Source organism: Bifidobacterium sp. ESL1133, assembly GCF_058107325.1.
The window spans coordinates 115,343-230,685 of sequence record NZ_JBYLUI010000002.1; the positions used below are offsets into that span (position 1 = coordinate 115,343).

Consider the following 115,343-nt stretch of genomic DNA (forward strand, 5'->3'; position numbering starts at 1 on the left):
AAGGTACGATGCTCCCAAATCCAGTCGGCAGTCTCGAAGTACTTGGCGATATAAGGTTCCGCCAGCTTGCCGGTGGCCGTGGCGCTAAAGCCAAGCACCGCAGACTTCAACTGGGCATTGGTCAGATCGGTGTTGTAGATAGACTCTTGCCACGCCCAATCCTTAGCCTCGACAGAAGGCTGCATGGCCTTGGCGCCATACGCAAACTCGCGGTTCGCAGTGGTGTCCCGATCCTTCAGCTCGGCTTCAATGCTGCCCTCATCTATGGCACCGACACCAGCCAATGCCTGGATGAGCAGCCAGCGCAGATCATTGTCGACCTCCAGACCCTTGAGCTTGAGTGAGCCGCCCAGCAGACCCTTAACGTTGGAGATGAACGGGGCATCGCCCTCTTCGCCATACTCGAGATAAGCACCCACAAGCTGGAACTGCTCATCACTGCCCGGCTCGGCAGCATTCGCCAAATCCCACAACCCTTGAGCCACATGCTCTCTCACCGCATCACGACGCGCCGCAGGCACATACCGTTTGACGGTGGTCTTCAGCGAGCGCAGTGCGTAGCGGAAGGTGGTGGACTCATGCTCGGTGGAGAGCATCTTCAAGCTCATGTCCACAAAACGCTCGGCGTTGAATTCGCCGTCGCGAGTCATGTCCCAGAACGCCAGCCAGATGACGGCGCGGGCCAGCGCATCGCTGAACTTGTAGAGGTTCTCTGCGGCGAACTCGCGCGAGGCGTCGTCGAAGCGCAGCTTGGCGTAGGTCAGGTCTTCATCGTTGAGCAGGATGAAGTCGGGGCGTGTTTTGCCGATGGCCTCGCTCACTTCGGTGGTCTCGCCGTCAACGTCGAGCTCGAAGTTTTCGGTGCGCACCACCTGACCGGTGGCGCTGTCGAGGTTGTAGAAGCCGATGCCCATACGCTGGCTGCGCAGGACGGGATGGTCGGACGGAGCGCTTTGCACGAGGGTGAAGGCCTCGATGGTACCGTCGTCAGCGCAATTCACCTTGGCTTCAATGGTGTTGATGCCCGCCTCTTCAAGCCACTGCTTGCTCCATGCCTTCAAATCGCGGCCGGAAGCCGCTTCGAGTTCTGCGAGCAGGTCCGCCAGAGTGGCATTGGAATACTGGTACTTGTTCAGGTAGCTGTTGATGCCCTTGAAGAATTTGTCTCGGCCCACGTAGGCTACGAGCTGCTTGAGGACAGAACCGCCCTTGGCGTAGGTGATGCCGTCGAAGTTCACTTCGGTGTCGTGCAGATCGTTGATCGGCGCGGTGATGGGATGTGTGGTGGGCAGCTGGTCTTGGTCGAGCGCCCAGCTCTTCTCGCCGGAGGTGAACGTGGCCCACGAATCTTTCCATTCAGTGGCTTCCGCAGTACTCAACGACGACATGAATTCGGCGAAGGACTCGTTGAGCCACAGGTCGTTCCACCACTTCATGGTGACGAGGTCGCCGAACCACATGTGGGCCAGCTCGTGCAGCACGGTCACCACGCGGCGCTCGGCGAGCGCGTCGGTGACCTTGGAGCCGAAGACGTATGAGTCGCGGATGGTGACCATGCCGATGTTCTCCATGGCGCCGGCGTTGTACTCGGGAACGTAGATCTGGTCGTACTTGGCGTACGGGTAGGGCACGCCCCAGGTCTTGGCGTAGAAGGCGAAGCCCTTCTTGGTGATGTCGAAGAGGTAGTCCACGTCTTTGGCAAAGTCATCTGCCAAGGACTGGCGGCAATACTGGGCCATGGTGACCGTGCGGCCGTCTTCATTGGCGTATTCGGTGTGCCACTCCGCGTACGGACCGGCGCAAATGGCCGTGAGGTAGGAGCTCATGGTGGGCGTGGTTTCGAAAACCCAGTGCTTGGTGGATTCGGCGGGATGGCTGCCCATCGTGCCTTCTGCGGTCATGTCATCAAGGTCTTCACAGGCCTTGACCGGCATGTTGGAAGTGACGATCCACGAGGCCGGTGCCTTGACGTCGAAGTCGAACGTAGCCTTGATATCCGGCTGGTCGAACACGGCGTAGACGCGGCGCGCATCCGGCACTTCGAACTGGGAATAAAGGTAGATGTTGCCGTCGGTGGGATCCACGGAACGGTGCAGGCCCTCGCCGGTAGTGGAATACTGGCATGAGGAGACTACGGTGAGTGTGTTGTGTTCCAGCAAAGCCGGCAGCTCGATGCGACGGTCACGGAAGCAGGCGGCCGGGTCCAGGCTCTCACCATTGAACTCGATGCTGCTCACTTCGTCGGCGATAAGATCCACAAACGTCGGCTTACCGGCCTGAGCGTCGAACTCGATGGTCGAGGTGGAAGCGAAATTCTTAGGTCCTTGCGTCAAATCAAGACTGACCCGGTACTTGACCTGACCGGTAACGACGGCTTTGCGCTCCTGTGCTTCTGTGCGGGTGAGATTCGAACCTGGCATGCATTCTCCTTGAACAGTATCGATCCATAACTACGGCGCTTCGCTTCATGACCTTACTTACCAATCTGCAAGGCAGCCTGACGTGCAACATCGTATCACTGGCAGCGCACGCCACGGCAGGATCCGGCGCAGACTCAGGCTGCGGCGGCTCCTCACGGCTTGCATTGCATCGCTGCCACAACGTTATGCCTGCAGCGATGCACCATCTTGACCAACATGACATCATAATAATGCCAAAACTGCCTTTAATGAACGATATCGTCACTGAAATAGAAATCTAAATACTATTTTTGCTATTTTTGACGTTTACACTTGGTACAAATGGTGTTTAACTGCTAATATTGACGATATTGACACTTAGAGACGCAAGGCAGGTGGGATGAACGGTTACAAAACGATACGTACAACACTCTATGCGTCACAAAGTCACGCTAAACCGGCAGACATTGCACAACAGGAATACGAACAGCGCATCAACAGTTGGGGCGCCATACGTTCCGGAGTCCAGCTCGGCAATTACGAAGTGTTCACCATGCTTCCCGCTCAGCTCGTGCAACGCATGGATCGCATCCGTTCCAACGATTCCGCCATCAATGAGCTGTGGAACCACCTCCCCGGCATCGCGCAACGTGCTTATCTGGTACAGCTGCTAGTCGATGAAATGCAGAATACCAACGAGATTGAAAGCGTGCGTTCCACACGCAAAGAGATTAGAGATGCCATGCAATCAGTCTCGGATCATGGCACGCCGCACAGCAACAAACGCTTCTCCGAGCTCGCCAGTCTCTACATCAACCTCACCAAAGCAAACGTGACGCTTCCCGAAAACCTACACGACATTCGCGATATATATGATCGCGTCACCGCAGGAGAGCTGAGCGAAGGCGACCAACCAGACGGACTGCTGTTTCGCCAAGGACCGGTGTATATCGCCAATGAGGCGTCAGGCAAGACCATACACCGCGGCATGTCAGGAGAAGCACCAATATCAGCACGCCTGACCGCACTGCTGGGTTTCATGCATCATAGCGATGTACCACCGCTCATCAAAGCCGCGATGAGCCACTTCATCTTCGAATACATCCACCCGTTCTATGACGGCAACGGCAGAACAGGACGTTTCCTCTTGGCTTTGCAACTCAGTCAGGAGCTCTCTCCCCTTACCTCGCTGTCGCTCAGCCCTATCATCAACGCGGAAAAGAGCAGCTACTATGCTGCTTTCGAACGCACGGAAGACCCGTTGAATTGCTTCGACGCTACAGTGTTCGTCAACCAGATGTTCGGCTTCATGCTCAACGCTCAAGACACGTTGAAACAAGACCTTGACGAGCGCAAACACGCTTTGGACTATGCGCAATGGGCGCTGGAAACTCAACGCTCCCAGCTCGAACTTGACCAACTGGAACTCGATATTCTCTATATGCTGCTGCAAACCGCACTGTTTGACACTCGTACGAATCGGGTGACCAGGGCTGAGATCCAAACACACCTTGCAAAAGGTCGCCACAAGATTGCGCAAGCCATGCAGCATTTGATGAGCAAGGCATTAGTACAGCAACAGGGACTAAGGCCCATCAGCTATGAGCTCAGCGAGCAGGGATTGCAACTTTTTACACGCTGAGCAATGAGGCGTCTGGCTGAGCGTAACATATCCGGTTCATGGCACGCGCAAAACAACAGGGTGTACAAGCGGTTTGCCTGTACACCCTGTTTGCTCTTATCGTGCTACGCGGTGAAGCTTAGCGGCTCACCGGAGTGGGGTCGACCACATCGTGAGCGATGTCGGCGACCACCGGCACCACCATGGGCTTGCGGTGCAGCTGACGGGTGACCCAGCTGGTGACCGTCTTGCGCATCACCTGCTGGAGCGTCTTGACATCGTGAGTGCCGGAAAGCATCGCATCTTCCAGATCTTGGGTGATCTGACTGCGCACCTTGTCGAAGTCGCGCTCATCCTCTGCCATGGCGTTCAAGTACACCTTCGGGCCCGAGACCACGTTCGCGGATTCGGTGTCGACCACGGCGAAGCAGGAGACAAAGCCCTCAGTGCCCAGGATGCGGCGTTTCTCAAGCTCATCATCGGTAATCTCACCGACTGAATCACCGTCTACATACACATAGCCGCACGGCACGGAACCGACCACGGCCGCCTGACCGTGATAGAGATCGACCACGTCGCCGTCCTCTGCCAGCACCACGTTGTTCGGATCCACACCGGTCTTTACGGCAATCAGGCCGTTGGCCACCAAGTGGCGGTTCTCGCCGTGAATCGGCATGGCGCAGCGCGGCTTGACGATGTTGTAGAAGTAGAGCAGCTCGCCCTCGTCACAGTGACCGGAGACGTGAATCTTGGCGTTGTCGCGGTTGATGACGCGCGCACCCTTCTGCACCAGCTTGTTGATGACCTTGTACACGCCATGCTCGTTGCCCGGGATGAGGGAGCTGGCCAACACCACCGTATCAAACTCGTTGATGGTGATGTCGCGGTGGCTGCCGTCGGCGATGCGGCCGAGCGCGGCCATGGGCTCGCCTTGGGAACCGGTGCACATGTAGACGATCTTGTCGTCCTGAATGTCTTTGGCTTTCTTCAGGTCCACCACCGTACCCTCAGGCAGGTGCAAATAGCCCAAGTCCGCTGCAATGGCCATATTGCGCACCATGGAACGGCCGACAAAGACGACCTTACGGCCGACCTTGTGCGCGGCGTCGACCACCTGCTGCACGCGGTGCACATGGCTGGAGAAGCTGGCGACGATAATCTTGCGCTTGGCCTCGCCGAACGCACGCTCCAGCTCGGGGCCGATAGTGGTCTCAGGACGCACGAATCCGGGAACCTCGGCGTTGGTGGAGTCTGCCATGAGCAGATCGACGCCCTGCTCGCCCAGGCGGCCGAACTCCACCAGATCGGTGATGCGGTGATCGATGGGCAGCTGGTCAAGCTTGAAATCACCGGTGTCGATGATGGTGCCAGCCGGAGTCTTGATGCACACGGCCAGAGCATCCGGGATGGAGTGCGTCACAGTGACGAACTCAAGGTTGAACGGGCCGACCTTAAGCTTGTCGCGCCCGGCAACCTCGACGGTGCGCGGGTTGAGGTGGTGCTCTTCGCACTTGGCTTTGACGAAGCCCAACGTCAGCTTCGAACCGATGAGCGGGATATCCGGACGCATCTTGAGCAGGTAGGGCACGCCTCCGATGTGGTCCTCATGACCGTGGGTGAGGATGAGCGCTTCCACATCGTCAAGACGATCCTTGATATAGCTGAAATCAGGCAGAATGAGGTCGACGCCGGGCTGCTCCTCCTCGGGGAAGAGAACACCGCAGTCGATGAGCAGCAGGTGACCGTTGTATTCGATCACATTCATGTTGCGGCCGATCTCACCCAGTCCGCCCAACGGCACGATGCGCATGGAGCCCTTGCGGTACTTCGGCGGGGCGATAAGACGCTCACCCTGAGGGGTGGTGCTACGCGGATCGCGACGGGTGGAGGTATTGCGGTTACCGCCACGCCCACCACGATTGCCACCGCGGCCGGCATTGCGGGAGTTGCCACGCGAGTCGGAGCGACGTGCGTTGGAACGCCCGGAATCTGAACGGCGAGAGCGAGAAGAGGTCTCTGCCTTGCCACCCTCGGTGCGTTCGGCACCCTGGGACTGCTCTACTGCATCGCTTTCAACGCGAGCCTTTGCTGACCGGCTGCCGCGACGGCGAGACACGGTTGATGCGGATTGATCTTGTGTTGTTGTCATAGTTGGTTAATTTTTCTTCTGGTTAATGTCCGCCCCTCGGGCAGACGACGGGTTGTGCAGCTTGTGTTGCGCAGGTTAACAGTCTGTGAGTGTCGCGGAGCGTTCCATACCGGCACGGGCACGGGCGAATTCAGAATCCCCGGGAGCCACGTTGGGCAGGCGCATCATGGGCTCATCAAGCCAGCCACGCTCATGCAGAGCGGCTTTGGCCATGACGCCTTGGAATCCGGTCCCGTTGACCGCTTCCACCAACGGCGCCAACCGCTGCGCCAATTCCTGGGCTTGACGTATATCTCCAGCGTCGAACGCTTGGGCAAGTTGAGCCATGGGGCCTGCCGCCACGTGAGCGGTGACCGAAATGACACCGACGGCGCCGATGGACAGGAACGGTAGGTAAAGGCCGTCATCTCCCGAATACCAGGTCAAACCGGTTTCTGCCCGCTTGCGCAACGCCCCTGCCACATCTCCGGTGGCATCCTTGACCGCTTCGACATGGTCCAGACCGGCCAGACGACGGTACGTATCGAGTTCGATGTGCACTCCTGTGCGGCTGGGAACATCGTAGACGATAACAGGTTTGCCGGCAGAAGCGTTGACCGCCTCATAGTGACGGAACAGTCCCTCCTGGCAGGGCCGCGAATAATACGGCGCCACGACCAGCAGGGCATCGGCTCCGGCATCCTGGGTCTGCTCGACCATGCGAACCGTGTGAGCCGTGTCGTTGGAACCGGCACCGGAGATGACGGGCACATCGACCACGTCTTTGACCGCGCGAACGATGTCGACCTTCTCATCCATGTGCGTGACCGGCGATTCCCCGGTGGTGCCGTTGACCAATAGACCGTCGGCTCCGCTGGATACCAGATGTTGCGCCAAAGCCTGCAGTTCGTCAAAGTCAACCGAGCTGTCACTCTTCATGGGGGTGACCATGGCGGGAATGACCCTTCCGAACGGAGCGGGATCGAGACGGTGTACAGACGATTCACTCATGGTTCAAAGGTACTTCGCAGGTGGGACGCAACGTAAAGTATGGCCGTCATAGATCCAGGAACACATCGAGACCGACATTCAGTCCCGGGGCTGCGCCGGCGTGCACCTTGCGCACGGCGAGCAGGACACCGGGCATGAAGGAGGCGCGGTCGAAACTGTCGGCGCGTATGGTGAGCTGCTCGCCGGTGTTGCCCAGCAGCACCTCTTCGTGAGCGTTGAGCCCCTGAAGACGAACAGCGTGCACATGCACGTCGTCCACCACCTGGCCTCGTGAAGCGCACTCCCCCTGTGTGCCGTCGGGCATAGGTTCGCTGCCTGCATCACGCCTGGCTTGAGCAATGGCACGAGCCGTATGCAACGCAGTGCCGGAGGGAGCGTCCACTTTGTCGGGATGATGCAGCTCAATCACCTCGGCCGAGGTGAAGTACGGGGCTGCCTTGGCTGCGAACAGATCCGCCAGCACCGCGGAAATAGCGAAGTTCGGGGCAATAAACACAGACTGGCCGGGTGTACCGGAAGATTGCAACGCCTGACGCACCTGTGCCAGCTTGCCGTCATCCCAGCCGGTGGTGCCCACCACCACATTCACACCCTGCGCCACCAAAGCCAGCACGTTGTCCATCGTGGCACTCGGCACGCTGAACTCAACGGTCACGTCGGTGTTGTCGGGGGTGATGGCGCTCATCACATCCCCCTCCCCCAGCTCTAGACTCAAGTCCATGTCCGGCGCCGCCTGCACGGCCTGCACCACACTGGAACCCATACGCCCGCCGGCTCCCACCACGGAAACTCGAATATTGCTCATATGCCCTCCTTGGAAATGCTGTGTGACTTGGCTACCCCAAGCATAGTTGAAGGAACGAACCGCGTGACGGTCATACGGCTGCCACGCGCCACAGCCCGCCACACCGACTGCACAAGCGCCGCTTGGACTCCCCTAGCGCGTGCGGCGCCGTGCCAGCAACAAGCCGAGTATGGCGAGCAGCATAGCTCCCAGCGTGGTGACGATGGGCATCAGCAGACCGACGTGCGGGCTGTATGCGTCGAGCACCATACCGGCCAGGGTCGATCCGAACGAGCCTCCCACCGAGCCGGCGGTACTGACCCATGAGAGCCCTTCGGTAAGCGAAGAAGAAGGAACGATATCTTTGATGATGAGATTTCCGGTAGCGAATATGGGCGAGACGCACAGACCGGAAAGCACCGAGCACAAGCCGAGCAACAGCAGGTTGTCCATCGACAACCGGCACAGCACATACCCGAGCGAAAGCAGGGCGGTGAACACCACCATGCGTTTCCAGTTGGAGCCTTTGAGCTTGGCGGAACCGAACGCGAACGCGCCGATGCACGAGCCGAGCGCAAACATGGCCAGCTGCAGGCCGAGCAGTTGCTCGCGCCCCATGGCCTTCATCATGGCAGTGACGGAAACGTCGAATTCGTTGAAACTCATGTTGAAAATCACGAACACGGCAAGCAGCGGGATGACGCCGGCATAGCGCAGCACGCTCTTGGGTTTGGCGGTGCCGTGAAGCTGCTCGAGGCTCGGCGCGTCCGAAGTGTCGCTGCACCCCTTCTGGTTGCTGAACTCCGCAGCTCCCCCGGCTGTGCGAGCTTGCACCGATACCGATTCCAACACCGGCGGCTGGGTGTTTTTGAGTGAGAAGAACACCGTTCCCCCGATGGCGCAAGCCACTGCCGGGACGAACAGCTGAGACACCGGGTGCACCGAAGTGGCCAGGAATGCGGCGAGGATGGGGCCGAGAATGAACACCATCTCGTCGATGCCCGATTCCAACGCGTATGCCGCGTTCAACAGCGTTCCGTCCTTCTGCCCGCGTAACGCGTAAGCCCAACGGGTGCGCACCAGAGCGCCAAATGAGAACTGGGTGAATCCCATGAGTATAGCCAGCACGAACAGCACTGCGATCGGCACTTTGGCGAGCGCGGCGAACGAGAAGACCAGCATCATGATCACCGAACCCGCCAATGCCGGACCGCCGACCTTGCGCTGTCCAAACCGGTCAAACAGGCGTGCGTAGAAGGGTGTGACCGCGGCTACGGCAAGAATGTAGACGGCGCTCATGGTCCCTGCGATGGTCCAGTTGTTGTACATGTGGTTGAGCGCCAGTACAATGCCCAGGCTCATCATGGACATGGGCAGGCGTGCCAAGGCTCCGGAAAGGCTGAATGCCTTGACTCCGGGAATGGCGAACAGCCGGGCGTATGGGGACTGCGTTTTAGGCTGCGCAGAGAGGTCCCCGCCCTGCCGCGCGCCGCTGCCGGGTTGCGCGGATGCGCCGGTCTGTAAGGATGACGGTTGTTTGGTTGATGAGTGTGATGGATAATGCTTGCTCATGTGCTGCCTGGTTGTGGGTTGCCTTTCACCCGCTATGTTGACGTATTGTCATCGTCAATGTGATGGTCATTATGGTACCGAAAGCGTTGCCAAACAGTTACTGCTGTGTGGCTTTGGACGAGGGTTGAGAAGGTTGTGCGGCCCGTTGCGGCGTGCCTGCGTACAGGAACCTGCTTTCGACCGGTTTGGACACCTTCTGGGCTGCCGGATCTCCCAGATCCCGCTTGGACAGGCACTGCATGCCATGAACCCGGTAGAAGTCCACGTCGCAGCTGGAATCGGTGTGCAGATAGAATCGTTGCACGTTCGCGCTGTCCATGCCAGACATGGCGCGTCTCCACAAGGTGCCGCCCACACCCTTGCCGCGCGCGGCTTCTGCCACCAGGAACAGCGTGATCTCGGCGCCGGTGGTGTGTTCCGTGTCCGCTTGACGCTCCATGTCTCGCTCAATCTGAAATTCCCGTTCCGCCTCAGCGAGCGAGGCCGCGCCCAGCTTGGTGGCGTTGAGCTGGCTGTCGATCTGTTTCATGGCTTCGCCCACCTGAGGGAACCACGCTCGTCGGCCGCGCATCGCAGTCATCAGCACACCCATGAATTCACCATGCTGATAGGCCACTTCGGCCTGGGACGCATGTTCCAGATAGTGCAGGACGAAGTGAGCCGACAACAGACGCGAGACCTCCGGATCGTCGCCAGCCGCGCTGCACTCGCCCCACATGGCGTCGAACTCGTCGATCACCGCTTCCACGTCGCTCCACACCATGGGTTCGTACAGTATGTTCGTGCTCATCGCTACCTTCTCTTAACCCCTGTCTGACTGCGCTACAGCCAAACCAGTCATTACCGCCACCGGTCTTCAGTCGTTGTCTGAACCATGCACGGTGTCTGGATCCAGCTCGTCCATAATCTCTTGGATGCCCTTGGGCCGGGCATGTATCTCGCGCACCGTCTCGTCAGCTTCACTTACGTAATACAGCGTAGCGTCTATGGAGTCGAGAGACACACCTTCCATCGCGCTCAGCAGAAGACGATACATGTCGAGCTGGGCAAGCTTGCGCGCCGTGTCATCAGGGTCTACGGGTTTACGTCCGGTTTTCCAATCCACTACTGTGAAACGCTTGGACGGGTCATGTTCGTCGAGTCCACCGTAGAACACGGCATCGAGCTTGCCGTTGACGATGATGGGCTCGGTTTCATGCCCTTGATCCCCAGGCAACGCCACTACAATCTGCTGCTCGGCAGCGAAAGGACGACGATGCGCCCAGCGTGACTGTGCCAGACGGCGCTCCCACACAGCCAGATGCTGTTCCTTCCCATGGGTGAGCCGCTCGCCGTCAGCCTCACGCAATGCCAACTCAGCCAGCAATGAGGCACGGCTTTGTGCTGCTGCCCCTCCGGCCAAACCGGTGCCGTCAACTGATGCAAGAGCGTCGGCACCACCTGAGACATCGGCATCGTACGCATTGATAAACGCTTCAGCCCAAGCGTGGAACAAGGTGCCCGCCTCGGCCGCCGGAGAGGAAACCCGCGGAATGGGACGCACCAGGGCGCGCCAGTACTCCCGCGATTCATGCTCGCTCATATGACCGGTACGTGCCTGCAGCGACGTGACATTCTGACGCCGTCCTGCAAGCAGCCGCTCGCCGCGCGCCCGAACACCAGCATCGAAATCCTCCACTTCGTTTTCAGGCATGAGGTCGGGATCATCCAGCAGCATGCGCGCCCGTTCCAGCAACGAATCGGCGGACTGAGACGCTGGAACCCCGATGCCGGCCGCTTCACGCACTTCGTCCGAAGCGTCCTGAAGCATGCGCGCCACCGGTTCGCTCATGGCAGCCGGCCACGGTAACGACGCTTGCTGCCGATGATCCTCGATCACACTGGTCCAGGCTTGCACCACCACCGCCTGGCAGTATTGCTCGGCGTGCTCGCCGACGAAAAGCCCATCGGGAGGAACGGCCCCCAACTCGAGCAACGTACGACCCTCGGCAGGAATGACGCTGGCGTTGGAAGCATCACTGGAGGCAGACGGCCCAGCCTGTTCCACCATGTCTGCGGCGACGCATGCGTCGTCACGTCCCACCAGCGAGTCAAGCATCTCGTCCCAGAAGTTCGACGCCGCTGCCGCACCACGGCCGCTTGCACCCTCCTCAAGGTAGCGTTCTGGCGAGGAACGACGGCTGTAGGTCAGCAACACGTCGTGACGTGCCCGAGTAAGTGCCACATAGGCGAGACGCCGCTCGTCGTTATGCAACCGTCGACCGAATTCCTCAGCGGGAGTGAGCCCTTCCCCTTCTTCGGCCTCGCCTGCCACGTCGTGCACCACATCACGCCGTTGCACTTCGCTCAGCTCATCCACAGCCATATCCGGGATATGCGGCCAAAAAACCGGGAGAATATCAGCATCGACGCGCACCGGTACCGGCACGGCGGCAGGATTGTCCAACCACGTCTTGGATTGTTCGACGTACTGCGGCGGTTCCCACTCCCCCTCGCGCATACCGCCCATATGTTCTTCATCCACCGCAATGGACAAGGAATCCCCTTGGTTGCTGGGAAACCCGTTGCGTTTAAGGCCGACCACAGCCACCGCATCCCATTCCAATCCTTTGGACTGGTGGATGGTCATCAGCACCACATCCGCAGGTCCGCAGGCTGAAGCGGTTGATGCATCGGGAATGGCGCTGAGCGAATCCACCCACCCCACAAAACCGTGCAGGGACGGTGACTGCCCTTCGGCAATCTCGCTGGTATAGGTATCCACCAGCGATGACAGCGCATCGAAAGCCACATGCGCTTGAGCCGGATCGACCGGACCTTGGGGCTCTCGTACCGTCTGCGCCACCACGGTATCGATGTCAAGCTGCAGGGATTCGATGGCCGTGCGCACGATGTGCGGCAGCGGATAGTTGACCACGTTCTGCACCGCTCTCAACACTCGGCCGGCAGCCGAGATGGACGCAATTCCGGATTGCGTGAACCCTGAGGCTTGAGCGAGTATGTCATCCAAACGCTCCTCGGCCAGCACGTCAGCAAGGAACACCATGTTGGGCACATGATCCCTGTGCTGTTTCAATGCCTCTCTGCGCGCGCCGGCATCCATACTGCTCGAGGCGAGCCCCGCCTCCACCAGCGCGCGGAAACGCCGCTCGTCGTTGCGTTTGGAAGTCAGAGCGGCGAGCGCCTTCAAGTCTTGTGCACGCACCCCGAAGCGCGGGGTGGCGAGCAGTCTCATGAGCGCTGCGGAGTCGGTATGGTCGGCAGCGGCATGCAGCAATGACAATACGTCACGCACATCAGGACGTTCCAGCATGGCGGAATATCCCACCATCGATACGCTCAGCCCGGCATGCTCGAGCCCTTCGGCAAAGGCCGGCATGGTGGTTTTGGATCGGAACAGGACAGCCACATGCGGTCGCTCGTCACACTCTGTGCCGTCAGCTTCGTCGGAGTCTGGCGTGTGTCTTGCGATGGCGGCCTTGGCAAATCTTGCCACGGCATCGATCTCCTGCCCCAACGTTTCAAAACCCAGCACACCAAGAGTGCCTTCAGGAGCGGTCTCCAGCGTGGACAACGGTGCCACCTGAACCTCGTTCATGGCAGCACTGCCGGGTTTGGAAGGCCGCAACCGCAAGGGTTTGGTCAGGTTGTTGGCGGCATCGAGCACGACGTGCGCATTACGCCTGGTTACGCTGAGCGGGTAGGGCTGGTAGGTCTCCCCCATGTCAAAATCGTGTATGAACAGCCGAAAGGCTCCGGGGCTGGCACCGCGCCATGCGTAGATGGATTGGAACGGATCGCCTACGGCATTGACCGCTGACTTGCCTGCGGCATAGTTGCGCTCGGCACTTTGGGGATGGAAGATGGCGGCGATGAGTTGAGCTTGAGTGGTGGAGGTGTCTTGGTATTCGTCGAGCAACACGTGGGTGTGCTGGCGGCGCAATCGCTCCCCGATGGAGGGGAACCTGGAGACGAGGGCGTAGGCTGCGACAGTGAAATCGCCAAATTCAGCCATGTTGAGTTGCGTTTTTCGATTCTGATACGCCTGTACGAGGTTGAGCAGCGTCTCTCGTTTGGATGCCACGTTTTTGCCTTGTGCCACGCGGTACCGGGTGCGCTCGTGGCAAAGTCGTTCCCAATCCTTGCGGCGGGACTCGTAGGCTTCGTCGCTCTCCTTTTTGGTACGTTTACGCAGCTTGCCCGGTTTGGGCTCCTGGTCGGGAACGGGTTCATCACCCAGGAATCGGTCGATGACATGCATGAACCCGCGGTCCCAGTCGCGAATGCGCCCGATGGCGTCGGCGACGCTCGTGCAGTCGCCGCCGATCATGGATCCGCTGATGGCCCGGGATAGTTCGAGCACTTGCCCCACCAACGCGCTGAAACTACCGAAGTCTTGCGGGTTGATCTCGCTCATGTGCTCATCCACGACCTGCACCGCCATCTGCCAGGCTCCGGCCTCGCTCAACGGCTGGGTGTTCTGGTCAAAGCCGACAAGCAGACCCCAACGGCGTACGATGGATTGGAAGAACGCGTCGTAGGTGAGCACCTCAGGTTTGAGGAATCGGTTCGCTCCAGCATCATGGTTACTCCCGGCGCCGCTGCTGGACACGGCAGCCGAAACTCGGCCGAGCAGTTCCGATGCCGCCTTTTTGGTGAAAGTCAGGCCCAGTATCTTCTCCTGCGGCACTCCCCGGGAGATGAGATTGATGATGCGCCGTGTCATGGTGTAGGTCTTGCCCGATCCCGCTCCGGCGACCACGAGCATATCCTGCTCGCAGGGGGCGTTGATGACGGCAGCCTGCTCGGGACTGTCGGTGAACGTTGGCTGTGCGTCGCTCACGATGCCCTCCTTGTCTCGAATACGGTGTCCACTTCGCCGGCGCAGGCCGGACATACCGTCAGCATACGGCAGAATTGCACATGGTCGGCTTGCGGACGGGCTTCGATGGTGCTGGAACGCACCGCTGCAGCCGCGTAGAACACGCGCGCGATCATGGTGAGCGCCCACGGCGCCTGGGTGCCACGCAGATTGAGGAAGCCTCGCCAAGCCTGAACCGACACCCCTTGCGGCGGCTCGTCTTCCAGCATGGGTTCATCCAGCAGTTTGCTGGACTTGGGGTAATGGTCACGCGGCGTGAACGGGCTGTCGTTCAAGTGTCCGTCACGCAACAGCGAGGGTTGGAAAGCGCCTTCCGGCGAATAGCTGTGTGCCGGAGCCCAGCTTTCCTGCACGTCGAACAGCATGGACTGCGCCACTCGTATCGTCGCACTTTCCGCACCCGGCGCCAAGTGAGGAGTTTCCCCATTGCCGGAATCAGCAGCCTGCAGAACCACGCGTGTCGCAGAACCGTCACCCTGGTCAGCCTGCACCCCATGCTGTGGATCCTGGAATGCCAAACCCAGCTGGTAGCAGACCAGCTGCAAGTCGTTGCCCATCTGCCTCACGCTGTGCTTGTGCCCGGTTTTATAGTCGATGACGCGCACCGTCTGTTCACCGTTTGGCCTTGACCTCCATTCCACTCGGTCTATCGATCCGGCCAAGCGCACGCTCAGTTCTTCATGCATGCCTTCAGGCCAGCCTCCCACCAGTGCTCCCATGATGGCGGCAAGTTCGGTGCGGTTCAGCGTTTCCACATTGGGAACGCTGTTGTATAACGGCAGGATGTCGTCAAGCGATAGCGTGGCGGCGAACGGCATCTCGCAACGCGCACGGTTCAGCTTGCCCGCCTCGAAGCGTGCACCGTTGGCTCCCAAATATTCCGGTTCGTTCGACATGACGAAATAGGTGGCGATGTTGCGCAGGGTTTGTTCGGCTGCATCATCCTTGACCATGGCCTGATATCGGCTTGCGGGATCGGCGATGAGCGAGGGGTCGGACCGCAGCGCGAGGTACATGCTCATCATGCGCTCATGCACTGTCTCCACACGCAGTTCGCAAGCACTTCCCTCCATAAAATCGGCGGCATCCAGCCCTTCATTGCTGGCCTGCTCGGCCACCGCGTGGATAATCGAGCCGAAGCTGGTGGCAGGATTGGACGACCGGGGGCCGGCGAACTGGTTTTCAAGCAACCAGCACACCGGACACCCCCAGATACTGTCCACTTGAGAAGGCGACAACTGTACCGGCGTCTTGGATGACTCTTGTCTCTCGGCAGACTTGCTGCCTGCTGCGGCACTGCCGGCATGGCGATTCAGATATGCCCATGACTGCGGATCAGCTGCGGTCACGCCTCGGCTGGAAAGCAACGCCAACGCGTATGCCGCGTCGGTGCCAGCAGCGGCACGCCCGACAGGCTCCTGCTGCGCAATCGTGCCGGTGGCAGCAGCATCCACCGGCGTGGCGACCGGAACCACAGGCACCGATGCACAGTCCGCTGCCGGTGCCGGTGCCGAAGCGGTAAGCAATGCGGACAGGTTGGTATGGTTACGAGCCAACTCCACACGACCGGCGGCCACCAACCCTCTCGGATCGGCATCGAGGCCAGCGAACCTGCCGGCACTCGCTGCCGTGGTATACGCTCTGGTCTTGGCGTCGGCGTCACGATTGCGGTCAAACCGTTCCGGCAGATAATCGTAGAGAAAATCCGAGGGAACCATCTCATCGTTGAGCACGGCGCTGAGGCTCACATCCGAGCTGGCTCTGCTCAGCGACACCAGCAGGCTTTTCTGTTCCGAAGCGAGCACACGCAGCAGCTCAGGGTCTCGACCGGTCACCTGCTGCTGCCATGCACTGCTCAGACTGCCATGCAGTACCATGTTGGCCAGTTCCTCGCCGCCAAACAACGTGTTTCGTGGAGCCAGATTCGGCCATACGCCTTGTTGCATCTGCACCATCCACACATGCGGCCAATGGCGGCCCGCCACACCGGCCGGCGTGGCAAGTGTCACCGCTTGATCTACAGGAGCCACTTTGGCAAGCGAATCGGCCTCGATGCGCATGGCACGCACCGCAGCAATGAAGTCAGGCACGCTTTGATTCGCACCGCTGCCCGAAGCATAGTCGAACAGCCTCATCACAGTGTCAAGGCGATCGTTGGCCACGCGCCCCGCGGCACGGCGCCCCAGTGCGATGCGCTGCCACCTGCCGGCCACACCGCACGCATCCCAGGCCACACCCAAGGCGTACTCAGGAGTGTTTTCCGGCAGGGCGGCGAGCTTGTGCGCCACCGTGCCCACCACACGCCACATGTGTTCGAACGCGCCGACATGCGTGTTTCCCGCTCCCACTGCATGAACAGCTTCCAGCACCTCGTCCTCATGCTGCCCCAAGGCAAGCATGACATACATGGCATCCGTACAGAACGCCATTCCTTCGTCCGTCTCGTTTACACCGGTGCCGTCCACCACAGTGCCATTCACCACACTGTCGTCTACGTGTATGGAGGTCGCCTCATCATGCTCCGTCACACTCTCGCGTATTCGTTCCCAATCCGTTATCAAACGCGGCAACGAAGCGTTGATATCCTCCCCATGTTCCGCATTTGCCTCCTGACCGGTTTCATCAACGTCCCGCGCCTTGGTGTCGCCGGAGCGCAAGACCTGCGCCAACGATTCCAGGGCGCGCATCGCCGATTCCACCGGTGCCAGCCGTGCGGGAAGGGAGGGAGTCGAGTCTGCGTGTTGCGTTCCGGCTCCTTCCATAAGCGGGCTTTCCAACAGCGTCTCCACTCGAGCACGCACCGAGCGCGCACCGCGCCGCAAGTCACGCATGGTACCTGCGCGACGCATGTCGGCAAGTTCCAGCAGCGCGAACAGCCCCTGCACCACCGCTTCGTCCTTCAACGGCTTGGTGACCGCAGAATAGCGAACCGGCACACCGTCTTGTCGCAGCCGTTCCCCGAACGCACGAACCGTGGCATTGTCATGGGCGATGACCACCATACTGTTCCATGATGAATCGGCACCGCCATCCATATGCCGCCGCTTGATGCGCCACACCACATCATCCATCTCTTCTCTGGCGGAACGGTAGAGAGCCGAGCCTACGCTGCTTGACGCACCGGCAGATGCCGCTTCCTCGTCGACCGGCGCAATGGGCAGACTGCCCTCAAGCCTTGGTAATTTACCGGGACGTTGCGGCAATGGTGTGGATTCGTCTTCGCTGCTGGAAATGGACAATGACACGCGAGAGGCCACCACATCGCGATAGGTGGACGACGTTCCCCTGTTCAGGCCGTCCAATATCAGCGGTTTCGCTCCAATTGGATCTTGCTGCGCCCGTGCAAACAAGTATTCAGGGTATGCGCCTCTGAACGTCTGCACCGCCTCGTCGGGATTGCCCACCAACACCAGCTTCACGCCGCTCGCAGCCAAGGTCTCCAGAAACGAGAACCCTGCAAGGGTCATATCTTGAGCGTCATCGACCACCAGCAGACCGGGCAGCAGCGCTGCGTCAGCGTGTTGTACCGCCTGCGCACCCTCCACGAGCAGCCGTGAGGCGTCCAGACGAAACTCCCCCTCATACTCTTGCACCACCATCTGCGCATATTCCTCGCGCAGTGCGAATGCCAAACGCCATTGCACATCGAGCCGTTCGGTGCGCACACTGTGTTCCTCAGCCTCTCCGAGCGCGGCAATCACCGAGGCTTCACGATCACGGTCCACTCCCAGTTCATCCACGCGAGCCAGCATATCGCGCAATTGCATGACGAACGCGTCATCAATGCCGCGTGCGAACAACGCATCGCTGGAACCCACCCCTTGGGAAACGGTCCGTGCAGGCGGCTCGGCGGCATCGGCCACTACCATGCCGGCCCAGTCAGACGTGGCGAAGTAGCTGCGCAGCAGCATGCAGGTGCTGCATAGCTCCCCCGCTTGCGCGTGCCTCACGTGCACTGCCACCACAGTTTTGAGCATGGCGTCCTGCTCGGCGCCGTTGAGCAGTTTTGGCAGCGGACGTTGATCTTGTGCACACACACCAGTGAGCACACGGAACGCCACCGCGGACAGTGTGGTTACCGGCCTGGCGGTAGATACGGCACCCCGCCGCACGATGACCTCGTCGGAGAGCTCATCGGCGATTTTCCTGTCCGACACCGTCATCACAGCATCGCCGAATGCTCCCCCAGACCGTTCTGCCGGCTCGTTGACATCCCATGCCGCCAGCAGTGCGTCCAAAGCGAATCGCGTTTTGCCTGCTCCCGGAGCCCCGACCACAAGCAACGCCGCTTCGTCACCGTTCAACAGCGCCCGCACCTCGTGCACCGCCTGAGCGGCATCAACATGCTCCGACTTGCTGTGCCGCCGCTCATGCGCATCGTCTGCCGTTTCCTGCCGTGTACTCGCTGCCATACGTTCAGTCTACGATTCACCATGCCCGCTCACTGCCGGCGCAAACGCGAGAAGGCCCCGACGAAACATTCCGTCGGGGCCTTCAACAACCGCTGTTACGGTTTCACGCGACTATCTCACGCGTTGGTATCGCCTTGAGCGTCCATACCTGGCATGTCGCCCAAGCCGTTCATCGGCATGGTGCCGAACGGCGAATCCGCGCCGAACTGGGAACCTAGTCCCATGCTGGTGTCACCCAAAGCATCTCCTGTGTTGAAGTCGTCCAAGTCGCCCTGTCCGCCTTGGTCATCGAGGAAATCGTCGGGGTTGAAGTCGTCGCCCAGGTTCAGGTCACCGAAGTCGATGGTGGAGAAGTCCACATCGCCGGAGCCGCCTTCTGCGAAGCCGCCGTCGCCGTCGCCGCCCAGACCGAAGTTCGGGTAGATGGTGTCGCGAATCGCCTTGTCGGGCTCCACCTTGGCGTTGCGGTAGCGCGCCAAACCAGTACCGGCAGGGATGAGCTTGCCAATGATGACGTTCTCCTTCAAGCCCTTGAGCTCGTCGGACTTCTGCTCCAGCGCCGCTTCGGTAAGCACGCGCGTGGTCTCCTGGAAGGACGCCGCAGAGAGCCAAGAGTCGGTAGCCAGCGAAGCCTTGGTGATGCCCAAAAGTTCGGGACGACCTGCCGCAGGCTTGCCACTGGACTGCACGGATGCCATGTTCGCTTCCTTGAAGCGCGCCTGATCCACCAGTTCACCGGGCAGCAGCGTGGTGTCGCCGGAATCGATGACAGTGACGCGGCGCAGCATCTGGTGCACGATGACCTCGATGTGCTTGTCGTGGATATCCACACCCTGGGAGCGGTACACGTCGTGCACGCCCTCCACGATGGCGACCTGTGCGGCACGGGGACCGAGAATGCGCAGGATCTTCTTGGGATCCACGGAGCCCTCGATGAGCTGCGTGCCGGGCTCGACATGCTGTCCGTCCTGCACCATCAGCGGAGCGCGACGAGTCACCGGGTAGGTGATCGGCTCCACGTTGGCGTCGTCGGGATTGAGCGTGACCTGACGGCCGTGATCGGTGTCCTCCACCTTCACGGTGCCGGCAAACTCGGAGATCGGAGCCTCACCCTTAGGTGTACGAGCCTCGAACAACTCGGTGACACGAGGCAGACCCTGGGTGATATCGGATGCCGAAGCCACACCGCCGGAGTGGAAGGAACGAAGCGTCAGCTGGGTACCAGGCTCGCCGATGGACTGGGCCGCCACGATGCCGACGGCCTCACCGACGTCCACCAAGTGGTTGGTGGCCAGCGACCAGCCGTAGCACTTGGCGCACACGCCGCGCTTGGACTCGCAGGTGAGCACGGAACGAGCCATGACTTCTTCGACCCCGTGAGCCACCATATCGTTCAGAGCGTCCATTGACAAGGCGTCGCCGCGCTGATAGAGCACGGTCTCGCCGTCGGCAGGATCGATGACGTCCTTGGCCAGCAAGCGGGAGTACGGGCCACCGTCGGCGGCCTTGATGAGCTGCAGGTTGCCCTCGTCATCGCGTTCCGCGATCTTGAGCGGCAGGCCATGCTTGGTACCGCAATCCTCTTCGCGCACGATGACGTCCTGAGAGACGTCCACCAGACGACGGGTGAGGTAGCCGGACTCTGCAGTACGCAGTGCCGTATCCGCCAGACCCTTGCGGGCACCGTGCTGGGAGATGAAGTACTCCAGCACCGACAGGCCTTCACGGTAGTTGGACTTGACCGGTCGAGGAATAATCTCGCCCTTCGGGTTGGCCACCAGGCCTCGCATGCCGGAGATCTGGCGAATCTGCATCCAGTTGCCTCGAGCTCCGGACTGCACCATGATGTTCACGTTGTTGTTGTCCGTGAAGTTGTCGCGCATCTTGTCGGCGACCTTGTCGGTGCACTCGGTCCACAGGTTGATGAGCTCCTGACGGCGCTCCTCCTCCGTAAGCAGACCCATGTCGTACTGGTCGTTGACCTTGTCGGCCTGCGCCTCGTACTCGTCGATGATGTCCAAGCGTTCCTTGGGCTCCATGATGTCGGAGAACGACATGGTCACGCCCGACCAAGGTGCCCGGGTGAAGCCCAGATCCTTGAGCGCGTCGAGTGTGGCGGCAACCTGTGCGGTGGAATAGCGGGTGGCGATGTCGTCAACGATGTTGGACAGCTTGCCCTTGGCTACCTTTTCGGTGACGAACGGGTAGTCGGTGGGCAGGGTGCCGTTGAATTCCAGCTGACCGTACGAGGTGGCGAAGAGCACCGAACCGTCGGCGAAACGCTCTTCCTTCACCGTCTTGGCAGCACCGTCCTGCGGATCGGCCACCTCGATCTCGCTCGGCTCCCAGTCGGTCGGCAGCACGAAGTCCTGAGGCAAGCGCACCAGCACCTTGGCCTGCACGTCCACGTCGTGACGATCCACAGCCATGCGCAGCTCCTCGACGGAACCGAGCACGCGGCCTTGACCCTTGGCACCGTCGATGACGGTGGACAAGTAGTACAGACCCAGAATCATATCCTGAGAAGGCATGGTGACGGTGTGACCGTCAGCGGGCTTCAAGATGTTGTCGGAAGCCATCATCAGCGAGCGTGCCTCGGCCTGCGCCTCGACGCTCAGCGGAAGGTGGACTGCCATCTGATCGCCGTCGAAATCGGCGTTGAAGGCGGCGCATGCCAGCGGCGGCAGGTGGATGGCCTTGCCTTCCACCAGAATCGGCTCGAACGCCTGGATACCCAGACGGTGCAGCGTAGGTGCACGGTTGAGCAGCACCGGGTGCTCGGCGATGACGTCCTCGAGCACGTCCCACACCGAACCGTCAGCGCGATCCACGAGACGCTTGGCGCTCTTCATGTTCTGCGCATAGTTCTCGTCCACCAAACGCTTGATGACGAAGGGCTTGAACAGCTCCAGAGCCATGGGCTTGGGCAGACCGCACTGGTGCATACGCAGTTCAGGACCGACCACGATCACGGAACGACCGGAGTAATCCACGCGCTTACCGAGCAGGTTCTGACGGAAACGACCCTGCTTGCCCTTGAGCATGTCGGACAAGGACTTGAGCGGGCGGTTGGAGGCACCGGTGACGGGGCGACCACGACGACCGTTGTCGAAGAGCGAATCGACTGCCTCCTGGAGCATGCGCTTCTCGTTGTTGAGCATGATCTCGGGGGCACCGAGCTCAATGAGGCGCTTCAAACGGTTGTTACGGTTGATGACGCGACGATACAGGTCGTTGAGATCGGAGGTGGCGAAACGGCCGCCGTCCAACTGCACCATCGGGCGCAGATCCGGCGGAATGACCGGAATGGCGTCAAGCACCATGGCCTCGGGCTTGTTGCTCGTGGACAGGAAGGCGTTGACTACCTTCAGGCGCTTCAGGGCGCGCGCCTTGCGCTGGCCCGAACCATTGTCGATCTCTTCGCGAAGCTGCTTGGCTGCGGCCTCGAGGTCGAAGTCCTGCAGGCGCTTCTTGATGGCCTCGGCACCCATGGAACCGGTGAAGTAGTCGCCGTAGCGATCCTGCATCTCCTGCCAGAGATCCACATCGCCTTCCATATCGCCGGCCTTGAGCGTCTTGAAACGGTCGAATACGGCGTTCAGACGCTGCACCTGGTTGTCGTAGCGCTCGCGAATAGCCTTCATCTCGCGCTCGGCGGAGTTGCGCAGCTTGGCCTTGGCGCTGCCCTTGGCTTCACCTTCGGACTCAAGCTCGGCCATGTCGGACTCGACCTTCTTGGCGCGCTCTTCGATCTCGTTGTCACGACGACGCAGGATGTTGGCGATTTCGGTGTCGAACTCGTCCTGCAGGTCGGGCATGTCTTGGTGACGCTGCTCCTCGTTGACTCCGGTGACCATGTAGGCGGCGAAGTAGATGACCTTCTCCAAGTCCTTGGGAGCAATGTCGAGCAAGTAACCAAGACGGCTCGGCACACCCTTGAAGAACCAGATGTGGGTGACGGGGGCGGCCAGCTCGATGTGGCCCATACGCTCACGGCGTACGCGCGAGCGTGTGACTTCCACACCGCAGCGTTCGCACACGATGCCCTTGAAGCGCACGCGCTTGTACTTGCCGCAGGCGCACTCCCAGTCGCGGGTGGGTCCGAAGATCTGCTCGCCGAAAAGGCCGTCCTTCTCGGGTTTCAGGGTACGGTAATTAATGGTTTCCGGCTTCTTGACCTCGCCGAAGCTCCAGTTGTGAATGTCCTCGGTGGTGGCCAATCCGATTCTCAATTTGTCAAATGCGTTGACGTCCAGCACTCTTGTGTCCTGTCTATGAATTGATACGTGTTTCGTTGTCTATTCGAAAGTCCGCCGGCACCGCCCTAGCAGTGCCGGCCGGTAATCGGGTTACTGGTATTCCGGCTGAGGCGCGACCTGATCCTCCTTGGCGGAGGTGTCCGGGCGGGCGCCGATGTTGAAGCCGAGATCTTCGGAGGCCGACGAGGGGTCGTCGTCACTGTCCTTCATGTCGATGGCCACGCCTTCGGCGTTGAGCACCTCGACGTTCAGCGACAGCGACTGCATTTCCTTCAACAGCACCTTGAACGACTCAGGGATGCCTGCCGGCGGCAGGTTATCGCCCTTGACGATGGCGCCGTAAGCACGCACGCGACCGTCCACGTCGTCGGACTTGGTGGTCATCATCTCGTGCAGCGTGTAGGAGGCACCGTAGGCTTCAAGTGCCCACACCTCCATCTCGCCGAAGCGCTGGCCGCCGAACTGAGCCTTGCCGCCCAGCGGCTGCTGGGTGATCATGGAGTACGGACCGGTGGAACGAGCGTGAATCTTGTCGTCCACCAAGTGGTGCAGCTTGAGCATGTACATGTAGCCCACGGAAATCGGCTTGGGGAACGGCTCTCCGGTGCGGCCGTCGAAGAGCTGCGCCTTGCCGTCCTCGCCCACGAGCTTGTCGCCGTCGGCGTTGGGCAGCGTGGACTTGAGCAGTCCCTGAATCACGTCGGGACGCACACCGTCGAAGACGGGAGTGGCCACCGGAGTGCCCGGCTCGCCGGACTCGGCGCCTTGCGGTACGTGCTTCTTCCACTCGGCCTCAAGGTCTGGATCGAGCTGGATATTCCAGCCTGCGTGGGCGATCCAGCCCAAGTGCAGCTCGAGCACCTGTCCCAGGTTCATTCGGCTCGGCACGCCCAAGGGGTTGAGCATGATGTCGACCGGGGTGCCGTCCGCCATGAACGGCATATCCTCTTCGGGCAGGATGCGCGAGATGCAGCCCTTGTTGCCGTGACGGCCGGAAAGCTTGTCGCCCACCGTGATCTTACGGTGCTGGGCGATGTAGACGCGAATCATCTGGTTGACACCGCTGGGCAGCTCGTCGCCGTCCTCCTCGGCATCCTCACGAGTCACTTCCTTGATGGAGATGACCGTGCCGGACTCGCCGTGAGGCACACGCAGAGAGGTGTCGCGCACCTCGCGGCTCTTCTCGCCGAAGATGGCGCGCAGCAGGCGCTCCTCTGGGGTCAGCTCGGTCTCGCCCTTCGGGGTTACCTTGCCAACCAGAATGTCTCCGGCCTCTACCTCGGCGCCGATGCGGATGATGCCGCGATCGTCGAGGTTCGCCACCGCGTCCTCGCCCACGTTGGGCAGGTCGCGAGTGATCTCCTCAGGCCCGAGCTTGGTGTCACGGGAGTCAATCTCGTATTCCTCGATGTGGATCGAGGAGAGCGTATCGTCCTGCACGAGACGCTGGGAGATAATCACGGCGTCCTCGTAGTTGTAGCCATTCCAAGGCATGAAGGCGACCAGCGCATTCTTGCCCAAGGCGAGCTCACCCTTCTCGGTGGCCGGGCCATCAGCCAGCACCGTGCCGACCTCAACACGTTCGCCGTCCTTGATGAGCGGCACCTGGTTGTAGGAGGTGGTCTGGTTGGAACGCTGGAACTTCTCCAGCTTGTAGCTCGAGGTGGTGCCGTCGTCGTTCATCACACGGATGATGTCGGCGGAAACATAGGTGACCACGCCAGCCTTCTCGGCCAGAATCGTGTCGCCGGAATCCACTGCGGTACGCCATTCGGCACCGGTACCCACCAAGGGGCGCTCGGACTTGACGAGCGGCACGGCCTGACGCTGCATGTTGGTACCCATGAGCGCTCGGTGTCCCTCGTCGTGCTCAAGGAACGGAATGAGCGAAGCACCCACGGAAACCATCTGACGCGGGGAAACGTCCATGTAGTCCACGGAGCTGATCGGCACATCGACCGCTTCTTCGGTGGCGGAACGCACCAGGGCGGTCTTATCCACGAAGTTGCCGTTCTCGTCCAGCTCCTGGTTGGACTGAGCGATGACGTGCTCAGACTCACGGTCGGCGGTCATGTACTCAATCTCGTCGGTGACGTGGCCGTCAACGACCTTGCGGTACGGGGTCTCGATGAAGCCGAACGGGTTGACACGGCCGAACGTTGCCAGCGAGCCGATGAGGCCGATGTTCGGGCCTTCAGGAGACTCGATGGGGCACATACGTCCGAAGTGGGAGGGGTGCACGTCTCGCACTTCCATGGAGGCACGGTCACGCGACAGGCCGCCGGGGCCCAGAGCGGAGAGACGGCGCTTGTTGGTCACACCGGACAGCGGGTTGTTCTGATCCATGAACTGGCTGAGCTGAGAGGTGCCGAAGAACTCCTTGATGGTGGCGTTCACCGGGCGGATGTTAATCAGCGACTGCGGTGTGATGGCCTCGGCGTCCTGAGTGGTCATGCGCTCGCGCACCACACGCTCCATACGGCTCAGGCCGGTGCGCAGCTGGTTCTGCACCAGTTCGCCCACCTGGCGGATGCGGCGGTTGCCGAAGTGATCGATATCGTCCACTTCCACGCGCAGATCCACGTCTTCGCCATCGCGCTTGCCCGGGAAGGTCTTGTCGCCGGCGTGCAAAGCCACCAAGTACTTGATGGTGGCAACGATGTCGTCTTGGCTCAGGGAACGGTCAGCTCCCTCAGTTTCCAGACCCAACTTGCGGCTGATCTTGTAACGGCCCACGCGCGCCAAGTCATAACGCTTGGTGTTGAAGTAGAAGGAGTCGAGCAGCTGACGGCCGGCCTCTGCAGTCGGAGTGTCCGCAGGGCGAATCTTGCGGTACAGGTCAACAAGAGCCTCGTCCTGAGTTTCGATGGGCTCCTTCTCGAGCGCATCAAGCACCAGCGGGTAGTCCTTGAACGCCTTCTTGATCTCAGGCTTGGTCATGCCGATGGCCATGAGGAAGACAATGGCGGACTGCTTGCGCTTGCGATCCACGCGCACGCCGAGCACGTCGCGCTTGTCGATCTCGAACTCAAGCCAGGCACCACGGCTTGGGATAATCTTCGCGCCGAAGACTTCCTTGTCGGACGTACGGTCGGCCTCGCGGCTGAAGTAGACGCCCGGGGAACGCACGAGCTGCGAGACGATGACGCGCTCGGTGCCGCCGATGATGAAGGTTCCGTGAGGGGTTTGCAGAGGGAAGTCGCCCATGAAGACGGTCTGGCTCTTGATCTCGCCAGTCTCACCGTTCTCGAACTCAGCGTTGACATAGAGCGGAGCGGAGTAGGTGTAGTCCTTCTCCTTGCACTCCTGCACCGTGTGGCGCGGCTCCTCGAAGTACGGCTCCGAGAAGGTCAGGCTCATGGTCTGCGCAAAGTTCTCAATCGGGGAAATCTCCTCGAAGACCTCGTCGAGGCCGGAGGTGTGCGCCACCACGTTGGTGCCGTCCTTCAAATCCTTCTCCACGCGCTTCTTCCAGCGCTCGTTGCCGACGAGCCAGTCGAAGCTGTCGGTCTGAACCCCGAGGAGGTAGGGCGGGTCGATGGGCTCTTTGATGGAGCCGAAGTTCACACGGTCCGAGGCCAGGTGCGCGGCGATGTCCTTCTCGTCGGCGCGTGCGATGACTTGTGTGGTGTTCGTCTTGAGCTTCTGTTCAGCCAAAATGGACGTTCCTTATCGCTTGCTTGAATCAAATCAATTCTTGCGCGAAAGGCCTGCACAACCGCGAGATTCTGCGGGCCTTTCGCATGTGCAGCATGCCCGCAATATGACACACCCCATGTATCGCGACAGTTTACCCATCCGGCTTGACAAAGGCGCGAAGTTGGTATAAGCGCTAATCCATCCTGTACTCTTGCAAGGTAAAGAACCGTGTAAGCATTACTCTTGGATTCCCTGACCACGCCTCAACGACCACAACAACGAAGCAACTACGGCAAGCAGAAGCGCCACACAGAAGATGACACGAGCTGAAACGGTCCCAGCGGTATCGTGAGTGGTGTACAGGCGCAGCATAAAGCCGGTTTTCGCTTGCAGTTTCTGCGTCGCAATATTGACAATAACAAGCACGGTTCCTACAGCCAATCCGTAGAACCTGCCCGCTGCTGCCATCCCCAGTATCATGAGAGCCATGTCAATAATGATGTTGACGCATGCCACCGTCACAGCTTCCCGATGAGAAGATGTACTTGCCGCCCCGCCCAGCCACCATATGAACAGTACCGCGACCGCTTGCGCGGCAACAGCCGCAGCCATGTAATACAGCCACAACCTGCGCTGGGTAAACCTCTCCCAGATGGTCATTGAAGAGGACAGCAACACCAAACTCATCACCATGAACACCACTGCCAAAACCTCGGCCACAGGAACCACCAACGCCTGTTCGCGGGTTGCCGGAGGACATCCGACGTACGCGCTCGCCATATTCCCGCGCAATGCTTTATGCGCCGTGCCGAGGGCTGGCAGACAGACTTGATCAGCGAACGCCAGGAAACGATTGGCATCACGCTTACCCAGCAGAATGCTGAGTACCGGAACCAGTATTGCCATACCCAGCGCAAACAGCGCGGAAACAGCATGCCTCCCCTGCAACCATAGCGGTGCATTAGCGAAAGGAAATGTCGCCATTCGATCCTGCTGTCTACGATGTTTTGCCATGATTATAGATCAATCTTTCACTTCTTGAGCGATATTGTCATGCAGCACATCTTCAGCCGTCAAGGTGCGCTGTTGAATCTGCTGATGATGACGCTGGTAGAACGCTCGGAACCCGCTATCATCCACCTCGGCCAGAACGGTATGTACTTTGTCTTTGCCGCTATATCCCTCGATATAGGTTCGTGTGGACTCCCCGGTGGCCTCATATGCCGCCAAATCAGACATTCGCTGAGGTAGAACCGCATTGATGTAATCACATATACGATCCGCAGTGTCCAGAGTCTCCTTGTCTGTGCCTTGCTGCTCATGCGCCGATGGAGCGTCTTTGTCAGCAGCACCGGCATTCATGGCATCGGTATACTGCTTGGTGAACTCGCTGAAATTGGATGCTGGACCGTCAGCGTCCGAATCCAATCGGATTACGTTGGAGCCCAGTCGGCGAATCATGTCGTTTCCGCGGCCATCCACGTTCCATTGCCCGCCACGCGTCGCCGGCACGAACGCATTGCCCAACAACACAACAAAATCATCATGTACGTCACTTCCCATGCCCCATTGGGCAACGGAATCGACATACTTCATATACTGCTTGCGTTTGAGTGCATCGCTTGGATATGAGCAGACGGCAATCTTGGCTTTGGCACCGCTTTCGCATACCGGTGTAAATGGTTCCGCCCTGCGCCACACCTTCGGACCAAACGAGCTGACTGCCACGGACACCAGTGCTATAACCACCAAGAATGATGCCAATGCGACAGCTTTAACAGCAATTCCCTCACGCCATGATGACTCATACCACACACACGCTGCAACGCAGATGGCGATAAGAGCCACACGGAACAACATTTGCCACATCAGAGCAGCCGAAGACAACCTCATGCCAGGCTCCCCTACCGTGCCGGGAAGAATCGGGAACACGAGCGCCTTGCTGTCACCCCAAGAAGACGCCTGTACGCCAGAGTCGGTAAAAGGGTATTGCAGTAGAAACACGCCAACCCAATCCACAACAACCACGATGACACCAACAATCACCGTCGACCACCGACTGCCGGTCAGTCTCCCGACCACGTATCCCATTGCCGCCATGCTCATCACTACAAGGCAACCGGACGCAATCAACGCCCAAGGAATGTCAGAGAAGGTGCCTATCTCCTCACACGTCATCACCATAGGCACGACAGAGACAGCAAAGAACACTCCCGCAAGGAACACTATCTTGAGCATCGGCACGGCATTGTGACGCAGAGGGGCACCGGCAATCCAAGGGGCACCGATCACACTGCCATTGCTTGAGATTCTAGAGCTGAACCATGCAGCGAACATGCCTGCGACAATATCGGGAACAATGTGCGCAAACGACAGTTGAAAGGTGAGATTCGACAGACTCGGCATGCTGCGATACGAAAGCCACAATGCCAATGGGTACACAAGCATTGCAGCTAACAACGTCATCACACTGACCGGAGTCAGCGTCCATATCATGGTTCGGACGGTTCCCATGCGCGAACCGCTATGCGCGTGTGCTGCCTTCGTTGCCATTCTCTTCCGTTTCTCAATACGGGCGGTGTCTCGGTACTGCGCCCCGTTATCTATATATGCGCCTGTGAGGATTCCATCAGGTTGCGATAGCCTGATTCCCAGACCGTCATCGTGGCATCGTCGTCGCTGCCGTACATCGCCAAATCGTCCACGGAACCTTCCATGAGCACGCGCCCATGATCGATCACCAGAACACGACCGGCGATTGCGGCAAGGTCCTCAACCAAGTGAGTGCTGATAATCACCGTATGTTCCTGTGCATAAGCGTCAAACAAATCTCTTACGGCAACTCGCTGTATCGGGTCAAGTCCCACCGTCGGCTCATCCAAAATCAACACGTCAGGTCGGTTCACCATTGCACATGCCATGCCCGCCCTCTGGCGCATACCACCAGAAAGCTGACGCACGTTCTTGTTGATTTCATCGTTCAATCCCACCTCGGCAATAACGCGGCGTGCGGCCCTATCAGACTGCGATACGCTCAAACCGCGGGTCCAGGCGGCATAACGCACATTATGCAGCAGTGTCGAACCGTTCATCATCTCAAAATGCTGCGGCAAATAGCCAACATGTGCTCTGGCTTCCGCCCTTGAGCGGCGCTCCCCTGTCGTATTGCCCACGATGGATACCACACCTGTTGAAGGCTGTGACAGTGTGGCAATCAGGTTCATCAACGTTGTTTTCCCCGCACCGTTCGACCCAAGCAGACCATATAAGCCGACACCGAAAGACAGATTCAAATCACGGTAGATCAGAGCATCCTTTTTATATCCAAAATCTACGTGTTCCAACTCCACCGTGTTGACCATGTACACCTCATCATCATTGGTTATCACAAGACAGAACAGCAGGCGCTACACCTTTGCGTTTTACTCATGTTTTCACTCCATGGGTATCGCTGTTGTTTATTCTTCTATGAACTCAACTACACAGTTCTCCAGCAGCAGAACATGGATGTGAAACGACACGCAATAAGCGTGTCGGCAATAACAATCAGTAATCAGCAATCAAGCACTGTAACGTCCTTTTGCCTAGCGCAGAGCACATATCCTGCGATAGGCCAATACCTACCCTGGTCCCCAACTCAAATCAACTCAAATGATGCTGACGGTAACCTTGTTGCTCACTATCTGCGGATGGTCCTTGAGACTGAGCTGCGCCACGTACGTGCCACGGTCCACTCGCGGCAGCACGCTGTCATCCTTGCATTGCGTGCCGGTGCGGTCGGCATTCCACACGATGGCCTGAGTATCGGTGCTCATATCTGACACGCTCGCCATGAGCAGCTTGCGCGGAGCTGACGGGCATACGTTCGACTGCCAAACGGTGTCGTCACCCGAGGTGATGGTCAGCACTCGCGAAGCATCGGACGCGTCAACCAGGCAACTGCCGGAACCCTTGTGACGCACGGTGGCATTAAATTTCACCGACCCGGCCAACGGTGCGCTCTGCACATCCGCCTGCAGCTCAAGCGTGACATGGTCGGCATTGCAATATTTCGGCGCCTTGGACGAGTTGACCTGAGCGGAAGTCTGCGCAGCCGAGCCACCACCATCCGGTGTGGGTACGGCGTCGCGTATCAGCGTCGAAGTCCTGCGCCCGTCAGCCACTGCCGAGGCAGCAACCACGCCACGCCCCAAGCTGTATACACTCCACGCCACCACTGCCAACACCGCCACAAGCGCTATCACAACCACAATGCGACGGCGCCAATACACGGCGTTCATGCTTCGCGTTGCCGTATCCGAGCGGTTCGCAGCACCGGACTGCTTCGCCGCGGGCGCCGTTCCCTTACGCTTCCCCTCTTGCCCGGTGCGTGCGGAGGAACCTGCCGATGAGGCCATTGAACTACCACGACCTTTGGAACGAGGACGGTGAGGATGTTGGGATTGCGAAACCATGTTGCCCAGTCTAGCGCTGCGTACGAATTCAGCGTGGCAGGCTGAGCGAACGGTCCGGATGAATCACGATAAGGCCGTCTTCGTCAAGCGAGGCGACACACTGGTCGAGCTGCACCCGGTCGTCCCACAGCGCTTCCACACTGGTGCGAGGCAATGTGCCGTTCGTCTGTTCCAAACCTCTCAGCGCATCGAGTATCTTCCCGCGCACCTGCCGATTAGTGCCTTGGAAACGCTGCCTCGGGCGGGTTCGTTTCTCCCCCAAGTGCGGTCTGCCAGCGGCCAGGAACGCACACGAGTCGGCGATAGGGCACTCTTGGCACATCGGGCTTTTCGCCGTGCACACCAGTGCGCCAAGTTCCATGATTGCCTGATTCCAGGTCACGCTCGCGGGGACGGCCGAACCGCACGCGGCGTCGTCCGTAATGTTAGCGATGCCTTCCGGCTCATTACCGGTACACAAACTCGGCCGGTGCTTCACTGCATATGAGGTATCTTCCGTAATGTCAACGGTACCTTCTGGCTTAGCGATGCCTTCCGGCTCATTGCTGGTACACGAACTCGGCCGGTGCTTCATGCCGTGTGAAGCACCTTTCACAACATCATCGTGCTCGGCTGCCTGCCTATCTCGAGGCAGCACTTCCTGTGCCAGTTTCCGTTCCCGCGGCGTGGCGGAACCACCCAAGGATTCCTCGCCCAGGAATACGCGAGAAAGCACGCGACGAATGTTGGTGTCTACCACAGCCGCTTTGCGGTGGAACGCGAAACTCAACACTGCGCTGGCTGTGTAATCGCCGATGCCCGGCAGTGAAACCAGTTCGTCATAGGTCTGCGGCAACTCCCCGCCATACTGGTCGCTCACCACGCGGGCGCACTCCTGCAATCGCAGCGCACGACGCGGATACCCAAGCTTGCCCCACGCGGTGATCACTTCGGCTGTGCTGGCCTTGGCGAGCGCCTGCGGTGTGGGCCATACTTCCATCCATGCCTGCCAGTAGGGCACCACACGGCTCATCTGGGTCTGCTGACTCATCACCTCCGAGACCAGCACGCCCCACGGTGTTGTGCGGCCGAAGCGCCATGGCAGGTCACGCGCATGCTCCTGCCACCAAGCGAACAGACCGGTGCGAATGTGGCGCAATGATGACGGTGGTACCGTTCGTTGAGGTTTGGTCACTGATTTGGCTGCCGGTTGGGGCTGGGCCACTGATTTAGTAGATAGCTGTGGCTCAGTCACTGATTGGGGCGTTCGTTGAGGTTTGGTCTGGGGCACACCCCTATTGTGCCGTAAGTCGTCACCAAACAACATCAAACAAGAGCCGGCATATTGTGCAATTGCTAACAGCGCTATCTGTCCAATAGCGCAGACTCCGCCATCTCGGTCGCGCACCCCCATCACCGCACTTACCAACGCATCAACTGCCAAACCTCATCCACGACTCACAACCCAGCAAACCCCACGCCCCCACCAACCACCACGCCTCATAACCCGGCAATCACAACACTTCACAACCCACTAAACGTCACACCAACAACGCAACAATCACAACGCCAACCACCACGCCTTACGCATTACAACCCACCACGACCCACTAACCAGCAACCACCACACAATCCACCAACCACCACACAGTCCACCAACCGTCACACCTCACAACGCGACAATCACAACACCAACCGCCACATCCCACGACCCACTAGCTATTAACCGTCATATCTCACAATTCACCAATGATCACACCAGCCCCACAACATAGCAACCGCCACACCAATCTTCACTCCTCATGATGCAGCAGCGTTTCCGTCGCTGATACCCTCCTAGCGACGGAAACGCTGCGCCACCATCAACAAACGCAACCAAACCGACACTCAGCAGCGCTCAACGACGGAAACGCTGCAACCTCACCAACAAACGCAACAGAAACGACGCTCAGCAGCACTCAGTGACGGAAACGTTGCGACACCACCAACAAACGTAACCAAACCGTCACCCAACAACACTCGTCTACACTCATCGACGTCCAACGACGGAAGCATCGCAGCAGCACCAACAACGCAACAGAAACGACGCTGAGACGATATCAGAGACGGAAATGTTGCGACACGACCTACAAACGCAACCAAACCGACGTTCAGTGGCACTTCAGCGACGGAAACGCTGCAACCTCACCAACAAACGCAACAGAAACGACGCTCAGTGGAGCTCAGCGACGGTTTGGTTGCGTTCGTTCGTAAATCCACCCGTTAGTCTGTCGGTTCACGGCGATATTTTGGGGATATGACACTTGAGCACATGAACGAACAGCACTCAAAACAAGACGGGCAGACGGACACCGCCATACAACCGAAATATGCCGAACAGACCGACATCTCCATGCAACCGACGCACAACGGGCAGACGGAGAATACCATGCCGTCAAAACGCGACAAACAGACCGGTAGCACCATACAATCGAAATGCGGCCAACAGACGGGTGCCACCATACAACCGAAATATGCCGAACAAGCCGGCACCTCCATGCAACCGACACACAGTGGACAAGCAGATTCCGCCGTACAACCGACGCACAGCAAACAGGTCGATGCCACCACGCATTCACAGACAGATTCTGCGGCAGGATCACAAGCCGACCCGCAAGCCAAGGTAAGCGATATGTACGAATACGGCTATCGCAAGTCGAACTACGGGCCCGACGAGCTGGTCACCGACGCACATGGCAACCCGATCAATGTGACCGACGCAATGATGAGCGCCCATGAGGCCGCCGCCACCCCCACAGTCACCCCTCACCTGTGCTACTACTCCCCCCGTATCCCGGGCAACACCGGTTCCGCCATTCGTCTGTGCGCCGTGACCGGCACAATCCTGCATCTGGTCGAACCGCTCGGCTTCAACCTGCGCGACACCAAACTGCGCCGAGCCGGGCTGGATTACCACGACATGGCGCACGTGGTGCTGCACCCTGACTTTGACGACTTGGTGAACTCCATGCCGAACTCACGCATCATCGCATTCACCGCGCACGCCACCAAAAACTACACAGAGGTCGAATATAGGCCGGACGACATCCTGCTCTTCGGGCCTGAGCCGGGCGACATTCCCGACCCGATGGACATTATGGCCGGTCCACATGTGGCCGAGCAGGTGCGTCTGCCCATGCGCCCGAGCCTGCGCTCGCTCAATCTGACGAACTGTGCGTCGATCGCCATCTACGAGGCGTGGCGTCAGCTTGGTTTCAAAGGCGGAGAATAAAAGCGTTCGAGTTCTCTGGCACGCATCGCAGCATTATGAGACTGCCCTCGTATAAGCAGTCTCATAAGGGTAATTTCCATATAGGCAGTCTCATAGGCCTTTCATATGGACCGCCTTATACGCGGGACGCTTGATAATCTGGCGCAACTGCAGCAGGGAGAAGGATTGCCATTACCGCACCTTACATACGGGACTCTTGATGATCGGCCACAACCGCAACTGGGAGACAAAACATCTACCGGCTGCACCTTGTATGCGAGTCAACTTGATAACCAGATGCAACGGCGGCTGGGAGACGGCGCCCACTAACCGCACTTTATACACGGTCTACCTGATAACCAGACATAGCCACAGCCGGGAGACGAGATCGCCCCAACTGCACCTTATACACGGGGTCTACTTGATCACCATGTGCAACGCGGCTGGGAGGAGAGACTGCCACCAACCGCACTCATATGCATGCCCTACTTGATAATCGGACGCAACGGTGCCGACACATCAACCTGATGCTTGTCCCCTATTTTGGTCGGATCGTTCACGATTTTATCGACCACTGCCAGCTTGAGCTTGATCTGCGAGGCATCACCCCACACAATCACACGCCCACCGTTGTCAATTTCCGTAGTGACGGAATCCTGCGTTTGTGCCGTAACCTTTGAAACTCGCTGGCGCATCTGCTTGGGCATCTGGTTGAGAATCTTCAATGCCTGCTGCACTGCACGATTCTTCAATCCTTCATCCACACTGCCGGTTTCGATGACGGGAATACCTTCAACGGGTGTGTTGACGACCGAATTCAGTACGCGCGCCTCTCCGTCCACAGCCGTGGACTTGCCATCAGGCGTTTTGAGCAGCGCAGCAGGCTCCTGGGCATGGACCTCCACACTCAAACTCTTCGGGTAATGCTTGTCCACTTGGGCTTTGGTCACTCCAGGAATACCATCGAGTTGCGCGGCGATATCATCCGTCGACACCAAAAACAGCGATTTTCCCGTCTGCTTGCTGGTGATGGCGGTAATCTGACGCTCGCTTACCCAAGCATTGTTGCCAGCGATACTGACTTCTTGAGGCTCAAGTATGAACACCGGTGAAAACAGGAGCAGCCACACCATGGCGGCAATTGCAGCCAGCACACCCAGTACGGCAAATACGCGCACCATCACACGCCTACGGTTCGCCTGCTTGCGCTCCTTGAGACGAGCGTTGAAATCCACCACTTTGGGACGCGACACCACTCCCAAGGGACCTGAGGTCTGGCTGAGGGTCTTAGCCACCAAATCTTCGCCGTCAAGGGCACGAACGTCTGGGAACCCTTGGCTTTCACCGTAGTCGATGGTTCTGGAGCGACCTTGTGCCGAAGCGCTCAACCGGGCTGGTGAACTGTTCGAAGACGAGGAATGCGAACGACTTGAGCGAGAACGACGGGACTGTGCAGGCTGAGAAGACCGTGACGAGGAATCCCCCACCACAAGTGCAACAGAATCCGAGTCGCGCGTACGAGAAGAACGCTCACCCTTGGATTTGCCGGTACCTTTCGAGGTTGCACTACGGCGCTGATCTCGACCGACTCCGCTCTCCTGCAGGCGAGATTGTGCCACACGCGCCTGTGACGCCGTTCGCTGGTGCTTGCGCGCCATTAGCGCACTCCCCCACGCTCACCCGTATGGTGCATCTCTTCGCGACGTTTTGCCTCGTGTTGACGTTTTGATTCTTGGGAATCTTCTGCTTCTTCGTGAAGCTCCTTCTCTGCGGCAACGCCACCGCCTTGTTCACGCGATTGGAGAACCGCCAGCATGACCGACCCCATGTCGGTAACGTCCCCGGCTCCCACTGTGAGCAGCACATCTCCTGGCTGAGCCCGCAAGGCGAGCATTTTGGCACCTTCACGCATGTCGGCGACCATCGCGATATTCGTCTTGCCGGCAGTGCTTGCCGTTGTCTTGTCGCGTTCAGGTTCCGTACCGGCAACGTACTGACTTATAGCGTGCGAGCCTGCAGCAGATGCACTATGGTCGCCGTGCTGTTCGGATTGTTGCCGTTGCACCTCATCCACCAAGGTTTGCGCGCTCACACCGGGGAAATCAGCCGATTGCTCGCGAGCAGGGAAAATCGAAGTGACGATGACATCGTCGGCCAAACGCAGCGCACTGGCAAACTCTTGGGTGAAGAACGCGGTACGCGAGAACAGATGTGGTTGGAACAGCACGCGAATGGCGGCGTGCGGGTACCTGCGGCGTGCTGCGGTGAGCAAGGCATGGATCTCAGTGGGATGATGGGCGTAATCATCGACCACTTCTGCTCCATAAGCGCGCCCTTTGGATTCGAATCGTCGAGAAGCCCCCATGAAACCAGACAGCGACTGTGCCGCAGCGTCAACGTCCATGCCCAGCAACGCAGCGCAGATAATCGCCCCTGTGGCATTGCGCGCATTGTGTGCCCCGGGCACCTGCAGGTCAACCACGACGCGCCTCTCGTCATCACCGTCACAACCGGCAAAGCCTGCCGGAAGCTCCACGGTGAACCGTTCCCGGCCGGTGCCATCCTGCTCTTGGTCCGAGAGGATATGAACTACCGTCAAGCCTGTATCATTGTTCTCGTCGTTGCTCGTTATGCCGCCCAGCAACGTCTGTGCGCTGGTTGCCGACTCGGTGGTGTAGGCGATGGTCTTCGAAATCACCTCGCGGGGCAGGGAACGCAGCAATACCCGAGCACCTTCATCGTCCACCGACATCACCACATTGCGTTTGGCATGACCGGCATACTCCACGAATGCTTTGCGATAGCGATCAGCGTCACCGTAAAAATCCAGATGGTCAGCTTCCGCATTGGTTATCAGGGCGATATCCGGACGGTACTTTTCGAAGCTGCCGTCCGACTCATCCGATTCAGCCACCATCACGTCGCCTGTGCCGGCATGACCGCCGTCAATGGCCTCGCCGTCCAAGGACTGGATTGAACCGCCGATCGCATAACTCGGGTCGGACAGACCGCCCTGACCTGCATGGGTAAGCATGTGCGCCAGCATGGAGCTGGTTGTGGTCTTACCGTGAGCACCGGCCACACTCACCGCACGTTTACCGTCCATCAGCAACGCCAGGATATCGCTGCGATGCACGATGTGCGCCCCGGCTTGAGCCGCCGCCACAATCTCCGGATTGTCAGGTTTGATGGCGCTGGAATAGACGACGGTGCGAGCACCGGAGACATGCTCGGCCTGCTGGCCGAACTGCACCGTGATGCCGAGATCCTGTAGACGTTTGGTCTTTGCGCTGGCTCCACGGTCGGAACCGCTTACCTCGACGCCACGCTCGTGCAGCATCTCGGCCAGCACGCTCATGCCAGAGCCGCCGATACCGATGAAATGGGTATGCCCCAAATCTTCCAGCCCGGTTTTCCGGTCAAACCCTTGACGAGCAGGGACCAGTGTGATGCGTTCAGGCGTTACGGCACCAGTCTCACCTGCCAAACGGAGTACCTCCTGTGCCATGACATCGGCAGCATTGCGAATGCCGTACCCCCAAGCCTGCCTCCCCATGGCCTGCAAAGCTTGCGCATCAGCCAATAGGCCGGGAACATGTTGCTTCACCCAAGCGGCAGTGAATGCCTCATTGGACACCATCAGACCGCCACCGGCCTGCACCACCGGTTCAGCATTGAACCGCTGTTCACCATTGCCGATAGGCAACGGCACATACACGGCAGGAAGCCCGAGCGCCGTCAGTTCACTGACCGATCCGGCTCCGGAACGGCATATCACCAAATCCGCACAGGCAAACGCCAAATCAATACGCTCAAGGTATGGTGCCACATGATAATCACCGAGCCCGGCATGAGCTGAGTCAAGATCGTTGACCACGCCTTCCCCGAGAACGCCACTCACCGCAGCGCGCACCTCATCAGCTTTGCCTTTGCCGGTCAAGTGGACCACCTGCGCCACATCCAACAGTTCGGGTGCCGCCGCAGCCACCGCACGGTTGACGCTCAACGCTCCCAGCGACCCTCCGGTCACCACAACCACCGGACGAGTCGGATCCAAGCCCAAAGCCTGCGCAGCCTCTACCCTTGCAGCATGTCTATCGCGTTCAAACGATTCGCACAGTGCTGCGATGGCCGGACGCAGTGGCAAACCTACGCGTTGCATCCGTGCACCCTTTGCCGGCTTCAGGCCGGTGCCCACATATGCCGTACCGATAAAGGAAGCCCATCTGCTGCCCAGCTTGTTCGCCATGCCTGCTCTGGCATTCTGTTCATGCACCGCAATCGGCAGACCCATCTTATGGGCCACCGTGTAGGCAGGCGCAGACGCATAGCCGCCGAAGCCAACCACCACATCGGCCTGACGCCGTTCCAGAATGGCACGAACCTGCGCTTGCTCCCTGCGCCACAGCGAGGGAAAACGCAGTGCCGCCTTGTTGAGCCGACGAGGGAAAGGCAACTTATCTACCACGTCGAGCTCAAAGCCGGCAGCAGGCACAAGATCATGCTCCAGACCAACCGCAGTGCCAATCACACTGACCTGAGCCGACGGGTCAAGCTTGGCAATCGAGGCAGCCACACTCAACAGCGGGTTGACATGACCTGCCGTACCACCACCTGCGAGCACAATATGCTTCATCAATCTGCCTCCACTACCACGAACCTGCGGGAGAACCGCTGCCTGTGAACCTATACCGACTTCCATTATGGCCTATGCCCGCCACCGGCACGCTGGCGGCGCAAACACCATGTCCGCCCATACTCGAACAGCATCGTGCTACACGCTGCGTGCGGCAACGTTGGCCTTCACCTGCTTTTGCTCACGCATCATGCTGACAGCCACACCGGCAGCAATCAGACACATCACCAGCGAGGAACCTCCTGCCGAGACGAAAGGCAACGGCACTCCCATCACCGGCAGCAAGCCGACCACGACCATGATGTTGACCATCGCCTGTCCCACAATCCACACCGCCTCGCAAATGAGCACCATGGCCGTGTAACGGTTGCTGCTCTGCAAAGCCAGAACGAACATGCACCATGCCAACGCCACGAACAGCAGCACCACGATCGCCGCACCGATGAACCCGGTTTCCTCCCCGATGATGGCGAAGATGAAGTCATTGTGCGCTTCGGGCAGGTAATTCCACTTCTCACGCGAATTACCGATACCTACGCCGAACAACCCGCCCGAGGCCATTGCGTATTTGGAATGCACCGACTGGTAGCACACATCAAGCGCCGAATCCGAATTGCAATCCTGATAGGCCGCGAGGATACGCTGCTTGCGGTTGGGGCTGTTGAGCACGAACGCAGCCACCAACACTATGATGACCAGACTGGCACCGGCCAGCCACTTGCCCGGGAAACCGCCGATAAGGAACGCCACGGCACCAATGAAGATCAGAATCATCGCCGTACCGAGATCCTTACCCATCATGACGGCACCCAAACATATAACAAAAACGACCACCGGAAGCAGATAGGCACGTATGCCCAGCTTTTTGCTGCGTCTGTTCGAGTCACGCATGGCCGCCGGCAGCCACATGCACAACGCCAGCTTCATCACCTCAGCCGGCTGCAAAGTCAACGGCCCCAATGCAATCCAACCGGTGTTGCCGTTGCGGCTCACACCCAAGGGAGACATGGTGAGCAACTGCAGGCCTATGGCAAACATCACGAACAACATGCCCCGACGACGGTAATTGCGCGCCTTGATACGCGCGGCCACCACAGCAAGCACCACTCCCAGCACACAAAATACAAGCTGGTTGAGCGCCTGCTTCCACGGTGAGGCACCAACGGAAATCATGCGTACGGAGGAACTCGAGAACACCATGACCAGACCGAATACCGTCAGCGCGGCCACAATGAGCATGAATCCGTAATAACACCAGATAGGGTTGATCAGACTGCGCCAGCCGGTATATGCGGCGTACGCGTCACCGTCTGCCTTCTGCGTACTGTCTGCACCATCCACCGTATTTCTGGGCTCAGCATCCTCAGCTTTGGCCTTTCCCCCACGCACACTGGCGGAACGACGACCGAGCCCGGCAAAGCGCTCACTCATGCGTATACACCCAATGCTTCGCCGCAGCGCAGAAACGCTCTCCACGCTGCGCATACGACGCGAACTGATCCATGGAGGCACACGCCGGCGCCATCAGCACAGTGGCGCTCGCCGTCCCTGGACGTATGCCCAAACCAAGCGCATACTGTCCAGCAGCCTGCACGGCGTGATTCATGACGCTATCGCTAGGCTCGTCCGGACTGATATACGTGACCGGAAGCCTGGGCACTTGAGCCTCCAACGCATCCCTCATGGGTTGCTGGTCGACACCGATCACCACAACCGCCTTGAGCCGGTCGGCAACCTCACGCACCAGGTCGCCGAACTCGCCTCCCTTAGGCAATCCACCGGCAATCCATACCACGGAATGTTCCGGATATGATTTGAGCGAAGCCGCAGCCGCGCTGGCGTTGGTGGCTTTGGAATCGTCGACGAAGCTGATGGTGGCCCCCAAGAGCGTGTCCAGCTGCGCCACCGTCTCGATGCGGTGATCTCCCGGAGCGAATCGGCGCAGCGCTTCGAGGCAGGCATCCACATTCGCGCCCGCTCCCAAGGCCAGCGCCAGTGCGGTCAATGCGTCGGCAAGCAGATGAGGATAGACCGTCCCATCCGGCTCGCACAGGCCAGGGAAATCCGTGACGGAAGCGATGGCGTAGTCCTCATCGTTGTCGTCGTTTCCGTACCGTTGCCCCAGTCGAGCGGCAAGACTCTCGGGAATATCATCCTTCACAGAATGCGGTTCACCTGACAAACCGCTGCGATCCACAATCTTTCCGCCACTCACGCCAATTTGCCCTTCAGCAGGGCGCCCTAATGTGAAGCCCACCTTTTTGCACCCGGGGGCTACCACGGCGGCTTGGGCGGCTTGGCTGACTCGTTCGTCATCCGCGTTGAACACCAGTACTCGCTTGACATGCTGGAACACTTTGGCTTTGTCTGCGGCGTACTGGCTCATCCCACCATGCCAATCGAGATGATCGGCGGCGATGTTCGTGATGGCGGCGCAGTCGAGTTCCAACGAGTCGGTGAAATGCATCTGGAACGAACTCAACTCCACGCACAGTGCGTCGACTCCCGGGTCTGCCGCAGACAGGCTCACCGCCTTGCCGATGTTGCCCACGGCTGGAGCCACAAGACCTTGGGCTTCCATCATGGACGACACCATCTGTGTGGTGGTGGTTTTGCCGTTGGTTCCGGTGATGCCGATCCACGGTGCCGGAACACCGGTCCTGGTGGTGTCCGCTCTGAGCAGCCACGCCAGTTCTACTTCGCTGATGACCGGTATTCCACGGCTCTGCGCATGCAGTATGAACGCCTCTCGCGGAGTGAATACCGGGGATACCACCACCAAGTCAATCGTATTCCAATCCACTTCGATGAACGAGTGCAGATTGGCTCGGCTGTTGCTCTCATCCACGGTGATCACTCGTTTGGCACGACCAAGCAGCACACTGCGCGCAGCGCGACCGGAGACGCCGAGACCGGCGATCAGTACCGTCATCGAAGAAAAATTCATGAGTTCGCCTCGTATCCGCTCTATGTGTTTACCTGTTATATATGAATTCCGACCGTTAGAAAATCAACGGGCCGGATTTTGACACCCAGTCCCCATAGAAGATAACCACAGCAATGAGCATGAAGATGAATTCCACCATCCAGAAGCGCACCACGACCTTCGACTCGTTCCACCCCTTGAGTTCGAAATGATGATGAATGGGTGCCATCTTGAACACACGCTTATGCGTGAGCTTGAAGCATCCCACCTGAATCACGTCGCTCATGGCTTCCACCACGTACAGACCGCCCATGATCACGGCCAGGAACTCAGTGTGTGTGGCGATGGAAAGAGCCGCAAACAGGCCGCCCAGGGCCAACGAACCGGTGTCTCCCATAAAGATGGTAGCCGGGTTGGAGTTGTACCACAGGAACCCGAAGCAGGCGGCGGCCGCACAGGCGGCGATGATGGTCAGGTCAAGCGGATCAGAGACGGCATACGCATAGCCGGGATGACCGGCTCCCTTCAAATGGTAGCTCTGCCAGAAGGCAATGAGTGCGTAGCCGAAGAGCGAAATCATTGAGGAACCGGCGGCAAGACCATCCAACCCATCGGTCAGGTTGACGGCGTTGGTCCAAGCGGTCATCAGGAAGTTCACCCAGATCACGAAGATGATGATGGCCACAGCCTTGCCGGCGAACTCGAAACTGAAGAACGGCTTCTCGATGAAGCTCATACCCGCCTGAGCGCTGGGGAACCCGGACTGGGTGGGCAGAATAAGCGCCAACACCGCGTAGATGGTGGCGAAGATGAACTGGCCGATGAACTTGGCTTTTACCGAAAGTCCGAGGTTCTGCTTTTTGCGCACCTTGGCAAAGTCGTCGATAAAGCCCAACAGACCCATGGAGACCATGGCGTAGAGCACCAGCACAGCGGACCAAGAAGGTGCTTGACCGCGGGCAAAGAAACGGTAGAGTGCGGAAGCCCCCCAACCGGCGAGGACCGCCAAGATGATGACAAGGCCGCCCATGGTGGGAGTGCCACGCTTGACCTGATGTGACTTGGGGCCGTCCTGGCGAATGTATTGGCCGTAGTTCATACGGTGCACCAAGCGTATGAGCAGCGGGGTGCCAACAATGACCACCAGCAGTGACACCGCGATGCCTAAGATGAGGGAAATCAACGCTCCAACTCCATTTTCTTCACACTCGTTCCGTTGCCGTGCCGCGGCGCTCCCACGGGGTGCCGTATGGCTGCCACTGTTCCGCCAGGGCGCTCAACCCAGAAAAATGCGAACCTTTGAGCAGCACCACAGTGCCCGGATGGGCTGCGGCCAATCGTGCTACCACCCGATCGGCCTGCTGTGCACTATGCACTAATTTCACCACAACGGGGGTACTCCGGCGTTCAGACGGTGCCGCAGCCAGCGCCGAGGCTCCATTCGCCAAGCTCGATGCCAAGGAATCAAAGTGCTCATCGCTCTGGCTTCCCACTGCCACCAAGGCGTCGACTCCCATCTGCACAGCGTCCCGCCCCACGCGCTCATGCAGGTCAATTTCATCCTCGCCCAGCTCGAGCATGGCTCCCAACACCGCGATACGGTAAGGGTTCTCGCACTCACCTCTCCAACGCATCAGACCGGTGAGACCGGCGTGTACCGAGTCAGGATTGGCATTGTACGAATCGTCAATCAACGTAAATGAAGCGCCCGGCAAATCTACATGAGACAGTGCCATACGGTGTGGGCTGATGTGTGCCAACGCATGCAGGCGTTGCGCTATGGCAGCAAACGGAACCTCGAAATACAGAGCCACCGCGGCTGCCGCAAGTGCGTTGGCAACGTTATGCGCCCCCGGTATGCCAAGCGATACGGGTACCTGTCCTTGCGCAGTATGCAGGGTAAAGCTAGCTCGGTCGAGTTCATCAGTGGCTACGTCTCTTGCCCAGACCGTACTTCCAGCGGCGCGAGTGCGTTCCGAATCCTTATCCGCACCGACCTCAAACCACAGCACATCACCCGGAGCAAGGGCACTCATAGCCGCCACGCGCTCATCTTCGGCGTTAAGCACCACCACCCCACCAGGGCGCAATCCCTGCACGATTTCACTTTTTGCCTGTGCGATGCGTTCCACAGAACCAAATTCGCCGACGTGCGCCACGCCGACCTTGAGCACCACCGAGACATCAGGAGGGGCAATGCTCACCAGATTCGCGATTTCACCAACATGGTTGGCTCCCATCTCGGCAATCAGGAACCGTGTGTCGCTTCCTACCTGCAACGCGGTGAGTGGCAGACCGATAGCGTTATTGAACGAGCCGACGGGCGCAACCGTGGGTCCTTCAGGCTCCAACAGAGCGTTGAGCATGTCTTTCGTGGTCGTCTTGCCGACCGATCCGGTGATGCCGATGATCGAGAACGCCCCCGGCAGCTCACGCCTGAGTTCAAGATTCGTTCGTGCCAAACGCCCGAGCGCACGCACGGTGGGTTCATGTTCAATCTCATACTCGGCGGTACGCGCGCGTACCGACTCCCCATCCACAGCCTGCTGCGGGGGTTCGCCACCCACCACAATCTGAGTCACGTCAGCTCCCGGCACTGCCCGGCTCACCAACGCCGCCACAGCACCTTTGGCCCCTGCGCCCGGCACATAGTCATGACCATCCACCCGTTCCCCGGCAATGGCCACAAATACCGTACCCGGAGCTATCTGCCGAGAGTCCGCGACCACCGTCGTGGCCACAGCTCCCGCAGGCACCTCGCCATGTTCAGGCGGCACCACCGTACCGTCAACGCTGCGAGCGATCTGCTCCACGCTCATCGCCATCATGGCCGAACCTCTTTCCCCGAAACTTCCTACCGCATCTCCTGCGCCACGCGCAACGCGCTGCGTATGTTGCCGCGCCTCACTCCAGCGCTCAACGCCATGGCGATCGCCAACGCAAGCCTGCGGCGACTACGCAGCGAATCCACGCCGCTCGACGTCGGTGCCTGGGAGGCCATCCAGCTCGCCTCCTCACCCACCTGCGTGAGTTTGAAGCCCTCACCGACGCTGAACCCATAACGGGCACACACCGCCGAAACCAGCTCCCGCGGCGTGACATCGACGAGTTTAAGACCCGTGCCAAGCACGTCGACACTCACACCTTGCAAGGCGTCGGCCGCCAAAGTCTGCGCATCCGCAGAGATCACCACCGCCGTTGCACTGTCTTCCAAGCACACCGACAACATGTGTTGTACTCCTAAGATACTCAACGGGTACTCCATGTTCAAGGTTCTCTCAAGGGACGAAGAACCGGCCGCGCTCAACACTCCTACCGGATTGCCCAAGTCATGGAGGAAGTCGGCCAGACGCACCACTTGGGCCTGTGTCTCATCGGGATCATCCCCACATATTGCGAACACGGCAAGGATGCTTGACGGCGAACCGGCGATGTCTGAGGCAATGTTTCCAATCTGCGCGGCACTTGGCTTGGCGTTGAGCCGGGGAACAGTGAGTTCGGTTCGATCCTCAGGAGGCAATAAGACACCATATGCGCCACGCTGCTCAGCCAAGACCAAGTCGGCTTCGCTGTAGCCGGTGCGCGGAATATAAAGCGCGCCCGGTTTGACGTCTCCGGGCTTATCCGCCAAAGAAGTAACCGTCACATTCCCTGCCTGCGGCGGCACCAAATCAAAACCGCAATGGTTCGCCACCGCTCCCAATGTCAGGTGTTGGCCCATGGCCTCATTCACCGCACTCATGGCATGCGCTCCCTTCCATCAGGTTCACCATTCCGTGGGAATGGCGTCGGTGCGCGGCGTAGACGTCGGCACCTCGTACTTTTGCATCAAAAACTCAGCTATCTGCTTGAACAACGGGCCCGCAGTCATGCCGCCGTAAGCACCCTGCGGGTTCTTGAGCACCACAGTGACCACGAACCTAGGATTGTCCGCAGGAATGACGCCCGCCCAATCGCTGACGATTGAGCTGAGTTTGCCGTCGTTGCCACGCACCTCAGCGGTACCACTCTTTGCTGCGATGCGGTAGCCCTGTACCGAGGCGAACTTCTGATAGTGATCGGCCGCGGATTCCATAGCATTGAGCAACTGTTCACTGACCTGCTTGTCAATGACCCGAGTGCCTTCGTCCGTTGACGAAGACTCCACATGACCATCGGGATTGGTGACCGATTTGACCAGTTGCTGCTTATGGAACACACCGCCGTCGGCCACCGTGGTGATGGCATTCGTCAGCTGCAGGATATTGGTGGCGTATCCCTGTCCGAACAGCACCGTATCTCGCGTTCGCCCGTCCCAGCTCTGCGGGTTGGTGAGCGTGCCCCGCGATTCTCCGGGCAGGTTCAGCCCACTGGATTCACCGATGCCGAATTTGGTGAGGAAGTCGTAGCGGTCGGCGTCCGTATACTTGTCCGAGGCCATCACCATGCCGACGTTGGAGGATTCCTGGAGAATGCCGGCCAGTGTCCAATGTTCCAGACCATGGTCGGTGGAATCTTTGAAAACCTGACCCTTCTTGTCAATGTGGTCGGGCACGGTGAACTGATCCGTCAGCTGATGCAAGCCCAGCTGCAGCATGCCGGCAAGAGAGAACACCTTGCCGATGGATCCGGGTTCGAACGTCTGGTTGACAGCGCGTGAGACATTGAGTTTGGCATCAGGGGAACCGGCCACGATCTGATCGGAATCGTCGAGGGCGATGATCTGATGCGTTTTGACATCCTCGACTGCGGCAATACCCCAATCAGCGTTGTACTGCTGCTTGCCGTCGGTCAGCACTTTCTTGACGTACCAGTCCACATCGGAATCGATCGTCAGATGCACGTCGCTGCCGTCTTTGGCGTCCTTGGACTTGGTCATGGTGCCGGGGATCTCTTCGCCACCGTTGCCTTGCTGGTATTGCTTGTACCCGTCCGTACCGTCGAGCAGCTTGTTCTCCATCTGCTCGATACCCGAGGCGCCCTGCTCCTTGTCGTCCACACCGCCCAGCAGCGCTCCCATCATGGTGCCGTTGGTGTAGACCCTGTCTTCGCTGAGTTCTCCGTACACTGCACCGGCAAGGTTGAGTTTGTCGATGGAGCGTTTGACTTCGGGAGCCACATCCTTGGCCAGAATAAGGTAACGGCTCTGCACGCTGAGCTTGGCTCCCAAGTCCATTGCCGACATGCCCAGCACCGGGGCTATAAGTCTGGCGACCGCCGCCGCTCCGTCCACACCCACCGGTTTGCCGTCGATGGATTGGCAGTAGCTTTTCGTTGCCTTGGTGCAATCGGTGGGCTTGAACTCCTGCGAAGCCACGGGGTCGGCCACGATGGTATACCGTTCCAGACTTTGCGCCAACACCGCGCCGTTGGTATCGAGAATCTTGCCGCGGCGGCTGTGGATGGGAACGGTGAGTGTTCTGCCCTTGGCGGCTGCCGCAGCCATGGATTTGCCGTTGATCAACTGGATGCTGACGAGTTCGCCCAAACAGAATGCCGCCAGCACTGCAAGCACCAGAGCGACAGACAGGCTTCGTTTGGCGAATTTCTTGGTTTTCAACGAGTTGAAGAAGGCGAACATTACCTCGCCTTCCCGGCCTGCTGCGCGTCCCCTTGACCCGACTGCCCGCCATTGCCCGCATCCTGAGCGGGTTGCGGCGCTTGTTGTGGCTGCTGGCCTTCGCCCTGGGTTCCGTCTGCCGGTGCTGCAGCTTGAGCAGCGCCGCTTAAGTCGACAGAAATCGAACCTTGCTGCGGCACCATGCCCATCTGCTGGGCCTTGTCCGGCAAACTGGCTTCCAGCCGGTCAAGCTGAGCCTGGTCGTCCTGCACGTCTTGACTGAGTTTGCTGATGTTATCCCTGGCTTGGGATTGCGAGAACGAATTTTGTTCCATTTGCGTGCGCAGAACCAACGAGCCGAACAACGAGAAGCACAGGAACGCCACTGCAATCACCATGTTGACGACGCTCACGGTACGTCCCTTGGCCCACTGCAGCAAGTCTGTACCACGCTCATGCTCCTGGCGCGCCTTATCCGCGCCTCCACGCACAACATGCAGTTGTGGGCGTGTGGGGGCGGACTGCCCTCTGGTTGCATGACGTGAGGGGGCCGCCGATGAACGCGCCGATCGTGCTGGTGCCGCCATTTACCGTTCCCCTTCCTGTGTTGCTTGCCTGAATGCGTCTTGCCATCGTTCGGGAATCGGTCTGACCAATTCCACTCCCCTCAACCTCACCGAGGCCGCTCGCGAGTTGCGCTGCAATTCTTCAGCGTCGGCTTTCACTGCCCCACGAGTGAGTTCGGCAAAGAACGGTTTGGCTTCTTGCGGCACCACCGGCAGGTCTGCCGGGGCGTCAACATTCAGCCCCTGCGCCATGAAACGCTTCACGGTTTTGTCTTCCAACGAGTGGTAGGACTCCACCACCAGCCGACCATGGGGCGCCAAGTGCAACGCAATCTGAGGCAAGGTGCGTTTAAGCTTGTCGAGCTCGCCGTTCACTTCGATGCGGAGCGCTTGGAACACTCGTTTGCCGGGATTGCCTTTGGCACGGTGGGCGCGCGGAATCACACGGTCTATGAGTTCGCTCAACTGCTTGGAGGATGTGAAGGGGTGTTCCTGACGGTCATGGACGATGGCTTTGGCAATGGGGCGGGAGAAACGTTCCTGGCCGTAGTCGCGGAAGATGCGCGTCAACGCGTCGGCATCGTACTGTTCGAGCACCGTCTGTGCGGTCAGTTCCTGACTGGTATCCATGCGCATGTCCAGCGGCGCGTCGTGCGAATAGGAGAATCCACGTTCCGTCTCATCGATTTGCAAGCTTGACAGCCCCAGATCCATGAACACCGCGTTCACGGTGCTCACACCGAGGTCCTGCAGCACGGCATCGAAGTCGTCGAACGGCGCGTGCACCGCAGTGAATCGGTCGGACAAACCCAACTGTTCCATACGTTCGCTTGCCAACGCCAGCGCTTCCGTATCACGGTCGATGCCGATAAGCCGCGCTTGCGGTGCGGCCTGCAGGAAGTGGGAGGCGTGTCCGGCCAGTCCGAGCGTGCAGTCCACCACCACACTGCCGGGTTCGTTCAGAGCCGGAGCTATGAGGTCAACACATGCTTCGAGGAGTACCGGAGCATGAATGGCTGAAGTATCTGTCATGCGTTCACCACCCCATGTCTGGTAGTACGTCGTCGGCGATGTCCGAATATCCCTGTTCCTTATCGGCCAGGTACTGCTCCCAGGACTGCCTGTTCCAGATTTCCGCACGGGTGCCCACACCAATCACCACGATGTCGTCTCCCAATGAGGCATAGTCACGCAGCATCGGCGGTACGAGCACGCGGCCCTGCTTGTCGGGGCTTTGGTCGACGGCGCCGGAAAGGAACACACGCAGATAATCACGAGCGGCCTTGTTGCCCATCGAAGTTCGTTGAATGCGCATGGCGATGCGTCGGAACTCGGCTTGCGGCAGCAGATACACGCAGCGTTCCTGGCCTCGTGCCATCATCATGCCTTCACCGAGTTGGGCACGCAGTTTGGCAGGAAGAGCCATACGCCCTTTGGCGTCGATTTTTGGGGTGTAGGTACCAAGGAGCAACGGCATGAAATCAGATTCGACCGCGTTCGGCGTGTCGCCAGCCTGAAGCTGCTGCACGGACTCGGCATTCATCATGGAGCCGGTGGGGGCGGACTGAACTGAGTTCGCATAATCTTGCGAAGAATCGCCTGATTTCTGGCTGTTTCGCAGCTGATCCACCGTGCACCCCCTCACCCGCTGTGACAATAATCCGAACAACTTCTCACCACTTTACCCCACCTCTCCCCATTCTGTGCCATTTCATTACAATTTTTTGCCATTTCTCAGATTTTTGCCATTTCTCAATTTTTTGCCATATCTCAGAAAAATTCCCACACCCCTCTTAGCCCAGCGCAGACCCTCGCTCACACGTAGGGCGTAGGCGATATATTTGATTGCCCGGATTTTGCACACGTCATCGCAAACAAACCTCCGTACACAAGCCCATCAGAGCATCATCCGCAACGCTCCGACACACCGGCAACCACAGGTACCGTAAAGGAACAGACATGTCGAATTACTCGTCACAAATGAACATCGAGCAGCAGGCCGTCACCCGAGCCTACGCACGACTCGACTCATTGCGCGAGCAGACACGCACACGCCTCGATGCCGTACGAGCAGCCGGATCCCACGGGTCGCCCACCATGCGCACCGAACGGGACTCATTCGCGACCATGTACGAAGACCAGCTCACGGCCTTGCGCGCCGTGGAAGACCGACTGGTGTTCGGCCGCATTGACAACACCGATGGGCAGCAGCGCTACATCGGTCGCATCGGCCTGTCCAGCGAAACCCATGAGCCTCTGCTCACCGACTGGAGGGCCGAAGCCGCAAGGCCGTTCTACGAGGCCACGCCAGCCGCACACGGCAACACGGTGATGCGCCGCCATATCACATTGAAATTCCGCGACGTGGTCAGCATCGAAGACGAGGTGCTCGACGTGCACTCCACACAGGTCGGCGACGCCCAACGCTCCGGCACCCTGACCGGCGAAGGCGCACTACTTGCCTCACTCAACTCCAAACGTACCGGCAAGATGACCGACATCGTAGCCACCATTCAAGGCGAGCAGGACCGCATCATCCGCAGCCCATTAGAAGGCGCCGTGGTAGTGCAAGGCGGACCGGGAACCGGCAAAACCGCAGTAGCGCTCCACCGGGCCGCATACCTGCTGTACACCTACCGACGCAAACTGCAAAGCTCCGGCGTGCTCGTCGTCGGCCCCAGCAATGCATTCCTGCATTACATCGATCAGGTGCTGCCCTCACTGGGAGAAACCGGCGTGGTTTCACGCACGTTGAGCGACCTCATACCCGGCATTCAGACCACCGTTCGAGACAGTCCTGAAGTCGCCAGGATCAAGGGCCGCAAACACATGGCCTCCGCCATCGCCAACGCGGTAGCCGCGCGCGAACGCATTCCGGAACAACTCCCCAGCGTCACCGTCAACGGCTTTACAGTGCGCATGACTCGCGCCGACCTGGAACAGGCTCTAGGAGACGCCAAGCGCACCCGCAAGCCGCACAACCAAGCGCGAGAGACCTTTGTACGCAGCGCTTTGCATGCGCTGCGCCACCGGTATATCGAACAGCTTGACTACGAACCGGGGCACGACGAGATAGCGGACGTTGACGGCCAGATCAAACTCGACGACCGCGTACGCCGCACATTGAACCTGGCATGGTTGCCGATGACCGGAACCTGGCTCGTCGATCAGATGTTTGCCAAACCCGAACAGCTACGACGATTCGCCCCTTGGCTTTCCGAGCATGAGATACAGCTGCTCACCCGTCCCAAGGGCTCGCCATTCACCATCTCCGACATTCCCCTGCTTGATGAGGCAATGGAATTATTGGGTCCCGACCCCAAACAGGCCGCCGCCCAAGCTGCACGCGACGCAAAGCGACGCGAAGAGGAACAGTTCGCCAAGGATACGCTTGCCCAGTCCGGCATTGGGTCAGGCATTGTGACCTCAAGCATGCTGTTGGACAACATCAACGGTTTGGACGACGAGGAGCTGGCACAGAAGGCAGGCGCTGACCGGGAATGGACATATGGGCATGTGGTGGTGGACGAAGCCCAGGAACTCACTGCCATGGATTGGCGCATGCTGGTGCGCCGCTGCCCTTCTCGCTCGTTCACGATCGTAGGCGACGTTGCGCAGACTTCCGCACTCGGCGGCACCCGCCGGTGGGAGTCGAGCATGAACGCGATTTTCGGACAGGATGGCTGGGATCTCAACGAGCTGACCATCAACTACCGCAATCCACAGGAAATTTCCGAACAGGCCAGTACGTTCGCTCGCCGTGAGGGGCTGTATATCTCCACCACACAGGCGGTTCGGCACGTGCCCGATGCCGCCGAGCAGCACAACTACCGAGACGAAACGAGCCTCATTGCCGAACTGCCGGATGTGGTGGCGCAGCTGAGTGAGCAGTACATCGCCGATGACGGCACAGGGCGCGTGGCCGTTATTGCACCATCCGCTTTGCTGGAGACCATACATACGGCGCTCACAGAAGCCAGTGCCATCAACCAGCAGCAGCTGAAGAACGAACAGATTCATATATGCGATGCCCAAACCGTCAAGGGACTTGAATACGACGCAGTCGTGCTGGTACAGCCCGCCGGCATTGAAGAAGAAGCACCGTCACGTCTTTCGGCTGCAGCTGACTTGTATGTGGCCATGACCCGCCCCACACAGCGACTGGTGACCATGCAGACCGAAGAGAACTCTCGAGATTAGAACCCATGCACGCGACCCAAAATTAACTGCACAGACGACCCATGCTGCTTCGTCATGAGCACGCTACGCCCGGGACGTGCCTTGTTGTTGTTAATTTCCGATATGTCAGTCCTGATGCCGCGGTCCCAATGCCGCGACGCTGTCAGTCCTGACGCAGATCGTCGATGGCTTCTTGGAAGTCATCGAGACCGTCAAAGTTGCTGTACACACTGGCAAAGCGAAGATATGCCACAAGGTCCAATTCCCTCAATGGCTTGAGTATGGCTTTGCCTATCTCATCGGATTTAACTTGCGCCAATCCTTGCGAACGGAGGTCTTCCTCCACTTTTTGCCCCAGCTGTTTCAGGTCTTCCTCGGCTATGGGTCTGCCTTGGCATGCCTTACGAACTCCAGAGATCACCTTGGCTCTGTCGAACGGCTCCACGTTTCCGGAACGCTTGGTGACCAACAGCATCGTGGTCTCCACCGTCGTGAACCGTTTGCCACAGTGCGGGCATTCGCGACGACGGCGTATGGCATGACCATCCTCGCTGATACGAGTATCAACGACCTTGGTATCTGAGTTCTGGCAAAACGGGCAGTGCATGCATTCCACACTACCGGCACGGTGCGAGAAGCGCACAGCTCCACAACGACTCAAACCCAAGACATCCATTGATTCACTTGAGCCAATCAACTCAACAGCACGCGTGTCAATAGGACAGCAAACTCACACATGCCAATCTTCCCTCAGACACAAAGTGCCCATTGCCTGCCAAACCAGCCAGACCTCAGACATCGCGCGATTGCACGATTACACGAGCACACGAACACACAATCACGCAATCGCACAATCATATATCCGCGCTTCATCCCATTGACGGCACCAATAATCGCTGCCCAGGCTCAAGTGAAGGCGAGTCAAGCTGATTGATGTGCATCAGCTCACTCACCGTCTGCGTGACATCACCACCCTCAGGAGTGGCTCGCTCGGCGTATTTCCACAACGTATCGCCCTGAGAAACGGTGTAGCTCACTACAGCCGAAGTTTCGTCAGGAACCGAGGGGCGCATCTTCATGGCCTGACTCCAACCAAACACCGCAGCACACACCAACAGCACAGCCATGACCGCGAAGAGCAAACCGGTCCACGCATCCTCTTCTCGTTCCTCATGCTCAACCGTATAGACCGGTGCCATTTGACAATCTACCGATCCGGCAGCGCTGCGAACAACATGTCCAGATCGCGAAGAGGCATGAGCAGCGGTTGAACCATGCGATGGACTTCCATAAGAGTGTGACATCATGCAGCCTTTCGAACATTTGTACTATCGAACGTATGTTCTATAGTTGCACACATGTTCGATTATTGCAACTTCATATTCGAACATCTGTTTGATTTTTTACATCACCTACGCTATGCTCGAATAAGACAGGAAAGGACCATCGTGAGCACTATCCCCTTCACCCCGCGCCCAGAGGCGCGCGAGCACCATAGCGGCAAGCGCACCGATATGCTGACCGATCGTCAGCTCAAGGTTCTCCATGCCATTCGCCGGCACGTCAACAGGTATGGCTTCGCCCCCTCATTCAGGGAAATCGGCGATGAAGTCGGCCTAAAAAGCACCTCGTCCGTCAAGCATCAGTTGCAAGTGTTGCAAGACAAGGGCCTACTGCGTATGAATGCCAATAAGGGCCGTGCCATCGAGTTGGTGGACACTTCCTCTTCACGCTCGCAGAATAACAGCAGCGCACCAGAGGGCATCCCGGGAAGCGATATGCCCGAAAACGGCACCGCTGCAAGCGCAGACGGCAATGCCTCATCACATGACATCAACGGTCTTGAACAACGCACAGTACGAGCGGACATGTCTACCGATGCCGGCAATACACCGTCCAGCACCGCCCAATCAGCCACCATCATCCCATTCCCTTCATTTGCAGACGAGCAGGAGTCCATCGCCGAGTCCCGGGACGTGCCATTGGTCGGCCGGATAGCCGCCGGCGTCCCCATCACCGCCGAGCAGCACATTGAAGATGTCATGAGGCTTCCGGAGCGCCTCACAGGCAACGGCAATCTGTTCATGCTCGAGGTGCATGGCGATTCGATGATTGACGCAGCCATATGCGACGGAGACTTCGTGGTAGTGAGAGAGCAGCCCAACGCTTCCAACGGAGACATCGTGGCCGCGCTGTTGGACGGCGAAGCGACGGTGAAAACCTTCCAGAAGGATCATGGCCATGTGTGGCTCATGCCGCACAATCCCGCGTACTCTCCGATCGACGGCACGTATGCGACCGTGATGGGCAAGGTCGTCACCGTACTGCGCAAAATTTAGCGGTCATCTCCTGCCCCCGCACCGAAAATCATACAGTTAGTGCCTTGCACCACCTTCTATCGATGGTGCAAGGCACTTACTGTTACCTTCTGCCATATTCAATCATGCCGCAATGCAATTGAGCAATACGCTTGCACTACGCCCTATTGCAACTACGCCCAGTTGCCATGCACGGCGAACCAGCAGATCCACCGTGCATGGCACAGAGGCTAGAAGCCGAACTTGGCAACCGTCTCCTTCAGCGTCTCTGCAGAACGCTTCAATGCAGCCAGCTCCTTATCGGAGACCGGAGTATTGATCTGCGAATTGACGCCGGAACGATTGAGCAGCGTCGGCACGGACATACACACATCCGAAATACCGTGGAAATCGTTGAGCCAGGACGATACCGGGAGAATTCGGTTCGTGTCGTTCATGATCGCATCGATGATGTCGACACCAGACATGGCGATGGCATAGTTCGTAGCACCCTTGCCGTTGATGATGCGGTATGCTGCGTTCTTCACCTCTTGGTGGATCTCCTCGCGCTTGGCGTCCCCGAGCGGCTCATGCCCCGGCAGTTCCTTCCAGTCGCACATCGGCACACCACCGATGGTGGCCGAAGCCCACAGCGGCACTTCAGAATCACCGTGTTCACCGGCGATGTAGGCGTGCACGTTCTTCACGTTGACACCGGTCTGCTGGGCGATGAGGAAACGCAGACGAGCGGAATCGAGGTTGGTGCCCGAGCCGAACATCTGAGTGGCCGGCATACCCGAAAGCTTGAGCGAAACCTGGGTGACAATGTCTACAGGATTGGTGATGAGCATGTAGATGGCGTTCGGTGCCACTTTGGTCACCGCAGGAATAATCGACTTCATGATGCCGATTGTGGCCTCTGCCAAATCAAGGCGGGACTGACCGGGCTTCTGCCGTGCGCCGGCAGTGATGACCACCATATCCGCGTCACGGCAAATCTCCACGTCATCGGACCCGTCGATGGAAACCGCCGGGTAGAAGCTTGAGCCATGCTGCATGTCGAGAACCTCGGCCTCGACACGTTCCTTGTTGACATCCTCAAGCACGATCTGACGAGCAATGCCGCGCTGTGCAGCGGTGAACGCCAGAGTGGAACCAACAGCACCCGCACCGATAACAGCGAGCTTCGTAGGCTTAATGGTGGAATCAACCATAACAATGAACCTTCTATCTTCTTCAAACACGGGAGTGTCCAGTCTCCCAGACTTGTGGTGGGCTATGCGACCACATGCCGCCAGGCGCAGAAACCGGCCTGTGCGACGTTCCGTCCTAGATGATAGCAGTCTCACCTGTCATTAACATCACACGAACGACATGGGCGTTTCTCCTGTCAGCTTACGCATTACAGACCTGTTTATGCGCAGGCTCACGCCATATCCGCACCCGTACCTGCACGCGCAGCATCACCGTCTTCATCCAACGCCTCGCTCATGATCTTTGCCGCCAGCCGATCATCCACCTGAGCTTCCAGCCCGATGCCTTCGGCCAGATATTCCACGCGGTCCACTACCCCGAACCGTCGCACTTGGTCCAGCAGCGAGCCTCCAGAACCATACGGCAGCACCGCTTGAACATGCACTGCAGGCTTGGGCAGCAGCGTTTCGACCGCCTGCTTGAGTTCTTCCACACCTTCCCCGGTGCGTGCGGAAACCATGAATGACTCCGGCTCAAGGTTGGACAGTCGTTCCAGCACACCCGGCTGCGCCAAGTCACGCTTGTTGAAGGCCAGTACGCGAGGTATACGCTCAACACCGGCTATGCCGGCCAGCACCTCGTCTACGGCTCGGATCTGCGCCAACGGGTCTGGGTATGAGGCATCAACAACGTGCAGAATCACGTCAGCCTCTCCCACTTCTTCCAGCGTGGACTTGAACGCTTCCACCAGTTGAGTGGGTAGACGACGCACAAAGCCCACCGTGTCAACGTACGTGTATGAACGCCCGTCTTCAGCCTTTGCGCCGCGAACCGCAGTGTCAAGCGTGGCGAACAGAGCATTCTCCACCAGCTCGCGAGCGCCGGTAAGCCGGTTGGTGAGCGAAGATTTGCCGGCATTGGTGTACCCCACCACGGCTACGGTGGGCAGACCGGTGCGCCGCCTTGAACCGCGTTTGACTTCGCGCCCTGGAGCCATGGCGGCAATCTGGCGTTTGAGTCTGGATATTCTTGTGCGGATCACGCGTCGATCCATCTCGATTTTGGTTTCGCCCGGGCCTCTGGACCCGATGCCGCCGTTCACTCCCGCTGCCTGTCCGCCGGCTTGGCGTGAAAGTGAGGCGCCCCAGCCACGCAGTCTGGGCAGCATGTATTCGAGTTGCGCCAACTCCACCTGCGCTTTGCCTTCACGGCTGGTGGCGTGCTGGGCGAAGATATCGAGAATGACCGCGGTGCGATCCACCACTTTGACCTTTGCGGCGTCTTCGCGCCCACGGCGCTGGCTCGGTGCCAAGTCGCCGTCCACCACGATGGTGTCAGCTTCTTCTCTGGCTACGATACCGGCTATTTCTTTGGCTTTTCCTGCACCCACGTAGGTGGCGGCATCTGGTTTGAGCCGGTGTTGCAGCACACCGTCACATACTTGGGCGCCGGCGGTTTGCGCGAGCGCGGCCAGTTCCCTGAGCGACTCCTCTGCTTTGGCGGCTGTGGTTTCGGCATTCGACCACACGCCTACGAGCACGACCCGTTCCAGTCGCACTTGACGCACTTCCACTTCGGTGATGTCTTGCAATTCACCCAAGCCAGCCACGTGTTTCAGCGCATTGCGAGATTCTCGTTCTTGCCAGGCCTGTTCGTCGGCCGTCTCGGCGCTCTGGCCGTCGATCAGTACATCGCTGTGCAGATCGAGCACATCATGGTAACCGCCGCGGCGCGCAGTCGTCTCCTGAAACGGCACAGCCGCGTTGCCGGTCTTGTGCTCCGTATGGCGCTCAGCTGTCTCTTGCTGTTCTGCGGAACCTCCTTGAGCATGTGGTTCCGTCGCTTGCTGGTGTGACGACCGTCGGGTCGCTGCATGCTGTGTCAATAACACCTCGCCTATCGCTGTTCGACAATGGTTTTATTATGATTGTTTTGGCAGACAAGACAGGCTGTGTCGATCGGCCACAGGAGCAGAGGGAGGCGGCATGCACGAGCAGGCACACACGACGGAGCCGGGACATCAATCACAACAGTATTTCGCTTCTTCCCCGCAAACACCGCACAAGCGCCGCACACTCCAGGTCACGTTGCGAGGGCACGAGGTAACGGTGACGAGCGACGCAGGGGTGTTCTCCAACTCGCGTCTCGACCTTGGTACGTCGGTGTTGCTGCGCCACGCTCCCGAACTACCGGCGACCGGAACGATGCTTGACATTGGCTGCGGCTGGGGGCCGATCGCCTTAGCGCTGGGACTGGAGCGACCTCAGTGCGACGTGTGGGCGCTTGATGTCAACAATCGTGCGCTTGAGCTGACACAAGACAACGCGCAGGCCTTGTCGCTATCTCATATCCACGCGGTTCATGCCGACGAGATTCCAGCTGATGCGGGCTTCGATCTTATCTGGTCGAATCCGCCCATTCGCGTGGGAAAAGAGGCGTTGCACGAACTGCTTATGACTTGGCTGCCTCGTCTGAACCCGGGCGGGGCCGCCTATTTGGTGGTTCAACGCAATTTGGGGGCGGATTCGCTTATTCCCTGGCTGGCACAGGCGCTCGGCGATGAGTTCGGCGTGAGCAAATATGCCAGTTCCAAGGGGTTCAGAATCATTGAGGTAACGCGCGCAGCATCATCGCAGAGCGTATCACCGCAGACCGCTGCACCACAGACGAAGGCAATGCAGGCATGAAATACGAATACCCAATGGTTCTTCCGGTCAGCGCCGCACACGACCGCATTGTGCAGGCCGTGCGTGAGTCGCAAGTGGTCATCATCTCCGGGCAGACGGGATCGGGCAAAACCACGCAGATTCCCAAGATGCTCATGGAAATGGGACGAGGCACGCACGGCAGACAGATCGTGCATACCCAACCCCGCCGTTTGGCGGCACGAACGGTGGCCGAGCGCCTGTGCGAGGAGACCGGTACACGCTTAGGCGACGAGATCGGCTATCAGGTGCGGTTCACGGATGAGAGCTCGAAGGACACACGACTGCGCATCGTCACCGACGGCATTCTGCTGGCGCAGATTCAGCGCGACCCCAAGCTCAACCGTTACGACACCATCGTCATTGACGAGGCGCATGAGCGCAGTCTCAACATTGATTTTCTGCTCGGCTATCTCACTGCCTTGTTGCCCAAACGGCGCGATTTGAAACTCATCATCACCTCGGCCACCATTGACTCGCAAAAGTTCCAGGAGCATTTCGAGCACGCACTGCACACCAGCGTACCGGTCATCGAAGTATCCGGGCGCACGTACCCGGTGCAGGTGGTGTATGAACCCATAGGCGGCGTTCCGGCACTGATGCGGCACGTGCCCGGATTCGCCGATGGGTCGCTCCCCCAAGCAGGGCAGGAACGTGACAGCATCGCAAAACCCGGCCGCAACTCCGACCGTGAAGCCACCAACGCCGAAGACATGCCCCGAGCAGTAGCCCGGGCGTGCGCCGAACTGGTCATCCATTCCAGCCATGACCCGGGTGCCAGGGACATTCTGGTCTTCGCCGCCGGCGAGCGCGACATTCACGAATACGAGCGAGCGCTCCAACACCACTTCGGCCCTCGTTCCAGCGATATGCGCCGCCCTGATGCCATCGAGATTGTGCCGCTCTACGCCCGTCTTTCCAACAAGGAACAGCATCGCGTCTTCGAATCCCACAGTCACCAGCGCATTGTCATCGCCACGAACGTGGCCGAAACCTCGCTCACCGTGCCGGGCATCCGCTACGTGGTGGATCCGGGTCAGGCGCGCATTTCACGCTATTCAAAGACCGCCAAGGTGCAGCGCCTGCCCGTCGAGGCCATCAGCCAAGCCAGCGCCAACCAGCGGTCTGGCCGTTGCGGGCGCATCGCCGACGGCATCGCCATCCGTCTCTACTCCCCTGAGGATTTTGAATCTCGCCCCGAGTTCACTGAACCGGAAATCCTGCGCACTTCCCTAGGAGCGGTGGTGCTGCACATGCTCTCGGTAGGTGTGGCGCATAACACTGACGATGTGACGCATTTTGGCTTCATCGACCCGCCGGACACTCGTTCGGTCTCCGACGGTTTCAACGAGCTCACCGAACTCAAGGCCATCAAGCGCACCAAGGGCGAAGTGACGTTAACCCACACCGGCAGGCAGCTGGCACGCATTCCCATCGATGTGCGCCTGGGACGCATGATTCTCGAAGCCGCCCAGCGCACCACCCCCAACACGTTGGCCGCAGTGCTGGTGGTCGTCGCCTTTTTGAGCCTGCAGGATCCTCGCGAGCGCCCGGACGAGGTACGCGAGGAAGCCGACCGCATCCATAACCGCTACGCCGACCCCACCAGTGATTTCCTCACCGCGCTCAACCTGTGGGATCGTGTGTTCGGCCCGGACGGCAAGGCTTCGAATGCCGAGCTGCGCCGCATATGCAAGGCTGAATATCTCAGCTTCCTGCGTTTGCGGCAGTGGAAGGATCTTGTCGCACAGTTGCAGGACATGTGCCGGAGCATGCATTTCAAGGTTGGCGTCCCCGAGCCGCTGTCACGCCCTGACGCCACGGTGTTGGCATTGCCGATCAACCAGCAGGCGGCGCATAGTCTGTGCTGTTCGTGGGATGCGCAGGGCATTCATACCTCGATGCTTGCCGGACTGCTGTCGATGATTGGCATGCAGGTGGTGCGTGAGCCGAAGGCCTCCGATTTCGCCGGGCTCAAAGGTGCCGCCAAAGCCAAGGCCATCAAACGTGCCAAGAAGCAGTCGAAGAACGAATATCAAGGTGCGCGCGGCACGAAGTTCGCGCTGTTCCCCGCCTCTGCGGTCGCGAAGACCACGCCGTCGTGGGTGATGAGCGCCGAATTGGTGGAGACGTCCAGATTGTGGGCGCGCCAGTCCGCACAGATCGACCCGGCGTGGGCCGAACCGCTCGCCGGCGGACTGACCCGTGTCACCTACGCCGAACCGCACTGGTCTGGATCCAGAGGCAGTGCCATAGCCAGCTCCAAAGTATTGCTGTACGGGCTGCCGATTGTGCAGGACAGGCCGGTGCAGTGGGGTCGCATCAACCCGCTCGAGGCTCGTGATTTCCTCATCCGCCAAGGTTTGGTGGAGGGTGACATCGAGCAGCGGTTCGCGCATGACGGGTTCGTGGAGCGCAACCGCAGCGTCATCGACGAGGCACAGGAGGATTCCAGCCGTACACGTCAGTCCGCCTGGTCGGCGAGTTCTGAGGATCTGTTCGATTTCTACAATGCCGTCATCCCACGCACGGTCACTTCGGTGGTTGATTTGGCCAAGTGGGTCAAGGGATTGTATGCCGACCGGCAGCGCACTGGCACCCCCTCGGTCGCTGCCGACTCGCGCAGCACCGACTCGCGCCACACCTCCGGTAAGAGCAGCACAGCCACGGCGTCCAACGTCGATCCGGAGCAGCTGCTTACCTTTGACCCGAGCCAAGTGGATCGTTTGCAGGAGCAGAGCAGCGTAAGCCTCGAGGATTACCCCGACAGATGGCACACTGTGGGCACGGACGGCACGCCGATCGATCTGCGGCTCAGCTATGTGTATGACACGTCGGATCCCGCCGACGGTGTCACTGTCCACGTTCCCATCGGCATGCTTTCGCGTCTGCGGCCTGAGGAATTCACGTGGAATGTGCCCGGTCTGCTGGACGAGCTCATTGTGAGCACCATCAAATCGTTACCCAAGGCGCTGCGCGTTCAGTTCGTACCGGCACCGGACGCGGCACGAGCCATTCGTGCCGTGATCGATGAACAGTACCCCGCTTTGCCCGGCACCGGCGAAGACAGGAAACCGAACCTGCCTCCAGCCCAAGATACGGCAGACAGCAACGGCTGGCCTGACTTCACCCGCGCTTTCACCCAAGCTGCGGTAAGCCGTCTGCAGGCGCAGCTGCGCCCCGAATCATTGGGCGAGGCGGAGCGTGAGAAACTGCCGCCATACCTGCGCATGACGTTCAGCGTAGAGGCCGAGACACCGAAATCCCATTCGTCTCGACGCCGCAATGGCCATCGCTCTGCAAAACAGCAGGTCTCGGTATTGGGCCGTGGCAAATCCTTGGCGGAACTCCAACAGCGATTCGCCAAGCAAGCGCAGGATTCCGCGCGTCAGGGCATCGCCAAGCAGGCCGATCGCGCCGGCAGGCAAGGGCATGTGGTGGAGCAGGCCAACCTGTTGCACAAGGCAGGTGCCACCACCCGTTCTCGTTCCAGCATGCTTTGGGATTCAGCTCGTGAAGCACTGGCGCTGCCCAGTGAGCGCATCAGCTCACGCTGGCTCGGCGCCGAGGCGCTCATGCTGGCTTCATCCCCCTACTCTTCCACCAAAGAGCTTACCGACGACCTGCAGTTGGCGGCGGTCAAACGACTGTTGCCGAATGTTGGAGACTTGGGAAGCGATGCCGCTTTGGCAGAAGCCATTGATGGATGCCGAGACCGGTTTGAAGACACCGTGTATGCAGTCGGCCAGGATGTGGTCGCCGTGCTTAAGCGGTATGCCGAAGTCGATCAGGCTTCAGGGGGCAAGGCCGAGCTATCCATGCTGCCGGTGCTTCAGTCGGTGCGTGAGCATATCGCCACATTGGTGTTCCCCGGTTTCGTCGGCAAAACGCCTCCTCTTTCCCTGCCACGCGTCGAGCGGTATCTGCATGCCGACCTGCTGCGTCTGACTAAGGCAAAAGCCGACAAGAATCGAGATGTTCGATGGGCTTGGCAGGCTGACGAGGCAAAAACGGTGGTGGATGCAGCGCAGGAACGTGCGCACACCATGCCGGCAGGCCCTGCTCGGGATGAGGCAGAAAGTAAGGCGCAGACTGCCCGTTGGCTGTTGGAGGAGTTCTATATCTCCCTGTGGGCGCAGGAGTTGGGCACCAAGGAGTCGGCCAGTCTCAAGCGCATCAAGAAGGTTCTGTCATAGATGCAGCTCACCGGCGGTAATGGATATTACTATGCAAATAATATGCATATTGTCAAGCACAGTATGTAAAGTTCATTACATTATCTTGCAGCCATGCTCGAAGTAACATCCTCAGCACGGCCACAAGCATAGACGAATATTGAACAGTTGCAGAGTCCGCATGATCCGCAACGGCAGGCATCGAGACAGAGTCTGTGCATGAAACATATGCACGGCAGACCGGGGGCACCAATGACCATGCTTTCACCACAAATCAGCACCAACACCGCGGCAAAGTCCACGCGCACCCGTCTACTCGCGGGCATTGCCGCCGTAGCCACTCTGCTCACCGCCTTCGCCGCAGGCTCAGCCACCTACGCGGATACCGCCACCGCAGAGACACAAGCCCCAACAGAGTCTACCCAAAACGGCAATAACATTACCCCCCCCCCAGCAACGCTGGCACGTTAGGGACTGAACCCACCACATCCATCCAAACCAAAACCGGCACCACCGCCAACGCCATCAGTTCCGACATCACCCTCCTCAAAGGCGAAACCACCACAGTACAGCCCGCTAATCAGACACTCAGCACACAAGAATTCCAACGTCTCGGCGCTAAAGGCTCATTCAGCATCAACGCAAGCAATCTAGTACCCGGCAACTCCGTTACTCTAGCCACAATCAAACAAACCACCACCGCTCCATCCGGAGCCAAGGCAAGCTTCGCCAGTGCAGGCAGACCCATCACTCTTCAGGACAACAACGGCAACGAGGTCGGCACCATACAGTTCGACGATTCACTGCAAGCCCTCACGCTGCAGGTAACAAAAACCAGCACCGCAACCGGCACAACCAGCTTCTCTTTCTCAGCAATGCTTCTCATGGTAATCAACTATGAGACTACCACGACAGCAATGCGCGCTCTGCCGTTCGACAACACTCTGTCTGTCCAAAGTTGCGCGAATAGTGCAACGACAGGAACCTTACGATCTTATACATTCCACATCAACGCGCTCGCCAGTCTCATGGACGCAACACAACTGCAAGTTGACCAGCTCAACTACAACATCAGCTCAGAAGACTTCAATGTATACAACGTCAAATATCACGAACACATCCGTACCAACACAGACCTGCTGTACATGAACAGCAATGGAGGCCAACTCGGCACCCTACCAGAAAACGACGTCAAACAGAACTTCCAAATCAGCTCAAGCAACCAGCGCATCGCACCAAAATACTTCAAATACGAACTTGGCAGCTACTACGTGTCCGCTAGCAACAACAAGATTCAAGGCGTCCCTGGATGGGCCATCCCCTCCGTTTATGAGCCAGCGGCGCTACAATTCACTATCACCTGGACAAATGCTGGTGACAATATCAACCAAACGGCTTTGCGACAGCAAGCCAACGCGACAGGAAAGACCATAGCCATGTATTCGCGACAAGCCGACGGCAGCTACCGGTGCGCCACGACTCTTAAGTATGCCGACACCGTGCTCACCAACGCACAAATCGAAGACAGCACCCGCAAAAACATAGCCGCAGCAGCACCCAATGCGAACGTAGACGCCGACGTACAAGCCACCATCAAATATTACAACGGCATTCTGCACCGCGGAGCCATGTACGTCGCCTTGATACCGGGATTCTCACTCTCCGATCAATACACGCTTTCTACATTGACGTTCAAATCCTTCGACGACTCTGGAACCCCCATCAACACGCCAAGTAACACCACTGCCCTGACCGCCAACACTCAGCCCGTCAACATTGCAGCTTCAGGACAGACGATAGTGAAATCCCACTATCTTGGCCTCGACGGCAACCTCATGAGTCCCGTCACCGCCACCGCAGGAGACCCGACCGGCAAAGCCAATTCCATTACCGGAGTGAAAGGCACCGCCTCCGCTTCCACCACACCGACGGACATAGCCGGCTACCGGCCGTTGACCGTCGCCGATCTGAGCTCGTTGACCGCGGCACAACGATCCACCATCGCTACGACTTTGGGTAGCACGGACTCCAGCGTGGCAGGCCTGACCGCACTGGCCAACAAGAACAACGGCAAAACCGTCTGGGCCACCAGCAACCTCTCCGTCCCCTACCCCGGAGAAACCGGCAAAACCTACAACAGCAACGGCGACATCGTCACCGCGGGCACCGCCGGCTCCACCACCGGCTGGGGTGCCACCGACGTGTACTACTTCTACACGCTGGCCAACCGAACCATCACCATCCAATATTCGAAAGTCCCCGACACCTGCAACCCCGCCAACAATGACTGGGCCTCCTGCACCGGCAACCAACCCGTCACCGCCCACAATCAAACCTTCACCAACCAACCCGGCACCAACCTGCACGAAACCCTGAACTACACCGACAAACTCTTCGGAGCAGACCGCGCAGTCGGCGTACCCCCTGAAGTCACCGTCACCGAAAGCAGCAACACCACCAAAACACGCACCTTCACCCTCAACACCAGCATCCCCAACAACGACACCACCCTCACCATCTACCTGAAAAACAACCAAATCAAGAAAGACGCCGGAGTGAAAACCATCACCCGCACCGTTCACCACAAGTACGCCGACGGCACCACCGCCGCCCCAGACACAGTGCAGACCAGCACCTGGAAAGAAGACTTGTTCTACGACATCATCTACCCCAACACCCCGCCACAGCATTACAACAACTGGCACAACACCGACACCATCGGGTTCGATGCCGTCACACCGAACAAGGCCGGCTACCTGACCAACCCGCGCACGGTGAACGCGATCACCGGCATCACCAGCAACGGCACCACCAGCAACCCGAACATCACGTTCACCGCCACTGACCCGGCCAATCCGAACACATCCAACCGCACGCTGGACATCACGGTCACCTATCACCGTGCCATCACCCGCATGCCTTTCACCGGCGGAAGCGGAGTACTCATCGGCGGCATCATCGCCCTGGCACTCCTCGCCGTAGCAACACTGCTCACCCGCCTGCGCAACAAGCGAACCAACCAGTAACCAGGAACAAATAACCATGAGGGTGAGCTCACACTACCAGTGCGAACTCACCCTCACCCATAGCCCCTCTTCATTCAGTAGGGACGAATCAAGCTAAAACTCTCTTCACTCGAAAACCAAAACGTTGGAATTTCAACAATCTGCAAAATCGATGTAACGCCATACCCTGCTTTTCGTCCTTACGGAACGAGCCAACACCATGAACAGCTCATTCCGTGAGTACTTTCACGCAGGCTACACAACCACCACCTCAACAAGAACGTTGAAATTCCACCAATCTCTAATATCGATATGCTGCAAGTCATCATGAAAGTACTCACGGAGCAAATACACCGATGAGTAATACAGGCAGCCAGTCGCCAGCGCAGCCGCAGCAGCACCGCTTTCGGCGTAGCAACGGCGGACGCGAAGCATCATCTATCAGGTGTCGATCTTGCTGCGGTCGAAATCGTCGGCGTTCTGGACGATGAACTGTTTGCGCGGAGGCACGTCGTCACCCATCAGCAGCGTGAAGATGGCACTGGCATCTTCGGCTTCCTGCATGGTGATGCGGCGCAGCATACGGGTGCGCGGGTCCATGGTGGTGTCGGCCAGCTGGTCGGCGTCCATCTCACCCAGACCCTTGTAGCGTTGCACATCCGGGTTGTAGGTCATGCCTTTGGTATCCAAGTCGCGCAGCTTGCCTTCCAGCTCATCGTCCGAATACGTATAGATGTATTCACCTTTGTGCTTGCCGGTCAGCGCAATGCGGTGCAACGGCGGCACGGCGGCATAGACGTGCCCATGCTCGATGAGCGGGCGCAGGAACCGGTAGAACAGCGTGAGCAACAGGATGCGAATATGCGCACCATCCACATCAGCATCGGTCATCATGATGACCTTGTCGTAACGTATCTGCGACACGTCGAATCCGGCGCCGGACCCCGCACCAATCACCTGGATGATGGCGGAACATTCCTTGTTGGCCAGAATCTGCGTCATGCTGGCCTTCTGCACGTTGAGGATCTTACCGCGAATGGGCAGCAATGCTTGGAATCCGGAGTTGCGCGCAGCCTTGGCGGTGCCCAATGCGGAATCACCCTCCACGATGAACAGTTCTGCCACATCGTCGTTACCCGGCTGGCAATCCGAAAGTTTGGCCGGCATAGAAGCGGACTCGAGCGCATTCTTGCGGCGCGTCACCTCTTTGGTTTTGCGCGCTTGGATGCGAGCGTGCATTTCGCCCACAATCTTCTCCAGCACGCGGCCCGACTGCTCTTTGAACCCGCGCTTGGATCCGGTGATCATCTCACCGAACTGCTGGTCGGTCATCTTCGAGACGATGGGGCGCACCGGAGCTGTGCCGAGCACGTCCTTGGTCTGGCCTTGGAACTGCGGCTCGGCGATGCGCACCGTGACCACGGCCACCAAGCCGGCCATAATGTCGTCGCGTTCCACCTTGGTTTTGGAGTCTTTCAAGTTGACTTTGAGCTTGCGCGCGTTCGCTTCCACCGCCTTGCGCACCTGCTTGGTGAGGCCTTGCAGGAAGCCGTCTACGTGCATACCGCCGCCAGGGGTTTCCACTACGTTGACGAAGCTGCGAATGGTGGTGTCGTAGTCATTGACCCAGCGCAACGCGATATTGACCGTGCAGCCGCGCTCTACTTCCTGAGCATGCAGGTCGCCATTGTCGTCCACGCTCTGCGTTTCTTCGGTGTAGGTGCTTTCTCCGCTGATGTGCCAGATGTCGGAGACTGGCTCGCCGGACGAGAGGAAGTCAACGAAGTCCTTGACGCCACCGGTGTGCAGGAACTCTTCCACCCTACGATGTGAAGCGCGAGGTTCGAGAACTTGGTCGCCTTCCTGGGCCTGCTGCGGCTGCGTATCACCGTCTTGGTCGCTGCCAGCGCTAAGTCCGTCGACCTCGTCGGCATCCTCTGTTGCAGCAACATTTTCGTCGACTGAACGGTCCGTTGCAGAGCTGTCACCCGCAGCTCTATCCGTTGCAGAGCCATCATTGGCCGAACCGTCACTTGCAGGCTCGCCAGCCACGGAACCGTTAACCGCAGCATCGTCAACCTCGTGCTCCTCTTCGGTCACACTGATCGACGGCGCTGGAGGCATCATCGCAGCTTGAACAGCGGAATGTTCCTCACCACTCTGCTCATCAGACAGTTCCGGATCACGCTGGTAAGACGGCTCACCCGGCGTTCCTGCTTCGCTCTGATACGTTTGCGCTCGCACCGCTGATTGCGCGGTATCCACATCGTTCTCGATGAATTCATCGATCTGAGCATCGCCGGTTTCGGGGATGTTCTCGTCCACCACCACGATTTTCAGACCGGGCACCAGGAAGCTGGTCTGCCGCACGCGTTCGATGAGCTGGTCGTAGCTGAACTTGGCCGTGCTGTTGAAAATTTCCGGGTCTGCCCAATACCGCACACGCGTGCCGGTGGTCTTGGGGGAAACTTTGCCAATGATCTCCAACTCGGTAGGACGCCCTTTGCGCGTCTTTTTGAACTTGTTGGACGGAGAACGATGCTCGGCATCCACGTCTTCGTACACACCGGGATGCCCTTGGTGGAAGGCCATATGATAGGTGCTACCGTTACGGTCCACTTCCACGTCAAGCCTTGAACTCAACGCGTTGACCACCGAGGAGCCGACACCGTGCAGACCGCCGGCCGCGTTGTAGGAGGAGTTGCCGAACTTAGCGCCGGCATGCAGTTTGGTAAGCACTACTTCCACACCGGTAAGCTTGGTTTTCTTTTCCACATCGACGGGAATGCCTCGGCCGTTGTCGGCCACTTCGATCGAACCGTCGGCGTGCAGCGTCACCACGATTTTGGTGCACGCGCCCGCCAAAGCCTCATCCACTGCGTTATCGATGATTTCCCACAGGCAGTGCATAAGTCCTTGGCTATCGGTCGTGCCGATGTACATGCCGGGGCGCTTGCGCACCGCATCGAGCCCTTCGAGTACCGAAAGATCGTTTGCACTGTATGCTTCTACCATCGATTACTACCCAAATTCCTCACTGACGAGCGTGTGCGTATGTCACTGATCCAAGAAGTCCCGCAAGGTCTGCGAACGCGAGGGGTGGCGCAGCTTGGACATGGTCTTCGACTCTATCTGACGGATGCGTTCGCGCGTCACCCCATAGACCCGACCGATGTCGTCAAGCGTCTTGGGCTGTCCGTCTTCCAGACCATAGCGCATCTTGATGACGCCGGCTTCTCGGGGCGAGAGCGTTTCGAGCACTTGCCTGAATTGCTCTTGCAACAGGGAGAAGGCCACAGCCTCCGAAGGCGCGATGGCATCGGTATCTTCGATGAGATCGCCAAATTCGGAGTCGCCGTCCTCACCGAGCGGAGTGTGCAGGGAGATTGGCTCACGGCCGTACTTCTGCACTTCCTGCACTTTCTCGACAGGCATATCCAACTCACGGGCCAGCTCGTCGGGCGTGGGTTCACGGCCCAGATCCTGGAGCATCTGGCGCTGCACACGGGAAAGCTTGTTGATGACCTCGACCATGTGCACCGGCACGCGGATGGTGCGCGCCTGGTCTGCCATGGCGCGGGTGATGGCCTGACGAATCCACCATGTGGCGTATGTGGAGAACTTGAAGCCCTTCTTCCAGTCGAATTTCTCGACCGCTCGAATCAGACCCAAGTTTCCTTCCTGAATAAGATCGAGGAAGAGCATGCCTCTGCCGGTATATCGTTTGGCCAACGAGACCACGAGGCGCAGGTTGGCCTCCAGCAGGTGATCCTTGGCCTTCTTGCCATCATTCGCCGCCCATTTGAGTTCACGCTTACGCTTGAACTCCATGCCCTCGGATTCGGTGTCCAGCAGGTGCTGAGCATACAGACCGGCTTCGATGCGCTCCGAAAGATCCACCTCTTGCTCGGCGTTCAGCAGGCTTACTCGACCAATCTGCTTGAGATAGTCCTTGACTGGGTCGGCTGTGGCACCCGACGTGACGATGCGGCGCTTGGGGTTGCCCGAGGGCGTGAGATTGTCGTCGTCATCGTCATTCGAGACCACGAATGCACCCTTGGCCTTCGGCAGATCCACGTGGCGTGAACGGGGTTGCCGTTCGTTGTCATCGTCGTCCTCCGGCTCATCATCGCCAAGGTCGTCCTCATCATCCTGATCATCGACGTCATCATCTTCAAGAGCGTCGTCAAAATCGAGGTCGTCGTCCTCTAGATTCTGATCGTCGACCTGCTCGTCAACGATGTCTTCGTTGTCCTCGGACTCTACGGGAGTGTCTACCTCAGGGGCAATCGCTTCATCTTTGCTGCCTTCGCTCTTTGCACGAGTAGTACGCTTGGGAGCCGCCTTGGCGGTACCCGTCTTCTTGGTGGTCCGTTTCTTCGGTGCGGCCTTCGTGTTCGTCCCTCTTGACTCTTCCTGAGCCTGATCAGCTTCAGCAGTTACTGCCTCGTCCCGCTTCGTCAACCTTCTCCTCCTGCATGAACCGAATCTACCAAGTGCATGTGCGCACGCGAAGGTGCAGGCACGGTACTCGTGACCCAAAACCTCTATAGGAGTTAACCATCTTGTGCGGACGATTATTCCCTGTCGGTTCAAGATTTTACCAGTACGTCACGAGTGGATTCACAAACACCATGCCGGACGCAGACCTTTAACCTGCGCCAAGGCTACAATTCTGGCCAGTGTGCATTCTTCATCTATGGCGAGCGCCTTGCGCGCACACACCGCAGCCTCATCCAGGTTCATCCACCACATCACATAAGACATCACCGCCAGTGGCTGAACACCGAAACCGTTGGGCAAACGATGGGTCATTTCCTCAAGCATGGACATGCCTGCCATGCACCACGTGGTGTCAGGCTCTATTGTCCTGTCATTGAACGCTTCATCAAGAAGACGGTAGAGATAGCGCACGTTGGCAGGCTCATGCGGATGCATGGCGTATTCGAGTATGGTGGAACACCCAGTGCCGGAGCTGCCTTCCACCAGCGAGAGAATCAGGGCATCTCGTACCGCAAGGGTTTCCTTCATACCTACCACCAGGGCCGATACGCTGCGGTCGCTCAACGACTGACCTCCTGAGCCAAGGTTGGCATACCATTCCCTGAACGGCTGAGCAAGCAGCCGGTGACGGGCATCTTCCAAACCGCATTCGCGTTTCTGCCGTGCCAAGGTTTCCAAGAATCCGCTTATTTCGTTGTCATCGAATCTGTGCCGTTCGCTCTTACAGTCCGTGTCCGTCCTCATACCGGCGTAAGTGCTTGCCTCAGCAGCGTGCCGGTGTACGCATCGATGCCCTTCGGCCAATGCTTCGGACCGTTTGTTCGTGCGTTTGCATTTGCAGGCATCGCAGGTATTTCGTGTCTTATCGGTGTTGTTCCGTACTGGTGATGCGGTCATGTTGCGCTCCTTCTGCGACATTCCGTCGGCCGTGGTTCTTACAGGACCTTCATCTTGGCAGCTTTGCCGCAGGCTCGGAGACGAATTGGAGCATTGTGGACGAAAGGTCGGCAATAATCGTCGCATTGTGGATAACCGTGTCGCACGCTCCTTGGGCTAGGCTTGCGTATATGCCCAACACCGCATCACCCACAACGATCAATACACGCATCAACGCTCTCACCGAGCAGTTCATGAGCGAGAACCACACTCATGTGGCCGCATCGTTGCAACCGGCATTGCGATCGATAACAGAACAAGCGTTTGCTTCAGCAGAAGGCGGCAAGCGACTGCGTGCCCTGCTGCTGCTCCAAGCCGCCGACAGTGCCGGCCTCACCCATACAGGAGCCATGTCCCCCCTGCCATCCAAAAAGCCAGAGGCGAACGGAACGACAGAGCACTCCATTGCAGTACAGGACAGCTGCGGTACGGCCGATAAGGGTGACACCGGGGCCAATGCCGATGCCAATCCCACGCTCGATTTGGCGTGTGCTGTGGAAATATATCAGACCAGCGCACTCATTCATGACGACATCATCGACGATTCCCCACTACGCCGCGGCAAGCCGAGCGCGCATCGCGCTTTGGGACTGGCGGCAGGAGATACGGAAAGCGGCATGGGACTGGCACTCATGCTGGGCAACATGCTCTCCACCTTGAGCGCCAGAATCGCCGCTGACGCGGCACACACCATGCACAAGAGCACCATCACCGACATTTTCCTCGACATGCAGCGAGCCGTGGAGATCGGACAGGTACTCGACCAAGCCGCCCAACGCTCCGACTTGAGCTCCCCCGAAACACTGGTGCAGTCCGCACTCAACGTCTATGCATGGAAAACCGCAAGCTACACAACCATTGCACCGCTACGCCTCGGTCTGCTGTGCGCCGGCATGGACGACGACACGGCACAGCGAGCGGCACAGAGTATCGGTTTGCCGTTGGGGTTGGCATTCCAGCTGTATGACGACCTTATCGACATCACCGGCGAGAGCGCGACCACAGGCAAACCCGTGGGGGGCGATGTGATTGAAGGCAAGCGCACCGTGCTCGTGGCCGATGCCCTCAACGCCGCACGCAACGCTCAGCATGACAGACTGCTCAGCATGTACCGAGCCCAGACGCGTACCGATGCCGACCGCCAGGACGCACTAGACATCTTCGAAGACACCGGTGCCATCGCCTCCTCCAGGCAGCGCATCGCCCGTTATATACAGCAAAGCGATGATGCGATACAGACTTTGGAATTACCGCAAAGCGCACGCCAATCCCTAACCGATATCTGCCACCGCTTCTGCCCCATCACCGACTGACTGCGTCTGTCATCCAAGCTGTGAGCGTGAGATACCAAGCCGCATGTACGATATAAGGAGACGTCGCACACCTACAAGGAGCACCATCGCTACATCATGACTGAAGCCGAAACCATCACGCCGGGCCAACTCATTGACGACCGGTACCGCATCGAGCAGTCCATCGCCGAGGGAGGCATGGCCACGGTCTACAAGGCCCACGACGAGCGGTTGGAACGCACCGTGGCGCTCAAGGTGATGCACACCCAGTTGGCGCAAGGCCCCCAACGAGACCAGTTTGTGGAACGATTCCACAGAGAGGCGCGTTCTGCGGCGGCCATCGCCAACCAACACATCGTGCAGGTGTACGACACCGGCGAATGGCATGGGCTGAGTTTCTTGGTGATGGAATACGTGCACGGAGTCAACCTGCGTCAGGAAATGAACTCGCGCGGCACCTTCGACGTGCGCGAAACCGTGCGCATCGTCTCCCAGACCCTCGACGGACTGGCCTCTGCACACCGGGTGGGGGTGATCCACCGGGACATCAAACCCGAAAACATCCTGCTCAACGACCGCGGCCGTGTGCAGATCACCGACTTCGGCCTGGCGCGTGCCGTGTCCCAGGCCACCGTCTCCACCACCGGTATGCTCTTGGGCACCGCAGCCTACCTGCCGCCCGAAATCATCGAAAACAACGAAGCCACACCACAAGGCGACCTGTACTCCGTAGGCATCATGGCTTGGGAGATGATCTCCGGCTCGGTTCCCTTCCTCTCCGACAACTCAGTGACCATGGTCTTCAAACATGTGCATGAAGACGTGCCGCCGTTGAGCGAGACCTGCCCGGGCATCGACCAGAAAATCTCGGACTTCGTCTCCCATCTCACCGTACGCGACCTACACCAGCGCCCCAATGACGCCGACGCCGCCATGCAGGAGTTGCAGGCGCTTGCAGCCGAACTCGACGCCGATGCGTGGAACTTCCGCGTTCCCCCGGCGGTTCCCGCTCCCCCACAGCCTGCACAGGCACGCAGCGCAGCCAGCAACAGCGGCACAGAGTCGCTCACCCAATCGTTCACCGCGATGCAAACCGCCCAGATCACCTCGCAGATTCCCGGTAAAGGCAAAGGGAAACAAGCATCCCAATCGCCGGCGCAAGCCAACGATGCGCATGGCGCCGCACCGGCAACAGCCAAAAATAAAACCGGCAGCAAACGCCGTCGCACTATATGGATCAGCATTCTTGCCGCGCTCGCAGTGGTGGCGTTGGCCGGGGGTGGCACCGGATGGTGGTACTTCCTCGGCCCAGGTAGCTACTGGGCGATTCCCAAGCCAGACGATCTGCAGTGCGGAGAAGGGGTATGCCCCATCAAGAACGTGCAGTGGAGCCGATATGAGAGCACGCTCAAAGTCGCCGGGATTCCCTACAAAGTCACTCAGGACTTCAGCGATACCGTAGACAAGGGCAAGATCATCTCCACCTCGCCCGACTCGGTGAACTCCAAACTCAGCAAGCGCAACGGCGCCCAGCTCACCGTCACCGTCTCCAAAGGCGTGAGGCAGTCGACCATTCCGCAGGACATCACAGCAACTCAGACCAAAGATCCGATCAAGGCGCTGCGTGACGCCGGATTCACCAACATCGAGCATGACACGGCCAAAGATGCTTATTCGCAGACCTTGCCCGAAGGTGTCGTCTCCAGCATTGACCCTGCTCCCGGCACCACGCTCAAGCACAATGCCAAAATCACTGTAGTGCTCTCAAAAGGCCCTATGCCGGTAAGCATGCCGGACGTGACGGGACGCACCAAGGACGAAGCACAGTCCGCGTTCGACGATGCCAAGCTCAACGCCAACTACAGCGAGGAGTACAACGATACGGTTGCCGCCGGCACGGTGATTTCCGCATCGGTTCCCAAGGGCACACAGCTGCACTGGGGCGACTCGGTCAACGTCAAGGTCTCCAAGGGGCCGCAAATGGTTACCGTACCGGACGTGAAGGGCAAGAACGAGGACGAGGCATCGAAGATACTGCAGTCGATGGGACTGGGCGTGAAAATCTCCTCGCCCTTGGGCGACATCACGCACACCGTGCGTTTGCAGTCACCTGACCCCGGCCAGCAAGTGCCGGTGCACGACAAGGACGGCAACGCCACTGTCATCACACTTACCGTCGTGTGAGGCAACGCTGTGTGAGGCACGAGCCTTGTAATACACACGAGCCTTGTGAATACACAGACGCCGCAGCATTCTTCCCGTGCTGCGGCGTTTATTTCGTGTTGTGACCGTATCTGTCTGGTCGTGCTGCCTTCCAACACAGTCTAAGCAGCACCTACCGGTCCAAAGAGCGCCTGCTGCTGTGACTGGTGGCTTGATTCAGTCGAGCCTTGACGGTTTGCGCATACTCGTCCACATACTCCTGGCCGCTCAGTTTGGCGATGCGTCTCATGAGTTCGTCGGTCAAGCCTCGTAGGTCATCATGCGTAATCTCTTCAGGCTTGCGCTTGGCAACCTCAATAGGCTCACCATACACCACGCGGGTATAACCGCTGCTCGGAACAACCTGCCCGGGAGCCTGAATCTCACGGCTGCCGATCACAGCGGTCGGTATTATGGGGCATCCGGTCTCCAATGCCAGTTTCGCAGCTCCGGTATGCCCCCGGTACAGCTTGCCATCAGGACTTCTCGTCCCCTCAGCATGGATGCCGAACAGGTGACCGTCTTCGATGATCTCGCGCGCATGGTTCAACGCACCGAGCGATTTGGAACCGCCTGAACGGTCAACAGGAAACACCCCGACCGATTCGAACCACCACTTGATGAATTTGCCTTTAAGTCCCTTGCCTTCGAAATATTCGGCCTTGCCCATGAAATGAATCATGCGCGGACTGGTGAGCGGAATGAGCGCGTCGTCTATCACCGCCAAATGGTTCGAGGCAATGATGCCTCCGCCATTCTTGGGAATGTTCTCCACACCTTCACCGACAGGGTGCATCCGCCAACGTGCAATTGGCCCCAACCCCTTGACGAAAAACCAGTACAGCATGGATTTGTCTCCCATTTACCGCGGCCATGGCCGGCCGGCATACTACAGTAGCTTTATGACTAGCTTCAAGGATAGCAACGAGGGTGACGAGACGGCCACGCCGAAGGCGAACAATACGCCAAACCATGGCGGCACCGACTCGCGTTCCAGTTCAGACGATGCACTGTGGGCGCAGTTCGAGCGGGAGCATGCCGACGATTTGAATGATATCAGCAGCTCACGCAGCGCCAAGAGCTTTGAGCGGCACGCACGCAGACAGCAGAGGAAAGACGAGAAGATACGCAATAAAGCGGAGCCGCACAGTACAGGGCCGCGCAATAAAGCGGAGCCGCACAGTACAGGGCCGCGCAATACAGCACCACAGGGCGCAGGTCCGCGTGACTTCACCGGTTCGAGTTGGCTGGATGTGGATGACGTGATGGACAGTTTCGACGATTTCACTCCCCCGAATCCAACCATCGGCCCTGTCCCTGCGGCAAAACTCGTCTTCTGGACACTGCTGATCGTCGGTATTGCTGGCCTTATCGCCACTGTCTTCTTCCCCGCACATGCCGCAACACTCGGCACGGTATTCGGCCTATGCGCGCTTATCGGAGCGGTCGGGCTACTGATCCAACATCGTGGTTTCACCCAGACACGCTCCGGCGCGGACGATGACGGGGCACGCGTGTAGCGCAGGCAGCGCCGGTCAGTGTTGCATACCACCAGCTACCTGCACCCAGCGCTCCAGGAGCGACTTCGCCTTACCGCTGTCTACCGTCTGCTCGGCGATGGCATACGCTTGGCGGAACCGCTCTGCCAAGTTGCCCTCACCCACTTGATGCCCGTCTGCCACAATCGCCGAAGCAGCATTGAGCAACGCCGTCTGACGAGCAGGAATGTCTTTGCCGTCAAGGAACTCATGGAATATACCGGCATTCACTTCCGGCTTGCCACCGCGCAGCGCAGACACATCAATGCGTTCCAGTCCCAGTTCAGCGGCTGGATCGAACTGCGTTGCGTTCACTGAGCCATCGGCAATCTCCCAGACTGAAACAGGGCCGGTGGGAGCCATCTCGTCGAGGCCTTCAGCAGAGGTATAGACCATACCTGTCTGTCCACGCCCTGCATAGACCTGCGCCATCAATGGGCTCAATTGAGCGTCTGCGCAGCCGATGGCGACGTGTGCCGGGTTGGCTGGATTCGTCAACGGCCCCAGCACATTGAACACGCACGGAATACCAAGTGCAGAACGCACCGGCCCCACGAAACGCATGGCTGGGTGGAAGGTCTTGGCGAATGCGAACGTGATGCCGACTTCCTCGCCTACAGCCGCAACCTGGGCAGGCTCCAGGTCGAGCGGCACACCCAGCTGCTCAATGACATCAGCGGCACCGCACTGCGAGGAGGCGGCGCGGTTGCCGTGCTTCACGATTTTGACGCCGGAAGCCGCCGCAACCACCGATCCCATGGTGGATAGGTTGACAGTGGCAGCACCGTCTCCACCGGTACCCACAATGTCGGTGGTCTCTCCTGAGACATTCAGAGGCACCGCGTGCGCCACCATGGCCTTCGCTGCCCCGTCAATCTCCTGTTCGGTGAGACCAAGCTGCTGCTGCATGGACAACACCGCACCGACCGCAGCAGGATTGGCATTGCCTTTCATGAGTTCATCCACATACCATCGTGACTCCTCCGCGTCCAGGTGGTCGCCACCGACCAGCTTGGTGAGAATCGATTTCCATGTGATTCCAGCCATATCGCCCTCCTAGATGCGAATGCGCGGCGGGTGCCGCGAGCACATGTGCCCGTGCAGATGATGCACAAACACAATTACGCTCCATTATACTCTGAGCTAAACCTCACCGCGCAGTACATCTTATATGGCGACCTACCGCTATTCGCCTCATTCTTGCGATTGCCATATGGCGCCAGAAGATTTCCATGTATCCGCATTCCGGCAAAGTATCGGCCATGCCCCACCTATGCAAGACGGCGATGCTCCCGAAGGAACATCGCCGTCTTTATCTCAGCACCATTATCGATTGGTGCGCCATGCCATCCGCTGCCCGCAAGTCACTCGCACATTACACGAGGGACACCCAAGAGCTAGAGGCATTACTCCTCGTTCTGGCCGTGGCACATCTTGTACTTGCGTCCGGAACCGCATGGGCACGGAGCATTCTTGGCCGTACCCGGATAGGTCTTGCCATCCGACCATGGCGTGCCTGCCTCAGTGGACTTCGGGCGCTTGCTGCGCGCCACCTCTCCATCGGCGTGGCTCATCGGCTCCATACCGATGATTCCTTCCTCATGCTCGAACGTCCCCGGCTCATCGCCTTCGTTGGGATCAGCGGGAGCAGAAGTGAAGGTATCCTGTTCGCCGGCAGACGCGCTGTCAACACCAATCGCGGATTCGGCATCCTCGACCGCGTTGTCTGCTTCGGATTCACTCTCGCTCGTCTCGGAAGCCTCTTCTTCGCTGCGCGCCACCTGCTCGGCATCCACATGGAAGAGCAACTGCACGGTCTCTTCCTTGATGGCCTCCATCATGGCGTTGTACATCGAGAAGCCCTCACGCTGATACTCAACGAGCGGGTCACGCTGACCCATACCACGCAGACCGATGCCGTCCTTCAGGTAGTCCATCTCGTAGAGATGTTCGCGCCACTTGCGGTCGAGCACAGCAAGAACGACACGACGTTCCAGCTCGCGCGTGCCTTCAGCACCAACCTGCTCTTCGATGGCGTCATACTGCTGCTGTGCGTCGGAAAGAATCGTGTCCTGCAACGATTTCGCGGCCTTGTCTCCCTTAAGGGAAGCGACGCTTTCCTTGGTCTCGTCAACATCCAAAGTCACGGGATACATGGACTTCAGAGCGGTGAACAGACCGTCCCAATCCCAGTCAGCCGGCTTGTCCGAACCCTTGCGGGCTCCATCAACGTAGCTGGTAACAGTATCCTTCATGAAGCGTTCGATATCCTCGTGAATGTCGGCGCCGCTCAACACGGCCTGACGCTCGGCATAGATGACCTTGCGCTGCTTGTTCATCACATCGTCGTACTTGAGCACGTTCTTACGCATTTCGAAGTTGCGGGATTCCACAGACTTCTGCGCGGTACGCACGCCCTTGGAAACGCTCTTCGCCTCAATCGGCTCCCCCTCGGGCAGACCCTTGGCCATGACGCGCGCCACCAGCTGGGTGTTGAAGAGGCGCATGAGGTCGTCCTCAAGGCTTAAGTAGAAGCGGGACTCGCCCGGGTCACCCTGACGGCCGGAGCGGCCACGCAGCTGATTATCGATACGACGGGACTCGTGGCGCTCGGTGCCGAGCACGTACAGGCCGCCAAGCTCGGTAACCTCTTCATGCTCATCCTTGGCCTGCTCCTTGGCCTGAGCCAACGTACCGGCCCAACGCTTCTCATACTCTTCTGGCGTATCGTCAGGTGAATAGCCCTCGGCCTTGAGCTTCTGATCGGCCAGGAATTCGACGTTGCCGCCGAGCATGATGTCGGTGCCTCGGCCAGCCATGTTGGTAGCCACGGTGACGGCACCCTTGCGGCCGGCCACTGCCACCACGCCGGCCTCTGCCTCGTGGTGCTTGGCGTTGAGCACCTGGTGCGGAATCTTCGCCACGTCGAGCAGAGCGGAGACCACCTCGGAGGATTCCACCGAAGCGGTGCCGAGCAGAACCGGCTGGCCCTTCTTGTGCCGCCGCGCCACATCCTTGACAATGGCGGTCAGCTTTTCCTTCTTGGTGCGGTAGATCAGGTCGTCCTTGTCTTTACGCACCATCGGACGGTTGGTCGGAATCGGCAGCACACCTAGCTTGTAGGTGTTCATGAACTCTGCGGCCTCGGTTTCGGCGGTACCGGTCATGCCCGAAAGCTTGTCGTACATGCGGAAGTAGTTCTGCAACGTGATGGTGGCGAAGGTCTGGTTCTCGGCCTTGACTTCCACGTGCTCCTTGGCCTCGATGGCCTGATGCAGACCCTCGTTGTAGCGACGGCCCGAGAGGATGCGGCCGGTGTGCTCGTCCACGATGAGCACTTCGCCGTGCGTGACCACGTAGTCCTTGTCCCGCAGGAAGAGTTCCTTGGCCTTGATGGCGTTGTTCAGATAGCCGATGAGCGCGGTATTGTCGGGTTCGTAGAGGTTGTCAATGCCCAGGAAGTCCTCCACCTTGGAGATACCCGGATCGAGAATGCCGACGACCTTCTTCTTCTCATCCACCTCGTAGTCTTCGTCGCGGGTGAGTCTGGTGACGAGCTTGGCGAACTGGTTGTACCAGCGCGTCACGTCTCCCTCGGCAGGACCGGAGATGATCAGAGGAGTACGCGCCTCATCGATAAGAATGGAGTCGACCTCATCGACGATGGCGAAGTGGTGGCCGCGCTGCACCAGTTCGCTCTTCTCCCACGCCATGTTGTCGCGCAGATAGTCGAAGCCGAACTCGTTGTTGGTGCCGTAGGTGATGTCGGCGTTGTATTGCTTGCGGCGCTCGGCGGGCTTCTGATCGGTGATGATGCAGCCCACGTCCATCTTCAGGAAGCGGAAGATGCGCCCCATCAGTTCGCTCTGATAGCTGGCCAGGTAGTCGTTGACGGTGACGACGTGCACGCCCTCACCACTCAACGCGTTGAGGTAGGACGGCAGCGTGGCCACCAAGGTCTTGCCTTCACCGGTCTTCATCTCTGCGATGTTGCCCCAGTGCAGAGCCGCACCACCCATGAGCTGGACGTCGAAGTGACGCTGACCGAGCGTGCGCTTGGAAACCTCACGCACCGTGGCAAATGCCTCAGGCATAAGCTTGTCAAGCTTCTCACCATTGTCGATACGCTGCTTGAATTTGGCCGTCTGCCCTTGCAGCTCCTCATCGTTGAGCGCGGAGATATCTTCCTCACACGCATTGACGGCCTTCGCCACGTTCTCAAGCTTCTTGATCTGGTGGCCTTCGCCCATGCGAAGGGCCTTATCAACGAGATCTACCACTATTACTCCCTTGGGTTCGTTTTCACAACGAGCAGACCGAGCCCTGCTGAGCCCGGCATAGTCTGCCTCATATATTACGCTGCGGCGCAGATTTTAAACATTTCGTTGCATATGCGCATAGAAAACGGGAGTCTGCCTTACGACAGGCTCCCGAACCGCGACCATGTGCACTGGTTGCTTACCTTGAATCAGGATCTTTGAAAGTCATCGAGCGCCGGCTTTGCTCACACGCTCCTTGGTATCAATCTCAAAGACACCGTAGCTCCACCCGTGGCGACGATATACCACAGAAGGCCTGTCGGTCTCCTTGTTGACGAAGAGGAAGAAGTCATGCCCCAACAGTTCCATCTCATACAGCGCCTCGTCAATGCTCATCGGCTCGGCGATATGGAGCTTGCGACGGATGACAATGGGAGTGTCTCCCATCTGCACCTCAATGGACTCCCCTGGCTGCAAATCCACGTCCACCGATTCTTCAGAGCTCTGCAACTCGTCGTCTGAATCCGAAGAAGACTGCGGCGCTTGAGGCTCCGGCACGACTCCCATGTCCACCGGAATCTGCTCGTTGTATCCGCGGCGATGGTCCTTGCGACGGTCACGCACACGGCGCAAACGCACGGTCAGTTTGTCAAGCGCCATGTCCAATGCACTGTATTCGTCGGCGCTCGAGGCTTCGGCACGCACCACTGTGCTACCTGCGGTCATGGTAATCTCCACACGCTTGGCGGTATCTGCCTGACGCGGGTTACCTTCGCGCATTACCACAATCTGCACTCGCTGGGTATCAGGGGCGATGGCGCTCACGCGGTTCATCTTGCTCTCGGCCACGTCGCGGAACTTCTGCGTTGCCTGCATATGACGACCTGTAATGACAATCTCCATGAGGACCTCCTCTGGTAGGGCCGGCTATTGCGCCGACTGAATGGGGGCTACACTGCTCGCCCGTTGCCTCCAGTATAAGCTAGCTCACACATGAACGGCAAATTTCGGGTGCGGCGAAATCGGAGCATAAGAGCTAAAACGCTCCAGTCAGCGCAAAACCTGCGGCGAGCGCCGCCATGCTCAGCACCAACATGCCACCGGCATGAACCGTTGCCTGCCAGGGGTGGCCGGCAATCAGCAGCTTCGCCCCTTCCACACTGGCTGTGCTGAATGTGGAATAGCCGCCCAGGAACCCGGATGCCAGCAGATAACGGGCTTCGCCGCTCAACAGGCCAGCCGACGCAAAACCGGTCACCGCACCGATGAGCAGGCACGCGGTGGCATTGACAACGACGGTACCGAGCGGGAATCCCCCATACCGGCAGCGTAGACCAGCCACGAGCCGGTTGACCAGAGCGTCGACTTCCATACGCGCTACTGCACCCACACCGCCAAGCAGAGCGGCCGCAACCATGACACCGTTCATTTCAGCTCCTATTCCCGTCTCCGACCCCGAGGTCTCGTCGGCCATCGCTATCGTCTGAGCCCGGTGAGCGCCGCACTTCGGACCGAACCGCAAGCAGATGCCCGACCCATAGGCCGAAAGCAGCCGTCAACAGACCCGCCGCCACACTCAGCACCGCGTACCCAATCGAGAGAGCCGCCGCACCATCGACCAAGCGCGTCCAAGATTCCAGAGCGAAGGTGCTGTAGGTGGTGAACCCGCCGATAAGCCCGGTGCCCAAACCAAGCCGCGCCACACGTTTCCACCCATCTTCTCCCACACGCGCAAACCAGCCGGTCAGCATACCCAACAGCAAAGAACCAGCCAGATTGATGAGCAACGTCACCCACGGCCACGTTCCCGTAGCTGCAGGCAACGATTCAAGCGCCAGTCGTGCAAGTGAGCCGAGGGTTCCGCCCGCAAACACCGCCACCACTTCGGATGCATGAGGGTGACGGCTCCACCAGCTGAACACCACTCTCCTCGCACTGCACCGCCTTACTCGCACAGCATCTCACTCGGTGCGCAGCGCGGTGGCGGGATCCTGTTTGGCCGCCTTGCGTGAGGGGATGATGCCACCGATGAGCGTGAGCACCACCGACAGCACGATCAATGCGATAGCACCTCCCAATGGCAGAGCGGCATTGACTTTCGCGGTACCCATGAAATAGTGCATGAGCGCGTTGGCGGGCACGATGAGCAGTAATGTCACCACAATGCCCAGCACGCCCGAAAGCAGACCGATAATGCCGGTCTCCGCGTTGAAGACCTGCGAGACGTTGCGTTTGGAAGCGCCCATGGCACGCAGTATGCCGATTTCCTTGGTGCGTTCAAGCACAGAGATGTAGGTGATGATGCCGATCATGATGGAGGAGACCACCAAGGACACACCCACGAAGGCAATAAGCACATAGGTGATGACGTTGATGATGGTGGTCACCGAGTCCATCATCAACCCCACGTAATCGGTGTAGACGATCTTGTCGGCTTTCTCTTTCACCCCGCTGTTGTAGTGGTCGATGGCATCCACAACCGAGTTCTTGTCTTCGAAACTGTCGACATAGATCTTGATGGAACTTGGCGCATCCTTACCTATCAGACCGAAGGCGGAAAGGTTGTCCTTGTAGGAGTCGGTTGGAGTAAACGCACCGCCGGTGAGCACGTTGCGGTCCGACTGGGACTGCTGAGCCTTGACGACAGGGCTGGATGCCGCCTGATCGATGAGCTCATTGGTAAGCATGCGCGTGTAGCCTACGCCCGGGGAAAGCGGCGTGGTCTTGGCGCCATCCACAGGACGCACCACGCCGACGATATCCAGCTGCTGAGCCTTGGCCGCCAATGCCGTCACCTGAGCTTCATCCCCACCCACGAACCGGTAGATGCCGTCGGGGCCTTCCACGTACTGACTGCTGGCCGGCACTACGGAAAGCCGATGTTTCATGGCTTTTCCGTAGTCGATCTTGCCGACGTTCGGATCGACTTTCTCGCCATTGTTGAGCTTCATCATCATGTCGTTGTAGTCGCTGCTCGGCAGCAGACCCAGCTCGTAGAGCGTGGACAGCGGAACCTTGTTGTTCTGGTCAAGCACCAGCACCACTTGGTCGGCTTTCTTTGGCCAAGAGCCAGAAAGCACCTGATAGTTGTCGGTAACCACCGGGCTGAGCGCATGGTCATCCTTGGCACCTGGCATGATCTCGTTGAACGAGCCGGGCTTGGCGTTGGTGTTCTGACTTTTGCCAGTGAGCATGGACATCTGCGTGGATTGCAACGAGTCCATGCCTCCCGAAGCCGAGAGTCCGGAGATCGCGGAAGCACCGGTAAGGGGGCCTTTATTGATATTCACGCCATCGGCACTCACCCACGCGCCGGTGGGATCTTGAGAATAGACGGAGAATTTTGCGTCATACGAGTATTGGATTCCGTTGGCACCCACATACTGCCGTATCTCGCTGTCAGGATTGTCCAAATACTTTTTGAACGCACTCAGGTTGTTCTCGGTGATGCTGTTGGTCAGGCTCGAAGCACCTTTGATGGCAGAGTCGTCGGCATACACTCCGTCATTGTGTGCGTCTGAGCTTCTCTTGCCGGATTCGGTATCGTCCAGTTCGCTCGCCGAATCCATGATGCTGTTCAGATCAAACGATTTGGCATCGATGGACAGCGGGTACGACGTCATGGTTTCACGCTGGATGTCGTCGATGTAGCGGTTGACGCCAGTGGAAACAGAAAGAATGAGCGCAATGCCGATGATACCGATGGAGCCCGCGAACGAGGTAAGGAACGTACGCCCTTTTTTGGTTTTGAGATTGTTGAAACTCAAAGCGATTGATGTGGCCAGAGACATGGAGGCACGCCCTAGATTGCGATGTACCGCCGGAACGTCCTCACCCTCATGCTCAGGCTCGTACGGATCTGAGTCTCCACGAATCGTGCCGTCCTGGAGACGCACGATGCGCGTGGCGTACTGCTCGGCCAGCTCAGGGTTATGGGTAACCATCACCACCAAGCGTGTCTTGGCCACGCTCTTGAGCAGATCCATAATCTGCACGGAGGTTTCGGAATCAAGCGCACCGGTCGGTTCGTCGGCCAAAATGATGTCAGGATCGTTTACCAGCGCGCGGGCGATGGCCACACGCTGCATCTGACCGCCGGAAAGCTGGTTGGGTAGCTTGTTGACGTGATCGCCAAGCCCCACTTCTTCCAGCGCTTTACGCGCACGTTCTCGCCTGTTCTCACGCCCCACCCCGGAGATGGTGAGCGCCAGCTCCACATTGGAAAGAATGGACTGGTGCCCGATGAGATTGTAGCTTTGGAACACAAAACCCACAGTGTGGTTACGGTAGGAGTCCCAGTCGCGGTCATTGTATCTTTTGGTGGACGTGCCGTTAATCACCAGGTCACCACCGTCGTAGCGATCGAGCCCTCCGATGATGTTCAGCAGCGTGGTCTTGCCTGAACCTGAAGGGCCCAGAATGGCTACGAACTCGCTGTCCCGCAGATTCAGGCTCACATCATCCAGAGCACGCTGGATGAAATCACCGGTTTTGTATTGTTTGCTGATGTGTTGGATTTGAAGCATAAGCCTCACCGTCTTCACGTGGGTGTGCGGGTTCTTGTCCGCCTCATCGTAACGGACGGCATCGGCAGATGTGAATTGCAATACACACTGCCTTACCCCGTTCAAACCTCACCATGCAAGGTTTTACAAGCCCTGACATAACATTCCGCACCTTGCCCAGACCGCTTTTTATGCTCAGTGCGCAACCGCTTACAGCGAGAATAGGGAAGTAACGACAAAAAATAACGTTGTCTAAGACAGGCACGTACAACGTGCAACGCACAACCAGAACAACGCTTCGATTGACAACGGAACCGCCACCTCGAAACCAACAGGCAGGCGCACACCTCACGTTCAAACGAAGTCCTTATGAAAGGACCTACAATGGCTCGCATCGCAGTCATCGGCGCTAACGGCAAAGCCGGTCGCGCCATCGTCTCGGAAGCCGTCAGCCGTGGCCACGACGTCACTGCCATCGTACGTGGAGACAGTAAAACCAAAGCGCAGCACGTCATCAGCAAGGATCTCTTCAACCTGCACGTGGACGACCTCAACGGTTTCGATGCCGTCGTGGACGCGTTCGGCACTTCCGATCCGAGTAACTACGACCAACACCGCACCTCGCTGCACTATCTCAGCGAGCTGCTCGCAGACTCCCCCACCCGCTTGCTCGTCGTAGGAGGAGCAGGAAGCCTCTACACCAACCCGGAGCACACCGAACAGCTCTGCGACTCCTTCCCTGAGGACATCAAACCGATTCCGGAAGTGATGGGCAAGGCGCTCGAAGTGTTGCGCAGGCGCGACGACGTACGCTGGACTTACATCAGCCCTGCGGCGCAGTTCCTGGCCGACGGCGAGCGCACCGGAAGCTATGAGCTGACCGGAGAGGAATACACCACCGACGCTCGCGGTGAGAGCACCATCAGCTATGCCGACTACGCCATCGCCATGCTCGACGAGATTGAGCGAGGCGGCCACATCCATCAACGCATCTCCGTGCGCTGGTAGCCTGCTGCACAGCGCTTCCGCTTGGGTTGCCCGGATGGGCCAACCCAAGCGGAAGCGGGCAGGAGCCGAGTTATCATGAGACCCATGAACAAGCAGAGCCACACGTCCGCCGCCGAACAATCCGAAACCGAATCCGGCGACACCACCCACGGCTATGTGCAGGACAAACAGAAGCTTGTAACGCGCATGCGCCGTATCAAGGGTCAGGTTCAGGCCATCGAGTCGATGATCGAGAACGACACGTACTGCATCGATGTGCTTACTCAGATTTCCGCGGCCACTTCGGCGCTCAACTCCGTGTCCATGCTGCTGCTCGAAGACCATCTCAACAGTTGCGTCACCAAAGCCGCCCAGCAAGGAGGGCCGGTCGCCCAGGAGAAGATGGACGAAGCAATCACCGCCATATCCCGGCTGGTCAAAGCATAGGAACGCTATTCCAATTCAAGTTTCCCCGTATACAGCTGGTAGTACTCCCCTCCCTGTGCGATGAGCTCATCGTGCGTGCCACGTTCGAGGATATTGCCGTGGTCGAGCACCATGATGACGTCTGAGTTACGCACCGTGGAAAGGCGGTGGGCGATGACGAAGACAGTGCGCCCTTTCATGAGCGCGTCCATGCCTTGCTGCACCACTTCTTCTGTGCGGGTGTCGATGGAGCTGGTGGCTTCGTCCAGGATCATTGCAGGCGGGTCGGCTACGGCAGCGCGCGCAATGGAGATGAGTTGGCGCTGACCTTGGGACAGACCGCTACCGTCCCCTTCAAGCATGGTTTGGTAGCCTTGGGGCAGCATGCGGATGAACGCGTCGGCATTGGTGAGTTTGGCAGCGGCCATGCATTCTTCGTCGGTCGCGTCAAGCCTGCCGTAGCGTATGTTGTCGAGCACCGTACCGGTGAAAAGATTCACATCTTGGAGCACAATGCCCAAGGAACGGCGTAGATCGGCTTTTTTGATGTGCTTGACATCAATACCGTCGTAGAGTATCTGCCCTTCCTGAATGTCATAGAAGCGGTTGATAAGGTTGGTGATAGTGGTTTTTCCGGCTCCGGTGGCACCGACCAACGCGACTTTCTGTCCGGGTTTGGCAAACCAGGTGATGTCGTGCAGCACGGTTTTGTCGGGAGTGTACCCAAAGGAAACGTTGGTGAATCGCACATCTCCGCGCAGCAGCGTGTACCGTCCGTCCGGCGAGGTGATGGCACGTTCGTGCGCTTTCATGGCCACGTCTCTGGCGGCACCGGTGAGTTTTTCTGCGGCCTGCATGGAACGTTTGCCGTCGTCGCCGGCTTCTCGCTCCCAAGCCCAGCTGCCGTTCTCGCCCTGCGAAGGAGTCATGGTCACGCCGTCTTCAGCCACGTTCACACGAGTGAGTCTCACGGTTCCCTCATCGCTTTCTTCCGGTTCGTCGATGAGCGCGAAGATACGTGAGGCACCGGCCAGCGCCATCATGATCATGTTGAACTGGGACGAGATTTGACTGACCGGATTGATGAGAGCTTTGGAGAGGGTCAGGAATGAAACGATGGCACCGAGCGTAAATGGCCCGGATCCCGACAAACCAAAGTTGAACCAGCCGGAGATACCTGCGATGCCGCCCACAATGGCAAGAAGCACATAGAGCAGATTGCCCATGTTCCCGATGACCGGCATGGTGACGTTGGCATAGATGTTTGCTTCTGATGAAGCCTGGAACAACTCTTCGTTCTTCTCGTCAAAGGTTTTTGCCGTGTCATGTTCGTGGTTGAAAACCTTGATGACCTTCTGCCCGTTGACGCTTTCCTCGACGAACGCATTCACGTCGCCTATGGTTTCCTGCTGGCGCACAAAGTACAGACCGGAACGACTGACCAAGACCCGCACCACAAGCAACAGCAACGCTATAAACACAAGCGTGAACACGGTGAGCGGCACGGAAAGCCACAGCATGGCCGCCAGGGCCGCCGCCGCGGAAGCGATGGAGATGAGAATCTCCGGCAAGGATTGGGAGATGGCCTGACGCAAGGTGTCCGTGTCGTTGGTGTAACGGCTCATCATATCGCCGTGCTCGTGGGTGTCGAAGTACCTGATGGGCAGGTGCTGTTGGTGGCCGAACATCTGGTCGCGAATCGTTTTGAGCACACCTTGCTCAACGTCAACCACCATGTAGTTCCAGATGAACGAGCAGATCATGCCGACGAAGTAGATGCCGCCCACCACCAGTGTCATGTCGATCAGCGGTTTCCAATCAGGGTTTTCGGACCCTACGAACGGCATGATGCAGTTGTCGATAAGCGGCTGCAGGACCAGGGACGGCAACGATTGGGTGCAGGCGCACACCAGGATGCACACTACGATGACCGCCACACGCCACCGGTAGTGCATGATGTAGCTCATGATGCGCTTCAACGTTCCTTTGGGCGCACGTTCCACTTTGGGCAGGCCGGCTGCGGCAACCGCGTTCTTGTTGCGTGCACGTTTACTCATTGCTCTGCCCTTCCTGCTCTTGGGATTTGGTTTGCGATTCGTACATGGAACGGTAGGACTCGCAAGTGTTCAGCAGTTCCTCATGCCGTCCCCTGTCCACGATGCGTCCAGCGTCCATGACCAGTATCTCGTCGGCATCCTGCACAGAGGCGAGACGCTGGGCGATGATGATGGTGGTGGTGTCGGGAATCTCGGTGTTGAACGCGCTGCGGATCAGCTGGTCGGTTTTGGTGTCGACCGCACTAGTGGAATCGTCGAGAATCAGTATCTTCGGCTTCTTCAGCAAGGCACGCGCGATGCACAGACGTTGGCGCTGTCCGCCCGAAACGTTCGAACCACCCTCTTCGATATAGGTGTCGTAGCCGAGGGGGAACTCATTGATAAAGCCGTCGGCCTGTGCCAGCTTGCATACACGACGCACGTCTTCGTCGCTGGCGTTCTTGTCACCCCAGCGTATGTTTTCGGCGATGGTTCCGGAGAACAGCACGTTTTTCTGCAGCACCATGGCCACTGCGTCACGTAGCGCTTCGAGCCGATAGTCGCGCACGTCATGGCCTCCTACGCTCAGCTTGCCTTGACTTACGTCATACAGACGCGGTATAAGCTGCACCATGCTGGACTTCGCCGAACCGGTGCCACCTACGATGCCCACAGTAGATCCGGCGGGAATGGTGACGTTGATGTCGTCCAGCACCGGAGCACCGCTGCCGTCCGAGTAGCGGAACGTCACATCTTTGAACTCGACGTCCCCACTGGGAACCACGTCGAGAGGCTGTTGCGGGTCACGCACGTCGCTCACCTCAAGCAGCACCTGGCACACACGCTGTGCGGAGGCCATGGAGATGACGACCATCACCACAATCATGGATACCATGTTGAGCGCCATAAGAATCTGCATGGCATAGGTGACCAGCGCCGTCAGATCGCCAGTGGTCAGGCCCATCGCCGGATTGTTGCCGGAAGCCACTATCTGCTTGGCGCCCATCCAGGAGATGATCAGCATGGAACCGTAGATACAAGTGTTGAGTATGGGCCAATTGAAGGCCATCACATGCTCGGCCTTGCAGTAGTAGCGGTATATCGCCGAAGAGATACGTGTGAACTTGCCGGTCTCATGCGCCTCTCGGTTGTAGGACTTGACCACTCGGATCCCCTGAAGGTTCTCATCCACCACATTGTTGAGATGGTCGTAGGTACGGAACACCTTTTCGAACGTGGAGTTGACCGACAGCGCAAGGGCGGTGAGGCCGATACCCAGCAGCGGGATGATGACAAGGAATACCATGGAGATGGAATGACTGATGCGGAAGGCGAATATCCAGGCCACTACGACCATCATGGGAGCCCTCACACCGATGCGGATAATCACTTGGAAGGCGTTCTGCAAATTAGTGACGTCGGTGGTCAGACGGGTGATGATGGAGCCCGTGGAGAAACGGTCGATGTTGGTGAAGCCGAAGGACTGCACTTTGGCGAACAGGTCGTGACGCAGGTTTTTGGCGAATCCGGACGATGCTATGGCAGCGTAACGGCCCGACATGAAGCCGGCGAACAGGGAGACGAGCGAGCAGAGCACAAGCATCAGACCGAACTTCCACACTGCCGGCATGGAGCCACCGGAGACACCTTGGTCGATGAGTTGGGCCATGACGGTGGGGATGAGAATTTCAAGGATGCTTTCAACGATGACGAATGCAGGGGTCAGAATACTGCTTGTCCGGTATTCGCGCAGGCTGGCACCCAAAGTGCGCAGCATGTGTTTGGGTCGCGGCGCATGCTCCAGGACCCCGGTCGCTTCGTTGCCAGGGACGCTCAGTTCTTCTGCGGCGATATCCGTGCTACCGGCGGACTGGCATGCACGTTCCCCGTCACTGTTTGCACGATCCATATTATCCCCTCCATTGCAACGATATGCCGCGCTGTAGGCTCCTGCAGACCTAAAACACGGACAATTTTTACATACGTAAAAAACACTAATCTTTATTAATTTTATCAAATGCGATGCAAGGGCACACCGCACATGCTACAGTATTAACCGACCGTACGGTAACGATGCCGGACACATCATTGCAGGGAGGCCCGCATGGATGCAGTAACAACGATCGGCGAGAAAGATCTCGCCCCCGACACAGGTAAACCACTCACCAACAAAGCCCGCTTCGGCATAGGCTTTGCCATGGTCTCGATTCTGTGGGCACTGCCCTTCGCCATGGGTTCAGGCGTGCTTCTGCCCCAGGCTTTTTCAAACAACCCCAACATCGTGGCCGAGCAAGCCATCGGCTCGATGAACTCCATCAGCTCGATCTTCGCGCTGTTTGCCAACATCATTTTCGGCACGTTCTCCGATATTTCGAAGTTCCGTATCGGCAAGCGCACCCCGTGGATCGTCATCGGCGGCGTCATCGGCGCCGCGGGCTACTTCCTGACCGCCCACGCCAGCTCGCTCGCCCTCATCGTGACCGGCTGGTGCATCGTTCAGGTCGGCATCAACTGCCTCATCGCCCCCGCGGTGGCCGTGCTGTCCGACCGTATCCCCGAGGGTGTGCGCGGAACTTTCTCGGCCATCTACGGCGCGGGCCAGATCGTGGGCATGCAGCTGGGCTACTTCGTCGGCGGCTTCTTCCTGACCAGCCTCAACACCGGCCTGACCATCGGCACCCTCGTCTTCCTCTTCTCCGGACTGCTCACCGTCATCATCTGGCCTCGCGAGCAGTCCGCGGAGCACAACACGAAGGCGACTTCCGCAGGCGATATCCTGCGCTCCTTCATCCCGCCGACCAAGAACGCAGGCGACTTCTACCTGGCGCTCCTGGGCCGCCTCGCCTTCGTCATCGGCTGCTTCATGATTTCGGGCTATCAGCTGCTCATCCTTGAGAAGTACGTCGGTCTGTCCGTCAAGGCCGCCGGCACGGCCACACAGGTGATGTCCATCATCACGCTGGTCACCACCATCCTAGCCTCGGTGCTTTCCGGGCCGCTCTCCGACTTCCTGCAGCGCCGCAAGGTCATGGTGGCCGTCGGCTGCCTGCTGGTGGCGGTCGGCATCGCGATGCCGTGGTTCTTCCCCTCCACCACCGGCATGTACCTCTACGCCGCACTGGCGGGCCTGGGCAACGGCTGCTACATGTCCGTCGACCAGGCGCTGAACGTGGACGTGCTGCCGAGCCAGGCCGAGGCCGGCAAGGACCTGGGTATCCTCAACCTGGCCAACACCGTCGGCCAGGCGCTCGCCCCGTGGTTCACCACCACCATCATCGGCATCGCCGGCGGCTACAAGGCCGTCTTCCCGGCCGCCGTGGTGTTCCTGCTCATCGGCACGGTGGTCATCATGTTCATTCGCAAGGTGAAGTAAGGCAGACGGCCTTAACCTCACACCAGGTGGGTTGCTTCGGGTTCGCCGGGGCAACCCACCTTTTCATATCACCGTTTCGTCAGAAATTCGTCGAGATATCAGAAGATAATAAGTAACTGTAAGATCGGTTCCGCTCCAATGACCAAGGAATGCCAGCCATCATGTCGCCCAGCAACGTACGCCCATCGACACCCGCCACAAGCACCAGAACGGCCATTATCAACATCGCCGTCAACGAATTCGGCAAACGCGGCTATTACGGAGCATCCTTGCAGGCCATCGCCGACGGCGTGGGTATCACCAAAGCCGGTGTGCTGTACCATTTTGGCAGCAAAGAGAACCTTCTCACCGCGGCACTGTGCGAAGGGTATGACGACACCTCCATGGAGATCCTGCGAGCGCTGACTCACGTGAATGCCCCTTCGATAAGCCGCATGTTCAGATCGATCATCGACCTGAACGCCGAACGGCCTCACCATGTGCAGATGTTTTCCACGCTCAACGCCGAGGCCGTGGATCCCGATCACCCGGCACACGAATACTTCATGAACCGCGAGCAGCTCGGATTCAGCGTCATGCGAGACATATCCTGGAACGCTCCCGAGGGGGTGGACACAGACCGGCTGCTCATCGCCGGATTCAGTATGATGGACGGCCTGCAGTTGCGCTGGCTGCACACTCCGGGCAGCGACCTGAGACAGATGTGGGACACCTACGAACCCCAGCTCCTCCCCTCACCGATGTGGGACGGCTACCGCTGACGCACGTAGGAGAGGCCGGCGCGAGTTGACGCCGAATGACATCAACATCCGCCGACCCATTCGCTCACTGCCAAACGTTCAACGCTGAGCACTCAATACCAGACGTTCACCACCGAACACTCAACACCAAACCGGCTTTCACCAAATCAGTCGACGGCAGCCATCTGCTGCTCGTTCTTCTTGGCCGCAGCGATCATGAGCTTGATGCGGTTGAGCTGATTGGCCTCGGAAGCACCGGGGTCATAGTCGATGGAGACAATATTGGCCTCGGGGTGAAGTCGGCGAATCTTGCCGAACATGCCACGACCGGTCACATGGTTGGGCAGGCAGGCGAACGGTTGAGCGCACACCACGTTCGGGCAGCCGGACTTGATGAGCTCCAGAATCTCTCCCGTAAGCAGCCACCCCTCACCGGCCTGCACGCCGATGGATGTGACCTCGCTGGCCATCTGCACCAGCTCGGGCATAGGCGTATCTTGGCTGAATTTGCCGTGAGCGAGCGCAATGGCACGACGCACCGGAGCATTGATGCGGTCCAGAGCCCAGCGCATGGTCGCGTTGGCTTTCTGGTTGCCGCCCATACCCAAGTGGTGTTCCTTCCAGTCCGCGATGTACGGGCCGGTGGTCATGAATTCCATGATGCCAGGCACCACGGCCTCGCAGCCCTGCGCCTCGATCACATCAACCAGATGGTTGTTGGCATCGGGATGGTATTTGACGAGAATCTCTCCTACCACGCCCACGCGCGGCTTGCGCGGTATGTCGCGCAACGGCAACGCGTCGAAACTCCGGACAATCTCCTTGACGAGCTGTTGATAAGGCAGATACCCCTTGCCGATCTTTTGCGCCGCAAGCTTGGAGTACCCGTGATGCTCGATGGTCTGGCGAACGATCTTATCCCACATCTCATAGAGAGCGTTGGCACTGCCCGGTTCGACCTCATAGGGCCGCACACGGTAATGGCACTTCATCAGCAGGTCGCCGATCACCAGCGCCTTGACCGCACGCCACAGCAACTGTGGAGTGGCGGTAAAGCCGGGGTTGTCCTCGATGCCCTGCGTGGAAATGGCGATGACCGGTACTTGCGGGTACCCGGCGTCGATGAGCGCCTTGCGGATGAGACCGAAGTAGTTGGTGGCTCGGCACATGCCGCCGGTCTGTGTGATGGCCAGGCACACCTTGTCGGGATCGTACTTGCCCTTGACGATGGCGTCCACAAGTTGACCGACCACCATAATGGCCGGATAGCAGGCATCGTTGTTCACATACTTGAGCCCCAACTCCACATCGTCATGGTCGGCGGTCTTGAGCACATCGAACTTGTAGCCGCCGGAGCGAATCACAGCCTCCACCAGACTCATGTGCACCGGGCTCATCTGCGGGCAGACGATGGTGTAGTCGCGCCTCATGTTCTTTTCGAATTTGCGCTTCTCGGCATAGGCACTGATGGTGCCTTTTTCGGCCTTTCTTGGTGTGTTATCACTACGAGCACCATCTCCCTGGGCCGCCCCCTGCCCGACCTGGGCATTGCGGGAATTCTGGTCTGCCGTACCAGCCTGCGGCGACGCATCGCCTGCATTGGCGCGGCGTGACGCTTCCTTGACCGCTTCGGTGAGTTTGGGATTGGCTTTCATCACCGAGTCAAGCAGGGCCTGACGACCGGGCGTGGGGGCTTGGGAGCCTGTTTTACGGAACTCGCCGGAAGCCGGCTGTGCGGAAGCGGAAGCTTGCGGGGCATCAGCATCCGCTGTGTGGGTCTGCTGCACACCATCGGACTGTGACAGAGCCTGCGCCTGCTTGAGAGCCTCCTGAGCCTCCTGCAACTGCTGTTTGGCTTGTGCGAGGAGCTCTTCGGCCTCGCTCAACTGCACCTGACGGGCGGCCACATCGTCTTGACGCTCGTCTTGAACATTGTCGCCGGGCACCTGGTTCGGCTCCGAACCCACACGCTTTGCATCGCTATTCACGGCAGCCTCAGCCTCCTTTGCCAGTCTTGCCTTGTTCGCTTCACGCTCCTCCACTGCGGCCTTGAGCGAGCGCAGTCGAATCTTGGCAGCACCCAAATTGCTGACTTCATCGATTTTGAGCAGCGTGTACACGTCGGCCTTGTCCGCCAGAATCTCGCTGACCTGGTCGGTGGTGATGGCATCAAGGCCACAACCGAACGAGTTGAGTTGCACCAATTCCAATCCCGGGTATGAGGCTACGAAATTCGCCGCAGCATACAGTCGGGAATGATAGGCCCATTGATTGGTGACTCGCAACGGCATCTTGGTAACCTTGCGATCCCCGACCTTGCGGAAACCGCCCTCGGTCTTGGCCCGCGGGTCAGACTCGCCCTCGGCGAGGAACTCACTCAAGTGCAAATCCTCGCCGGGTTGCAATGCACTGATCGAATCCTCGGAAAGCACCACCATGCCCAGCGAACAAATCGTCTCGGGAATACCATGGTTGATCTCCGGATCAACGTGGTAGGGGCGGCCTGCCAGCACGATGCCACGGCAGTCGTGTTCCTTCATGTACGCCAGCGCGCGCAGACCCTCCTGCTGCACATCGTGCTTGAAAATCTTGTCTTCACCATAGGCTGCGGTGACGGCTTTCTGCGCTTCCTCACGGGTCACGTGAGCCCAGGCGAACTCTTCGACGATGCGATCCACCATCAGCTCATGATCGGCCAGATTGAAGTAGGGGCGCATGTAACGCACGCCCTCCTCGCGCAGCTCGGGCATGTTGGCACCCACCACCACCGGGTAGTTGGCGACCACCGGGCAGTTGTAATGGTTGTCAGCGTTCTCTACCAGGTCTTCCTCGTAGGAGACGCACGGATAGAAGATGGTGTTCACATTGTGGTCAAGCAGCCACTTGATGTGGCCGTGCACCATCTTCGCCGGATAGCAGATGTTCTCCGAGGCAATGGATTCGATGCCGGTCTGGAACATCTCGTGTGTGCTGCGTCCGGAGATGCGTACTTTGAACCCCAATGAGGTAAGCAGCGTGAACCAGAAGGGGTAGTTTTCGTAGATGTTGAGCACGCGCGGAATGCCGATTTCGCCGCGCGTGGCCTTCTTGTCCGTAAGCCGGCGGTAGGCAAAGGCGCGCTTGTATTTGTAGTCGTAGAGATTCGGCCGGTCGCTGCGCTGCTTGTTCGAGTCGCCGCCCCGCTCGCACCGGTTGCCGGTCACATAGCGCGAACCGTCCTGGAAGGTGGTGATGGTGAGTTTGCAGCGGTTCTGACACAGTTTGCACACGTCTCGCTCGGAGGTCATCGACAGGTTGTCGAGTTCCTCACCCGAGATGAGAGCGGAAACGGTGTGCGATTGAGACTCCCCGGAATCGTAGGCGTCAGCGTAGTGCATACGCGCGGTGAGGGCGGCACCGTAGGCTCCCATCAGTCCGGCGATGTTCGGCCGGGTCACCTCACGCTCGGTGAGCAGCTCGAACGCACGCAGCACCGCATCGTTGAGGAACGTACCGCCTTGCACTTCGATGGTATCCCCCAGCTGACCGGAGTCGCGCAGCTTGATGACCTTGTACAGGGCGTTGCGCACCACGGAATAGCACAGGCCGGCCGCAATGTTCTCCACACTGGCGCCTTCCTTCTGCGCCTGCTTGACCGAAGAGTTCATAAACACGGTACAGCGCGACCCCAGATCGACCGGATGGTCGGAATTAAGCGCGGCCTGCGTGAACTCCTGAATAGTCAGTCCCATGGATTGTGCAAAGGTTTGCAGGAACGAGCCGCAGCCCGACGAGCAGGCCTCATTGACCGAGATGGAGTCAATCACCCCATCGTTGATGGCCAAGTACTTCATATCCTGGCCGCCGATGTCGATGACGGAAGTGACGCCCGGACTCACGATTTCAGCACCGCGATAGTGCGCCATGGTTTCCACCACACCCTCGTCCAGGTGCAGACCAGTGGTGATCAGGCCTTCGCCATATCCGGTGGCACAACTACGGGCGATATAAGCTTCGGCAGGCAGTTCACGCTGTATTTTGCGCACGATTTCAATGGCCGCATCCAACGGGTTGCCTTCGTTGGTTGCGTAGGACGACCAGACAATCTCACGGTCATCGTTCACCAATGTCGCCTTGATGGTGGTGCTTCCCGCGTCGATACCCAGAAAATGAGGTCCACTGGCACCTTCGAGCGTTCCCACCTTCACCTGTTCACGATGATGGCGCTCATTGAAATTATTACGCTCCTCTTCGCTCTTGAACAATGGGGGCATGGTGGCGGTGTTGACCTGTCGGTTCTTGAGCGACTCCAAATCGCTAAGAATGTCAGCACAGGTGCGGTCGGCAAACGTCTTGCCCTCGTTCGAATCGTCTTCTTCCGGGTCGTCTCCGGCAATGAGAGCGGAACCATAGGCCACATACAGGTGGGCGTTCTCAGGATTGATGAAGTGGTCGACCTTACCTTCGAGCGCTCTGGCGAAGGCTTCGCGCAGCTCAGAGAGGAAGAACAGCGGACCGCCCAGGAATACCACATTGCCATGGATGGGACGCCCCGAAGCCAATCCGCCGATGGTCTGAGTGGCTACGGCAGTGAAGATGGACGCCGCCAAGTCAGGCTTTTTGGCACCGTCGTTGATGAGCGGCTGCAGGTCGGATTTGGCAAAGACGCCGCACCTTGAGGCGATGGGATACAACACCTGGTATTCCTTGGCCATATCGTTCAGACCAGAGGCATCAGTGTCAAGCAACGTGGACATCTGGTCGATGAAGGCACCGGTGCCGCCCGCGCACGAACCGTTCATACGCTGTTCCGGAGTGGGCTTCAAATAGGTGATCTTTGCGTCCTCGCCACCCAGCTCAATGATGACGTCGGCTTCGGGGTGCACCTCGTCGATCGCCCGGGTCTCGGCGATGACTTCCTGCACGAACGGCACGTTGAGGTCGTCGGCCAGTCCCAGTCCGCCAGAGCCGGTGATGGCCAGTCGCACCGGCCTGTCTCCTTCACCCTGGGCCTCAAGCTGCTCACGTACGTCTTGCAACAGACCGGTGACCGTAGCCCGCACATTGGCATTGTGCCTGCGGTAGTCCGAAAACAGGGATTGATTGAGGTCGTCGCTGCCGTCCAGCACGACAGCCTTCACCGTGGTCGAGCCTATGTCGAGCCCGACTCTGAGCGGGGCGTCGTTGCCGCCTGCTTCTGCCGCTTCTCTCGCTTCAGCCATTGGTGCACCTCTTGCTCAACGTGGGCTTACATTTCAGCGTATTGTCGCCGAAACGCGGAACCGAAACTTGTTACCATGTAGGTTAGCTCACAGACCTGCCCAAAAATGACATACTTCGAGTGATTAACATCACAGAATTGGATTGTGTGACACCCATCTCTTGACAGACAGGCGTTGACATGCATTGCTTTGATGCCGCACTCAAAATGTGACACATGCTACACTTTCGACACCTTCGATGCCACGCACCGCACTGCGGCATCACAACCAAGGCTGCCGCACCGCGGCCGGCACCGCGGCCAACGCCACAGCACCACATCTAGCACCACTGCCCGTACCCACGCACCTCACCGCGGCACCGTTGCTGGCAGTACGGTGGTTCAGCTCGCAGACCCTTCGCCCGAGGCACGATCCTTGCCGTACACTTCAGGAATGAACCGCTCCTGATCATGGAGCCTGCTCCAAGACACCGCATGGCCTCTCTGCAGCGACTGAGGCACATCGAGGATACGCTGGTTACGAGAGCCTCGGAACTGCAGCAGCGAGTCGTGCTCGTCCTTCAAGTAGCGCCCATCGACCAGCACGTCCACTTCCTGCAGCAGTTCGAGCTTGTCTTCGCTCTCCCCGGGACGCATCAGTTCTTCCCACGTGTACCCCGTCCAGCACCAGATATCTTTGTCGTGTCCGAATTCGCGGCGTATGCGGCGCGCCAATTGCAACAACATGCCGGTGTTGAGCAGCGGCTCCCCACCGAGGAAAGTGATGCCTTGCACGAAATCGTTGCGCAAGTCGGCGATGATGCGCTCTTCCAAATCTTGCGTATAGGGATGGCCGGCTTGGAAGTTCCACAACGACTCGTTAAAACATTCCACACAGTGAAACGGGCAACCCGAAACATAAATCGAACAACGTATGCCTTCGCCGTCGGTCATCAGAAACCGTTTGTAGTCGGCGACCATCCCCCGACTCATCTGCTCACTGCGCCACTGCCCCGCTTTCGGGTTGTTGACCAGGGGGCTGGGAATCGAGGGCCCCCTGTGCTCGTCGGTCGCAGCAAAATCACGCAGCGCCACTACTTCGTTTCCTCATACCACTCACGGTTGCTGCCGTCGGCGAGCACCACGTGACCGGTCTCTCCACTCATATGTTTGACCCTGTGGGCGATTTCCTCGTGTCGCCCGTGCACCATCGGCCGCTGCACCGGGTTGCCCAAGTAACCGCAGGTGCGCTTGGTGACGTTGCACTGGTCAGGGTCGGTGTTGCCGCACTCGGGGCATTTGAAACCTTCTTCGGTCGGCGCGAAGTCGCCCTCGAACCCGCAGATGAAGCAGTGGTCGATGGGGGTGTTCGTGCCCAGATACCCGATACCGATGTTGTGGGCATAGTCCCACACTGATTCCAGCGCCTTGGGGTTGGATTGCATGGACGGGAACTCGCAATAGTTGATGAAGCCACCGGAGGCCAGGTAAGGGAAGTCCTTCTCATAGTCGAGCTTCTCCATGGGGGTGGGCTGCAGCCAGACGGGATAGTGGAAGGAGTTGGTGTAGAAGTCATGATCCGTCACACCGGCCACATTCCCGAACTTTTCACGATCCATGCGATTGAACCGGTCGGTAAGCGATTCGGCAGGTGTGGAATACACGGAATAGTGATAGCCTTCCTCACGCTCCCAATCCTTGCACAGCTCGTTCATGCGGCGCACGATGGAAAGCGCAAATTCCTTGCCATCCGGATCCCATGTGTGGTCGGTCATCCAGTCTTTGCCATAGAACACGGCAGTGGCTTCATACAGGCCAATATACCCCAGCGATACTGTGGAGCGCGAGTTCTTGAACAGCTCATCGACGTTGTCGTCCGGCCCCAACCGCCCAAAAGCACCATAGCGGAAGAGCGTGGGGGCATTGACCGGTGTAGCCTGCTTGCAGCGCATGATGCGGAATTGCAACGCTTCATGAGCCACCTTCATGCGTTCATCGAACAGTTTCCAGAACCGATTCTTGTCACCCCTTGATTCCAGCGCAATGCGCGGAACATTGACGGTGACGACGCCCAGGTTCATACGCCCGTCCTCTTCGTCTTCCCCGGTTTGAGGGTTAATCCAGCCCTGAAGGAAGGAACGGCAGCCCATCGGCGCCTTGAAGGAACCGGTGATCTTGACGATGTTCTCGTAGAAGACAATGTCGGGGTACATGCGCTTGGTGGAGCATTCCAACGCCAGCTGCTTCATGTCGTAGTTCGGGTCGCCGACGGCGGAGTTGAGCCCGCGCTTGACGGTGAACACCAACTTGGGGAAGATGGCGGTGTGGCGGTCTTTGCCCAGTCCGCGAATGCGGTTGAGGAAGATGGCACGCTGAATCTCGCGGGAGAACCACGAGGTGCCCAAGCCAAACCCAACGGTGACGAACGGCGTTTGCCCATTGGAGACGCGGTTGGAGTTAATCTGGTACTCCATGGTCTGCATGGCGTCATAGATGGCCTTGCGGGTCATGATCTTGGCATAGATCTCACGAATCTGCTCAAGCCTAGGAGCGTCCTTATGGAACGGCTCATCCTGTGGCAACGGCTCGCGGTTCTCGAAGTGCAGATTGGCGGCCTCCTGAGCCTTAAGCCCGTCCACCATGTCTTGCGCGACAGCTTGGGACATGGAATCGGGAATCAAGGCGTGCGCCATACGCAGGTGCTTGTCATAATCCTTCTGTGCGTAAGGCGCAAGCATCTCGTCAGCACGGTTCACCGTCTGCCCACCGTACTGGTCGCCGGCGATGTCCTTGATGATCTGGGTGATCTGAGTAGCAGCGGTACCGATGGATTTGGGGCTGTCCATCATGGCGTTGCCCAATTCAAAACCATTCTTGAGCATGTCACCGAAGTTGGGCAGCGAGCAGTTGCTCATCGCCGTAAAAGGCGAATAGTCAGCATCATGGAAGTGAATGTCGCCCTTCATATGAGCGTTGGAAACCGCGTCCGGCAGCATGGAGAACGCCGAAGCTTTGGAAACCGCACCCGCAAGCAGGTCTCGCTGAGTGGCGTAGACGTTGGAATCCTTGTTCGCGTTCTCACGCACCAGCGTCTCGTCTTTGTTGACCAGACGATTGACCGCCTCGTTGATATCAGTGGCCTTGGCCCGGTCAATGTCTTTGTTCAAACGATAGTTGGTGTAGGCGCGAGCCACGTCGTAGAGGTGATCTTCCACCAGTCCGTGCTCCACAAGACCCTGAATATCCTCAATTTTGGCCGGGCCGGTATAACGCCCCTTGATTTCGCTGGAGACCTGGTATGCCAGGTCTCGAGTCAGCTGCTCCTCTTGCGGGCCGAACTCCTTATCCAAATCCTTGAAGGCCGACTTTACGGCAGCCATGATGTTGAGCGGGTCGAACTCCACAACTCGCCCATCACGCTTCTCCACCAGAACCGTCTTCGATGCGACTCGCGACGCCACCGGCGTTTCAAGAACCTGAGACTCCATGTCTACCCCACTCCATGCTCGTTGTTCGCCCTTTTCCGCAAGGATTTCAGGCGATATTGGTGTGTTACCTCCATCACTATAGTGCACCTCATCACCACGAGATATGGGTATTTTTGCTTACCAACCACCCAGATATAGTATTTTTGGCACTATGGCGCGGCTCACAGCCATGACAGAAATTTAGCTTACGGCATGTCGTGTGAAAGTGTCGAATTTCATGTGCAAAAACCGGTCACATGAGGCGTTCACCACACTGTTCACGCACCATATCAACCATGAGTCAACTTGTCCGTTGCACAGAGGATTGTGGAGGCATGACCTACGAGACGAATGTACCTCCGGCGGCCGGGACCGCCAACACCACGGCGCAGCCAAGCCTCGATTCAAACACCCCCAGAACCTTGGACCAGCTTCCCCGCTTGGCCAGAGACACCACAGCCGAAAACCCGTGGCCGGTGAGCGTGCTCAGCCAGAAATTCCATAATGCCGTCACCAAATGGCCCGGCGCCTGGATCGAAGGGCAAATCGTCGAAATCAACATGCGACGCCCCAGCTCCGGTTACATCACTTTGCGCGACAGCTTCGAAGAGATTTCCATATCGGTCATGGGATTCAGCAAATTCGTCGCCATGGCCAAGCAGTTCCACCAAGGTGACCGTGTGGTGATTCACGGAAGACCGGACATCTGGGTAAAAGCCACCCGATTGAGCTTCGTGGCCGACGACATACGCCGCATCGGTGCCGGCGACCTGAAGACACAGATTGACAAGCTGCGCAAAAAACTCAAAGGCGAAGGGTTGTTCGATGCCGAAAACAAGGTCCCCCTACCCGAGTTTCCCAAATGCATCGGCCTCATCTGCGCCCCCCAGGCCAGGGCGGAAGGTGACGTCATCACCAATGTGAACCTGCGCTGGCCGGCGGTTGAGTTCAACGTGGTGCACGCCCATGTGCAGGGTGCCCAGTGCCCGGCCGAGGTCAGTGCCGCCATCCGCAAGCTCGACAGCGATCCGAACGTGGATGTCATCATCGTGGCGAGAGGCGGCGGCAGCTTCGAGGATCTTATCGGTTTCTCGGACGAAACCGTGGTGCGCACCACCGCGGCGTGCACCACACCCATCATCTCCGCCGTGGGCCATGAAGACGACTGGACCCTCATCGACCTGGCCGCAGACCTGCGCGCATCCACTCCCACCGATGCCGCCAAGAAAGTGGTACCCGACGTACGCGAACAGTGGCAACTGGTATCAAGCGCCATCTCGCAGATGCGGATGCGCGTCAACGCACGCGTGGAGAACGAGACCCGGCTCATCGAAGGGTATGCCAGTAGGCCAAGCCTGACCCGACCGCAAACCATGCTCGAACCGCATGAACGATTCGTTGAGCAAGCCGTCCAACGCATGCACATAGGGCTGACGCGTATTGTTGACGACGGGGAGTTGACTGTCGAAAAACTCTACTCCAGCTTGAACGCTCTGAGCCCACAATCCACACTCAACCGTGGGTATGCCGTGGTGCAGAGCCAAGACGGTCATGTACTTGACAGCGCCGATCGCGTGAACCTCGGCGATTCGCTGACCTTAACGCTCAAACACGGCAACGTGGTGGCTCAGGCCACTGCCATCAACGAACACGACTGACCACACCAGCCAGCGAGCACGCACCGACCAGCTCATTCAACCAACCTGTTCAACCACATACTTAAAGGAGAAACCATGACCGACAACACCGCCGACAGCATCACCGACAACGAACTCTTCAGCGATACCGAAGCCGCAGCCACAACCGCCGACAGCGAACGCAAGCCCTCGAAATCCTCTAAGAAAACATCTGCAGCAAAGTCAACGAAAGCGAAGCAGGCCCCAGCTCAAGCCGCTTCCAGCCTAACGGATGATGAGAAGGATGAAATCGCGAATCTGCCCTACGAGGAGGCTCGTGATCGCCTCATCCAGGCCGTGCAGACATTGGAGGCCGGTGGATTGAGCCTCGACAAGTCGATGCGCCAGTGGGAAGTGGGCGAGGCACTGGCCAAGCGTGCCCAGTCGCTGCTCGCCGACGTCCGCGCCAAACTTGATCAAGCTCAAAGTGAGCAGGAATCAACCGCAGGCACGGCCGGCACTCAGTCCAACCTGGAGTAGCCAAAACGCCGCAGTCCATGGTTCGGCACCATTGCCTGGAGGAGAATCCCCCGGCCTCGGGCTGCGGCAAGTGACATACTTAAGGGCATAATCCAACAAAGGAGTGCCCTATGAGCAGTGAGAATACCCAGCAAGACGCGCAACAGAACGATACATCAACCCGCGATGCACCAATACAGTCCACACAGGCAGACGCCACACAAGTAAGCGACACACAAGTACGAACCACACAGACACCCAGTGCACCGGAAACCGGTTCGCCCTCCGATGGTTCCGCGCACCACGCGAATGACACCGAGACGGCCTACTTTGCCGGCGGATGCTTCTGGGGTCTGGAACGCTACCTGCAAGGCGTGGACGGGGTCACAGACACCCAGGTAGGGTACGCGCAGTCTCGTGTGGAATCACCCAGCTACGAGCAGGTGTGCGACGGCACCACCGACGCCGCGGAAACAGTCAAGGTAACTTTCGACCCCTCTCAGGTTACGCTGCATACCCTTGCTTTGCTGTTCCTTGATGTCATTGACCCATTCTCGATCGATCAGCAAGGCAACGACACCGGCCGCCAGTACCGCAGCGGCATGTTCTTCACCGACGACTCGCAGCAGTCCGTCTTCAACGAAGCAAAGCAACGCCTCGAATACCTCGAACAGAGAGATAGTGCAGTGCTGGTCGAGCCTCTGCGCAACTTCTACCCGGCCGAGGGGTACCATCAGGATTACCTGGATAAGAATCCCGGCGGATACTGTCATATCTCACTGCCGAAGATCATGAATGTACGCCGCCGCCAGCAGGACATCGATCAGGTGTTCGCCCTCGATTGCGAACAGTATGCCGTCACGCAGCATGCCGCCACCGAACGTCCATTCGACAACGAGTACGACCAGACGTTCGAGCCCGGCATCTATGTGGACGTGGTAAGCGGAGAGCCACTGTTCCTCTCCAACGACAAGTTCGACGCCGGCTGCGGTTGGCCCGCCTTCTCCAAGCCCATCGACGGTTCGTCACTCACCGAACACCACGACGACTCTATTGCCGGCAGGCCGCGCACGGAGATTCGCACCGCTGCCACGCAGATTCATTTGGGTCACGTGTTCAACGACGGACCGGCCGAGCGGGGCGGTTTGCGGTACTGCATGAATTCCGCCTCATTGCGGTTTGTGCCAGTGGAACAGATGGCCGCACAAGGATATGGCGACTATGTGGCCGAAGTATTGAAAAAGTAGATGTACCGGTGAACGGTGTGCTCTCCTGCCAGCTGCGGCATGCGGTTCCGGCATGACGACATCTGAACACCGGAGACTCAAGCAGATACAGTGAACTGAGGCATATATCGTTGCCAGATGGCGATATATGCCACAGCTCACTGCATTGCGCGCTAGCGATTAGCGGGCTCTGCGGAAGGGCGTGGAATTACGTTTGCCTTTACCCTTGCCCTTACGGAATCCATTGGCTTGACGAGAGCCATCGCCGTTGCTGCGGGAACGGCCAGACGACCTTCCACCATTATCGCGCCCGGAACGTTCACCATAACGCGGGTTGCCGCCATCTCGTCCGCCATCATAGCGACGGTCGCGGCCTGACTCACGTCCGCGACGCGAACCACCACGCTCTTCAAAACCTTCGCTCCTGCGACCACCATGACCACCGCGATCCTGATAACCGCTGCGTTCCCGGCGATCGCGCTGATCCTTGCGGTTGCTGCGACCTTCGAACGGCTGATTGTCGTCAAACCTGTCACGAGAACGCCGCTCACCACGGTACTCGTCCCGGTTCCTACCGTCACGCCCCTCACGTGATTCACGCATGGAACGACCATCGCGCCGCCCCTCGCCACGACGCCCGTTGGCACCGCGCGAAGCGTTGCGGTTCCTACCGCCACGTCCGGTACGACCGGCCTTCTTGTTGACTACCGGCACGGTAAGCGTCCAGCCTTCGACCAGCGGTGCGTGCTCCCCTACCAGCTTCTCAAGTTCAGCTGCCCCGGGAACAATCTCATGGCTCTTGGCTTTGATACCTGCACGGTGGAGCATCTGGCGGGCATCGCGGCGCTGCTGCGGCAGCACCAACGTGACCACATCTCCGGACTCACCGGCACGCGCGGTACGGCCGGAACGGTGCAGGAACGACTTCGGGTCCTCCGGCGGCTCGGTCTGCACCACCAATGTCACGTCGCTGACGTCGATACCGCGGGCCGCGACATCGGTGGCAACCAGCACACGCACTTCACCGGACGTGAAGGCCGCCAGGTGGCGATCGCGCTGGTTCTGGGAAAGGTTACCCTGCAAATCAACTGCGGGGATGCCTTCCTTGACAAGCTTGGCAGCCATGTTCTTGGCCTGATATTTGGTACGCGTGAAGAGAATGCGCTTGCCCAGACCGCTGGCCAGCTCGCGAATCACCTCGTATTTGTTGCCTTGGGAAACCTCGAAGACATGGTGGGTCATGGTATCCACCTGCGAAGTGGCGGAATCGACCTCGTGCACCTTTGCATGATGAAGGAATCGCTTGACGACCTTATCGACACCGTGGTCAAGCGTGGCGGAGAAGAGCATGCGCTGACCGTTGGGCCGCACCTGTTCAAGCAGACGGGAGACGGCCGGCAAGAAGCCCATGTCAGCCATTTCATCGGCCTCGTCAAGCACGGAGACTTCAACGCTGTCCAAGGTGAGCTCGCCTTGCTTGAGCAAATCCTCAAGACGACCCGGGCATGCCACGATAATGTCAGCCCCCGCACGCAGCTGCGCAATCTGCCGGCTGTATTTGACGCCACCGTAGATAGTGGCGGTGCTCATCCGGTAGGCGGCGGCCAGCGGTGTAATCACTTCGTCAATCTGGTTCACCAGTTCACGGGTGGGTGCCAGTACCATGGCGCGCGGAGCCGGAACCCGGCCATTGACACGACGCTGGTCGCGCGCTTGCGTGTGGGCGCTGCGATTGCCTCGCGCATCGCGCTCGACATCGAAGTCGTCTTCACGCCCATCTTCTGCGGCATCCAGCTCATCGAACGTGCCCATCTCACCGGAAAGCCGGGCCACGAGCGGAATGGTGAAGGCAAGGGTTTTACCGGAACCGGTCTCGCCTCGCCCAAGAATGTCGCGTCCAGCCAGCGAATCCTCCAACGTGTCGGCCTGAATGGGGAACGCTCGGGTCTTGCCATCGCGTGCCAAAACGCTCACCAGCGGCCCTGGCACACCGAGCTGGGCAAAGGTGGGGGGTTGCTGTTCGTCAACATCCTCATGGTGTCGGTTGACATCAGCGGCGCGTCCGGTGCTGCGCGACTGACGGGTATCTTCTACATCTTCCGGAAAAACGGCAGCGTTGTCTGCCTCGTTCGAGTAACGGTTCGGCACAATAGCCTTTCAAAAAATGAAGCCGTACTTGTCTATCTTCCCGGCTTCCTGTGGAAGTGCCATTGTAACAGCCAGCCCCCACAACCAACGGTGTGAATTCGCTCTTATTTCTCCTGTGGCACAACGCTTGGCTGAGTCTGCTGATGAGCCGTTTCCCCGTTGCGATACTGCGCCATCATTGACTTTTGCAGCTCCTGCGCGCTCGGCGGCGTCCACGACAGCGCGTTGGCCCCGGCTGCGATGGTCGCCCTGATGGATTCCTCCGACCCTCCGGAGCTTGCCACCAACGGCACTTCGGGGAACCGTTCCTTGATGCGCTCCACCACCTGCGGCGTGCGCCTGCCTGCCGCCACATTCAGTATCTTCGCTCCGGCCTCGACTTTGAGCACCACGTCATCGTCGCAGTCCAGCACGGTCGCCATCACCGGTATGTTCACCGACATGGCCACCTCGCGCACGGTCTCAGGAGGCGCCGGGGCGTTGAGCACCACGCCGGCCACGCCCTGCATCTCGGCAAATACGGCAAGCTCCACCACGCGAGACCCGGTGGTGGTGCCACCACCCACTCCGACGAACATCGGCGCCTGGGCCACAGTGAGCAACGCCTGGGCGATGACCGGCTGCCCGGTGAACGGGTAAACCGCCAGAATGGCATCGGCGTTGGTGTTGCGAATCACCGCAGCATCGGTGGTGTAGGCAAACGAACGCAGACGCCTTCCCTGCAGCACCACCCCAGAGGTCTTTTCCAACAGGGCCGGCACCCGCGCCATGGTGGAGCCGAGCGGATTCTCTATGGCGAGCGCCTCGCCTGGCACTCGCGTTTGAGAGTCTGCGATCCCCGGCGAACCGTCCACCGGGCTCGGCACGCAGTCAACCTTGGGCGACGCGCCGATATGCGGCGCTTCCCAATCTGCCATATCGCTGCAATTCCAAGCCATGCACACCTCTTCCGCCAAGCTCCGAACCGGTTCGGGACGCCGCCCGCCGAACTGTAAACGCACTGTCAATACGTTCAACATAGCACCGGCCGTCGTTGTTCCCGGGAGCGTGTCGCGCAGCAGGCCTTCGCACCGAGCTGTCTGGCATGGAGTTCACTGAATATGTCTGTACCTAACGCGCCGCCGGTACCGAGGCGCACACTTTGCTCTTGAAGGCCTCGCGGTATTGCGCGGTGTCCTTATCCGAGTCAAGCGAGCCCAGCACGTACGCGTCTTTAAGTTTGATGCCGCAGAACCCAAGAATGAGACGCTTCCACCGCGAGATCACGTTCAGCGGCAACCGGTAGAAGAACGCGGGGCCTTGGCAGCTGGTCACGATCGAGGCAGTACGACCGCCGAGCAGCCCTCCGGATCCTCGGCTATACGCAAATCGCGGCATGAAGACGCGATCCACCCAGCCTTTGAGCACCGCCGGTTCGGCGGCCCACCACACCGGGAAGAAGAACGACAGGTGGTCGGCGCGCGCGATCTGCTCCTGCCAGCGATCGGGCAGCGTCTCGTCGTCCATGTGCCTGCGGTAGCCGAAGCGCAGCACCGGGTCGAAGTCCGGCTCCTGGCTCAGATCAATGGTTTCGACGCTGTGCCCCTGCTTCCGGGCCTGTTCCGTATATGCCTGAGCCAGTTCGCTGCTGAAGCTGTCGTGGTCCGGCGATCCTTGAATGACGAGTATGTTCATTGTTCCTTCTCCGTATATCGTGGTGACCGCGCGCGATGCCCATGAATGGTCGACGCGCGGCTGCGGCTGCAAGAACCGCCCTAAAATACATGACATGTCACGCAATACGCTAGCAACAATACATGACATGTCATCTTTCTGACAAGAATCCTCCCACCCGCATCTTCCCTCTTGCACACACGACGGAGCCCAGATCCGCATACTCTGCCCCGCCCAGTCAAACGCCGCCGAGCAGACAATGAGTACCTGGCGCAGTTCCGTCACCCGCGTTTCAAGTCGCGCCTCAGCTGCCGCACATGCTCCAGCCCCATCTCCATCTGCGCTGCGTCCACAGAGAGACAGGAGGCAATATCGTCCCTCACCGCGAACGCCTTCCTGGCCATGTCCTCACCCAACGGCGTCAAACTGATCTGCATGGTGCGCGCATCTTCTCGAGAACGTTCCACGTGCACCAATCCGCGTTCCTTCATCCGTGCCACCAGACGACTCGGATGCCCCGACTCAGCTATGCAATGCTCGGAAAGCTCCTTGAGGGCGCACGGCTGCAGCTGCGATATGGCCATCAACGCATCCCCCTGCACGCACGACAGTCCATACGGACGCAATCCGGCCTGAAGCCGCTCATCCAGCTCACGGGTGAACGCACGAATCTCTCGCACATAATCGAGTGCACTGTCGATCCCGGCTTCCAGAACGCTGGTGCGCTCAGCACCCTGTGTAGCATCCGCTTTCTCCACGACGCGCCTCCTCACACGTTCGGCATTCATACCGATCGCATAGACCATGGGTTCCACCCACGAGCGTACCGTTCTCAACCGACGTGAACATAAGTTTCACTGTCGCCTTGGCATGCGAGAATCGGCCTATACCATGAGGTGCGGTGAACAACCGAAACACAAGAATTTAAGGAACAGATTTGGCTGAATTCGTATACCAGATGATCAACGCCCGCAAGGCGTACGGCGATCGCGTCATTCTCGACAACGTCACCCTGAGCTTCCTGCCGGGAGCGAAAATCGGCGTGGTGGGTCCCAACGGCATGGGTAAGTCCACCCTGCTGAAGATCATGGCCGGCCAGGAGACCGTCTCCAACGGAGAGGCGAGCCTGACCCCGGGCTACACGGTGGGTATCCTCCAGCAGGAACCACCGCTGGACGAGAGCAAGACCGTGGGAGAGAACATCAAGATGGCCTTCGGCGACATCGCCGACAAGGTGACGCGCTTCAATCAGATCGGCGAAGAGATGGCCGATCCGGACGCGGACTACGATGCACTCATGGCCGAGATGGGCCAGCTGCAGGAAGACATCGATGCCGCCAACGGCTGGGATCTGGACTCACAGCTCGAACAGGCCATGGATGCCCTGCAGTGCCCCGACCCCGACACCCCGGTGAACGTGTGCTCCGGCGGCGAACGTCGCCGTGTGGCTCTGTGCCGCCTGCTCCTCGAAGCACCCGACCTGCTGCTGCTCGACGAGCCCACCAACCACTTGGACGCCGAGTCGATTCTGTGGCTGGAGCAGTTCCTGCACAATTACCCCGGCGCCGTCATCGCCGTCACACACGACCGCTACTTCATGGACAACGTGGCGGAGTGGATCTGCGAGGTGGATCGAGGCCAGCTCTACCCGTACAAGGGCAACTACACCACCTACTTGGAAACCAAAGAGAAGCGCATGGAGATCCAAGGCGCCAAGGACGCCAAGATGGCCAAGCGGCTCAAGAACGAGTTGGAATGGGTGCGCAGCTCCCCCAAGGCGCGTCAGGCCAAGAACAAGGCACGTCTGGAACGCTACGACCAGATGGAGACCGAGGCGCAGAACAACAAGAAGCTTGACTTCTCCGAGATCGTGATTCCAGCCGGCCCGCGCTTGGGCTCGGACGTACTGGAAGCTGAACACATCCACAAGGCGTTCGGCGATCGCGTGCTCATCGACGACCTCTCCTTCACTCTGCCGCGCAACGGCATCGTAGGCATCATCGGTCCCAACGGCGTGGGCAAATCCACCCTGTTCAAGACCATTGTGGGACTTGAGCAGCTGACCAGCGGCTCCTTAAAAGTCGGCGAAACCGTCAAGATCTCGTACGTGGATCAGGGGCGCGAAGGCTTGGATCCGAACAAGAACCTGTGGGAGGCAGTCTCGGACGGCAACGACTTCATCGAGGTAGCCGGCGTGGAAGTACCCACCCGTGCGTACGTGGCAAGTTTCGGTTTCAAAGGTTCCGACCAGCAGAAGCTGACCGGCGTGCTCTCCGGCGGCGAACGTAACCGCCTGAATCTGGCGCTGACTCTCAAGCAGGGCGGCAACCTGCTGCTGCTTGATGAGCCCACCAACGATTTGGATGTGGAAACGTTGGAAAGCCTGGAAAACGCACTTATCGAGTTCCCCGGCTGCGCTGTGGTGATCAGCCACGACCGCTGGTTCCTTGACCGTATCGCCACGCATATCCTGGCGTGGGAGGGCGACGACGAGAACCCGGCTCACTGGCACTGGTTCGAAGGCAACTTCCAAGCCTATCAGGACGACAAGGTCAAGCGTCTGGGAGAAGAGGCCAACCACCCCCATCGCATCCACCGCAAGCTCACGCGTTGAGATCACACCTGCAGCACCCAGCGCATTGATATGCAAGCGGCACCATTGCTCACCAGTGGTGCCGCTTCTCATATCCTCTTCCGTCCCCATGGGCATGACACGTCACGTACTTGACTTGTCGTGCATGGAGCGCCCAGGCTGCAATCAACAGGGCGGCATCTGTTGCTAGAATTCATAACACGATATTTTGCAGAAGGAGCATGATGGCTGATCAAACCATGCAAGACGTAGTGCGCAGCACCGTCGAAGCACTCACGCTGGGTGAGCCCAGTCAGGACCGTACCCATTCATACATGACAGGATCCAGCCTCTACTACCCTACTGAGCGCATCTATGGCGGTCAACTGAGCGCACAGGCAGTGATGGCCGCAGCCAAAACCGTGGAAGACGGCAAGGTGCCGAACTCGATTCATGAGTATTTTCTCACCACCGGTCGCCTCGACCAAGACACCCTGTTTGATGTAGAGACGTTGCGTGACGGCAAGTCCTTCTCCACGCGCCGTATCACAGCCACACAGCAGGATGCCACGCTGTTCACCGCCATGGCCAGCTTCCAGCAGACCGGTCAACGCGGTGTCGAGTTCCACGATGCCATGCCCGAGCAATTGCCCGATCCCGAGAGCCTGACCAGTGCACAGGAACTCATGGCACCCTATGCGGCAAAAGTGCCGTTTGCCAGGTATTACGCAGAACAGTCACCGTTCGACATCCGTCACATCGGCAGCACAGTGATGCTGGCTCCAGACAAGCAGAGCCATGACGCCGACAGCGGCCAACAAATGGTATGGACCCGCCTCGCCTCTCCTATTGAGGCCTCGCAGACCATGCACCGGGCGCTGCTGGCATTTGAATGCGACCAAATCATGATGGAGCCGGATTTGCGCCGCGCGGGCCTGTCCATCTCCACACCGGGAATCTTCTATGCGTCCATCGACCACGCCATGTGGTGGTACGACGACATCAACATGAATGAGTGGCACCTCTACGTCCAGGATGCTCCGGTTGCTGGGCACGGACGCGCAATCGGCACCGCGAAAGTATATTCCCAAGACGGCCGACTGGTGGCCGCCATGAACCAGGAGGCCATGATTCGCCTGCCCCAGCACAAGGACTGACCGTTCTGGACTAACCGACCGTTCTGGATTGTGACCGTTCCGCTGCTCTGGAACACCGGCACACCTGCGCCCCAGAGCAACCGCCTACCGCTTGTCTTGCAATGACTTTGAGCAGTGGGCGGCAGGCTGGGCAATCGAACGGGAAGCACGCTTGGAGCGCATGGTCTTCGGGTGCTCGGGGCCATCGATAGGCGGCAGCTGGCAGAGCCATTCGCCGACGATGCCGATGGCCATGTCCGCCAGACAGACCACGGCGGTGACTGCGCACTGAATGACGATGGTACGGTACAACGGCGCTTCGGCGTGCACTGCCAGCAGCAGTATCTGTCCCAGATACCAACCGGCAAGCAGTGCCCCGGCGACCCCCAGAGACTTGCACAGCACAAGCGTAAACACTGCCTTGTCAGGGTCGATCCAGCTCTTTCGTTCTTCCGGCTTGGCGGTGACATACCGGTGCACCTGCAGCGCCAGCACTAGCGCGATGATGCCAAGAACCGCCATGGCCCCGGCGATAAACCAGGGTGCACCCACCAGTTGCACAGACGTCGATTCAGAAACTCTGGCAGCTCCTATACCGAGTACCAAGCCAGCCAGCATCGACACGGGGTAATACCACCATGGTGTACGTTGCGCTTTCATTGTGTCTCCCCCAATATCCAATTTTGCGACAGCATGCCCACCAATCCTGCATTCGGCGCCATGGCCAGCAGGTAAGAGACAGGGTCATCGTCTAGTCGCGCGTCCGGATCCATGTCGAACCAAGGCGCAAGCACCGCAGCGTCGGTCGCAGCGGCAGCATCGTGGTACGGTTCACTCCGCTGAACGACGGTGCCCTCCGCCTGTCCTTGCAGCTGCACCAAAGTCATCGCCACGGCGCCCTCATGGCTGCGTGCCAACGTATCCAGTAAACGCTGCATGGCCTGGGCGTCACAGTGGGTGCTCAACTGCACCACCGCGGCCATGCCGTCTGCTTCGTCCACGTTGATGACGTGGTAGAGCGGCGAGATGCCTTCGAGCTGGTTGCCTGGCACCGCGTCGAGCGAGACGGACAGAATCTGGAACAGTCGCTCCGCATTGGGCATCTGACTGCGCATCGACACCACCGCAGTGTATGAGGCTACGGACGTAGGCACGCGCTGCTCTTGCTCATGCTCGGACGAGTCCACGCTCAGCGGCACGTCTGTAAAGGTGAACGATGCGCCACTGTCGTCGCGCAACACGATATCGGCATGCGCAGTACCGTCCGACACCGATTGCATCAGTGTTTGCATCAGCGCCGCTGCATGTTGCTGCCGATCGGCGGTACGAGTCTTGCCCGCATCGGCCACGCTCCGGACGGCATCGGAATCATCAGCGCTGAGCACCACGCGCGCCAAAACGCCGAGAGGCGTGCCGGAGTCCGACATGCCTCTCTTTGATGCGACTGATTCATTGGAGTCAGTCATGGTCACTGATCGCCCATCGAGCGTTTGAGCTTCTCCGGAATCGGTACCGGCGGCAGATCGGAGTCGGGACGGGCAGGATCGGAGAGCCACAGATTACGCTCCGGCGCCTTGCGTAGGTTCTTAAAGACCTCAGCCAGTTCCTTCTCGTCCAGCGTCTCCTTCTCGAGTAGCTGGCGCACCAGCTCGTCGAGCACGTCACGGTTCTCGTTGATGATGTTCCATGCCTCGGTGTGAGCCGTCTCGATAAGGTCATGCACCTCGTCATCAATGACCTCTGCGGTCTTGTTGGAGTACTTGTGCGCAAAGCCTTCCGTGGATTCCTGATCCGGGTTGGCCGCCCCCCATTTCACCGAACCGAGCTTGGAGCTCAGACCAAATTCCATCACCATCTTGCGGGCGATTTCCGTGGCCTTCTCGATGTCGTTGGATGCACCGGTGGTGGGGTCGCGGAAGACGACCTCTTCTGCGGTACGACCGCCCATGGCGTAAGCCATCTGGTCAAGCAGCTCTTCACGGGATTCGGAGTACCGATCCTGAGTCGGCATGACGGCTGTGTAGCCGAGCGCCTGACCTCGCGGCAAAATCGTCACCTTGGTCACCGGGTCGGTGTGGTGCAGCGCCGCCGCCACCATGGCATGGCCGCCCTCGTGGTATGCGGTGTTGCGCATCTCCTCAAGCGCCATGCGGTGACTCTTGCGGTTCGGCCCCATCTGCACGCGGTCGATGGCCTCGTCGATGGCACGGTTGTCGATAAGCTGGGCTCCGGCACGGGCGCATAGCAGCGCAGCCTCGTTGAGCACGTTGGCCAAGTCGGCACCGGTGAATCCTGGGGTACGCACTGCCACGGTATGCAGGTCCACGTCAGGCACGAAGGGCTTGCCCTTGGCATGCACCTTGAGAATGGCTTCGCGCCCCTCAAGATCGGGAGCCTCCACAGCTACCTGGCGATCGAAGCGACCAGGGCGCATCAGTGCAGAGTCGAGCACGTCGGGACGGTTGGTGGCCGCGATGATGATGAGGTTCGTGTCGTTGTTGAACCCGTCCATCTCCACCAGCAGCTGGTTGAGCGTCTGCTCACGCTCATCATGACCACCGTTCATACCTGAGCCGCGCTTGCGACCGACGGCATCGATCTCATCGATGAAGATGATGGCCGGAGCGTTCTTCTTGGCCTCTTCGAAGAGGTCACGCACGCGGGAGGCACCCAAACCGACGAACATCTCCACGAAGTCGGAGCCCGCCATGGCGTAGAACGGCACGCCGGCCTCGCCTGCGATGGCGCGAGCCAGCAGCGTCTTGCCGGTTCCGGGAGGACCGTAGAGCAGCACGCCGCGCGGGATACGCGCACCCAAAGCGTTGTACTTGGACGGATCTTTGAGGAAGTCCTTGATCTCCTCCACTTCTTCGACCGCAGATTTCTCACCGGCCACGTCGGAGAACTTGGTGGTAGGCGTCTGCCCGGTAAGCAGCTTGCCATTGTTTTTTGAACCACCCATGCCCAGCATGCCTGCCGAGCCGGAATTGCCCATGCGGCTGAAAATCCACCAGAAGAGCACCAACACCAACACCATCGGCAGCAATGACACCAAAATGCTGGTCCAGATGCTGTCCTGCGCGATTTCAGCGTTCCAACCATTGGCGGGAGCCGCCTGACGGATGGCTTCCACCACCTGCGTCTCCTGTGCCTTGGCATAGTAGAACTGCACCTCGCGGCCATAGCGATGAGGCCGCTTGGTCTTGGGATCGGTCTTGACATAGTCGTCGCTCAGCTTGAGCTTGACCTGCTGGCCGTTGGCGATGATGGTGGCGCGCTCAACCACGATATGCTTGCCGTCGTTGCTGCCTGCGGCAACGGTCTTACCTGCTGCGATGCTAGCCTTTCCGGGCTCGAACGCCGTAGGGGTGCTCGGCGTATCGCTCTTGGAACCATCTTGCTGGTCAGCGCCGGACTT

The 115,343-nt window shown here is 58.9% G+C and carries 70 protein-coding genes and 5 pseudogenes (2 of these 75 running past the window's edge); 21 read left to right on the forward strand and 54 right to left on the reverse strand.

What is annotated here, in order from left to right:
* Positions 1-2,420: the 5' portion of an aminopeptidase N gene (pepN, locus tag AC3B5A_RS02730; protein ID WP_489798663.1), read on the reverse strand. The gene continues 184 nt to the left of window position 1, outside the view; the window shows 2,420 of its 2,604 coding nt (coding positions 1-2,420); its start codon is at positions 2,418-2,420; its stop codon lies beyond the left edge, outside the window.
* A gap of 379 nt (positions 2,421-2,799) precedes the next feature.
* On the opposite strand from pepN, the gene AC3B5A_RS02735 reads away from it, so the two are divergent.
* The gene (locus AC3B5A_RS02735) at positions 2,800-4,041 is read left to right on the forward strand and encodes a Fic family protein (RefSeq protein ID WP_489798665.1); all 1,242 of its coding nucleotides are present in this window, start codon (positions 2,800-2,802) and stop codon (positions 4,039-4,041) included.
* 118 nt (positions 4,042-4,159) lie between these two features.
* On the opposite strand, the gene AC3B5A_RS02740 is transcribed toward AC3B5A_RS02735, so the two are convergent.
* From AC3B5A_RS02740 to AC3B5A_RS02805, 14 genes are all read right to left on the reverse strand, one after another.
* Positions 4,160-6,169: a ribonuclease J gene (locus tag AC3B5A_RS02740; protein WP_489798667.1), complete on the reverse strand. Its 2,010-nt coding sequence runs from the start codon at positions 6,167-6,169 to the stop codon at positions 4,160-4,162.
* A 75-nt stretch (positions 6,170-6,244) separates the two neighbouring features.
* Entirely contained in the window at positions 6,245-7,159 is a 915-nt protein-coding gene (dapA, locus tag AC3B5A_RS02745; RefSeq protein ID WP_489798668.1) for a 4-hydroxy-tetrahydrodipicolinate synthase, read from the reverse strand.
* 46 nt (positions 7,160-7,205) lie between these two features.
* Positions 7,206-7,964 carry a 4-hydroxy-tetrahydrodipicolinate reductase gene (dapB, locus tag AC3B5A_RS02750; protein WP_489798670.1) on the reverse strand — a complete coding sequence of 253 codons (759 nt, stop codon included), beginning with the start codon at positions 7,962-7,964 and terminating at the stop codon, positions 7,206-7,208.
* Positions 7,965-8,096: 132 nt separating this feature from the next.
* Positions 8,097-9,308 carry an MFS transporter gene (locus tag AC3B5A_RS02755; protein ID WP_489798942.1) on the reverse strand — a complete coding sequence of 404 codons (1,212 nt, stop codon included), beginning with the start codon at positions 9,306-9,308 and terminating at the stop codon, positions 8,097-8,099.
* Positions 9,309-9,612: 304 nt separating this feature from the next.
* Positions 9,613-10,305: a GNAT family N-acetyltransferase gene (locus AC3B5A_RS02760; RefSeq protein WP_489798672.1), complete on the reverse strand. Its 693-nt coding sequence runs from the start codon at positions 10,303-10,305 to the stop codon at positions 9,613-9,615.
* Positions 10,306-10,371: 66 nt separating this feature from the next.
* The gene (locus AC3B5A_RS02765) at positions 10,372-14,412 is read right to left on the reverse strand and encodes an ATP-dependent DNA helicase (protein ID WP_489798674.1); all 4,041 of its coding nucleotides are present in this window, start codon (positions 14,410-14,412) and stop codon (positions 10,372-10,374) included.
* Positions 14,355-18,722 carry a PD-(D/E)XK nuclease family protein gene (locus AC3B5A_RS02770; protein ID WP_489798944.1) on the reverse strand — a complete coding sequence of 1,456 codons (4,368 nt, stop codon included), beginning with the start codon at positions 18,720-18,722 and terminating at the stop codon, positions 14,355-14,357. Before AC3B5A_RS02770 ends, AC3B5A_RS02765 begins: the two co-directional genes overlap by 58 nt.
* A 203-nt stretch (positions 18,723-18,925) precedes the next feature.
* On the reverse strand, positions 18,926-23,068 hold the full coding sequence (locus AC3B5A_RS02775; RefSeq protein ID WP_489798676.1) for a DNA-directed RNA polymerase subunit beta': 4,143 nt from the start codon (positions 23,066-23,068) through the stop codon (positions 18,926-18,928).
* A gap of 90 nt (positions 23,069-23,158) precedes the next feature.
* On the reverse strand, positions 23,159-26,725 hold the full coding sequence (rpoB, locus tag AC3B5A_RS02780) for a DNA-directed RNA polymerase subunit beta (RefSeq protein WP_489798678.1): 3,567 nt from the start codon (positions 26,723-26,725) through the stop codon (positions 23,159-23,161).
* Between the two features lie 219 nt (positions 26,726-26,944).
* Positions 26,945-27,691, reverse strand: a complete 747-nt coding sequence (locus tag AC3B5A_RS02785; RefSeq protein ID WP_489798680.1) for a hypothetical protein — start codon at positions 27,689-27,691, stop codon at positions 26,945-26,947.
* A gap of 39 nt (positions 27,692-27,730) precedes the next feature.
* Positions 27,731-29,260, reverse strand: coding sequence for a hypothetical protein (locus AC3B5A_RS02790; protein ID WP_489798682.1), 1,530 nt, complete (start codon positions 29,258-29,260; stop codon positions 27,731-27,733).
* Positions 29,261-29,310: 50 nt separating this feature from the next.
* The gene (locus AC3B5A_RS02795) at positions 29,311-30,069 is read right to left on the reverse strand and encodes an ABC transporter ATP-binding protein (RefSeq protein ID WP_489798684.1); all 759 of its coding nucleotides are present in this window, start codon (positions 30,067-30,069) and stop codon (positions 29,311-29,313) included.
* Positions 30,070-30,354: 285 nt separating this feature from the next.
* The gene (locus tag AC3B5A_RS02800; RefSeq protein WP_489798686.1) at positions 30,355-31,104 is read right to left on the reverse strand and encodes a hypothetical protein; all 750 of its coding nucleotides are present in this window, start codon (positions 31,102-31,104) and stop codon (positions 30,355-30,357) included.
* Positions 31,105-31,189: 85 nt separating this feature from the next.
* Positions 31,190-32,299 (reverse strand): HhH-GPD family protein, encoded by a 1,110-nt coding sequence (locus tag AC3B5A_RS02805; RefSeq protein WP_489798946.1) that lies wholly within the window; start codon positions 32,297-32,299, stop codon positions 31,190-31,192.
* Positions 32,300-33,811: 1,512 nt separating this feature from the next.
* Here AC3B5A_RS02805 and AC3B5A_RS02810 point away from each other — a divergent pair.
* Positions 33,812-34,411 (forward strand): tRNA (cytidine(34)-2'-O)-methyltransferase, encoded by a 600-nt coding sequence (locus tag AC3B5A_RS02810; protein WP_489798948.1) that lies wholly within the window; start codon positions 33,812-33,814, stop codon positions 34,409-34,411.
* Between the two features lie 464 nt (positions 34,412-34,875).
* Here AC3B5A_RS02810 and AC3B5A_RS02815 read toward each other — a convergent pair whose 3' ends face one another.
* From AC3B5A_RS02815 to mraZ, 12 genes and pseudogenes are all read right to left on the reverse strand, one after another.
* Positions 34,876-36,048 (reverse strand): cell division protein FtsQ/DivIB, encoded by a 1,173-nt coding sequence (locus AC3B5A_RS02815; protein WP_489798688.1) that lies wholly within the window; start codon positions 36,046-36,048, stop codon positions 34,876-34,878.
* A gap of 137 nt (positions 36,049-36,185) precedes the next feature.
* A pseudogene (gene murC, locus AC3B5A_RS02820) lies at positions 36,186-37,898 on the reverse strand (UDP-N-acetylmuramate--L-alanine ligase); the annotation flags it as partial.
* Positions 37,872-39,026, reverse strand: a pseudogene (locus AC3B5A_RS02825) (UDP-N-acetylglucosamine--N-acetylmuramyl-(pentapeptide) pyrophosphoryl-undecaprenol N-acetylglucosamine transferase); the annotation flags it as partial. The pseudogenes AC3B5A_RS02825 and murC, both read right to left, overlap by 27 nt.
* A gap of 138 nt (positions 39,027-39,164) precedes the next feature.
* Positions 39,165-40,457: a putative lipid II flippase FtsW gene (ftsW, locus tag AC3B5A_RS02830; RefSeq protein WP_489798690.1), complete on the reverse strand. Its 1,293-nt coding sequence runs from the start codon at positions 40,455-40,457 to the stop codon at positions 39,165-39,167.
* Positions 40,450-41,973 carry a UDP-N-acetylmuramoyl-L-alanine--D-glutamate ligase gene (gene murD, locus AC3B5A_RS02835; protein WP_489798692.1) on the reverse strand — a complete coding sequence of 508 codons (1,524 nt, stop codon included), beginning with the start codon at positions 41,971-41,973 and terminating at the stop codon, positions 40,450-40,452. The genes ftsW and murD overlap by 8 nt, the downstream gene beginning before the upstream one ends.
* 55 nt (positions 41,974-42,028) lie before the next feature.
* A complete protein-coding gene (mraY, locus tag AC3B5A_RS02840; RefSeq protein WP_489798694.1) occupies positions 42,029-43,135 on the reverse strand; it encodes a phospho-N-acetylmuramoyl-pentapeptide-transferase in 1,107 nt (368 codons plus the stop codon).
* A 19-nt stretch (positions 43,136-43,154) separates the two neighbouring features.
* Positions 43,155-44,780 (reverse strand): UDP-N-acetylmuramoyl-tripeptide--D-alanyl-D-alanine ligase, encoded by a 1,626-nt coding sequence (locus AC3B5A_RS02845; RefSeq protein ID WP_489798696.1) that lies wholly within the window; start codon positions 44,778-44,780, stop codon positions 43,155-43,157.
* 26 nt (positions 44,781-44,806) lie between these two features.
* Complete coding sequence (locus tag AC3B5A_RS02850; RefSeq protein ID WP_489798698.1) at positions 44,807-45,694, reverse strand: UDP-N-acetylmuramyl peptide synthase; 888 nt, start codon at positions 45,692-45,694, stop codon at positions 44,807-44,809.
* A gap of 24 nt (positions 45,695-45,718) precedes the next feature.
* Complete coding sequence (locus AC3B5A_RS02855; protein WP_489798700.1) at positions 45,719-47,512, reverse strand: peptidoglycan D,D-transpeptidase FtsI family protein; 1,794 nt, start codon at positions 47,510-47,512, stop codon at positions 45,719-45,721.
* A complete protein-coding gene (gene ftsL / locus AC3B5A_RS02860) occupies positions 47,512-48,078 on the reverse strand; it encodes a cell division protein FtsL (RefSeq protein ID WP_489798701.1) in 567 nt (188 codons plus the stop codon). Before ftsL ends, AC3B5A_RS02855 begins: the two co-directional genes overlap by 1 nt.
* Complete coding sequence (rsmH, locus tag AC3B5A_RS02865) at positions 48,079-49,089, reverse strand: 16S rRNA (cytosine(1402)-N(4))-methyltransferase RsmH (protein WP_489798702.1); 1,011 nt, start codon at positions 49,087-49,089, stop codon at positions 48,079-48,081.
* 4 nt (positions 49,090-49,093) lie between these two features.
* Complete coding sequence (mraZ, locus tag AC3B5A_RS02870; RefSeq protein WP_489798950.1) at positions 49,094-49,534, reverse strand: division/cell wall cluster transcriptional repressor MraZ; 441 nt, start codon at positions 49,532-49,534, stop codon at positions 49,094-49,096.
* Between the two features lie 482 nt (positions 49,535-50,016).
* Between mraZ and AC3B5A_RS02875 the strand changes: the two genes are divergently transcribed.
* Positions 50,017-52,257 carry a HelD family protein gene (locus AC3B5A_RS02875; RefSeq protein WP_489798704.1) on the forward strand — a complete coding sequence of 747 codons (2,241 nt, stop codon included), beginning with the start codon at positions 50,017-50,019 and terminating at the stop codon, positions 52,255-52,257.
* A 142-nt stretch (positions 52,258-52,399) separates the two neighbouring features.
* On the opposite strand, the gene nrdR is transcribed toward AC3B5A_RS02875, so the two are convergent.
* A complete protein-coding gene (gene nrdR / locus AC3B5A_RS02880) occupies positions 52,400-52,843 on the reverse strand; it encodes a transcriptional regulator NrdR (protein ID WP_489798706.1) in 444 nt (147 codons plus the stop codon).
* Between the two features lie 262 nt (positions 52,844-53,105).
* Positions 53,106-53,435 (reverse strand): LysM peptidoglycan-binding domain-containing protein, encoded by a 330-nt coding sequence (locus AC3B5A_RS02885; protein WP_489798707.1) that lies wholly within the window; start codon positions 53,433-53,435, stop codon positions 53,106-53,108.
* A 315-nt stretch (positions 53,436-53,750) separates the two neighbouring features.
* Between AC3B5A_RS02885 and lexA the strand changes: the two genes are divergently transcribed.
* Positions 53,751-54,575: a transcriptional repressor LexA gene (gene lexA, locus AC3B5A_RS02890; protein ID WP_489798952.1), complete on the forward strand. Its 825-nt coding sequence runs from the start codon at positions 53,751-53,753 to the stop codon at positions 54,573-54,575.
* Between the two features lie 209 nt (positions 54,576-54,784).
* Here the strand turns inward: lexA and AC3B5A_RS02895 are convergent, their stop codons facing one another.
* The gene (locus AC3B5A_RS02895) at positions 54,785-55,747 is read right to left on the reverse strand and encodes an L-lactate dehydrogenase (protein WP_489798708.1); all 963 of its coding nucleotides are present in this window, start codon (positions 55,745-55,747) and stop codon (positions 54,785-54,787) included.
* Between the two features lie 212 nt (positions 55,748-55,959).
* On the reverse strand, positions 55,960-57,483 hold the full coding sequence (gene hflX / locus AC3B5A_RS02900) for a GTPase HflX (RefSeq protein WP_489798954.1): 1,524 nt from the start codon (positions 57,481-57,483) through the stop codon (positions 55,960-55,962).
* Positions 57,484-57,712: 229 nt separating this feature from the next.
* Between hflX and AC3B5A_RS02905 the strand changes: the two genes are divergently transcribed.
* The 5 genes and pseudogenes from AC3B5A_RS02905 to AC3B5A_RS02925 all read left to right on the forward strand — a co-directional run bounded on the left by AC3B5A_RS02905 (position 57,713) and on the right by AC3B5A_RS02925 (position 65,633).
* On the forward strand, positions 57,713-58,414 hold the full coding sequence (locus tag AC3B5A_RS02905) for a class I SAM-dependent methyltransferase (protein ID WP_489798710.1): 702 nt from the start codon (positions 57,713-57,715) through the stop codon (positions 58,412-58,414).
* Positions 58,411-59,062, forward strand: a pseudogene (locus tag AC3B5A_RS02910) (DEAD/DEAH box helicase); the annotation flags it as partial. The gene AC3B5A_RS02905 and the pseudogene AC3B5A_RS02910, both read left to right, overlap by 4 nt.
* Positions 59,063-59,139: 77 nt before the next feature.
* Positions 59,140-62,628, forward strand: a pseudogene (locus AC3B5A_RS02915) (DUF3418 domain-containing protein); the annotation flags it as partial.
* A 198-nt stretch (positions 62,629-62,826) separates the two neighbouring features.
* Entirely contained in the window at positions 62,827-63,078 is a 252-nt protein-coding gene (locus tag AC3B5A_RS02920) for a hypothetical protein (RefSeq protein WP_489798711.1), read from the forward strand.
* A 557-nt stretch (positions 63,079-63,635) separates the two neighbouring features.
* A complete protein-coding gene (locus AC3B5A_RS02925; protein WP_489798713.1) occupies positions 63,636-65,633 on the forward strand; it encodes a mucin-binding protein in 1,998 nt (665 codons plus the stop codon).
* Between the two features lie 234 nt (positions 65,634-65,867).
* Here AC3B5A_RS02925 and AC3B5A_RS02930 read toward each other — a convergent pair whose 3' ends face one another.
* The 4 genes from AC3B5A_RS02930 to AC3B5A_RS02945 form a co-directional block, all read right to left on the reverse strand.
* Positions 65,868-66,050 (reverse strand): hypothetical protein, encoded by a 183-nt coding sequence (locus AC3B5A_RS02930; RefSeq protein WP_489798715.1) that lies wholly within the window; start codon positions 66,048-66,050, stop codon positions 65,868-65,870.
* A 3-nt stretch (positions 66,051-66,053) separates the two neighbouring features.
* Positions 66,054-68,627 (reverse strand): DNA gyrase/topoisomerase IV subunit B, encoded by a 2,574-nt coding sequence (locus AC3B5A_RS02935; protein WP_489798716.1) that lies wholly within the window; start codon positions 68,625-68,627, stop codon positions 66,054-66,056.
* 42 nt (positions 68,628-68,669) lie between these two features.
* Positions 68,670-70,076, reverse strand: a complete 1,407-nt coding sequence (locus AC3B5A_RS02940; RefSeq protein ID WP_489798718.1) for an RNA polymerase sigma factor — start codon at positions 70,074-70,076, stop codon at positions 68,670-68,672.
* Positions 70,077-70,235: 159 nt separating this feature from the next.
* Positions 70,236-70,859 (reverse strand): DUF4192 family protein, encoded by a 624-nt coding sequence (locus AC3B5A_RS02945; RefSeq protein ID WP_489798720.1) that lies wholly within the window; start codon positions 70,857-70,859, stop codon positions 70,236-70,238.
* A 323-nt stretch (positions 70,860-71,182) separates the two neighbouring features.
* Between AC3B5A_RS02945 and AC3B5A_RS02950 the strand changes: the two genes are divergently transcribed.
* Positions 71,183-72,364, forward strand: coding sequence for a polyprenyl synthetase family protein (locus AC3B5A_RS02950; protein WP_489798722.1), 1,182 nt, complete (start codon positions 71,183-71,185; stop codon positions 72,362-72,364).
* 96 nt (positions 72,365-72,460) lie between these two features.
* The gene (locus AC3B5A_RS02955) at positions 72,461-74,527 is read left to right on the forward strand and encodes a Stk1 family PASTA domain-containing Ser/Thr kinase (RefSeq protein WP_489798723.1); all 2,067 of its coding nucleotides are present in this window, start codon (positions 72,461-72,463) and stop codon (positions 74,525-74,527) included.
* Between the two features lie 151 nt (positions 74,528-74,678).
* Here the strand turns inward: AC3B5A_RS02955 and AC3B5A_RS02960 are convergent, their stop codons facing one another.
* Entirely contained in the window at positions 74,679-75,392 is a 714-nt protein-coding gene (locus tag AC3B5A_RS02960) for a lysophospholipid acyltransferase family protein (protein WP_489798956.1), read from the reverse strand.
* 55 nt (positions 75,393-75,447) lie between these two features.
* Between AC3B5A_RS02960 and AC3B5A_RS02965 the strand changes: the two genes are divergently transcribed.
* Positions 75,448-76,065 carry a hypothetical protein gene (locus tag AC3B5A_RS02965; RefSeq protein WP_489798725.1) on the forward strand — a complete coding sequence of 206 codons (618 nt, stop codon included), beginning with the start codon at positions 75,448-75,450 and terminating at the stop codon, positions 76,063-76,065.
* A 15-nt stretch (positions 76,066-76,080) separates the two neighbouring features.
* Here AC3B5A_RS02965 and trpD read toward each other — a convergent pair whose 3' ends face one another.
* The 6 genes from trpD to AC3B5A_RS02995 all read right to left on the reverse strand — a co-directional run bounded on the left by trpD (position 76,081) and on the right by AC3B5A_RS02995 (position 84,868).
* The gene (trpD, locus tag AC3B5A_RS02970) at positions 76,081-77,130 is read right to left on the reverse strand and encodes an anthranilate phosphoribosyltransferase (protein WP_489798727.1); all 1,050 of its coding nucleotides are present in this window, start codon (positions 77,128-77,130) and stop codon (positions 76,081-76,083) included.
* A 359-nt stretch (positions 77,131-77,489) separates the two neighbouring features.
* A complete protein-coding gene (gene secA, locus AC3B5A_RS02975) occupies positions 77,490-80,363 on the reverse strand; it encodes a preprotein translocase subunit SecA (protein WP_489798729.1) in 2,874 nt (957 codons plus the stop codon).
* Between the two features lie 204 nt (positions 80,364-80,567).
* Positions 80,568-81,245 (reverse strand): ribosome hibernation-promoting factor, HPF/YfiA family, encoded by a 678-nt coding sequence (gene hpf, locus AC3B5A_RS02980; RefSeq protein WP_489798731.1) that lies wholly within the window; start codon positions 81,243-81,245, stop codon positions 80,568-80,570.
* A gap of 133 nt (positions 81,246-81,378) precedes the next feature.
* Positions 81,379-81,771 (reverse strand): fluoride efflux transporter FluC, encoded by a 393-nt coding sequence (locus AC3B5A_RS02985; protein ID WP_489798733.1) that lies wholly within the window; start codon positions 81,769-81,771, stop codon positions 81,379-81,381.
* Between the two features lies 1 nt (position 81,772).
* Positions 81,773-82,264 (reverse strand): fluoride efflux transporter FluC, encoded by a 492-nt coding sequence (locus tag AC3B5A_RS02990; RefSeq protein WP_489798735.1) that lies wholly within the window; start codon positions 82,262-82,264, stop codon positions 81,773-81,775.
* 39 nt (positions 82,265-82,303) lie between these two features.
* Complete coding sequence (locus AC3B5A_RS02995; protein ID WP_489798957.1) at positions 82,304-84,868, reverse strand: ABC transporter ATP-binding protein/permease; 2,565 nt, start codon at positions 84,866-84,868, stop codon at positions 82,304-82,306.
* Between the two features lie 363 nt (positions 84,869-85,231).
* Here AC3B5A_RS02995 and AC3B5A_RS03000 point away from each other — a divergent pair, with 363 nt between their 5' ends.
* Together AC3B5A_RS03000 and AC3B5A_RS03005 are read left to right on the forward strand one after the other, a co-directional pair.
* Positions 85,232-85,855, forward strand: a complete 624-nt coding sequence (locus AC3B5A_RS03000; protein ID WP_489798736.1) for an NAD(P)-dependent oxidoreductase — start codon at positions 85,232-85,234, stop codon at positions 85,853-85,855.
* 84 nt (positions 85,856-85,939) lie between these two features.
* A complete protein-coding gene (locus AC3B5A_RS03005; protein WP_489798959.1) occupies positions 85,940-86,281 on the forward strand; it encodes a metal-sensitive transcriptional regulator in 342 nt (113 codons plus the stop codon).
* 5 nt (positions 86,282-86,286) lie between these two features.
* On the opposite strand, the gene AC3B5A_RS03010 is transcribed toward AC3B5A_RS03005, so the two are convergent.
* Together AC3B5A_RS03010 and AC3B5A_RS03015 are read right to left on the reverse strand one after the other, a co-directional pair.
* Complete coding sequence (locus AC3B5A_RS03010) at positions 86,287-88,227, reverse strand: ABC transporter ATP-binding protein (RefSeq protein ID WP_489798961.1); 1,941 nt, start codon at positions 88,225-88,227, stop codon at positions 86,287-86,289.
* 82 nt (positions 88,228-88,309) lie between these two features.
* Positions 88,310-90,073, reverse strand: a complete 1,764-nt coding sequence (locus AC3B5A_RS03015) for an ABC transporter ATP-binding protein (protein WP_489798963.1) — start codon at positions 90,071-90,073, stop codon at positions 88,310-88,312.
* Between the two features lie 327 nt (positions 90,074-90,400).
* Here AC3B5A_RS03015 and AC3B5A_RS03020 point away from each other — a divergent pair, with 327 nt between their 5' ends.
* Positions 90,401-91,669, forward strand: a complete 1,269-nt coding sequence (locus AC3B5A_RS03020; RefSeq protein ID WP_489798738.1) for an MFS transporter — start codon at positions 90,401-90,403, stop codon at positions 91,667-91,669.
* Between the two features lie 161 nt (positions 91,670-91,830).
* Positions 91,831-92,430 (forward strand): TetR/AcrR family transcriptional regulator, encoded by a 600-nt coding sequence (locus tag AC3B5A_RS03025; protein ID WP_489798740.1) that lies wholly within the window; start codon positions 91,831-91,833, stop codon positions 92,428-92,430.
* Positions 92,431-92,576: 146 nt separating this feature from the next.
* Here AC3B5A_RS03025 and AC3B5A_RS03030 read toward each other — a convergent pair whose 3' ends face one another.
* The 3 genes from AC3B5A_RS03030 to nrdD all read right to left on the reverse strand — a co-directional run bounded on the left by AC3B5A_RS03030 (position 92,577) and on the right by nrdD (position 101,076).
* Positions 92,577-97,610, reverse strand: a complete 5,034-nt coding sequence (locus AC3B5A_RS03030; protein WP_489798742.1) for an acyl-CoA dehydratase activase-related protein — start codon at positions 97,608-97,610, stop codon at positions 92,577-92,579.
* Between the two features lie 380 nt (positions 97,611-97,990).
* Positions 97,991-98,683, reverse strand: a complete 693-nt coding sequence (nrdG, locus tag AC3B5A_RS03035) for an anaerobic ribonucleoside-triphosphate reductase activating protein (RefSeq protein WP_489798744.1) — start codon at positions 98,681-98,683, stop codon at positions 97,991-97,993.
* Positions 98,683-101,076: an anaerobic ribonucleoside-triphosphate reductase gene (gene nrdD, locus AC3B5A_RS03040; protein WP_489798746.1), complete on the reverse strand. Its 2,394-nt coding sequence runs from the start codon at positions 101,074-101,076 to the stop codon at positions 98,683-98,685. Before nrdD ends, nrdG begins: the two co-directional genes overlap by 1 nt.
* 314 nt (positions 101,077-101,390) lie before the next feature.
* Between nrdD and xseA the strand changes: the two genes are divergently transcribed.
* The 3 genes and pseudogenes from xseA to msrA all read left to right on the forward strand — a co-directional run bounded on the left by xseA (position 101,391) and on the right by msrA (position 104,437).
* On the forward strand, positions 101,391-102,713 hold the full coding sequence (gene xseA / locus AC3B5A_RS03045) for an exodeoxyribonuclease VII large subunit (protein ID WP_489798964.1): 1,323 nt from the start codon (positions 101,391-101,393) through the stop codon (positions 102,711-102,713).
* A gap of 234 nt (positions 102,714-102,947) precedes the next feature.
* Positions 102,948-103,211: pseudogene (locus AC3B5A_RS03050) on the forward strand (exodeoxyribonuclease VII small subunit); the annotation flags it as partial.
* A 110-nt stretch (positions 103,212-103,321) separates the two neighbouring features.
* Positions 103,322-104,437 carry a peptide-methionine (S)-S-oxide reductase MsrA gene (gene msrA / locus AC3B5A_RS03055; protein WP_489798748.1) on the forward strand — a complete coding sequence of 372 codons (1,116 nt, stop codon included), beginning with the start codon at positions 103,322-103,324 and terminating at the stop codon, positions 104,435-104,437.
* 159 nt (positions 104,438-104,596) lie between these two features.
* On the opposite strand, the gene AC3B5A_RS03060 is transcribed toward msrA, so the two are convergent.
* The 4 genes from AC3B5A_RS03060 to AC3B5A_RS03075 form a co-directional block, all read right to left on the reverse strand.
* Positions 104,597-106,564 (reverse strand): DEAD/DEAH box helicase, encoded by a 1,968-nt coding sequence (locus tag AC3B5A_RS03060; RefSeq protein WP_489798750.1) that lies wholly within the window; start codon positions 106,562-106,564, stop codon positions 104,597-104,599.
* Between the two features lie 104 nt (positions 106,565-106,668).
* Positions 106,669-107,481: a dioxygenase gene (locus AC3B5A_RS03065; RefSeq protein WP_489798752.1), complete on the reverse strand. Its 813-nt coding sequence runs from the start codon at positions 107,479-107,481 to the stop codon at positions 106,669-106,671.
* A gap of 193 nt (positions 107,482-107,674) precedes the next feature.
* Positions 107,675-108,238: an NAD(P)H-dependent oxidoreductase gene (locus AC3B5A_RS03070; protein WP_489798754.1), complete on the reverse strand. Its 564-nt coding sequence runs from the start codon at positions 108,236-108,238 to the stop codon at positions 107,675-107,677.
* A gap of 260 nt (positions 108,239-108,498) precedes the next feature.
* Positions 108,499-108,975 (reverse strand): MarR family winged helix-turn-helix transcriptional regulator, encoded by a 477-nt coding sequence (locus tag AC3B5A_RS03075; protein WP_489798755.1) that lies wholly within the window; start codon positions 108,973-108,975, stop codon positions 108,499-108,501.
* A 179-nt stretch (positions 108,976-109,154) separates the two neighbouring features.
* Here AC3B5A_RS03075 and ettA point away from each other — a divergent pair, with 179 nt between their 5' ends.
* Positions 109,155-110,831, forward strand: a complete 1,677-nt coding sequence (ettA, locus tag AC3B5A_RS03080) for an energy-dependent translational throttle protein EttA (RefSeq protein WP_489798757.1) — start codon at positions 109,155-109,157, stop codon at positions 110,829-110,831.
* A 203-nt stretch (positions 110,832-111,034) separates the two neighbouring features.
* Positions 111,035-111,946, forward strand: coding sequence for an acyl-CoA thioesterase (locus AC3B5A_RS03085; protein WP_489798759.1), 912 nt, complete (start codon positions 111,035-111,037; stop codon positions 111,944-111,946).
* 84 nt (positions 111,947-112,030) lie between these two features.
* Here the strand turns inward: AC3B5A_RS03085 and AC3B5A_RS03090 are convergent, their stop codons facing one another.
* The 3 genes in view from AC3B5A_RS03090 to ftsH are tightly spaced (at most 2 nt apart) and all read right to left on the reverse strand, a layout consistent with a single transcriptional unit that may run on beyond the window.
* Positions 112,031-112,585 carry a DUF3180 domain-containing protein gene (locus AC3B5A_RS03090; protein WP_489798761.1) on the reverse strand — a complete coding sequence of 185 codons (555 nt, stop codon included), beginning with the start codon at positions 112,583-112,585 and terminating at the stop codon, positions 112,031-112,033.
* The gene (locus AC3B5A_RS03095; protein WP_489798762.1) at positions 112,582-113,391 is read right to left on the reverse strand and encodes a hypothetical protein; all 810 of its coding nucleotides are present in this window, start codon (positions 113,389-113,391) and stop codon (positions 112,582-112,584) included. The genes AC3B5A_RS03090 and AC3B5A_RS03095 overlap by 4 nt, the downstream gene beginning before the upstream one ends.
* 2 nt (positions 113,392-113,393) lie before the next feature.
* Positions 113,394-115,343, reverse strand: partial view of an ATP-dependent zinc metalloprotease FtsH gene (ftsH, locus tag AC3B5A_RS03100; protein WP_489798764.1) — the 3' portion only. Its footprint extends 540 nt past the window's final position; the window shows 1,950 of its 2,490 coding nt (coding positions 541-2,490); its start codon lies beyond the right edge, outside the window; its stop codon occupies positions 113,394-113,396.

Excerpts from the sequence above, each read along its gene's own strand:
- AC3B5A_RS02735 (WP_489798665.1), top strand. The coding sequence starts at position 2,800 with ATGAACGGTTACAAAACGATACGTACAACACTCTATGCGTCACAAAGT.
- AC3B5A_RS02740 (WP_489798667.1), bottom strand. The coding sequence starts at position 6,169 with ATGACAACAACACAAGATCAATCCGCATCAACCGTGTCTCGCCGTCGC.
- dapA (WP_489798668.1), bottom strand. The coding sequence starts at position 7,159 with ATGAGTGAATCGTCTGTACACCGTCTCGATCCCGCTCCGTTCGGAAGG.
- dapB (WP_489798670.1), bottom strand. The coding sequence starts at position 7,964 with ATGAGCAATATTCGAGTTTCCGTGGTGGGAGCCGGCGGGCGTATGGGT.
- AC3B5A_RS02755 (WP_489798942.1), bottom strand. The coding sequence starts at position 9,308 with ATGATGAGCCTGGGCATTGTACTGGCGCTCAACCACATGTACAACAAC.
- AC3B5A_RS02760 (WP_489798672.1), bottom strand. The coding sequence starts at position 10,305 with ATGAGCACGAACATACTGTACGAACCCATGGTGTGGAGCGACGTGGAA.
- AC3B5A_RS02765 (WP_489798674.1), bottom strand. The coding sequence starts at position 14,412 with ATGTCCGGCCTGCGCCGGCGAAGTGGACACCGTATTCGAGACAAGGAG.
- AC3B5A_RS02785 (WP_489798680.1), bottom strand. The coding sequence starts at position 27,691 with ATGGCGACATTTCCTTTCGCTAATGCACCGCTATGGTTGCAGGGGAGG.
- AC3B5A_RS02790 (WP_489798682.1), bottom strand. The coding sequence starts at position 29,260 with ATGGCAACGAAGGCAGCACACGCGCATAGCGGTTCGCGCATGGGAACC.
- AC3B5A_RS02795 (WP_489798684.1), bottom strand. The coding sequence starts at position 30,069 with ATGGTCAACACGGTGGAGTTGGAACACGTAGATTTTGGATATAAAAAG.
- AC3B5A_RS02800 (WP_489798686.1), bottom strand. The coding sequence starts at position 31,104 with ATGGCCTCATCGGCAGGTTCCTCCGCACGCACCGGGCAAGAGGGGAAG.
- AC3B5A_RS02810 (WP_489798948.1), top strand. The coding sequence starts at position 33,812 with ATGTACGAATACGGCTATCGCAAGTCGAACTACGGGCCCGACGAGCTG.
- AC3B5A_RS02815 (WP_489798688.1), bottom strand. The coding sequence starts at position 36,048 with ATGGCGCGCAAGCACCAGCGAACGGCGTCACAGGCGCGTGTGGCACAA.
- ftsW (WP_489798690.1), bottom strand. The coding sequence starts at position 40,457 with ATGAGTGAGCGCTTTGCCGGGCTCGGTCGTCGTTCCGCCAGTGTGCGT.
- murD (WP_489798692.1), bottom strand. The coding sequence starts at position 41,973 with ATGAATTTTTCTTCGATGACGGTACTGATCGCCGGTCTCGGCGTCTCC.
- AC3B5A_RS02845 (WP_489798696.1), bottom strand. The coding sequence starts at position 44,780 with ATGATGGCGATGAGCGTGGAGCAGATCGCTCGCAGCGTTGACGGTACG.
- AC3B5A_RS02850 (WP_489798698.1), bottom strand. The coding sequence starts at position 45,694 with ATGAGTGCGGTGAATGAGGCCATGGGCCAACACCTGACATTGGGAGCG.
- AC3B5A_RS02855 (WP_489798700.1), bottom strand. The coding sequence starts at position 47,512 with ATGTTCGCCTTCTTCAACTCGTTGAAAACCAAGAAATTCGCCAAACGA.
- ftsL (WP_489798701.1), bottom strand. The coding sequence starts at position 48,078 with ATGGCGGCACCAGCACGATCGGCGCGTTCATCGGCGGCCCCCTCACGT.
- rsmH (WP_489798702.1), bottom strand. The coding sequence starts at position 49,089 with ATGACAGATACTTCAGCCATTCATGCTCCGGTACTCCTCGAAGCATGT.
- mraZ (WP_489798950.1), bottom strand. The coding sequence starts at position 49,534 with ATGCCGTTGCTCCTTGGTACCTACACCCCAAAAATCGACGCCAAAGGG.
- AC3B5A_RS02875 (WP_489798704.1), top strand. The coding sequence starts at position 50,017 with ATGTCGAATTACTCGTCACAAATGAACATCGAGCAGCAGGCCGTCACC.
- nrdR (WP_489798706.1), bottom strand. The coding sequence starts at position 52,843 with ATGCACTGCCCGTTTTGCCAGAACTCAGATACCAAGGTCGTTGATACT.
- AC3B5A_RS02885 (WP_489798707.1), bottom strand. The coding sequence starts at position 53,435 with ATGGCACCGGTCTATACGGTTGAGCATGAGGAACGAGAAGAGGATGCG.
- lexA (WP_489798952.1), top strand. The coding sequence starts at position 53,751 with ATGCTGACCGATCGTCAGCTCAAGGTTCTCCATGCCATTCGCCGGCAC.
- AC3B5A_RS02895 (WP_489798708.1), bottom strand. The coding sequence starts at position 55,747 with ATGGTTGATTCCACCATTAAGCCTACGAAGCTCGCTGTTATCGGTGCG.
- AC3B5A_RS02905 (WP_489798710.1), top strand. The coding sequence starts at position 57,713 with ATGCACGAGCAGGCACACACGACGGAGCCGGGACATCAATCACAACAG.
- AC3B5A_RS02920 (WP_489798711.1), top strand. The coding sequence starts at position 62,827 with ATGAAACATATGCACGGCAGACCGGGGGCACCAATGACCATGCTTTCA.
- AC3B5A_RS02925 (WP_489798713.1), top strand. The coding sequence starts at position 63,636 with ATGGACGCAACACAACTGCAAGTTGACCAGCTCAACTACAACATCAGC.
- AC3B5A_RS02930 (WP_489798715.1), bottom strand. The coding sequence starts at position 66,050 with ATGATGCTTCGCGTCCGCCGTTGCTACGCCGAAAGCGGTGCTGCTGCG.
- AC3B5A_RS02935 (WP_489798716.1), bottom strand. The coding sequence starts at position 68,627 with ATGGTAGAAGCATACAGTGCAAACGATCTTTCGGTACTCGAAGGGCTC.
- AC3B5A_RS02945 (WP_489798720.1), bottom strand. The coding sequence starts at position 70,859 with ATGAGGACGGACACGGACTGTAAGAGCGAACGGCACAGATTCGATGAC.
- AC3B5A_RS02950 (WP_489798722.1), top strand. The coding sequence starts at position 71,183 with ATGCCCAACACCGCATCACCCACAACGATCAATACACGCATCAACGCT.
- AC3B5A_RS02955 (WP_489798723.1), top strand. The coding sequence starts at position 72,461 with ATGACTGAAGCCGAAACCATCACGCCGGGCCAACTCATTGACGACCGG.
- AC3B5A_RS02960 (WP_489798956.1), bottom strand. The coding sequence starts at position 75,392 with ATGCTGTACTGGTTTTTCGTCAAGGGGTTGGGGCCAATTGCACGTTGG.
- AC3B5A_RS02965 (WP_489798725.1), top strand. The coding sequence starts at position 75,448 with ATGACTAGCTTCAAGGATAGCAACGAGGGTGACGAGACGGCCACGCCG.
- trpD (WP_489798727.1), bottom strand. The coding sequence starts at position 77,130 with ATGGCTGGAATCACATGGAAATCGATTCTCACCAAGCTGGTCGGTGGC.
- hpf (WP_489798731.1), bottom strand. The coding sequence starts at position 81,245 with ATGGAGATTGTCATTACAGGTCGTCATATGCAGGCAACGCAGAAGTTC.
- AC3B5A_RS02985 (WP_489798733.1), bottom strand. The coding sequence starts at position 81,771 with ATGAACGGTGTCATGGTTGCGGCCGCTCTGCTTGGCGGTGTGGGTGCA.
- AC3B5A_RS02995 (WP_489798957.1), bottom strand. The coding sequence starts at position 84,868 with ATGCTTCAAATCCAACACATCAGCAAACAATACAAAACCGGTGATTTC.
- AC3B5A_RS03000 (WP_489798736.1), top strand. The coding sequence starts at position 85,232 with ATGGCTCGCATCGCAGTCATCGGCGCTAACGGCAAAGCCGGTCGCGCC.
- AC3B5A_RS03005 (WP_489798959.1), top strand. The coding sequence starts at position 85,940 with ATGAACAAGCAGAGCCACACGTCCGCCGCCGAACAATCCGAAACCGAA.
- AC3B5A_RS03010 (WP_489798961.1), bottom strand. The coding sequence starts at position 88,227 with ATGAGCTACATCATGCACTACCGGTGGCGTGTGGCGGTCATCGTAGTG.
- AC3B5A_RS03015 (WP_489798963.1), bottom strand. The coding sequence starts at position 90,073 with ATGCTGCGCACTTTGGGTGCCAGCCTGCGCGAATACCGGACAAGCAGT.
- AC3B5A_RS03020 (WP_489798738.1), top strand. The coding sequence starts at position 90,401 with ATGGATGCAGTAACAACGATCGGCGAGAAAGATCTCGCCCCCGACACA.
- AC3B5A_RS03025 (WP_489798740.1), top strand. The coding sequence starts at position 91,831 with ATGTCGCCCAGCAACGTACGCCCATCGACACCCGCCACAAGCACCAGA.
- AC3B5A_RS03030 (WP_489798742.1), bottom strand. The coding sequence starts at position 97,610 with ATGGCTGAAGCGAGAGAAGCGGCAGAAGCAGGCGGCAACGACGCCCCG.
- nrdD (WP_489798746.1), bottom strand. The coding sequence starts at position 101,076 with ATGGAGTCTCAGGTTCTTGAAACGCCGGTGGCGTCGCGAGTCGCATCG.
- xseA (WP_489798964.1), top strand. The coding sequence starts at position 101,391 with ATGACCTACGAGACGAATGTACCTCCGGCGGCCGGGACCGCCAACACC.
- msrA (WP_489798748.1), top strand. The coding sequence starts at position 103,322 with ATGAGCAGTGAGAATACCCAGCAAGACGCGCAACAGAACGATACATCA.
- AC3B5A_RS03065 (WP_489798752.1), bottom strand. The coding sequence starts at position 107,481 with ATGGCAGATTGGGAAGCGCCGCATATCGGCGCGTCGCCCAAGGTTGAC.
- AC3B5A_RS03070 (WP_489798754.1), bottom strand. The coding sequence starts at position 108,238 with ATGAACATACTCGTCATTCAAGGATCGCCGGACCACGACAGCTTCAGC.
- AC3B5A_RS03085 (WP_489798759.1), top strand. The coding sequence starts at position 111,035 with ATGGCTGATCAAACCATGCAAGACGTAGTGCGCAGCACCGTCGAAGCA.
- AC3B5A_RS03090 (WP_489798761.1), bottom strand. The coding sequence starts at position 112,585 with ATGAAAGCGCAACGTACACCATGGTGGTATTACCCCGTGTCGATGCTG.
- AC3B5A_RS03095 (WP_489798762.1), bottom strand. The coding sequence starts at position 113,391 with ATGACTGACTCCAATGAATCAGTCGCATCAAAGAGAGGCATGTCGGAC.